The following is a 115,343-nucleotide window of genomic DNA, read 5'->3' on the forward strand; positions in this document are numbered from 1 at the left end:
GATACCGGCTCTGAATGAGAGGTTTTCAGTTGCGTTCCATGTTGCAGCAATATCAACATAATCTCTTGCACTCAATGGTACTAGTATTGGTGATTTTGATGGGTCAGCCAATTCCGCAGCTGTAGGACGATAGAACTCTTCCACTTCACTCACATAACGATAGGTCGCTGTAATATTCACATCCCATGGAGTTACCCAAGTTGTTTTAAAGTTATAACGCATATCGGGAACTGGGCTTTCGCATACATTTTTATCCCATTTCCCGGCACACTTATCAACAATCCCACCTGGTGCGTTTTGTGTATCAAACTTCTCCATCCATGTACCAATTAGAGAGAATCTTAAAAGACCCATATCCTCAGGTAACGTGTAACGGTATGATGCATCAAAATCAATACCTGAAGTCTCTACACTACCAATGTTGGTATCTGTAGCGGTTACGGCATCTTCTCCTAACCAAAGCGAACCGGTTTTTTCACCACGGTTTATTAGGCCACAGAGCTCTTCGTTATTGTCTATCGCACATTGCTCTACGATATACTGTACTGGGAAAGGTTGAATGGCGTCGTTAACGGTAATATCAAAGTAATCTACAGCGATATCTAAGCCTTCAACAAACTCAGGAGAGTAAAGAATACCAAATGAATAGGTATCAGACTTCTCAGGCTTGAGGTCTGGGTTTCCTGCTTCAATCGCATTGTATTGCCCCGCTGGATTTGAAGAAACAGAACCATATTGGTCTGCTGTAACACCGGTTCTCATACACTGCTCAAGTGTATAAGCTGGATTAGCTCCCGCACAAGGGTCGTCCCAGTTTACTAGGGCAAGTGAAGACGGTCTCGCCAAGTCTTGAATGTTACCGGCACGCACTGCTCGTTGATAGCTTGTACGTAAACCTAAACTATCGTTAATGCGTATATCAAACGCTGCTTTGTAGGTATCTGTTTGTTTATCTGTTGAGTAATCAGAATAGCGATAAGCGAGTTCTAATGTAATGTAATCCGCAAATGAGCTATCTTCAATTAATGGAATATTTAGCTCAGTAAAGAATTCATTTACATCAAACTGGTCTGAAACGGGTTTTCTTGGTCCACCTTGACCTGCGCCATCGTTAGAAATGAAGTTAATGTCCGGATTAAAATCAATAGCTTCTTTGCGGTGTTCCAGACCCAATACAATACCGACGCCTGTTGAAGTACCAGGCACGACTATGCCATATTCAGTTAAGTCCCCAGTGACGAAACCACTGATTTGTTTTGAACGTGTATCACCGCGAGCAAAGAGTGGAATGGTAAGATAATCAATTTGCTCTTGGGTAATATTTGCTGGGTCGAATATATTCCAAGGGATACAGTCGGGATCGCTACCATCAATAACTGACTCACAGACAATCTTGCCATTGTCATCAGTGGTTGCTTTTAAGGCTCTAACAATTTTTCGTTTTGATAGGTCGTTTTGGTAGGTTTGTTCATAAGACACATTTCCGTAGTTAAAGAATGCATCATAAGTCCAGTTATCATCAATTTCGCCTCTCATACCTAATACAAAACGGGTAGAGGTGTGTCGTAAATCATCTTGGCGAGGGCCTCCTTCTACGTTTCGTTTTGCGATAAATGCGCCAGATACAACACCATCGACCGCAGGCCCATTGGCACCGCAAAGGACTTCTCGTTGTTTTGCTGAAAGAAGCGGGTTATCACATTTAATATCGACTTCATTGAAGAAAGAACCAGATGGCGCAATTTGTGCCACGGTACGGTTATCCATGTAGTTCAATTCAGCATAAAAGGTATGTTGATCGGTAAAATTGTAATGGCCAAGCAAACCAAATGTTTTACGCTTGTCCGGACGCTGGAAGTAATTAAGTGGGCCAAAGTTATAGACACTATTACCCGTTGGTACTAGATCATCTCCTGCGACTTTAAAGTCATAGCTAGCTTGGTCTGTGATCCTACCGTCAGGTATTGTGCCAGAGCCACGACATATTCTTTGCCCTGGAGCTGAACTCGTTCTGCTACGATTGATATTCATTGAGCAGGCACTAAAATCACGGGAGTCCTGACGGATTTCATCAATTTCACGCCAAGTGAGGTAACCTGTAATATTGCCTTTATCGTTAGCTGAGTTGATACCAAAAATCATAGATATATCATGAGTATCACCGTCAGTAACTGAGGAATCAGGAATGTCGAAGCCTGAGGCAGTTAGCGCTCGTTGCATGTCTTTATGGTCATTTTTATGGTTGTAAACGCTTCCTTGATAGTCGACTTCAAAGCCTTCAAAGTCGTCTTTCATAATAAAGTTTACAACACCAGCAACAGCATCAGAGCCGTATGTTGCAGATGAACCACCGGTTAGCACATCTACGCGCTCAACCAAAGAGGCTGGGATTTGGTTTACGTCGGCACCAACACCCTCAATTCCAGCTGGTGAGCCTGAGGGTAATCGGCGGCCGTTGACTAAAACTAGTGTTCTAGAAGGGCCTAAATTTCGAAGGTCAACGGTTGCTGTACCAGTAGCACCGTTTGCTGTACCTGAAGTCTGATCTGCGAATACCGCAGGCATGTTGTTCAATAGGTCTTCAACTCGGGTAATGCCCGCGATTTCTATATCTTCAGCGGTTACACTCGTCACAGGACTCGCGCCAGTCATTGCAGCTCGCTTGATTCGTGTACCGGTTACTTCAATTCGTTCGACAGTATTCGCTGTTGTGGTGCCTGACTGTTCAGCATAAGCGATGCCAGATACACCCACTGTTAGCGTTGAACAGGCAAGTAAAGACAGCCTAATGTTCGCTGATAGGTTTGAAAGTTTCATATTATTTCCTTATGTATTTTGTTAGCAGAATAGGAAAATTTCCCTGCAGCATAGAACTTACATTGCATTTACAGAAACTTCAATACTTAGGCTGTAAAGTAGCCAGGAGGAGCCGTGGGGTAGGTTTTTATAGCAAAATTATAAAGATATAAGTTGAAATAATCTATTTTTGAGAAATAAAAAGGGTACCTCAAAGGTACCCAGAATAATTACTATTCAGCAATGAATGCCTCGCCTGATTTGATCCACGCTGCTGGTGGCAACCCTTTCAGGTGGTAATCAAAGTACTCTTTCATGCGAATTGAATAGTCCAACTGATTAGGCAGCTTTTTCAGATGGTGAGGTTCACCTTCGTATTGTAAGAAAATGGCATCTTTATCATGTCTTCTTAGGGCTAAGTAGTATTGGATACCTTCTTGCCAAGGAACCGCCCCATCTTTATCACCAAACATGATCAAAATAGGTGTATTTACCTTATCCGCGTAAAATACCGGAGAGTTCTCTATGTATAATTCAGGCGCCTCCGTTAACGGTTTACCGATACGGCTTTGGCCTGTTTCGTACTGGAACTGTCTTGCAAGACCTGATTCTAAACGGATCCCACTGAAAGCAGAGGTCATATTGGATACTGGTGCGCCAGAGACAACCGCTTTAAACATATCCGTCTGTGTGATCATAAATGCACTTTGGTAACCAGCCCAAGAGTGGCCCTGCAAGCCAATTTTATCTGGATCAGCAACACCTCTATCAATAAGCGCTTGCGCTGCATTGAGCATTGTTTGTGTTGCGGAGCGCCCAGGGTGACCAATTTCAAAACGAATATCAGGCAAGAATATCGCATAACCATTTGAGGTATACATTGGCAGGTTTGGTCTGTGGTTTAGCACCATTTTCGGGAAGTCATACATGCGCTGGCTCATATAGCGGTAGAAGTAAATCACCACAGGCACTTTATCACCAGCTTTATAATCAGCAGGTTTGATTAACACGCCTTGAAGATCTTCGCCATCGTAGCCTTTGTACTTCACAAGTTCAGGTTTTTGGCCCCAAGCAAATGTCTGCTGTTGTGGGTTTAAGTCTGTGAGTTTTGACGGGTTATTAAAGCCACTATCTGATATCCAATAATCAGGAAATTCTTGATAAGACTGTCTTGTGAAAATATAAGTGTCCGCCTCTTTGGCTTTTCTCACTACACTATATTTAGCTTCGCCAGACAAAACAGTTTGCAACTTGTTATCTTGTAGGGAAAGCGTTGCAATATGCGTTTGTTTATTTTCGAGGTTGTGCGCACTTAACAGTAAGGTATCGTCTGGGTTAAAGCCTAGTTTGTCCTTATCTTTATACTCAATGCGGTATTGTGTTTGGGTCTTATAGCCGTCGGTTAGCCGAGTTGCTTTTGCTGTTTTGGTATCAAATGCCCAAATATCATATTTACTGTAGACGTAGAGCGTCGAGCCATCGAGCTGCCAACCAGCAAATCCAAACCCTTTATTTGGTTCTGGCTTATCATGTTTATCATCCGCGAATAGTGCGTTTTTAACCGCTTTGCTTACTGGGGTAAGCTGTTGAGTGGATAGCGACTTCAACCAGACTTGTTCACCGTCGAAATAGGCAGCATGTTTACCGTCAGGCGCGACAGTAGGGCGGTTTGAACTTTCTTTAACGATGAGTTGTTTATCACCATTATCGATATCAACGCTGTAGTAGTCGCGATAAAACCCTTTGTACATGATTTGCTTTAGGTATGGTGTATCGTCACTGCCCAGCACAAAGTTTGCGTTTGTGTAAAGTGAAATAGAAGGCACCTGAAGGTTTTCAAGCTGTACTACACGCTCGCCATTTACGTGGTAAACCGCTTGATAATGTTGATCTCGGCGGCTTTCGTTCCATGTTTTTATTTCTCTAGTTTTGATTTCAGGATCGGCATTGTGCCAAACCTTTAAGCCTTTTTGTTGGCGAATGGTATCGTAATCAAAAAGCGAGCTTTCATCTGTGTATTTGAGTACTTTGGTTTTTTCTTCAAGCTGTGGACGATTTTCAAAAAACAGTCGAGAGCCGTCTTCAGACCATTTGATTGATGCTGTTTTGCCTGAAAACCAACCGCTTGGGTTGTGGATGTCGGTAATTTTATTGCTTGTTGGAGACCATAATTTGAGCTGGTAGTTGCGACGGCGTTTGTCATCGTTGACATAATTACCCAAATAAAAAGCGACTTGTTGTGAGTTGGGTTGCCAAGCAATGTCTCCCAAAGTGACACCTGGCTCATCAATAAGACTCGTGATTTGATTGCTTGCTAAGTCAATAACAGCAACACGGTTTTTACTGCCGTCCTCACTGCGCTGATTGACCAGTATTGCGTTACTATTTGGTGCAACTTTGTATGCTGCGATATTGTCATAGCGAGTACTTTTATTGTGAGAAAGGTTCAGCACTACAAGCGTTAAGGCGTCATCACCCTTATCTGCACTGATTTTGAGTTCATCAGTTTGCTCGTCTGTATTCGCTTTTGCGTCTGACTTTTTGTCGCCTTTTTTTGCATCCTCACGATACACCAACCACAGGCCATCATCTGAAAGTTGATAATCTTTAACTGAGCTAAAAGTTTGTTGTGCTTTGGTTGTGGTGTTCACCAACACTAAGTTGTTCTTTAGCGTTTTTTTCTTCTTTTTATCTGCAGTTTCTTTTTCAAGTAGGGTAGGGCGTTGGGTAAAACCAACCCATTGAGCGCCTTTATTGATAACTGGATTTGTACCACGGGGAACTGATGCAATCAGTGCTTTATTATCGAGAGAATACACTTGGCCTTCGCTGTCACCACGGTAAGGCTTTGCACTTAGGCCGAGGAATGTACCTTGTTCGGAGATTACTGTACCTTGTGGGTAACGAAAATCAAAAACGTCTTTAAATTCAAGGCTGGGTTTAGCTGCTAAGCTGCTTACACTAAAAAGTGCCGCACTTAGAAGAGAGAGTTTTAGAGTCATATCTAGAGCATTTTAGTCTTTATTTATTGTGTTTTTATCACTTTTAACAGTGAAACTAAAATGCTCTGCGGTGTGCGGATGTATTTAAGCGGCTAGCCGCAGGTGTTTAAAGCCAGATTTTCTCAAGCTCAACCCACTGTTTATCGAATTGCGCGGTTGGTTTTGCTTTAAAGTCACTTCTTACAAACTGGTTCATCTTACCTTCAACAAAAGCTAAGAATAAGTTAGCCAGTACACTTTCTTCACTCGTGAATGCCTTACCTTCTCGCAGCTTGCGCTCTCTTAAAACTTGTTTGAATTGTGTCTCAAGCTTTTCAAATAAGCTTTGAACTCGTTCACGTAAACGTTCTTGCTCACCTTGTAGTGCATCTCCCGTTAAGATACGTGTGATGCCAGGATTTTTCTCTGCAAAGGCTAGGAGTAGAGTAAGAATGTTGTAGATCCGGTTACGAGTTTCTTTTTCGTTTTCTAGGATTAAATTAATGCGTGACAGCAACGTATCTTCGATGAACTCAATAAGCCCCTCAAACATTCTCGCTTTACTTGGAAAGTGACGATAAAGCGCAGCTTCTGAAACCCCGACTTCAGCAGCGAGTTTAGCTGTGGTGATACGTTGTCCTGGGCTGGTTTCCAACATTTGTGCGAGTGATTGAAGAATTTGCTCTTTGCGATTACTACGTTTTGTCGCTGGCATGAAATTTCCCTTATTTTTCTAATTGTTATATTATTTTTGTCGGGTTTATTAAGCACAGAGAGTGATGCGCAGAAGTGCAAACCCCGACTTGTTTACACATTATCGGGGTATCATGTTAATGTTTTATTCAGTTTCTTTCCAGTCTTTTACATGAAGGTTATTTTATCTTTTCGGCAATAGCTTGCATGACAGTAAGTGCTAACTCTTTTTTGCTAGAGTGAGGGAGTTCAAGTCGGTCTTTTTTCCAATATAGGGTCAATGTGTTGTTATCAGAATTAAAACCACCTGTGCTATCCGACACATCATTCGCACAGATCATATCCAACCCTTTATTGACCAATTTTCCTTGCGCATATTCGGCGACATTCTGCGTCTCAGCTGCAAAGCCAACGGTATAAGGACGAGATTGTTTTAGTGCTGCGACATTGGCGATGATATCGGGGTTTTTAACCAATGTTAGTGTGATTTCATTGCCTTGCTTTTTAATTTTTTGCTCGGCAACGGTGGCTGCACGGTAATCAGCAACCGCAGCGCAGCCGATAAAAATATCTGATTGTACGGCATACTCGAGTGCAGCTTGTTGCATCTGCTCAGCACTTTCTACATCAATTCGAGTAATTCCTGTGGGGGTATTCAGTGAAACCGGGCCTGCGATCAGATTTACGCTTGCACCCAAAGCCTTTGCCGCCTCAGCAAGACTAAAACCCATTTTTCCTGAACTGTGGTTAGTAATAAAACGCACCGGATCTAATGCTTCGCGCGTCGGTCCTGCGGTGATAGTTACCGTTTTTCCTGCTAATACTTGCTCAGTAGGGCGAAGTGCAGCTAAACACAGTTGCACCAACTCATGGGGTTCAAGCATGCGTCCTGCGCCTACATCTCCGCAGGCTTGCTCGCCTTTACCGGGTCCCCAGATTTGGACATGGCGTGATGCAAGGGTATTGAGGTTTGCTTGAGTCGATAGATGTGCATACATCTGTTGATTCATTGCCGGCGCTACGGCAACAGGCGCGGGCGTCGCGAGCAGTAATGTGGTCAGTAAATCATCCGCAATACCCGCCGCCATTTTGGCGAGGATATTCGAGGTCGCAGGAGCAACCAGCACTAGGTCTGCCCATTTTGCAAATTCGATATGCCCCATTGATGCTTCTGCTTGTGGGTCAAGCAAAGAGTCAGAAACGATTTCACCAGAGACCGCCTGCATTGTCAGTGGCGTGATAAAGTGCTTAGCAGACTCCGTCATCACCACTTTGACATCTATTTGCTGTTCTTTTAGGCGGCGAACGAGTTCTGCGCATTTGTAAGCAGCGATACCACCGCTGATCCCAAGTAAGAGGCGTTTATTTCTTTGCATGTTTGTTTTATACGATCACAGTATCAATAAACTAAAGATATCACAGTCGGTGATAATTTTTGAATTCTCACTTTTTGGTAGCTACACTTTGGATGCCATGGAGGCAAACACATAAAAGGAAAAATTATGCAAATATCAGCCTTACCCAAATCCGCACGGCCAAGAGAAAAGTTAATAGAGCAAGGCCCTGAGGCGTTATCCAATGCCGAGTTATTGGCTATCTTTTTACGCACTGGGATCAAAGGATTAAATGCCATAGAGCTTGCCGAATCCCTGTTACAAGAACAGCAAACGTTACAGCGTTTATTCAATGCCTCATTAGAAGAGTTTTCAGCGTTAAAAGGCTTAGGCGTTGCCAAATACACTCAGTTACAGGCCGTTTTGGAGTTAAGCCGGCGTTATCTAAAAGAAGAGTGCTTAAGAGAAACGGTATTTCAAAACCCGACAGCGGTACGTGACTATTTGAGTGCTCAACTACGGGGGCTTGGGCATGAAGTGTTTATGGTGCTGTATCTAGACAACCAAAATCGCCTGATAAAAGATGAAGTGTTGTTTCACGGTACAATTAACGCGGCCTCGGTTTATCCAAGAGAAGTAGTAAAGGCGGCACTAAAATACCACTGTGCAGCCGTGATTTTTGCCCATAACCACCCATCGGGCGTAGCAGAGCCCAGCGAAGCGGATAAACTCATCACGAAAAAATTGCAGCAAGGCTTGGCACTGGTCGATATTAATGTACTTGACCATTTAATCGTCGCCGGAAGTCATTGTATTTCGTTTGCCGAACGAGGACTGATTTAAGCTGAGTTGCTGTTTTATCAGGTGGGTTTCGCTTTCTCAAGTTGTCCTTTTGAATTGAGCAAAATGGAATGGAGCTTGATCACTCAGCTTTTACTCGAAGTGTGAGGTAGCTGGTGGAGTGTTGCAGCCCAAATATACGTATAAGCACGAAAATTAAACAGTGAAAATTACGATGTAGAAAGGGCCAAAAAAGAAATTTGCTCGTTAAATCAGCATATTTGTATAAATTTTATAAATTAGTTCAATTTAAATGCAGTTTTTACTTTCCTAGTGGGCTTCGGATCATTATAATTGGCCGCTATCAAATTTACCCATGAGCTGATTTCAGTAGGATCAGATCCTTGATCTCTGCCTGTAGATACTGTATAAAGAGCGCCCTTTGATTTTACCTAGGGCACGCAGTTAAAAGGCCTTTAAGGGAAAATTAAGCTCGAGCGAAGTTATTGGAGATACATAGACATGTCTAAAGTCTGTCAAGTTACAGGTAAGCGCCCAGTGGTTGGTAACCACCGTTCGCACGCGCGCAACGCTACTAAGCGTCGCTTCCTACCTAACCTACAAACACACCGTTTTTGGGTTGAAAGCGAAAAGCGTTTCGTTTCTCTACGCACTACTACTAAAGGTATGCGTATTATCGATAAAAAAGGCATCGACGCGGTATTAGTAGATATCCGTGCTCGCGGCGAAAAAATTTAAGGAGCTTAAATCATGCGTGATAAGATCCGTTTAGTTTCAACTGCTGGTACTGGTTATTTCTACACTACCGACAAGAACAAGCGTAACATGCCTGAAAAAATGGAGATCAAAAAGTTCGACCCTAAGGTTCGTAAACACGTGATCTTCAAAGAAGCGAAAATCAAGTAATTCGTTTCAAGAATCAATAAAAACCCAGCCTCGGCTGGGTTTTTTGTGTTTGTACTTTAATTTTTTACGGCTAATTGCCAAAGCTCTCCACTTGGTTGCTTCAGCTCACTGAAAACCACATCGCCGTTTTGCAATATATCAAACTGCCCAATAAATCGTTGTGGCGGGGTGAAATACAACTTTTTTTGTTTAGTCTTCAGGTCAAATCGCCAAATACTTTTGTCTTTTTCATAGTAAAGCGCATTATCTCTGAGCCGCCAATTCAGCCAATTTCTCACCGATACATCCGTCACAACTACAAACTCTTGCCCGTCTTCCAGTTGCCAAATTCCGGGCTGTGTAAACTTGGTAAAATACAACACATTATTAAGCTTGTAGCCGCTGTAGCCACCTTGTGTTGTAAGTTGCTGATGTTGGTTTGTTATTAGATTTAGAGACCATAACTGCCAACTACCAGAGCGTTCACTGCTGTAAATGATTTCATGGTCATCTTGGCTGTAATTGGCAACGTAAGGCTTAAGCTCAGTACCTATAAGTTGCATTGTTTTTTGACTGTTGATAGCAAACTGGTAAATGGCGTCTTGATATTCAAAAAGTATTTTAGAAGCGTCATTGTTGAGTTGATAACGTTGAAAGTTAAAAATGTGAGGCAAGTGAACTTGAGTGTGTTGTTGTGTTTCAGTGTTGATAGACCATAAAGCGGAATGCGCGCCGTGATCCGAAATATACCAAACTTGCGGCATTTGATTTGCGCGAGGTAAGCGATTCAACGCCTGATTATCAACAAGTGGTGAAAAGGTTTGCTCCGATACGTCGAAAAGGTGAATTAGGCTAGTTAACTTATATTGATTAAAGAGCAGGGTCTCATTGTTATCTTGTAATACTAGGCTTTCGATTGGTGCTGTGAGCTTGTGAAGCAGTTTTACTTTGCTCGATTTTATATCAGCGCGATAAATGCTACTGCCTGCGCTAAAGTAAATAGATTGACCGCTAGCAGACCAAGTCAGTGCCGTGAGATTATAAGGTAACTTAACGGTGCTCTTGACTGACATGCTTGGGTAATCGTACACCGTCAGTTCGTGCTTATCTTCTCCAAGATAGCGTGCGGCGGCGAGTTGGTCTTTAGTTGTGGATAAGCTAAATAGATGGTCGCCCCTGAGGTTTCCTGAGATTGGAGGAAGCGTTAACTGGATATGCTGCTTTGTATTCAAGTCGAAACGGTAAAGGCCGTATCCACTATGTATATTTGTGCGTTTTCGATAAATGATTTCGTGCGGATTTGCGCCCCATATTAGTTTAATGTTTTCGATAGGCTGGCAAGAGAATAGCGTAGTGTGCCGTGCCTGCGCGATATCAAACTGTTTTACGGTACAGCCATTATCATCGTCAATATAGGCGATGTGCTTGGCGTCTGAGCTTAAGGCTTGTGTGCTGATGTTGCCAGAAAACAGCTTTCTATGTTGCTCGCTGTGATTGAGCCATAACTCCGATTGCTGAGTGTCGGTAGGATGCAGGTAGCTAAAGCTTTTATATTGAGGCGCGCTACTTAACTGTAGCTCGATACCGCTCTGGCTCGTTAATTTTTGTGGTAGGAGTGGTTCGTTATTTTGCGCTGGCTGCATGAACTGATAGGCAATAAACGCACATACGCTGGTAATAAGTAGAGAAACACCCAAAAGTGGCGCGATCCGGGAGCTGGTCTTATTTATTGTAGCCGGAGTATGACTTGTGGCCGCGGGAATCAGTCGATATCCAAGGGTAGGGATAGTCTCTATATACTCAGTTTTACCATCTAATTTATTCATATACTGGCGCAATGTCGACACGGCTTTATTGATTGCACTCTCTGTGACTACGCGACCTTGCCACACTTCTGCAATGAGTTTATCGCGCGAAACAACATTACCATTTGCTGCAATTAAGGTTTGTAGCAATAAGTATGGCTTAGGCTCAAGTCTGATGGAGTCTGTGCTACTCGTCAGCGTTCGATTAACAGTATCAAACCGAATGGCTGCAATCTCATAGCGCATTTATTATCCCTTTGATTATATTGTTTATATTTATTGGTAAGGAATTCCTCACAACGATTTCATGTGAATTCGTCGCGCCCTTTTTCAAAGTATTTAACCTGAGCTGCGGATAATTAATGCCTTTCTAGCAGCCAGTTTTAGCGCTAACTGCGTTGAATTCACTTCCAATAGCCAGCTATTGGTGCGTAAATTCGCCTTGTTTTCCCTAAAACTCTCTGGCTAGACAAGGAGAAAACTAAGTTGTGCTTTAGCAACAATGAGTTGGAACATTCCTTATCCAAACCTCAGGTTATTTAGAGTACATGAAAACAATAAAATAGGAATGGCCAACATGACAAGTCGAATGTTTTTAAAACAGGCGTTAGGTTTAACACTCGCAGCTTTAGTCGCGGGCTGTGGCAGCAGTAGCGACAGCAAAAAGGCGTTAAGCAATGACGATGGAGTGTTAAAGCCCGTAAATGGTCTGGAGGTTCATCAACTCAATGAGCGTTACTATTATATGAAGCCGATTGAAAAGCCACATAAAGCGTACAAGCTGATGTTAGCCTTTCATGGTTCTGGAGGCACTGCTTACGGTATGGCAGGTTTAACCAAGCTACATGAGCAAAGCGATGATTATATTGTTGTTTATCCCAAATCAAAAAACGAAGAGTGGAATGAAGGCTGTGGTTGTAACAAGGCACATCGTTTAGGTGTAGATGACTTAGGCTTTGTTGATCAGATGATTGCAGAAATAAAAGCCAAATATGATGTCATTGACGGTGAAATTTATGCGACCGGCTTTTCTCAAGGCGGGTTATTTGTACAAAACTTATTATGTAACCGCTCGGAGACGTTTAATGCGATAGTAACGGTTGCAGCACCTATGTCCTACCAATTAGGTGATAGCTGTAACTTTTCGACACCTACAAACTACCGAATTATGCACGGTAAAGCAGACTCAGTATTGCCCTATAATGGCAAAAGTCACGCAAATTTTGGGCTACTCTCGTCACTTCAAGCGATTAAAATTATTGCTAATCTAAACTATGAGGCTGCTTTATCTGTTGATGAAGAAATAGCGGAAGGCGTGACGTTAACTCACTATCCTAATCGCAATATTCAAACGCAGCTCATTAGTGTAGACGGGGCTCGTCATAGTTGGAATTTACCACCTGTTCAAACCACCGAATCGATAATGGCATTTTTTGAGTCGACAAGCCGTTATGTGCTGCCCCAAGGCTCTGATCTTATCGCAGTAAACAACGATTATTACCATGTTCGGCAATTAAAGCAGCATGCAGATAAGCCAACCGTGGTCATGCTCTCGGGTGCGAATATGCATTTTCATAGTGATAGTGCTTGGTTCGCGTTACTACAGCCTTACTTGGCAGAGAGTTTTAATGTTTACGTCATTGATAGGCTAGGGCAGGGATTAAGTAGTGTTGATGACACACCTTCCATGAATAAATTTGCACACGACCTCCCTGTACTATTTGAAAAGCTCAATCTCAGTGATGTGCATTTGTTGAGTTACGCAAATAGTAATTCAGTGCCGCTAATTGCGATGCAAAAATCACAGGAGTTTCAACAAAAGATAGCAAGCATGTTGTGGTTAGACCCAGATATTTTACTGCCACATTCTATTGCTCAGTATCAAGGTTACCCAGTTGATGTTTATCGTCAATACGGACAAGACTTGATTGATCATGTTGCTGCTGGTAATTGGCAAGAAAAGATGGATAGCAAAATAGCTGAAGAGCAGGCGCATATTGAAACACTGCTTGAAGGAAGCGAGTTTGCAGACTACATGGATTGGCAATATTTCAATCACATAATGCAAACCCGCCACAGTGTTGCAGCTCAACTTACTCGAGTACACGAAATGATGAACTACCATGATGACTTGGAGTTAGTAAGAAACTGGCAGCCAGACAGCAGCATTCCTATTTCAGTGATAGATAGTGAGTTTGAAAAACTAGATATCGCCAATGCAGACTCTGAAGAAGCGAAAGCTAATCTCATTAAATGGGAGGCAGAGGGGAGAAAATGGTCTCAAGAAGTTGCTGAAACCAGTGGTGGGCAGTATTTACCAATATCATCAACTGAGCACCTGATCCCATTTACCCATCCTGAGCTTATCAAGCAGGCATTGACTGAGCTTGCGAGCCAATGACACCAATCCAGTTTGCTAGATGAGCGCTTGAAGCGTTGAATTAACATATAAAAAACGCGAGCTTGTCTGCCGCTCGCGTTTTAATTTTAAAAGATTATTTTATATTTAAATCAGTCTGTTACCTCATAGTAAAGCACTACTGTCACACGTAGAATCTGGAAGATTTCTGTAAAGCCTTTGGTTATAAAGGTTATGCGTGTTTTCCAGAAAAATAGCAAATTTCCACAATTTCTCCCGAAAAAATAAGTCGCCTATCGTATTTTCCAGAAAATTACCGCTTAAATTTCAAATTGTATTTTGAAACTTTCATTGGAAATACATGAATCGCAACTTTAATTTTGACTTGTATAAGTCATGTTTTTTAATTCAAAATTTCAATCGTCTCTTCAATATACTCTTCGAAATTTCCAACGTACTTTGAAAGAAATGACCTTTTCTTTGTGTTCTCACCAATACAAATAAGATTTGCTCGGTTATTAAAGTGTTTTTCATTGTATGTCGTAGCTGAGTTAACGTTGCTTTTAGAGTCAGCTATTGAAAATATTATTTGCTGATTGTTTGATGAATGATTTTTTATAAAATCGAGTATTTCATTTTTACTCTCATCTTCAAAGTCACCCTCGAATATGGCATCAAGGAGAAAAGGCAATACATGTGTGTGGCTCGTTCTTTTTATAATATCTACAAATGCAAAATTGTATGCTAGTAGGGTTTTAAGTAGCTCAACACCTTGTCTAGGAAACGCAGGTATTTCATACAGTAAATAAAATTGTTCATTATCAAATGGTTTGACTTTTAATTCTGAAGCATATTTTTCAAAAGTTGCTTTAAAAGCATAACTAGCTCTACTTCTTTCTGATTTTACAGCTTCATCAGTCTTGAACTTACTAAGTTTTTCTTCAGTATTAAATATCTTTGATGTAATTTCACCGAGTTTACTTTTTAGCTCATCAGACAATTTTATGTTTACTTTGTTGCTTAGCCACGATTCGAGCGTCACGTTATCTACTTTGTACTCGATCAACTCATAATAGTCTTTTTCAACGATTACTTTTTTGTCATTAATATCACTCAATACTTTGTTAAGTGCTCCTTGTGAATCTTTAAGGGATTTTATGTTTTTATTTAGTTCTTCTAATTGATTTTCCGTATCATTTAAATCTTGATAATAGTTATAAGTATCTTCCAGAGAGTGTGATAGCTCATGAGAGCAAGTTGGACATTTTGTTTGAGATAAAATATCTTTGTTTAAGCTTCTTTTTACTCTAAGCAATACCTTCCGGCTTTCCTCTAATAGAGTGATTTTATTACATAATATAAGGTATTCTTTTTCAAGCTCTATTAGTTTTGATTTATTTTCTTTGTAAGGTTCAATATACTCAATGGTTCTCGCGGTAAATATTTCATCTTTTAACTTAGCTAGCTTTATGGCTTTGTCATTTTTCTCTATTCTATGAATGATTCTTGATTCAGCTTCCAGCTCTTTCTTTTGTTTTTCGAGTTGACTTTTTTCTATCCTATCGTAATTGTTTACTATGCCTAGGAAGTAGTCAAAAAAATCATTCTTAAAGTTTTTTACAAAGTCGAGACCTCTAAATGATTTATGACGAGAAACCCAGCCAACATCTTGCGCTATGTAATAAGGCAAAAACATAGCTTCAAGTGAAGCTGGTTTGTATTCATTATCGTACTCGAGATGTAAGTCGAAACAGAATAACTCAGATAGAAAAGATTTTAATTTTATGTGCTCTCTAGACTTGTTTCCACCTATACCAATAAATTTTACAGGTGCTTTATTTTCGACCTTAATAGACACAATTTCATCATCTCTTACAATTGACACCTTTGTGGGTGTTGGGTTGAAAATAGTAAGATCCAGTCTAAAAATAACTTCTTCTTTGAGCAACTCTGCCAGTTTTCTCTTTTCGTCATTTATCCCGAATGTGTAGATAATGGATTGTATAAAGGTACTTTTTCCTGATGTGTTTTTTCCATGGACAATATTGATTCCTTTGGAAAAATCAGTATTAAAATACTTTTTATCATTTTTGCTAAAAGCAAAGAACTTATTGTACTCAATTAATGCGCCCAATTTTTAATCATCCATTTTATTAATTGACTCGAAGTAAGCTGCATACATAGTGGCTTTTAGTGTTTCTTCCTCCAACTTTGAGCTATCTTCATATCTAAACTTCGCAACAAGTTCTTCGATACATTCATCTTCGTTGTAACTTTTGCATTCCCTATAGTTCGACTTTACGAACATCAAAATTTTCCGATGCTCAGCTTCTTCCTTACTCTTAAACAAATCAAAGGCTAAGCTAAATTTTTGTTCAAATATTTCACGTTCAAATGGCTTAATCTTTAGCTTTTGAGCAATTTCCCTTTTGTGATCCCTCCAGAACTGAAAAGCTTTAGATTTTGTTGTAATAACTTTAATGACATTGTTGATGTCTTGGCTATGTATTTGCTTTGATTTATCAGAGAGCCTGGCAATACTCTTTTGGTTGTATGTTAGTTCTGCATTTTTGAATAGTCCAAAGATTGATTCTAATGCTGCTTTCGAATCATTAATTTTTCTATCAAAAACATCTTCAAGCTTGGCCCTTAGTTGGTTTTCTTGTTCTTTATTAGTTTTGTTAAAGTCTATATATAAGAATTTTAAATTTTTTAACTCATCACTCAGGTTTTCTTCAACGAAAGCATCGTGCTTTGCAAGTTTATCGGTAATCGCCTTCTGTAGAATAGGATCCAAATCGTTATAAATGACCTCAATATCTTCCTCGTTTACAGTCTTAGAGTATGTACTCTTCTTTTTATTGACTGTTACTCTTTTCTCTAGATGTATGGCTGTATTTGACGAAAAGTACAGGTCATGGCCGTAACTGGAACATTTTGGATGTGAATCTGAAATCAGTGATTTCCCGACTTTTAGCACTTTAATAATGATTTCAGCTAGTTCAACACCAATTTTCCAATTACCACTAGACTTCTTTTTCGATTGATAGGTTTCGACTTTGATCGCTTGGCCATGATTATCTAAATAGCAGAACAATATATCTTCTAAATGTTCAAGTGATAAAAAATATTTAGTGCCAGCAAATTTGCTATCGTAGTTATCTAGTATGATGAAAAGAGCCATATTTCTTTGCAACGCAAAACCTTGCTGTGCCCTCACACCCGCATTTACGCTTTGATCAACCAATTGCCATTTCCTTGATTCTATTGCTTGTATTGGAAACTTTTTGAATATTTTACAGCTCCCATTAACTTTCTTTAGAGTCAGAGCTAAAAGTGAAGACAAAGCTTTAATATAGCAAATTTCACTTTTATCACTTGTTATATGTTCGGTGTTTACAAATTGAAATGCAACTTTTTATTTACAAGAATACTGGAGCGGTGGAACCACTTAGAGAATGTCTTACGCAACATTGAAAATAAAAGGTGTCTTGAGGGAAGAGCAGACAGCTATGGCTCGTGTTAAGATGCATACTTGTTATCAAATATTTAAACCTAACATTGAAATACAGAAAGAGTGATTATTAGGTTCTTTGCTTTGTTTCAAGCGCAGTTAGCAGTGCTTCTTTCTCTTTTTGGGGCAACTTCTCAAATAAAATAACAAACTTGGCCATTTCATCGTTTTCGCAAAAGAAGTAGTTTAGCGGAACACCCAGCTCTTCAGCTATTCGTTTTAATGTTTGCAGATCAGGTGTATGCCTGCCTTTTTCGTAATGATTCATGCGCCCACTCGCAGAGCCTGGCTCCAGACCAATTCTAACTCCCAAATCTCTTTGAGAAATATTTGCTCTTGCCCTAGCTTCTTTAAGCCTAATAGGGAGGGGGTTAATAAAATCCAAAGGTAAATCATAATAAAAAGCTGGTACTTAGATTCTCTAAGCTTTGATCGGGGAATATGAAAGTGAGTAAAACTTACTCAAATGAAATGAAGTTATTGGCGACAAAAAGAGTACTGTCCGAGGGAGAGCGAGTCGCTGATGTGGCGAAAGACTTGGAGATAGGCCAAAGCACGTTATATGCTTGGATCAAAGCGGCTAAACAAGATGACAGCTCAAACGGTAGCTTGGTCGTTAAATCATTAAAACAGCGCCTCGAAGAAGTGTCAAAAGAGCGTGATATCCTTATCAAGGCTGCGTCAATATTTGCCAAAGAGCTGTATTGAACTGAGATTATTGTTTAAGTTTCTGACTACTAGATAATTATAAACTTATTTCTTGGGTTGCCTTAACTCATTTGAATATACCTCCTCTAACCTTGCAACCAGCTCCACATGCCGTGTAAGCGAATCTCCTGCTATTTAGAGTAACTATCTGCTTTTTATTTCGTGTGCCGCACAAGGCGGCTGCACTCGCTAAGTGGGTATATCCTTGATACTAAAAATTAACACTTGTAGAACAAGGCAGGATTGTTTAACAATGAGTAGATAACATTAATTCGAGCTCAATTTGACAGTACTAGAAGCTAAGTCACTAGATAAATGTGAATTAGCCTGTCTCGCTCATGAGTGCATAACGGCACTAATTTAAGGATATTTGCATGATAGAAATGTTGATGGATCACAAAGAGTGGATTTTTAGTGGTATTGGTGTAGCTCTCTTGGCGTGGCTCGCAAAACTGAATGTAAAGGCAATACTAAAAGTTCTCATAAAGGTCATAGTTAAAACTTATAGCAATGTGATTAGTCTTTTTTATCTGGAAAGTCACACTGCAAATAATATGAACATTGATCTGCGTCCAAGACATAAACCTTTCGAGTTATGGCTGGATGGGTTGCCCAAGTTTAAACTTTGGTTGCGAGGCGCAAACTTCAATCCGTTTGATATCACGATAAAGCAAATAACTATTGAGTTTAACTATGGCGGTGTGAATGTTAAATGTGACAACTTCATACATAGGTGCATAGTCCCTAGATTATCTTTTAACGATGTTATTCTTGTTGAAGGCAATTTGACCGCTGAGCAAGCAGATCATATTGCAGGTTTGGAAAATGGGCAAAGTTGCCATGTAAGCATTAAAGCCGTTTTAAAAACTCCCACCAAAGAAATCACTTATGAGCATAATTATATGGATGGTATTGAGCCGGCTCTTGTAAATGCTAATGGCCGTAAAGATAAAGTTCGGAAAAAATCTACGCTTGCAGAAGTTGAAAGTGTGAGAGTGTAGCTAATCATCGGAGAAATTGTGCATGGTAGAGTTAATACAGAAACTAGCGTCAATAGATGAGTTGGAAACATGGGAGTTACATTGCCAAGGATATAGTGTTCAAGATAAGAAAGTAGCATTCCAAACAGCTCAACCTCTGTGGGTAAAACGAAAAGCCTCTGAGGGAACGCTATATTTACACCCTGAAGTGATTGGCCAGCTTCGCGATCAAAACTGGATTCCGAATGATCTGCAACTGCGTATGATATGGGCAAGTGTCTTAGCGTCAGCAGAAGGTTTTGACAGTAAAGTTCGTTTTAGATCAATTAAAGCTAGTCTGCGAAAAAGATATGGGCATGATTGGTGGGAAGATGTTTATCACCGGCAAAAGTTTGCATTTGCTGCCAAAGAGCGTATTCGTAAACAATCAGCTGAAAATGGTTTTGCGGTTAATACGCTGATTGCCAATACTCATTTATTTAATGAAGCAATGAAAGATCAAGTCAAAGCAGCGTTGAGCATGATACCAAAGAGTTAACAATACATAGCAAACACGTAGCTCTAAATCAACACTCTGGAAAGTACTTTTAAGTGAACAAGTTTTAACTAATTTGTCAGATTCGCTAAATAGGAATTTATCAAATCGGAGCCTGTTCAGCGGCAGGAGCGGAGCATCAGCGTAACTAGTTTCTGCCTCAAAATGCGTTAACGTACATGCTCTGAGGGCGACATAGAGAAGAGCGGACGTTGGTAGCGAGAAAGCTACGTAAGCTTTTATACAAAGTGCTTGATTTTATCCTTTAGCATTATTACTTGCCGTTTTAGGGTAAAGTGACAAACTGGAATTTAACGCTGTATTATATGCTTGTTTACAGTAGCAATTATTCCTCGGTGTGTTATAAGCTACCAAAGCGGGACAGAATAAGCTGTTAGGTGAATACCCAGCTCATATCAAAACTATTGTTTCTTTAGATCAACCACTTATAACAAACTGCTTCAGCACAAGGAGTTTAAAATAAATGGAAAACACAGCGGTAAAAATACCTATACCTATTAAAATGTTGTGCCTTTTTAAAAGTAGTCTCATTTCTGCTAACAGTCTTTGTCTTTCAATCATTGCACTGCACTTGGTTATCTCATTTTTATGTAATGACTTCACCATTCTTTCAGCAGGTGGTGGTTTGTTATGTGCCATATCTTTAATTCTCTTTTTAAGTTACAACGTACCCACAACAGAAGAAGATTATTTAAAGTACTTGAAAACAATGTATCCTCTGAACCATGAACAAGGTGTTTTAGGTGAACGGGTCACAGAAGAAAGACGTATAGAGTTAGAAAATCCTAGGATAGTTAAAGGTAATCTTCTTCTCTCTGTACAATCTTATTATCTTGTTTGGTCTGTCATAGGTACGTTAATTTGGTCTTATGCTGGTTATCTTTAAAACAATCTTTTATTAAGAGTACAATTCACCTAACAATCCAATTAGCTGGGACAATTTTGCCCATTATTGAAGCGTTAAATGTCCTATACAGCCAAGCATAGATAAGGAAATAAATTGGAATTATTAGCTTACACATACATCATTGTCACTATAGGCTCACTAATCGGAGGATTCACACGCTGGTTATATCCAAATGTAAGTGATGACGTAGCCGAACAAGTAAAACCTATAAAATTAAATTACACTTTAGCTTTATCATTTATTATAGGCTTAGCCTTATCTACATATTTTTATATTGGTATTTCTGGTTCAAATGTAGAGCTAGGTTTTATTCTTCAACTCAGCTTGCTAGCAGCCGTTTTAGTGTTCAAGAATATTGACAGGCTGCACAAGATAAAATTTGATAAAAATATTTAACAGGCAAAGGCTGCATCGCCCTACGGGCTGGACGCGCTAATACGCGTCGCTGCTTTGGGCGTTGGCTTTTTCATACCTAGTCAGAGGGGGTTATGGTCATAACTCCAAAAATTATTTGTGACACATGTGATACGAAACACTTATTAAAGGTGACTCTTGGAAGGGAAGATAATCAATATCATACTTTCCCTTGCACAGAATGTGATGAAGAAATTGAATTTGGGTTGGAAAACTTGTTTTCAAAAGGCGAATATCGATATATTCGTAATTGTAGTGAAGCAAGCTTTGGATATAGTGACGCAATTCAGGTTCATTTAAATCCTGACTTCGGTGTTAGTCATAAAGTTGTTGAGGCTGGTGATTGTATTACAAGCAACCTTCTCTAATATATTAGAGATACAGCGAATGGCTCAGGAGTTAGAGAAAGAAAAAACGAAGGTGTACTGGAGCATCGTGTAACATATGATAATTATAACAGCGAAGTAATGCGCTTTTATTTAAAAATCTGTGCCTTGTTACATAAAGACAAAGCTACTCTTGCAGATAAATATATTGAAAAAATACAGGCAACTTTGAGGAGCAAAAAGGTAAGAGATTAGAGTACTATTTTAGTAAGCTTTTGAACCACATTATTGGCTCTTATGGCCACGATGTTCTTAATGGTTTGCGAGAGGAAAAGGCAAAAGCTGGGGATTTAAGCGCACTCATTCAATTTAACCAAAACACTAAGAATGATAGCTTTAGTATTTTTGAAGAATTTATAAGTTTATTTAATGAGTTTTCCCAACTTTTTACTTATTTAAATCGCGGCTTGGACGTTGCTAAAAGTATAAAGGTGACTTCCACAGGCTTTAATAGAACAAAAAGATATTATAGCTCTGCTTATGAAGCCTTAGCAAAAATGCTTCATATACCAGCCAAGGCGGGATCGCACTTTTAGCTAATTTATGATCAAATAGCGCCAATCCCATTGCTAGGCGCAACCAATGAACCTGATTGAACACCTTACAGTTGTAGAAGAAACTCGCTCTAATATCAACAAAAAGCACGACTTAGTTGATGTCATTTTCCTTGTTATTAGTGCCATCATGTCAGGTGCTGAAGGTTGGCAAGATATCCAGCTCTATGGCGAGTCGAAGGAGGATTGGTTGCGATAGTATCGGCCATTTAAAAACGGGATCCCAAAGCGCCATACCATCGCTCGGATCCTCAAATCTGTGGTGGCAGAGTCACTGCTGGAAGCGCTGTTAAACTGGGTCAACGAGCAGCGACAAACCGCAGGTAAACCAGTTATTGCACTCGACGGCAAAGTACTGCGTGGTTCATATCGCGGCGATAAAAAGGCGGCATTACAACTTGTTACTGCATACGATACAGAGTCAGGGTTAGTATTGTCACAACAGTCCACCGAAACCAAGCAAGGCGAGATAAGTGTTGTGCGGCAAATGCTTGAAGTGCTTGATATTAAGGGCAGTGTTATCACAGTGGATGCACTACATTGTCAACGGCAAACACTAGAAACGATTGCTGCGAAAAAAGCCGATGTTGTGGTACAGGTTAAAAAGAATCAACCCAAGCTACACCAGGCTGTAACCGAGCAATTTCAACGCGTATTCGATGCTGGTAAAGAGCAAGTCGTAACCGAGGTAAAGCAGCAGGCACATGGTCGCACAGAGACGCGGATAGTGTATCAACTCAAGCCAAAATTAGACGAAACGTTAGCGGCGCGTTGGCCGACAATCCGCAGCATCATCGCGGTAGAACGGCACAGAGCCTGCGGCGGTAAAACCAGTATTGATACCAGCTACTACGTCAGCTCAATGTCACCAAAACATAAGATGCTAGGCCACTACATCCGCCAACACTGGCGTATAGAGAACGGTCAGCACTATGTATTAGATGTTGTTTTTAAAGAGGATTCATCAAGAATTTGTCTCGATGGTGCGGTGGAAAATATGGCCCTATTCAGGCGTTTTGTAATGAATATGCTCAAGCAGTGTGAATGCGGCTTACCGAGTCAACGTAGCAAATTGAAAACTGCTGGCTGGAACGACAAATTTAGGGCACAGGTGTTCTTTGGCTTATAAGTAATCAAAGTATGCTCTGCCCCTCATTAGACGATCATCTGTCTTACTTTGTGCATTCACTATCTTTCAAATAGTATTGCTCTATCGAAAGCACTAAAATACTTATTTACCCTACTAGGTGAGTTTTAGTTAAGGTGTTGGCTATAAATAAAAAACGCGAGCTTGTCTGCCGCTCGCGTTTTATTTTTAAAAGATAATTTGATAACTAAATCAGTCTATTACCTCATAGTCACAAATTCCTCGGAACCAGTCGGGTGTATCGCGACTACCGAGTCAAAGTCTGCTTTGGTTGCACCCATCTTCATTGCGACGGCGAAACCTTGGATCATCTCATCTACTGCGAAGCCGATGCCGTGTAGACCCACTACGGTTTCTTCTGGGCCTGCGCATACAAGTTTCATGCGACACGGTTGGCGGTGCTGAGTGACCGCGGTGTACATTGCAGCAAAGGTAGAGGTATAGACCTTGATGTTGTCTTTACCGTACTTTTCTTCCGCTTCTGGCTCTGTTAGACCAATTGTGCCAATCGGTGGGTGGCTAAAGACGACGGTAGGGACTAGATCGTAATCCATTTTTGCGTTTGGCAATTCCGGATTGAATAGGCGCTCGGCTAGCATTCTACCTGCTTTTACGGCTACCGGAGTTAGCTCTATACCACCATCCATAATATCACCGAGCGCGTAGATACCTTTGGCTGAGGTGTTTTGCCATTCGTCGACTTTAATATGGCCGCTAGGCGTGGTTTCTACATCTGTCGCAGCGAGGTTGATAAGATCTGTCATTGGTTCACGACCAATTGCCCAGATCAGTTTGTCTACGGTGTAAGACTCACCATTTTCAAGATGTAAGGTGACGGAGCCATCCTCTTCTTTGGTCACTGACTGTGGTACTGCGTGAGTGTGCAGCGTTGGACCTTCTTTTTCCATTACTTCAGTTAAGGTTTCAACCAAGATAGGATCAAAGTTACGAAGAGGGGCGTGCTTACGAACAAATAGATGGGTTTCTGTGCCCAAGCTGTGCAATACGCCCGCAAGCTCTACCGCGATATAACCCGCGCCCACAACCGCTACGCGGCGAGGTTGCTCTTTAAGCTCAAAGAAACCGTTTGAATCGATACCGTGCTCAGCGCCTGGAATATTAGGGATCGTTGGGCGGCCACCTACGGTAATATTGATATGATCGGCAGTGTAGTGCTCACCATTGACTTCAATGGTGTTGTTATCAACAAACTTAGCAAAGCCATTGATCACGGTGACGCCATTTTTCGCTAGGTAGCCGTTGTAACCTTGGTGAATACGGCCAATGTAGGCTTCGCGGCTCTCAACGAGTTTACCCCAATCGAAGTTCTTTAGTTCAACATCAAAACCATAATCTGGTGCGTATAGTTTAATGGCTTCAGCAACTTGAGCACCGTGCCACATCGCTTTTTTTGGAACGCAGCCCACGTTTACACAAGTACCGCCTAAGTGCTTTGCTTCTATTAATGCCACCTTGGCACCTCGCATCGCCGCTCGGTTTGCAGATGCGATCCCGCCGCTACCGCCACCGATTGCGATATAGTCAAAATGTTGAGCCATAAAAATTCCTCGCCAATTATTTGTTTTGCTTAAACCCTACTACTTTAAATTGCACAAGTGCACAACCGAAGACCGATATTAAGCAAAAATCTGTTCAGATACTTGTAAATGCGGTCATTCACCCTTATTTCAACCTCAATATTAGATTAGAAAATAAAGAGCGTGCCCATGAGTAACCCATTAATCGGGCTAGAAGGATTGCCTCCTTTTTCGAAAATTAAGCCTGAACATATTGTTGAAGCATTAAAATCTGCCATTGCGCACTGTCGTGAAACTATCGACACTGTTTTAGCACAACCAAGCTATACGTGGGACAGTTTTGTACTGCCTTTAGAAGAGTCAGACGATAAATTGAATCGTATGTGGTCACCAGTCTCACATATGCACTCAGTAGTAAATTCAGAAGCGTTACGTAAAGCTTATGATGAGTGTCTGCCATTAATTTCTGAATATTCTACTTATGTTGGTCAGCACCAAGGGTTGTATGAAGCCTATAAAGCGGTAAAAGAATCGGTTGAATTTGGTAACTTAACGATTGCTCAACAGACCTCCGTAGATAATGCTCTACGTGATTTCCAATTGTCGGGCATTGCACTTGAGCCAGTTAAGCAAAAGCGTTATGGCGAAATAGTGGCACGGCTGTCGGAGCTGGCATCAAAGTTTGGCAACAATGTAATGGATGCCACTCAGGCATGGCAAAAGCATATTACTGACGAGTCAGAATTAGCAGGGCTACCAGAGTCGGCTTTAGCGCTTGCCGCTCATACTGCTGAAGCCAAAGGATTAGAAGGCTGGGTATTTACGCTAGATTTCCCTTCATATCTTCCTGTGATGACTTACGCAGATAACCAAATGCTCCGTGAAGAGGCTTATCGTGCGTTTGTAACCCGTGCTTCTGATCAAGGGCCTAATGCTGGAGAGTTTGATAACTCAGCGATTATGCATGAAGCACTTACACTTAGACACGAACTGGCTCAGTTGCTTGGCTTTTCTAGTTTTGCAGAAAAATCACTGGCAACTAAAATGGCTGAGACACCAGAGCAAGTGTTTAAGTTTTTAAACGACCTTGCCGCTAAGTCAAAACCACAAGCCGAGCAAGAAGTGGCTGAACTACGAGACTTTGCGAATAAAGAACACGGTGTAAGTGAGCTAAAACCTTGGGATTACGCATATTATGGCGAAAAGTTAAAACAAGCTAAGTATGCGATTTCTGACGAAGCGCTACGCCCGTACTTCCCTGAGCATAAGGTACTTGCCGGTTTATTTGAAACCGTAAATCGCCTGTTTGGGATCCACGTGAGTGAAGTCAAAGACGTTGATACTTATCATCCTGATGTACGCTTTTTTGCTATTCATGATGATAAAGGTGAGTTGCGTGGTCATTTCTATCTCGACCTATATGCTCGTGAACATAAGCGTGGTGGTGCCTGGATGGATGACTGCATGGGCCGAAAAGTACGCGCAAATGGTGAGTTGCAGACTCCTGTCGCTTATTTAGTGTGTAACTTTAATAAAGCTGTTGGCAATAAACCTGCGCTATTTACCCATAATGAAGTAACCACTTTATTCCATGAGTTTGGTCACGGTATTCATCACATGCTAACGCAAGTAGATGCCGCGCCGGTTGCTGGTATTAATGGTGTGGCATGGGATGCGGTTGAGCTGCCAAGTCAGTTTTTAGAGAACTGGTGCTATGAAGAAGAAGCGCTGAACTTCATTTCAGGACACTATGAAACGGGTGAACCGTTACCAAAAGAAATGTTAGATAAGTTACTGGCGGCAAAGAACTTCCAATCAGCCATGCAAATGCTGCGGCAGTTGGAGTTTTCGTTGTTTGATTTTCATATTCACGCAGACTTTGAGCCAAACACGGATTGCCAAATTCAAGCAACGCTCAATGCGGTGCGTGAGCGCACAGCAGTTGTTAAAGCGCCTGAGTTTAACCGCTTCCAGCATAGCTTTAGCCACATTTTTGCTGGTGGCTATAGCGCGGGTTACTACTCTTATAAGTGGGCAGAAGTGTTGTCTGCGGATGCGTTTTCTAAGTTTGAAGAAGAAGGGATATTCAACCCACAAACCGGGCGTGAATTTATGTATCACATTCTTGAAAAGGGTGGATCGGAAGCGCCAATGGTGCTGTTTACCCGCTTCCGTGGTCGAGAGCCAAAAGTGGATGCGTTACTACGCCACAGCGGGATCGCCGCCTAGTTATATTTCCACTCTAAGCGCCTTCTTCTGAAGGCGTTTTTTTTGTCTTAGAAAGTGTGACTTTTTGTTAGCAAATTCAATATCTCTGACTATTCTATAAAGATATGAATTAATAGGGAAAGCCACATGACGAAACTGGTTCTTGCCATTGATGATGACAAACTCGTCCATCACATTGTTGATGAGGCGCTATCGCGGACATGCAAAATATTACATGCGAAAAATGGTGAGGAAGGCTTGCGGTTGGCTAAAAAATATCGTCCGGATATTATCTTGCTTGATGTCGAGATGCCAGGGCTGTCGGGCTTTGAGGTATGTGAGCAACTCAAAAAACTAGAGGACACTACAGAGATCCCTGTTATGTTTTTGTCTTCTCGTGCCGATATTTCAGAGCGAATGCGGGGCTATAACGCTGGTGCCGCAGACTATATAGTCAAACCTTTTAACGCTGAAGAGTTGTTAGCGCGTATTAATGTCCTTGATGACTATCGAAAAATCTCGTCGCAGCTAAAACAAGATGTACAGCGCGCTCAAACCACAGCTGAAATAGCCATGACTGACTCTGGTGATATGGGCCGTATAATGCGCTACGTTGGGCAGTCGTATCACGCGCATGATCTCAATACGTTGAGCGCTCATTTTTTAGAGTTTTTTATGCCGATGGAGCTCGATGTTGCGGTGGCTTTTTGGTATCACCAAGACGCGATGTTTTACTCCAGCGAGGGAGCGATCCAACCGATAGAGCAAGAGCTATTTGAGAAACACAAAGATAGCAGTCGTTTTGTTGATTTTGGTCGCAGAACCATAATTAACTATCCTAAAGTCTCTTTACTGATTAAGAACATGCCAGTGGACGATGTTGCCGTTTATGGTCGTTATAAAGATTTATTTCCGCACATACTGGAAGCCACTGATGCCAAAATCAGAGACATGGAAGTCAGTGAAGATGCACTTAAGAAAGTGGAGCATATAGGGCAAGTATTTGCTGAGCTAAGCGATCATTTAAGCGGCGTTGGCGATCATTACAGTGGCAAAGTTGCTGAGTTTCAGACGGTGCTGGAAAGCGACAAGCTTGCAGTCTTAGAACCAAGTGAAAGAGAACGGTTGCAAGAACTCTATGAGCATTTCACTTATTTAAGCGATGAGCTAACCATAATTAAATATAAGTTAGGAGAAGTGACTGAGGTACGTCAGCAGCTTATAGAGAGTTTAAACAAAATAGCGAAACCTTGGGGTGAGGATGAAGTGGCGTCGCAGGCTGATATTGAACTGTTTTAAGCCACTGGATAATCAAAGACACTAGAAAGGGAAAGGGGTATACTGCCACGGTTGGTAACCCTTGGGAGCTTAGCTTGTATATTCACACCCCTTTTGAAGAAAACAGATCCTACCTAGATACGCTAACTAAGCTGTTTAATTTATCCGCGCTTAATATTAACGAGGCGGAGTTTCAATTGGTTTATGATGAGCTAGGCTTACAATTATTCAAAAAAGATGAACCAAAGCTCGGCGCTATCCGTGTTGATTTTGTGACTGGCGCAGTTGCTCATCGACGCAAATTTGGTGGTGGTAAAGGGCAAGCAATTGCAAAAGCGGTGGGCTTAAATAAAGGTGCTGTGCCTACGGTCTTGGATGCGACAGCAGGACTTGGACGCGATGCCTTTGTACTTGCGTCTATGGGTTGCAAAGTCGTGCTACACGAGCGTAACCCGGTAGTCGCAGCGTTGTTATACGATGGCTTGCAACGCGCCTATCAAGATGCTGAAATTGGCGAATGGGTACAGTCAACTATGCGATTGGAATTTGGCTCCAGCCATGAATTGCTAGAGCAAGCGGGTTGGCGTCCAGATATAGTGTATCTTGATCCTATGTTCCCGCATCGTGAAAAATCGGCGCAAGTGAAAAAAGAAATGCGTGTATTCCAAGATTTAGTTGGCAATGACTTGGATGCGGACGCGCTTTTGCCTTTTGCTTTGCAGTTAGCCACAAAAAGGGTGGTGGTAAAACGTCCAGACTACGCTGGCTTCTTAAATGAAAAAACGCCAAGTATGCAAATAAAAACCAAGAAAAACCGCTTTGACGTTTATGTTAATGCCGCAATGAAATAGCACACCACTACCTGATTTAATTTTGTGCAGCAGATATCTAGATGGATATACGCAAAAAGTATGGTTTTGTACTATTGCACAGGAAAGGTAACCAGATTTAATCAAGTTGTCATAAATCCTTAATACTCTTGCGGAGCATTTTGATAAAGGGGTTGTGATTCTATGCGCGTGTCTACTTTTACTCGGTTATTGGCAATATTATTGACGACAGCGAGTATTCTACTTGGGGTGAGTCTGTTTTGGGCGAGCCAAGTATTAACTGAACTTGATGCGCAAGACGCCGCTTACAATCAAGTTAAAAATGCGGTGATCATCGAGCTTGAGGGTACAGTAGAAGATTACTTGAGTGCGGGCGATAGCCAGTATTTAAATAAGGCCGATGAACAAATCAAAGCATTACAGCAAAGTGTAGAGCAGTTGCCACCTGCACTTGCTGAGCAACTTAAAACTAAACTCATACAACTACAACAAGATATTGCAGGCAAATACCGTGCGCTCGGCAAGCTTTCTGGTAACGAACTTGCGTTGTTGGATAATGCGCTTAGGCAAATGTCAGGTTCAGCATCGAGTCTCGTTAAGTATGCAATCAAAGCACAAGATAGTGCTGCCAAAGAATCCTACTTTAATCTTGCTTCAGACTACTTTAGCGAAGTCTCGAATTTGAGCTTATATACCTACCAATTAGTCATGGCTTACGAACTGCAGACCGAACAGAGTTTGATGTCGAGCTTAAGCCGGTTGCAGGATATTGCCGCGCGAATAGACCGACTCGAAAACTTAGGGGTAATGAGTGAGGTAGACGAAGACGAGCTGTTTTTAGGTGCCGAAGCCGAAGATTTAGCGCTAGAAATAAAAGCGGAGCTTGTGAGCTGGCCTAAACGTTTTGCCCGCGACTTAGAAAATACCTTACAGCAGTCGAAGCAACGCCAAGCTGGCATGCTAGCACTGCGAGGTGATATTAAAGCAATCTCAGAGAATATCCTACAAGCAGAAACCAACTTAAAAACAGAGCAGGCTGACGTAAAAACCAATGTGTTTATGCTGTTTGGTGTGGCCATTGGGTTACTCGTACTCCTTGCGGGTGGTGTGTATTTTGTACAGTTCAATCAAGTGTTAACTCCGCTAAGACAACTACGCGATGGCTTTGCTCAGCTAATCGAAAGCAATGAGTTACGCAATATTGAAAGTAAAAACCAAGACACTGAAATTGGCGAAATTGCGAGTTACTTTAATCAGTTAATCGATAGGCAGCGAGCAGAAGCGGACGAACGCTCAGAAATGCTGAGTGTGATCAATACCTTTATGGAGGAGATGAACACTAACTTGGCGCAGATCTCTGCACAAGCTGGAGATACTTTTGAGCAAGTGGAGCAAAACCAAGCACAGCTTGACTCGCTTAGAGCGCTTGGGGCGGATGCCAATCAAATCAACGCGCAAGTTGCCGACAATGCCAATAACACCTTTGAAGCAATGACACAAAGTGTGTCCTATGCGGATGCTATGTTGAGTGCTTCATCTACCACGCAAAAGCGGGTAGAGCAGGGATTGGAGAGCTTAAATGAATTACTTAATGGTGTTTCAGATGTAAGTAAAGTGATTGATATGATCAGCTCCATCGCAGAACAAACAAATCTACTCGCGCTCAACGCGGCGATTGAGTCGGCGCGCGCAGGTGAACATGGCCGTGGATTTGCGGTCGTTGCGGATGAAGTACGAAAGCTTGCACAGCAAACGCAAGCCTCACTGACTGATATCCACCAGCAATTAAATGTTTTGAGTGATAATTCAAACAAAGTATCGACACAAATCTCGGCTTTGGCAGATGAGGCACAGCAGCAAACTGGTCATGCACAAGAGTTGAAACGCAATTCAGAAGGTGTGGCAGAGAGCGCACAGAGCGCCAACCAAGTTGCCGCCCATGCAATGGATCTTGCCAATCAACAATCAGACCTCTTAGATACCTTTGGCCACGCTATGGATAGTATGAAAGGTCAGGTTAATAGCTCACATGAGCAAGTGCAACAAATCCAGCAAAGCCTTAAAGAGAAAATACGGGAGATTAGGGGTACCTTAGGCCTGCGGTAATCAGGATTGTGCCGTAGGTCGAGATTTATCTCGACAGCATAAGCTGAAACGTCGGAGCCGCTTCACGCGGCGAGCAGTTAAAAGATCGCGAGGTAAACTCATTCCCACCAGCGCGTTTTGTAGGTCGAGATTTATCTCGACTGCTGCAAGCTGAAACGTCGGAGCCGTTTCACGCGGCGAGCAGTTAAAAGATCGCGAGGTAAACTCGTTCCCACCAGCGCGTTTTGTAGGTCGAGATTTATCTCGACAGCATAAGCTGAAACGTAGGAGCCGCTTCACGCGGCGAGCAGTTAAAAGCTCGCGAGGTAAACTCGTTCCCACCAGCGCGTTTTGTAGGTCGAGATTTATCTCGATAGCATAAGCTAAAACGTAGGAGCCGCTTCACGCGGCGAGCAGTTAAAAGATCGCGAGGTAAACTCGTTCCCACCAGCGCGTTTTGTAGGTCGAGATTTATCTCGACTGCTGCAAGCTGAAACGTCGGAGCCGCTTCACGCGGCGAGCAGTTACAAGATCGCGAGGTAAACTCGTTCCCACAAACTAAACTCGAAATAATTAAAAAAGGCCGCAAATGCGGCCTCTCGTAGGGGAAAGAAGACTCAATCTGAGCCTACTAATTTTTGCTTATGGCTTGTACTGCGCGTCTAACGTTAGGCCAGAGAACGTACGGTAAGCATTAACGCTTAAGTGCCATGTACCCGCTTGCGGATTAGTGATAACACAAGTCTCGGTATTACCATTTTCATATGGACGACAGTCATAGCTGCTTGCTGTAGGTTGAGAGCCAAACTTAACGAATAAGTCAGCGTCACCTGAGCCACCAAATGTTTTTACGGTGAAGTCGCTCATTCCCTCAGGCACTTCGATTGTGTAGTGAACCCACTGACCGCTTGACGCTGAAATATCTTCAACGGTACCGCCACCTGCTTGTGGACCACCTGTGCTAGAGCCTGAAGTTGCAGCAACTAAGCTTACGCCTGAATAAGCTTTATAACCGTTAATCATTACATGGTATGTACCAGCTTGAGGTGCGTCAAAGCTACAAACTTCGGCATTACCGCCTTCATAAGGACGACAGTCATAGCTGCTTGAAGTTGGTTGACTGCCAAGCTTTACATAAAGGTCAGCATCACCAGTACCACCGCTCATCGTGAAGGTAACATTGGTTTTACCTGCAGGTACATCAAAAGTGAAGAACTGATCACTACCAGCTGCACCACTTAAGCCTGTTTTCGCTACACCATCTTCAAGTGTATTACCTGTAGGTGGCGTGACAACATCGCCTAAAGCTTCATTTACTGCAGCGGCTGCATCAACAACACCTGTACCACAGTTTGAACAGCTACCAGCGAAGCTACGTGTAGTGTTTTTCAAGATAGTTTCTACTTCGTCAGGCGTAGCAGATGGTTTTGCTTGCTTGATTAGCGCTGCAACACCCGCAACGTGAGGTGCCGCCATAGACGTACCTTGTGAGTAGTGGTAGCTATCATTTGAAGGTGCACCAGAGCCTGAGTTATGGGTAGATAGGATACCTTCAGGATCATTCGCAAAACTTTGTGCGCCACCCGGAGCGGCAACGTCGATGTTTGCACCATAGTTTGAGTAATAAGCTCGGCTACCATCACGACCTACAGATGCTACGTTTACTACGCCATTACAGTTACCTGGGTTGTAGTTTGCTGAGTTATCGTTGTCGTTACCTGCCGCAATAACAATGACTGTACCGTTGTTACGTGCTTGGTTGATTGCATTTTGTGTAGTTGCGCTACATGCACCGCCACCACCTAAACTCATGTTGATAACATCAGCTGGGTTAGCATTTGCAGGCACACCAGATACCGAGCCACCAGATGCCCATATGATGCCGTCAGCGATGTCAGAAGTTAAGCCACCGCATTTACCAAGAACACGTACAGGCACTACTTTAGCGTCGTAAGCAACACCAGCTACACCTTCGCCATTATTTGTTACTGCAGCAACCGTTCCCGCTACGTGCGTACCATGCCAGCTTGAGTCTTGATCTGCGCGTGGCACAGGTTGACCTGAAGAGTCAGTTCCACACTCACCGCGAGTGACCGCATCACCAGGGTCACGAGCATCGTTGTCACGTGCGCCACCATCGTTAGCAACAAAGGTATTAGAGATCATGTCATAGCCAGGCAGAATGTTGGCATCTAAGTCTAAATGTGGGCGATAACCTGTATCTAGTACCGCAACTACCACACCTTGACCTGTCGCTTTATCCCACGCAGCTGGGGCATTAATACCAGCAGCAGCTTCGTAGTAATGCCATTGATCGTTATAACGCGGATCGTTAGGCGTTGCGAATGGCTTTAACATTTGGTCAATTTCGATGTATTCAACATTACCAGAAGCCATCACTTCGTTCATGAACGCCTGTGCTTCTTTTGCTGAAAGCTTTTTGTCAGCACGCATAACGTGGTGATTGCTAAGTGCCATTGGGCGTACGTACTTAGCGCGAGCACTCGCTTTGCTGCTCTTAAAGCCTTGTACAAAGCTTTCTGCACGCTGTTGCATTTTAGCAGGAGCAAGATCTGCAGCTGAAAGGCTAATCATTTGTGAACTAGCATCTTTGTACTTGATGATGAACTGTGTACCAAGCGTGCTTTGTGATGATAGTTTTTGTGCCGTTGCTGCAAGTGCTGCATCTTGACCGATTGATTGTGTTGGTGCGGCTGTAACTGCTGTTGCAGTGAATAATGTACTCACTGCGATGCTTAGTGCAGCGCGCTTAAAGTTTTTATTGATTGTCATAATGTTTCCCTAGTTTCTAACTTGTTGTTCAGCTGTTAATAAAAAGCTGATGGTCAGTGAAAGTAAACTCATGGTTAAAAAAAAGAAAGCGCTGTTTTGTTATTTGCACTAATTTTTTAGTTATATGTGGACGGATAAATGGCTATAAAAAATTCTTATTGTATTGTTTTTAATCGATATTTTTCATTTTTGTGAGAGAGCGAATAAATTTCAGTTACATTGTAAATGACTGTAAACAAAATAGTGTTTTTAACTTTGTGAAGCATTTGTAGCCAGTAGAGTGGGAGTTTGGTTAGTGCTAAAGGTTGGTTTTATTTTATTATTACAATCTTATTTTCTTGTTTTTTAAGGTTTGAGAAATGATAGTGCTGACATAATGTTTACAAGTGTTTAAAAGGTATGCGAGTTGCTTCTTCTATTCGTCGCTGTGATTAGATAAAGAATCTAGGTATAATTTTCGCTTGGTCGCTATTTTGCCGTTTAAAGCTAAACTGTTGGCAAAACGGTAAGTGTAGAAATCTTAGATAAAAAGTTGAGTGAGTTTATGCAACAAATAGAGGTGGTCGTTATCGGCGCAGGTGCTGCTGGATTGATGTGTGCTGCACAGGCTGGATACCGAGGGCGACAAGTTGCAGTGGTTGATATGGGGAAAAAGCCTGGCCGTAAAATTTTGATCAGTGGTGGTGGCCGCTGTAACTTTACCAACGAAAATGCGTCACCTGCTAACTATCTATGTAAAAACCCACACTTTGTAAAGTCGTGTTTGAGCCGCTATACCCAACATGATTTTATTGAATTGGTAGACCGCCATGGCCTTGCATACCACCACAAAACACTTGGACAATTGTTTTGCGACAATAGCGCGCAAGACATTGTAGATATTCTTCTTACCGAATGTGACTGGGCGGGCGTGTCACTCCATTTACGTCAAGAAGTATTAGCGGTTGAGCATCAAAGCGATGGCCGCTACTTAGTCAAAACCACAACTCAAACCTTCAACTGCGAGTCAGTGGTGATTGCCGCTGGTGGCCTAACCATGCCAAAACTTGGCGCAACGCCAATCGGCTACAAAATAGCGGAGCAATTTGGCTTAACGGTATTACCAACCACGGCAGCGCTTGTACCATTTACACTCCATGATCACGACAAAGCACGCTTTGATGGTTTGTCTGGTATTAGCGTAGATAGCCTAGTGACCAGCGAAAGCGGTATCCAATTTAGAGAAAATATTCTCTTTACCCACAGAGGCTTATCTGGCCCCGCAATTTTGCAGATCAGCTCATTTTGGAAAGCAGGTGAGTTTGTTAGCATCAATTTACTACCTGACTTAGATGTGCAAGCACAACTCCATGACTGGCGTAGTGAGCAAGGGCAAAAGAGCCTGAAGAACTTGCTTTCGACCATCTTACCAAAGCGCTTTATTGAGGCCTTAATCAGCGACGGCAGCATCCCAGATAAAAACGCCAACCAACTCAGCCACACAGAGATTGAAAAACTGACAGAAACCCTCACTAGCTGGAAAATAAAACCAAATGGCACAGAGGGTTATCGCACCGCAGAGGTTACGTTAGGTGGTGTAGATACCGACGAATTAAGCTCAAAAACTTTCGAAGCTAAAAAACAAAAAGGCCTGTACTTTATCGGCGAAGTAACCGATGTCACCGGATGGCTCGGGGGCTATAACTTCCAATACGCATGGAGCTCCGGCTGGGCATGCGGACAGGCTTGTTAGATGTATTCTGTATAGTAAAAGAGACAATTTAATAAAATGTGAAAGTGTTGATTAGTTTGTCTCGTTTTAAGTTCATTAATAGTTCCAATCCTCATAAGCCAGAGGCAAGCTATTAAGTAAGTCTCTGCGTTCACGCCAATTAGGCATGTGTTTATCCATGAGGGAACGGAATCTTTCGTTGTGGTGACGCTCTAGTAAATGAACTAGCTCGTGGGCAAGGATAAACTCCATGCACTCTGGCGGCTTCTTAGCAAGTTCGAGGTTCAACCATATACGCTTAGCTTGAATATTGCAGCTTCCCCATTTGGTTTTCATCTTTTTTACGTTGAGAGAACCAGCGTTTACACCTAGTTTTTTTTCCCATTGAGGTAATAATTTTTCAAGTGAGCGCTGAATTTCATCTCGATAGAAACGGTTAAGCAGTTTGAGCTTGTTGTCGGTTGACGTATTTTCTGCAACAGCTAACACTAAATTACCGTTGCCTTTTGCAGTAACACTGTATCTACCGTTGGCCTCAATTAGCTTTAAGCGATATTTCTTACCCCAAAGGTAGTGGCATTCGCCATTAACCATTTCACGAATTGATTGGCGTTCTTGGTCTGCAAAGTCAGCTTGCTGCTTTTTAATCCACGCAAGCTTATTAACAATAGCCAGTCTTATCTTCTGCTCACTCGTTTCATTGGGAATAGACAGCCTCACTTTGCCATTGGGTGGTAGCACGCTTAGGTGGATGTTTTTAATCGCTCTGCGATTTAGCTCAACATCAATGTCACCTATGCGAATTACTTCAACACGCTCTACATTACTTTTGGTATGACGCACTAGTGATATTCCTTTTGAGCTTTTATTAGCTCCATCACATCTACAATATTTACATCATAACCCGCCGCTTCTTCTCGCACAGCATTGGCAATCTCGCGCTCTTTAAATTTATCACCAAGCCAATCGGCTTTTTTAGTGTAACGAACCGCTGTATCAATTTTAGTTGTGAGCACTTCGTCATTCCCTAAGTTGTCATAAATTGCTTGTTTGGCTGGTGTATTGACAGATTCTGGGTAATTCTGTGCGCTATTTTCAGTTGGGTTAACTACTTTCTTGGCAAGTACTTTAATTTGCTCTAGGTACTCCTGATAGCTTATCGCTTGTTCTCTTCGCTGCTTAATAATTTCATCTAGCAAAATTGCCATGCTGTCAAAATATTTAGGGTTTACTGGGTTTTCATCAACGATGGTCTTTCTTACGTTATTCTCAATGGCTTCAGCCATTGCATCTTCATTGTCACGCAAGCTTTCAGGTAAAGACTCTAGTCCTTTACCATTGTTGTTCACTACTAGATCAATTAAACCCAACTCCTCAAAATCCATTAGCACTTCACTGTCATCCGCTCGAATATACATATCTAACAAGTGGCGCATGGCTGGCTCAAACCGCTTCATTTCTAGTAAGTCGCCACTGGCAAGCTTTACTTCATCTCGCACTTTTTCAAAGTATGCGACTTCTTTCTTAATATTTTCTGCTTGCACGAAGGTGTAGCCAGCTTGCTCCATTTCATTGGCAAGGTTGGTGTATGCGCGGAGCAGCTTGGCAACAGATTGATATAAGGTTAAACGCAGCGCTTCTTTTTCGGTGCGCTCATTCTCGTCTTTTGGTGCAACACCAGACTCACCACAAAAATAGTGAATGAAATCTATGGTATTTCTAGGCGCTTTCACTGGTTCACATAGTGCTCTTACCGCTTCCAGCGCATTATCTAAATCAGCACGAGACTCTTGTAAGCGGTCTTTCAAAAGCCCTTTCACATCATCAGCGTCATATCCATCAAACGCTTCTGCTGTATAATCTTTAATGGCTTTATCAAGAGATCGGAATAAGTCTTTGTAATCTATGATATAACCGTAGTCTTTGTCTTCACCATCTAGACGGTTAACTCGGCATATAGCTTGGAAAAGGTTATGATCGGCCATCTTTTTGTCAATATAGAGGTAAGTAGCGGAAGGGGCATCAAAGCCAGTTAATAGTTTATCGACCACAATGAGTAGGCGCATTTGTCCCGGCTCTTCAATAAATCGTTTCTTAACGGCTTTTTCAAATTCTTCAACACGCTTCGCGGCTTCGTCTTCACTTTGCTCAAAGTAATCCGCTAACATCTTGCGATAGGTGTCATATTTAAATAGCTTTTCTGTTAAGCCTTCACCAGATTCTTCACCTTTTATAGCGCCTGCAGCAGGCTGATAACTGGTTACTACCGCGCATTTTCCGGCAAGGTCGGTTTTACTAAACAAGTCATAAACCACACAAGCTTGATGAACGCTGGCACATACCAACATGGCGTTACCCCTGCCTGACATCAATGCTGGCTTTACCTCCATATCCATCAGCATGTCGCTAACAATTTGTTCTAAGCGAGATTTACTCGAGAGCACCTTCTGCATTGTGCCCCATTTTTGTTTGAGCTGCATTTTAGCAAGATTCGAAAGGCCCTTGGTTTTAGCTTCAAACCATTGATCGACCTTTTTCTTTGAAGTTAAGTGCTGATCAATATCTCTTGCTTCATAACGAAGGTCGAGCACTACGCCATCACTTACAGCTTCATCAAATTTATAAGTGTGAATATAGGGGCCAAACACTTCTAAAGACTTTTTCTTGTCTTTTTTCATCAGTGGCGTACCCGTAAAACCGATAAACATGGCTTTGGGCAAAATAGTTTTCATGGCCTCGTGCAACTTACCTGACTGTGTTCGGTGGCACTCATCGACAAACACAAACAAGTTGCCTTTTGCGACAAAATCACTTGGTAAGTTTTTAGTTAGGGCTTCAATGTAGTCTGTTGTCGCTTGGGTCTTGGCTTCTTCACTTTCTTTTTCACTAAGTGCCTCACCATTTCGGCCAAATTTATGAACGAGAGAGCAAAATAGCCAGGGGTTGGGCTCATTGAGCGTCGCAACTAAATCACCGCCACTTACTGTTCGATAAATATCTTCATCAACACCTGAGAACACTTTTTCTATTTGTTCGTCTAACTCGGTTCTGTCAGTTACGATAAGTACCCGCGAGTCTGTCACATTTTCGCGTATCCACTTAGCAAGCCAAACCATGGTTAAGCTTTTGCCTGAGCCTTGTGTGTGCCAGATAATGCCATCATCGTGCTTTTTAACGTATTTTTGAGCGGCTTGAATACCAAAAAATTGATTGTGTCGGCAGGTCTTCTTCACACCAGCATCAAACACAATAAAGTCATGAATGAGTTGCAGAAAACGTGTTTTATCACACAATTGCGCGATATGGGTATCGAGTAAATTTTCTGCTTTAATTTTACTTGAAGGCAGTGGGTTTGGGTTTTCTTTGCCGCTGCTTTCTTTCCATTCAAGATAATACTTTTCGGATGTCTCTATTGTGCCGTAGCGAATGCCTTGGGTATCGTTCCCTGCCATCACAAGTTGTATGGTGGTAAAAAAATTGCGGATAAAGGCTTTTTTTTGATTGTCTAAATTTTGGCGAATGCCTTCACTGACTGAGACTGAAGAACGTTTTAATTCAATCACGCCAAGCGCGATGCCGTTTACGTAAACAACAATATCTGGGCGTTTCTTTAATTCGCCTTTTACGGTGACTTCTTCGGCAATGGCAAAGTCATTATTTTCAGGATTTTCCCAGTCAATCAGCCAAACCGTTTGATTTTTTTGACCAGCACCTTCTTTTACCTTGATGCCATAACGTAAAAGTCGGTAAACCGTTCTATTGGCATCATAGAGTTTTCTTGCCCCGCCGCATGCGGCTTTAAGGTCAAGCACTCGTAAAGCTCGGGTGATGAGGACATCAGAATATCCTCGGTTTTCTAACCACGTAGTAAGCAGCCCTCTTTCAATATTGCTATTGCCTTCACGGTATTCCCAATTACCTAGATAGTCGTAATCAAGTTGTTCTTTAAAAAACTTAACTACGCGGTTTTGAGTTTTACGCTCTAATTGACCGACATTACTCATATTATTCCTTTATTTCGTTTTTATTGGATCGATTCAGCTAATGTAGGTTTTCCAAATTAGTCAAAGCAAATTGAATTTCTCTATCGCCAAATAAGGTTAACTTGCGCAGTGCCCATTTGTCTCCAGTAGGCCAGTTGGCTATGCCTTCTTTTATTGACTCAACTGTTTTATCACATCCTTGCTTAGTAATAAGCCAATCCACTGTAGACAAAAGCTCTAAGCCAAAAGGAGATTCGAAGCCATTAATTACTTGAGTTGCTTCTTCTAATGCAGGTAAATACTCTTTCGCCTCGGTGCTTAAGTAGGTCGAAACTTTTTGTCTCTCGTTTTCATTGAACCAGATGACATCTAAAGGATCACAATCAGGAATACGTTTATCTGATTTCAAATAACTACCATCTAAAGCATTTAACAAGTGCTCTAAGTTGTTGGCATAGGGCCCATAATAATTTGCTTCGAAATTAAGCTTTAACTCATTTTTCAAGCCTGATCTTTCAATGGTTCTTTGCAAAAACCAAGCTAGCTTTTGAATTTCCAGCAAACTGCACTCCATGCCCAATATCCAATAACGTCTTACTAACTCGGCAACTAAAGCTCTCGCTGGTGTTAGTTTCTTGACGCCAGACTTTTTAGCCACATTTTGATATTTACTGGTAGGCTCGAATACAATGATATTTGTATTTTCAATATCGGATAATGCTTTTTCAATTTCTATTTTTACGTCAGGCCAGGACAAGCCGCCTTGCCCTGCGCCAAGTGGAGGAATTGCTATAGAACCAACATTATTGTTTTCTATAAAGTGGCGAAGATCGACTAATCCATCTTGAATCCATTCCATTTTAGATTTTGCACGCCAGTGCTGCTTGGTAGGGAAGTTTACTATCCACCTAGGTCCCATTAATTCGCCTGTTTCAGTAACAAACATTTGACCGGTGTTTACTCGCTTAGCCTTGCAGGCAGCTGCATATTCAGCCATGTTTTTAGGAAAGCGCTCTTTGAACATTAACGCAATGCCTTTACCCATAACCCCTACAGTATTAACTGTATTGACTAGAGCATCTGCGTTAGCTTCGAGTAAATTACCTTGTGTATATGTGATCATTAAAAGTACCATCCAGGACGCACAATGACATCCAAATTCATATTGCGCTGTTGAATATGTTGTTTTAATTGTTGTTCAACTTGCGCGTTGTAACAAACTACGCCTAATAAAGCATTGATAGGGCAATGCTGTTTGATTAATGCCTCTGCCTGATATCGCTCAAACTTGGCGGGATCATTCTGATCTCTAGCAAAATCTCTTGCCTGTAAAATAGGCCAATCTACAGCTCCTAAGTGCTTTAAATCAGAATAAAAGTTAGCCCATAGGTAATAGGCATGCATGTCCGTATAGACAAAATCCAAGTTTAATTGTTCAACTTTATGTAACGATGATACCAAAATAACAATGTCTTCGTTAGCCCGCTGAATAACGCCTCGCCCTGACTTTATATTGAGCAACATAGGTGAGAAAGGGGTAAAGTAAAAAGGTACATAGTCATTTAACGAACCAAAAGGAGAAATAGGGACTGGATGAGTTGCTCGCTTTTGTATTAACTCCGAACTACCTATAGCTTCCCAATTAGGTGACTGCACCTGACTATTACCACAATACAAGCCGTTATCTAAGATCCATGGTATATTGTTACGATGCACTATGCGCCAAATCAGCGCTTTTTGTGGGTTAAGGGTTTGACTGTAGTTATACAATTTACTCACCAACAAACATTGCAGAATTAATGTCTACATGACAATTTACTCTATGTGCATTAACCAGCCTATCTACAAGGGCTTTAACTCGCGCATTTTTAACATAAATACAGAATATTAAGTTAGGGTTTACACTAGTAGGCGACAAACACTCCGCCATACAAGCTACTTTGCACGCTCTATCATCATAATTTCTTTCTTCCATCAATTCCCAATCAATAGCTGAAAATCCAGCATCATAATCTAAAATTTGATAACCCTCTTCAGCTAAAGGGTGTGTAGGAACAATTCGCCACCCATTTGCTCTAGCCGTAGCTCTCTGAACAGAAATTAATACAAAATCTTTATCTGAGTGATTACGTTGAACACCATAATCGAAGGGGTTTTTGGCGAAAAAGTGAAATGGTACATAACGATCTAAGTTGTGGTTAGCCCTTGAATTTAGAATTTCACCATCAGCAACATCGTCAAATTCATCATTATTGAGTTCACACCTTGGTTGTAATTCATGCTGAAGAATTGATTCTAAGTTTTCTAAAGCAGTTAAGTGGTATATTAAGTTTCTATCTCTAATCATAATTAATTCCTTTTCTTTAATAGGGTAGTCTTGTGCGGCCTGTGAGTAGCTCTTGCATCATGCCTTGTTTGATTTGGCGGGTTTTTGCCAAGCGTTGTTCAAGGGTTTGGATTTCGTTATCCATATCCGAGAGGATAGTGGCGATAGCGATTTGTTCTCTTTTACAAATGGGAACTGGCATCAAAGACTCTTTGAACTCAGACATTCCAACTAAATTCTTCATAGCACCACCCTGTGTACCATCTATAATTTTCTCTTGGAATGTATCCCATTTAAAATAGTGACCAAAATAGTCAGGATCTATCGTTTCATTTAGAGTTATCTTCAAGAGTGCCTGATTTATTACTCCCTCCGGGCAGTCATCGGGCACTTTGAATATTTTTCCTATTGTTCCTGAGCAACTCACAATGAAATCCCCACTGTTTACTGCGAATCGCTTCAACTCTTCAAACTTTTTTTGATTGATAAAGTAGTTGCCCATAGTAGCGTTAGCGTATATAGCATTTCGTTGCTCGTAAACTTTGTAACCACTTTTAGAAAAATGTTCTTTTTTTAACGCGCCACCAAACGGCCCTCTAACGAGGCCATTTGAAGTAGCCATTTCCTTCAAAGTTCTAGTTTCCCAATCCTCAGGGATTTCGCCTAGTTCACTGGGTTTTGTGCCTTTGGGCTGGCCTTGCTTTTTGCCTTCGGTGTAAGTGGCGAATTGGGGTAAACGGGTTTTGCCTGTCAGCAGTTGCTGCATGCTGGCGGTTTTAATCGCTTGTTTTTTTGCGATCAGTTTTTCCAATTCCGTTAATAGCGCATCCACATCGGACAACGCATTGGCAATGGCGGTTTGTTCTTGTTTTGGAGGTATTGCACAAGGTAATTGTTCGAGAGTTGCTTTGTTTAATTTATAACGGCCAGCACCTTGTCTAGATAAATGACTTGTTATTTCACGATGTTTAAAAAACAAATAAAACCACTCAGCCGTAGCAACTTTTCCCTTAATCACATGAGCATGATTATTTACATTAAACTTACCTTTAGCCAACTGTGTTTGAGGTACAGTTTCAAATTTTAGAAAGTGGTCACCATCCTCTCCAATTAGTGCATATTCACCATCAATACGACACTCATTGATATAATCTTGAATTCTAGTGGGGCCATAATATGGGTATTCTCCAGCCATCGACTCTCGTACTTTAGCACTCAGCGGAAATCTCAATGTATTACAAATTTCAAAGGCTTTAGAAACTTTATTAACTTCCCATTCGCTGGGGATAACTCCAACTTCCGTCTGTTTATATCCTTCTGGAATCACTTGCTCTAATGCACTCATAGTGTCCACTCCAAGCCCATTGCTTTTAAATGGCTTGCGACTTTATCACTAAGCTCGTCAACTGAATTAGAAAGGGTTGGTAATGGTGTGCTGTAGCGCTCTTCCAGTTGTTTAACACGGCTTGCCATTTGTTGGGTTACGCGCTCAATTTCGGCAACGATATTGGCTTGTAATGTGGCTAGCCATTTGTCATCGACAATCAGAGCTTTGATTTCTTCTATGGTTAGTTTTGGATATTGGTTGAATACGTTTAAATCCAACGCCTCTTGGGCTTCTTTCACCGCTTTTTTTGCAGCCGCTTCGGCGTTAAACAACTTGGTTGCTTGCTTTAGTGCTTTAACTTCCTCAGTATCGGTGGCAAGTTTGGCTCTGGCGGCAACACTGGCTTTGGTGATTTTGTCTTTGTCGTTGAGGGCTTCAACCAATAAGCCATCTTCATTCCCTGTTCCTGAAGTGCCTTCTTCCAAATAGTTTTCAAGTGCTTGGGTGGCTTCGTCTTGTTTGGCTTGCAGGACATCAACTTTCGCTTGTTCGTCAGCAAAGTAGCGGGCGACAATTAAGCTTGGTGGAATAATCTCGGCTTTATACTTTTTCTTATTGATAATTAAGTCGGGTGTTTCTTTAAGCTTTTCGCCTTTTTTAGCCACTAGTTCACGAAGTGTATTACCTGCTTGCCAATCGTCCTGTACCAATACATACACATCGTCCTGCATGGTATCTGCCCAGTAATCCATAAGGATTTGGTAAATATCGTATTTGCTTAATAGGTCGCTATTGGCATAGCTGTTCAGTAAGTTTTCTGAAATGGTAAAGATAAAGTTCTTCGGGTTATCGCCAACCTTGATTTCTTTAAGTTTTGCTTCTGATATCCACTGTTTAAATGGCAATAGGCTACGAGCGGCAAAGTCTTTAAATTCTTGATGCGCCAAAATGGTGCTTTTTACTTGGCCGGCTTCTACCAGTGCGTGGCTATAGCCGTTTCTTTTTGGGTTGGGTTCTGGCTTGAACAATGTGGCACGAATGCTAGGGAATACCCGCCAGTAATGTTCAAGGGCATCAATATCACGGTTTGGAATACCACCTTGCAGATGCGCACTTAAGTCGTGTAGGTCTTCTGGTTCAGAGGAGTCGATATAACGTGGGATATTAAGGTTGTAATCGTTAGCGGCAATTTCATCAATTTCCACTAAACGGCTGTAACGCTCAAGCTCCAAGCCTTTGTTAAAGACATCAACAATTTTATGGATATCTTGGCTGCGTAGGCGGTTTTTATTGCCATCTTTAATAAAGCCTTTGCTGGCATCAATCATAAAGATTGGGCGACCTGATATAGTTGGCAACACAGCATCATCTTCGGTAAAGCTACCACTTGACTCAATAATGGCTTTTTGTGCATGTTCTTTATCAATCACAATAATACACGCAGGAATACCCGTACCGTAGAACAAGTTAGCAGGTAAACCAATAATGCCTTTGATGTAACCTTGTTTGATAAGGTTTTCACGGACCGTAGCTTCGGCATTACCACGGAATAACACACCATGCGGTAAGATCACTGCACCTTTACCTGTGCTTTTTAAGCTTTTGAGAATGTGTAGTAAGAAGGTGTAGTCACCGTTTTTCTCAGGCGGAATGCCCCATGTAAAACGATCATAAATATCTGCTTCAGGGTTTAAACCGCTGGTCCAGTTTTTATTTGAAAAAGGCGGGTTGGCAACTGCAAAGTCGAAGGTTTTTAGCGCGGCTCCATTTTTAAATGCTGGTGACGAAAGCGTATTACCTTGTGCAATTGTACGTATATCGGATACATGCCCATGTAAAATCATATTCATTTTAGATAGAGCTGATGTAGTTACATCCATCTCTTGCCCGAATATCGATAAGCCTCGCGGGGCCTCATCACTGGCTTTTAATAATAGTGAGCCTGAACCACAAGTTGGGTCATACACGGTAGCATCTTGTGGCGTGTCTTCTGTTATGCCAACAACTTTTGCCAGAATTTGTGATACTTCGGATGGCGTATAGAATTGACCTTTTGATTTACCTGATTCAGTAGCGAAATGACGCATTAGATATTCGTAAGCGTCACCTAATAGGTCATCACCGCCAGCACGGTTTGAAGATAAGTCTAAGCCTTGGAAAATACCGACTAACTTAGTTAGGCGATCAACCATTTCTTTGCCTTTTCCGAGCTTGTCTTCATCGTTGAAGTCGGCAACGTCTATCACGCCTTTTAGGTCATTTTCTTCGGCAAGGGCTGAAATAATTTTATTAATTTTATCGCCAATTTCTTTGTCGTTTTTGGCGGCTATCATATCGTCATAGCTTGCACCTTCTGGTACAACAATCATCCCGTATGGGTCGCCTTTGTATTTGTCGCTGACGTACTTCATAAAAAGCATCGTTAGCACGTAGTCTTTATACTGGCTGGCATCCATACCGCCACGCAGTTCGTCACAGCTTGCCCATAATGATGAATAAAGTTCTGTCTTTTTAATTGCCATGTGTGTTCCTAAAAACCTTGTGATAGAGCGCTGTTAGAGCAAGTCGGTGTTTAAGCCAGCGGCTTTTAAACGGTGAGTTAGATTACGCATTTTCGAAAATTCAGTACCAAAGCTAGGTTTTAAGCCAACGCCTTCGCAAAATTCTTTGGCTGTCATGCTTTTTAAATCGTCTGCGTATTTGATCATTTGCAGGTGTAGTTCAGTGGTGTACTGGTTGCGTGGCGCTTCAATTAATGCTTGTTTGATATGATCGAAGATTGCTTGCTCATTCATAAGGCGATTCTTCTTTTGGATATGATTTAGCTAATTTATATAAATTAGATAATTTATCAAGGGAAGAAGCCGAAAATAATGTCGCTTCGACTTATTTGTTCTCAGTTTCAGCTGTATATAACTAGTAATCGCGTGCGAGGCTTGCTATTGATGCTTTTCGTTATGCGGTTTATCTACTCCAGAAACTATAGTGCTATAAATTCCGGCTTATCAAAAGAAAGGTTTTACCAATTAAAAAGGACACTAAGTATGGCACTTAGTGTCCTTTAGTTGTTAGCCAATTATCACGTCATACTGACTTTGCCTACCAACTGTGCTTCAGGGTAGGTTTCAATGGTTTCGGCTTCGCCACGGTGATCGCTGGCTAACTTTTCATAAAGTAGCGGTAAGACAATCAAAGTGAAGAAAGTACCAATGAGCATGCCTGCGACTAAGATAATACCTATACTGTTGCGCGCTTCTGCGCCTGCACCGGTTACCAATACCAAGGGGAAGTGACCAAGCACGGTTGCGCCTGTAGTCATCAGTATAGGTCTTAGACGTGTGGCCGCAGCCCCTTTTACCGCCTCAAATTTCGATTTACCTTCAAGCTGTAAATGGTTCGCAAATTCAACAATCAAGATGCCATTTTTGGCTATTAAACCGATAAGCGTAATTAGGCCGATTTGGCTGTAAATGTTGACGGTCGTGAGTGATAAAAACGGTAGCATCAATGCACCTGCGAGTGCCAAAGGTGCGCAGCCGAGTAGTACCACGAGCGGATCTCTAAAGCTGTTGAACTGGATCGTCAGCAAGAAAAACACCACTATCATGGCAAATAGGAGTACGCCAACCATGGTGTTGCCTTCTTTTCTTAGCTGTCTTGATTCACCAGCGTAGTCAATGGAGTAGTGACTAGGTAAGACCTCTGCTGCAATTTCTTCAACCTGTGTTAGCGCTTGCTCTTTGGTTATGTGCGGTAGTGTGCCTGCCAATATTCTAAACGAGTTTTGCTGGTTGAATGAGCCAAGCACTCTCGGGCTTGTAAAGGTGCGTAAGGTGGCAAATGCTGAAATCGGAATAAGATCGCCAGCATCCGTTCTTACTTGCATATTAAGAATATTCTCAGGATTGTACCTTTCGTCATTGCCCACAATTGGAATGACGCGGTAGGCTTTGCCTTCTTTGTTGAAGTAGTTGGCAAAATTATTCGACATATAAATGCTAAGTTGCTCGTTTACCGACGACAAGTTTAGACCTAAGTCAGCAACTAGCTCTCGGTCGATTTCAAGCTCGGCTTGCGGCAGGTCGATTTTTAGGTCGGTATTGACGAACATAAAGCTGCCACTGGCGGTGGCGCGTTGAATAATCTCATCGGCGTACTGCTTCATCGCGGTTGGGTCGTCACTGGCACGGAATACCACTTCAACGTCAAACTGCCCTGCGGTAGGAAGCGATGCAGGTAAAATAGGGAATAAACTTAGTCCAGTGACGCTGCCTAACCGGCCGTATAGGTCGTATAGTAAGTCGTGTACTGAATTTTCTCGCTCATCAAATGGTGCAAGCTCTACACCACCAAAGCCTGCTGCCGCCGTAATAATCTGCCAAGTAAACTCAGCGCCTTCAGTGGCGTTCATGACCTCGGCAGTGTCATTCATTTTCGCTGACGTATAAGCTTGAGAAGACTCAGGTGGTGCTTCCACTACGACTTGGATACTGCTTTGATCTTCGATAGGGGCTAGCTCTTTTTGTGATAACAGGTAAAACGGCACCGACAATAAAGAGAACACGATAGCGACAAAAAAGACCTGTGGACGCCACTTAAACAAGGTATCGAGTGCACGAAAATAGAACGTTTGTAATCGATCAAAATAGCCATTGACCTTTTGCGTTAATTTACCTTCTTTACCGCCTTCGGGATTAACGTAAGCACTCATGATGGGCGATAAGGTAATAGCAACCAGTCCAGAAATTAATACCGCAATGGCTAGGGTGAACGCGAACTCTCGGAATAAGAACCCCGTTAAACCTGTTAAAAATCCGATTGGCGCGTAGACCGCTGCAAGGGTCAGCGTCATGGCAATTATTGGGACGAGTAATTGACGTGAACTGATAAGCGCGGCTTGTAATCTGGGTTTGCCTTCGCGCATATGACGCGCAACGTTTTCAACTACCACTATGGCATCATCCACCACTAACCCAACAGAAAGTACGATAGCCAAAATAGTCAGTAAGTTGAGTGAAAAGCCCATTGCTGAGATCACCGCGATTGCGCCTAAAATCGAGATAGGAATGGTAACCAGCGGCACCATGGCGGTTCTAAACGAGCCCATCATCGCGAGTACAACAATCCCCACAAGTAGGACGGTTTCCCCAAGCGTGGTGAAGATTTCTTTTATGGAATCACGCATATAAAGCGTGCCATCGTAGCCAATTCTTAGATGCATGCCGTCGGGTAAGATGGTATTAATCTCATCAATCTTTTTATACAGCGCGTCACCAATATCGATTTCATTGGCACCTGGTAATGCCCACACCGCTAAGAATACTGTATCGTGGTCATCAAGGCGTGCGGTTACCATGCCTTCGGCCTCACCGAGTTCTACCGTGGCGATGTTACCAAGCTTAAGTTGCGTGCCATCGATTTCTTTTACCACTAGGTTGTTAAAATCGGCTACCGTTTTTAACGAGGTATTGGCCATTAGGTCGATGCGTTGTCTGTTATTTTCACTGTAACCTAAGGTGGCAATGGTGTTGTTTGCTTGTAGCGCGGCAAATACATCGCTGGCACTTACGCCATAGATAGCGAGTTTTTCGGTATCGAGCCAAATTCGCATTGCTGGATCGCGGCCACCTTCCAGCGTCACTTTTTGTACACCGGGAATATCAGACATTGAAGGGACAACATTTCGGATCAAATAATCGCTCACGTTATTACGTGGCAGACCTTGAGATTCCACATCGAGATAGAATACCGCATACGGACTATCGGCACGTACGATTTGAATGGCTGGATCTTCCGCTCCGCTGGGTAACTCAAACTTAATCTGGTTTAATCGGGTGGTCAGCTCAGCCAAGGCATCGGTGGTACTGTGATTAAGCTCAAGCCAAGCGGTGACTTTGCTAAGTCCCGAGGTAGTTATCGAGTCTACATAGTCGACACCCGGGACAGTAGAGGCCACTCGCTCGATAGGCTCGGTCACATAGCCTTTAACGACGTCTGCGGCTGCGCCCGTATAGACAGTATTGATCACCAGTGAGGCACTTTCTATTTTTGGATATTGCTGCACCGATATATCTCGGGCGGCATTAAAACCCGCTAGCACAATAAGCAATGACACCACGATCGCTAGTACCGGCCGGTTAACAAAAATATCCATGATAGACGGCTTATTTTCGTGTAATGCGCTCATTACTGGCCTCCGTTATTGCCATCAACAGCGGCAACCTGATCGGTATAAACCAGTAAATTTTCTTGTAGCTTGAATGCCCCCTCAGCAGCAATAAATTCACCACCACGCAGGCCAGATAGTACAAGTTGCTGATCGTTTACCTTATCGCCTAAAGTAATTTTTACCGGTTTTGCTCGCCAGTTTTGGCTGTCGTCCTTTTCAAGTACATAAACAAATTCGCCAAAGTGATTGCGCGTAATTGCATTGGTTGGCACAACTGCGGCGTTCACAATCTCGGTTGGTACATTGACTAACACCATTTGATTGTGGCTGAGTGTGCCATTGCTGTTTTGTAGCTCAGCACGATAACTTTGTTGACGCGATGCGACATCGACCATTGGCATTTTGGCTGATACGCGAGCAGGCATTTGGCCGCTAGCATTAGAAATTGCCACGCTAACGTCTTCGCCTATATTAGGTTGTGGTAAGGTTTGTGGAATTTTGAAATCCACCCAAATGCTGTCCTCTAACCCAACCAAGAAAGTGATTTCGCTATTGGCATCAAGTAATTGACCAACTTGATATTGTTCTAACCCCGTTTGACCCGGGTAAGGTGCACGAATGGTTTTTTTCTCGATTAATGTGGTTAGTCGTTTTACGTCTGCCTGATTAATTGCCACCTCAGCTTCGGCTTTGTCCACCTCATCTGGGCTGATCCGCTTTTGTTCTAGTAATTTGGCAACCCGTTGATAGGTTGATTTAGCAAGCTTTACTCGAGCTTTAGCCGCTAATAGATTTGCCTCATCAATGCTGCTATCTAAGCGCAACAATATTTGGTTCGCTTCCACTTGTTCACCGGGTTTAAAACCGACGTAAGTGATAAGACCAGGATACTCGTTACTAATGGTGACGGTGCGCTTGGCATGGAGCTGACCTACAACCTTAACCGATTTAATATGCTCAGTGGTTGATACATACGTGCTTTTTACCGAAGCCGAAGGCTCCGGAAAAGACTCCCCGAAGGCGATTGCTGCTTGGATTTGTGTAAACTTCACAAAACCAAGGCTGGTAATAACGATGAGAATGATGACAACGGCCATAAGCCAACGTTTGATGTTCATTGTGATTTCCTTAAGTTAACGAAGCTCGAGCGCTTGCAATTCTTTCTCTATGCGTACCAGAGAATCTTGAGTGATAGGTTGTTGCCATGGATAACTGTTAAGTAGCCTCACCGTGCTGCGAATAACAGGATCATTAAGCTCAAGTGGTGCGAGCAATGAAGCTGTGCCCTCAACAATTTGCTTAGTTTGTTGCAAGCGCAGTACTTGCTCATATCCTACGGTAAGCGCCCATCCGGTGATGATGATTTCTTCTATCATGTCGTGTAGATCTGGTGTAGCTTGCAACTCACCTGCTTCAATGCCATCAATCAGCGCCTGTTTAAACACGTTTTCACAACCACCACAGGATTCGATAATTTTATTGGTCCAAAACTCAGAAGCCCTTTTGATCACCGCCTCATTGGTGGAGTAGGACTGTAATTCATAATCAAAAGAGAAGCGTTTAAGCTTTTGTGGCGAGATAAGACACACCGCGAGCATGCGTTCTGGCGTGCTAAGTGGTAACGACAACACTTGCTTAAAAACACTGGATGTATGGGTAAAAGACTCATAGGCCAGCGCCATTACTAGGTCTTCTTTAGTCTGCACAAATTTATAGATTGAGCCCATAGACAATCCTGCAAGCAAAGAGACCTTTGCCATTGTAAAGTCAGTGACTGAAGACTCATTAATGCATTGTTCCGCAGCGTTTAAAATCATGCGTTGCTGGGTTTCTTTATCATATTTAGGTGCCGGTGCCATCGTTTCTCCTTAGGGTTTGAACCTTATTCGAATGGCATTCGAATAAGGTTCAATTATAGAGAGCATTTTTAAAAGTGCAATAAGTAATCAGGGGGCTTGCTTGAAAATGCGATTTAAAGATATCAAAGGGAGTAGAATGAATGCGCTGTGTGGCGTTCCTCTGAAAGAACGCCACGCTAATTAACCAAAGCTCAGGTTAATTATTTAACCTGAGCTGCGGATAATTAATGCCTTTCTAGCAGCCAGTTTTAGCGCTAACTGCGTTGAATTCACTTCCAATAGCCAGCTATTGGTGCGTAAATTCGCCTTGCCTACAGGATGTAGGTACCTTAGCGAGAGCAGGACGCGGAAGCGGTGTTTTCCCTAAAACTCTCTGGCTAGAAAAGGAAAAACTAAGTTGTTCTTTAGAAACAATGAGTTGGAACATTCTTTATCCAAACCTCAGGTTATTTAGTGATTTAAAATCCAGCTTTTAACTGGCTTTAACCACTCGTCTCTCGGGAGATAAAAAGCGCCGTGTTCCTTACCGGTTGAAATCGAAAGCTCTGTAAAGCTTTTGAGGTTTGCAGAGCGTGCTTTCACAAAATCGCAAGAACCTACTTGATCTGAGGTTTCGTAAACCGACAACACCTTGCCGTAGAGTTTAATCTCGGTTTTACTTTTGATAAGCCCAGCGCAGCCTGCTAGTACCACGTAGTGAATGGCATCATTTTTTAATGCATCACTTGCCATTATCGTTAACGCGCCACCGCGAGAAAACCCCACGAGTGTAATGTTGTTGGCGCTGACGCCCGCGTCCAGTAACTTGTGAACCTTGCTAACCAAGGTTTTTGTATACGCTTCTGGTGCGACGCCTTTAGGGCGATGCTCAGCAATTAGCGTATAGGCATCATCACTTAATGCCTGTTTGATGGCTGGAAAATCATATTTACCCCAGCGCTTATGAATAGGGGTTTCATTATCACCTTCGACGATATAGCCATGAGAGTAAAAAACATATTTGGCAGATGAATTAATCTGCTCTGGTACATCTGGGTAAACTGCTTTTGCTGAGGCGATCGACGCCATGCAAGCAGCAAATGAGGTGCATACAGCACGTAGTAAACGATTCATTTTTGAGTTTTTTTAGTTGATGTAGAGAGATGGTAGCCAAGCTTTGATAAAAGAAGCAAGCGTAGCGCGACCATTGTTGGGTATTGAGGTGAAGGCCAAATAAAGTATGCAGATATTTCTATAGTAGGTACACTATCTAGCGAAACAGGTAATAGGGTAAATCGAATGAGTAGATTACAGTTTTTGAAAGTAAACAGTGATGTAGCAGGTGACATGCTCAAGTTAAAAGTGCATGACTCACAACAACATCTAATTGCATCAAACGCCGAGTGGATCATTGAGGATAGCTTTAATGAAGACAGCGTGTGTTTTGGCATGTACGATGATGACTTGCCTGTTGGTATGATTGCGCTTATTGATCCTCGCTTGGTTGGGGATGACAATGGGCACTTTCAGGCACAACACTTATACATATGGCGTTTGATGATTGATGAAGCGTCACAATCTAAAGGCTATGGTAAAGCCGCTATGTGTTTTGCCAAACAGTATGCTGAGTTAATAGGGTTAGTTGGTTTGTCGCTTACAACCATGGATACAGAGGCCGAAAATGCGTTGAACTTTTATCAAGCATTAGGTTTTATTCCGACAGGAAGAAGGCTTGATGGTGAAATTGAGCTCATCTACACACAGAAATAATTACGCTTCAGGCTTACGCCATGGCTAGTTCGCTCTTATCACCCATCCAGCGCCAGATGATAGGGTCAACAATATCGCTGTGGTTTTTTAGCACGGTAAAAGCGAGGCTTCTCACTTGCGGTAATAAATGTTTATCACGGCTAAGATCGGCAATTTTTAGCTCCGCCAATCCAGTTTGTTTTGTACCAAGCACTTCACCGGGGCCGCGGATCTCAAGGTCGCGCTCGGCGATGACAAATCCGTCGTTACTTTCTCTCAGCACCCCCAAACGCTTTTGCGCAGTGACCGACAGTGGTGCATGGTAAAGCAGTAAACAATGTGATGCGATTTGTCCGCGACCAACACGGCCGCGCAATTGGTGAAGCTGCGCCAGACCCAAACGCTCAGGGTTTTCAATAATGATAAGGCTAGCGTTGGGTACATCCACGCCCACTTCAATCACGGTAGTTGCAACCAGCACATGGGTATGACCTTGTTTAAATTGGTCCATGATGGTCTGCTTTTCTTGGGCTTTCATGCGACCATGTACCAGCGCAATATTAAGTTCTGGCAAGGCTTCGGCAAGTGCTTTTGCGGTGTCTTCTGCGGCTTGGCATTGTAACGCCTCCGACTCATCTATCAGCGTACATACCCAGTAAACTTGGCGCTTATCTTCAACACAGGCCTTTTGTACTTTTTTGATCACTTCATTGCGTCTGGTGTCTGGCACGGCGACGGTTGTGATTGGTGTTCTGCCCGGTGGTAGCTCGTCGATGATTGAGGTTTCAAGATCTGCATAGGCCGTCATTGCCAAGGTTCTCGGGATTGGGGTTGCGGTCATCACTAACTGATGCGGATAGCAATCGCCAAACTTTCCCTTTTCTCTCAGCGCTAGGCGCTGATGCACGCCAAAACGATGTTGCTCGTCGATAATGATAAGCGCAAGGTTAGAAAACTGTACTTGCTCTTGGAACAAAGCATGGGTGCCGACCACCATCTGTGCTTGCCCTGAAGCAATACGCTCAAGCGCATGAGTGCGTTCCTTACCTTTGGTTTTACCACCCAGCCATACGGTTTCTATACCCATAGGTTCAAACCAATTAAGGAAGTTGATGCCGTGTTGCTCGGATAGGATCTCAGTGGGTGCCATAATTGCTACTTGGTAACCTTGTGCGATAGCCGTTAACGCGCTAAGCGCTGCCACAAGCGTTTTTCCTGAGCCGACATCCCCTTGCACCAATCGCATCATGGGGTAGGGATGTTGTAAGTCGCCTTTGATCTCTGCCACTACTCGACTTTGGGCATTGGTGGGGGCAAATGGCAAGGATGACAAAAACTGAGCTTCAAGTGGGTTGGTGGGCGGTAGTGCAACCGCTTTTACCGCTTGACCTTTTTGTCTTAGCTTAAGCAAGCTGAGGTTTTGCGCCAATAACTCTTCAAACGCCAATCGTGCCTGTGCAGGATGTTGCCCGAGCTCTAATTGTGCTAAATCCACTTCCTGTGGTGGACGGTGCAGTAATAACAGCGCTTCTTTTAGGCTTTGCTGCGATGGTCGATATTGAGCTGGTAAATAGTCTGGTACATCATATTTGCGTAGTAACTCAACGGCTTGATCGGCAATTGCTCGAATGCTCAGTTGCTTTAATCCTTCGGTGGTAGGATAAACTGGGGTAAGCGTCGCAAGGCTCGGATCGCTCGGTGCAGAGCGCGTCTCTTTGATGCTGTATTCTGGATGCGCCATTTCAAAGCCATAGTGACCACGGCGAACTTCACCAAAACAGCGGATCACTTTGCCCGCTTGCATGGCATTTTTTTGTGCTGCATTAAAGTTGAAAAAGCGCAGCGCGATCCGCCCCGTCCCATCATTAACATAACACACCAACATGCGGCGTTTGCCTTGCGTGATTTCGCTGCGTTCAATCTCGGCTTCAATACTGACATGGCTATGCGCTTGCAGCTCGCAGATAGGATAGGTGCGCGCACGATCTTCGTAGCGTAGCGGAAGGTGAAATAACATGTCTTGCACCGATTGAATGCCAAGTTTGGCCAAACGCTCGGCCGCTTTTGGGCCTACGCCTTTTAATTCGGTGATTGGATAAGTGGCCAAATTTGGTGTCGACATGCTAATCCTCTAGCGCGATCCGCGTTATTTATTTCTTCTGCGTAAACTTAAGAATGTCCCAAAAAGCGTCGTCTGCAACGATTTCACCGTGCTCATCAAGTGCCGGGTAAGGTAGCCCTTTTTCGCGACAGCGGGTTGCAATGATTGGATGACATCCTTCAAATAGTAACTTATGTTTTACCACAGGATCCATCATATCTGTACGTTTGTACAGTCCGGCTGCATCTCTTTGGCGCTGCGCTTCGTATAAAATAAGCGCTGCGGCAACAGACACGTTGAGTGATTGCACCATACCTTGCATTGGGATCACGATGTGCTGATCCGCATGCTCAAGTGCGCGCTCTGAGATCCCTAAACGCTCTTGCCCGACAATAATAGCGGTAGGTTTGGTGTAATCAATTTCACGAAAATCAACGGCGCTATCGCTAAGGTTGGTTGCTAATAATTGTACACCTGGGTTTTGTTCACGAATTGTCGCAACAGCTTGGTCTATATCCTCATGCATATGGGTTTCAACCCAATTTTTGCTGCCGCCAGAGGTATTGTTTGTTAACCGTCTTTGATCTTGTGGCCATACTGCGTGTACGTGGTGACAGCCAACCGCATCTGCGGTACGCACAATCGCTGACAGATTATGGTGCTTATGCACTTCATCTAGGCACACTGTGAGGTCGGTTTGGCGTCTATCTAGTACGCTTTTTACACGATGGAATCTATTCTCAGCCATCTACTTACTACTCTAATCAAAAAATTCCCGCGATTATAACAAAAAAGAAGCTAGGGCATAACGGTGCGCTGAATTGGGTTTTGCAGTGAGATTAGTGTTTCGGTTGACTGGATAGACTCAATGGTCTGCACTTTATTAATAAGCACATCTTGAAGGTGGTCGATGGAGCGCGCCATCACTTTGATAAAAATGCTGTAATTGCCCGTGGTGTAGTAGGCTTCAACAACTTCTTCAAATTCCTTCAAACGTGCGATGGCTCCCGGGTAGTCGCCAGCGTGTTTTAAGTTTATTCCGATAAAACAGCAGACATCATAACCAAGTCGTTTGGCATTAATGCTCACTTGAGTCCCTTCAATGATCCCCGCTTGCTTCATTTTTTCGACCCGAACATGGATGGTACCGGCGCTAACAGCAAATCTTTTTGCTAATTCCGCGTAGGGCGTTCGTGCATTTTCTTTTAAAGCGTGAAGGATGGATCTATCCAGATTGTCGATCTCATAATTTTCCATGTAAATATCCATTAACAATTATCGTTTATATAAAATTTATAGCATATTTTTGATGAAAATAATTATGTAAAGGTGTTTTTGTTGCGGGTTATTGATGTTTGTGTCGGTTTCTTTAAATATAGACTCAACAAAACGACAAATTCGGGAATGAGGACCTAACCATGTTGAGCAAGTATCAAGAGACACAAAAACAGATAGCACGAGTAAAACAAGTATTTTCAGCACAGCTAACCGAGCAATTGGGTTTAGTTGAAGTACAAGCGCCTATTCTGGCGCGTTTGGGCGACGGTATTCAAGACAACCTAAGTGGCCACGAGCAGGCGGTACAGGTAAAAGTGAAAACGCTACCGGATGCGCAGTTTGAGGTAGTGCATTCACTTGCTAAGTGGAAGCGTAAAACACTAGGTGATTATGGTTTTGCTAAAGGCGAAGGCCTCTATACGCACATGAAAGCGCTACGTCCAGACGAAGATAAGCTATCGCCAATCCATTCTGTCTATGTGGATCAGTGGGACTGGGAAAAGGTGATTTGCGAAAACAGTGAGCGTTCGCTGGCAAAACTAAAAGAAACGGTAGAAACCCTTTATCGCTCAATTAAAGCAACGGAAAAAGTGGTTGAGGATGAATTTGGCATTGCGGCATTCCTTCCTGAGAAAATTACGTTTGTGCACAGCGAAGAATTACGCACTATGTATCCAGATTTTACTGCCAAGCAACGTGAAAAAGCGATTGCCCAAGAATATGGCGCGGTGTTTTTAATTGGCATTGGTGGTGAGCTTGGTGATGGTAAGATTCATGACGTTCGCGCGCCGGATTATGACGACTGGTCAACGCCAACGTGCGACAAATACCAAGGACTTAACGGTGATATTTTGGTGTGGAACCCAGTGCTAGAAGACGCATTTGAAATCTCATCAATGGGCATTCGTGTTTGCCCTGACTCACTTGCAAGACAGCTTAAATTAACCGATGACGAAGCACGCTTGAGCTTAGATTGGCACCAACAATTAGTAGCGGGGGAATTACCACAAACCATAGGAGGTGGTATTGGCCAATCGCGTTTAGTGATGTTGCTGTTGCAAAAGCAGCATATTGGTCAGGTACAAGTTGGGGTATGGCCTGAAGAAGTAAGTAGCAGCGTAGCTGATTTGCTTTAAAAGATCGCGAGGTGAACTCGCTCCTACTGGGTGAACATTCTGGTAGGAGCTGCTTTACGCGGCGAGCTATTAAGAGAGCGCGAAGTGAGCTCGCTCCAACTGGGTTAATATTTTGGTAGGAGCCGCTTCACGCGGCGAGCAGTGAAAAGATCGCGAGGTGAACTCGCTCCTACGGGGTGAATACTTGGGTAGGAGATGCTTTAGGCGGCGAGCAGTTAAAAGATCGCGAGATGAACTCGCTCCTACGGGGTGAACACTCTGGTAGGAGCCGCTTTACGCGGCGAGCAGTGAAAAGATCGCGAGGTGAACTCGCTCCGACGGGTGAATACTCTGGTAGGAGATGCTTTACGCGGCGAGCAGTGAAAAGATCGCGAGGTGAACTCGCTCCTACTGGGTGAACACCGTGGTAGGAGCCGCTTCACGCGGCGAGCAGTTAAGAGATCGCGAGGTGAACACCGTGGTAGGAGCCGCTTCACGCGGCGAGGGGTTAAGAGATCGCAAGGTGAACTCGCTCCTACGGGGTGAATACTTGGGTAGGAGATGCTTTAGGCGGCGAGCAGTTAAAAGATCGCGAGATGAACTCGCTCCAACGGGGTGAATACTCTGGTAGGAGCCGCTTTACGCGGCGAGCAGTTAAAAGATCGCGAGGTGAACTCGCTCCTACGGGGTGAATACCTTGGTAGGAGCAGCTTTACACAGCAAAATAACATTCTGTTTTAGAGGAATAAATTTAGCACAGTGATAGGTTTCTGGGTTACTCACAACGCTGAATTTATTCCTCGACTTTTCCTTATTCTCATCCCTAGTGTATTCTTATACGTTACTCGGTATAATGCCCGCTTTTAGCTCTGCGGCAGACTTGAGTAAACCAATATTACTCGGCCGGTACTTATTGTTGAGAATGACTATGACATCACCTACACGCGGTAATCTGTTTATCCTTTCTGCGCCTTCTGGTGCGGGTAAATCAAGTTTAATCAAAGCGTTATTGGAAAAGCACGACGATATTAAAGTGTCGGTGTCTCACACTACGCGTGCTCCTCGTCCAGGCGAAGAAAACGGCGTACATTACCATTTTGTCTCGGTTGATGAATTTAAGCAGCTGATCGATAAAGGCGATTTCTTTGAGTGGGCGCAAGTATTCGAAAATTACTACGGCACTTCAAAACAAGCGATAGAAGATCAGCTTGCCGCTGGTATTGATGTGTTTTTAGATATCGACTGGCAGGGTGCGCGTCAGGTGCGTGAGTTGATGCCTGAAGTAAAGACCATCTTTATTTTACCTCCTTCAACTGCGGAGCTAGAAAAGCGCTTAAATGGTCGTGGTCAAGACTCTCAAGAAGTAATCGCAGGTCGTATGGCTGAAGCGAAATCAGAAAGCTCACATTACAACGAGTTTGACTATATTCTTGTCAATGATGACTTTGAGCAAACACGCGGTGAGCTTGAACATATTGTGATTGCCGCAAGACTTGAGCAACAAGCACAGTCTATCCGTCATCAAGCGCTTATCGCTGACTTGCTAAAATAATTACTTTTAAACCTGAGGTTTTTTAACCATCAATACTTGGCGAAAGGCTAGACATACAGTAAAATAGCCTTTTGCATAATGAACTGAATTTGGAGTGCTTCGATGGCTCGCGTAACTGTAGAAGATGCAGTAGATAAAATTGGTAACCGCTTTGACTTGATTTTAGTAGCAGCGCGTCGCGCTCGCCAAATTTCTGTAGGCGGTAAAGATCCTATGGTTGATGCTGAAAACGACAAGCCAACCGTAATCGCGCTACGTGAAATTGAGCAAGGTTTTGTAACCACTGACTCGCTTGATATTATCGACCGTGAAGAGCAGCAGCATCAAGAAGCTGCAGAGCTTGCTGCAGTAGCTGCAATCGTTGGTGGCAACCGCTAATCCAACCACTGTCTAGATTCAATAATGCCAGCTTTTTTGCTGGCATTATTGTTTTATAGCAATTGAAATTAAGCAAATTGGTATAAATCGCCAGCACATTACACAACGCGTAACGCCTTTAACTTCCTAACAAGTAGCATAAATTGTTCATTGGCATTGCTGGTGTTTCATCGTATATTCTTAAGTAACTAGCTTGTAACCCGTTTTATACTCGCCGAGTATAGCTTCTCTGAAACATTGGAGTGTGAATGTATCTGTTTGAAGGCCTCAAAAAGAAAATCTCAGAATATTTGTCACCAGAAGACGTCGATTTGGTGCAAAAAGCCTATGTCGTGGCCCGTGAGGCACACGAGGGACAGACGCGCTCTAGCGGTGAGCCCTATATCACTCACCCAGTAGAAGTAACCCAGATCCTTGCGAGCATGAGGCTTGATCATGAAACACTCATGGCTGCGCTGATGCACGATGTTATTGAAGATACTGACTTTAGCCAAGACGACTTAGCAGAGATCTTTGGTGATACGGTCGCTGAGTTGGTGGAAGGGGTGTCAAAGCTCGATAAACTGAGCTTCAAAGATAAAAAAGAGTTCCAAGCCGAAAACTATCGTAAGATGATCATGGCGATGACGCAGGATATTCGTGTCATCCTTATTAAACTTGCAGACAGAACGCACAATATGCGAACGCTAGGTGCTTTGCGTCCTGACAAGCGCCGTCGAATTGCCCGCGAAACACTAGAGATTTATGCACCAATTGCAAACCGTCTTGGTATTCATGATATTAAAAATGAGTTAGAAGATCTCGGGTTTCAGGCGTTATATCCGATGCGCTATCGTGCGTTACGTTCAGAAGTCGCCAAAGCACGTGGTAATCGTAAAGAAGTGATCAGCAATATTCAGTCTGAGATTGAATCTAGACTGGAAGAAGCGGGTATTCAAGGCTCAGTAAAAGGCCGTGAAAAGCACTTATACAGTATTTACCGCAAGATGCTGAATAAAGAGTTAATGTTTAACGAGGTGATGGACATTTACGCCTTTAGGATCAATGTCGACAACCTAGATACTTGCTACCGTGTGCTAGGCGTTGCACATAATTTATATAAGCCAATTGAAACTCGTTTTAAAGACTATATTGCCGTACCGAAAACCAACGGTTACCAGTCGCTTCATACGTCGTTGGTAGGTCCGCACGGTATTCCGGTAGAAATCCAGATTCGTACTCATGATATGGATCATATGGCGGATAAAGGGGTAGCAGCGCACTGGATGTATAAAAAGTCAGGCGATAATGCCGGCCATACCGCGCAGCAGCGTGCGCGTCAGTGGATGCAAAGCTTACTTGAGCTACAGCAAAGTGCAGGCTCGTCTTTTGAATTTGTGGAAAACGTTAAAACCGAATTATTCCCAGAAGAAATTTACGTCTTTACGCCAGATGGCCGTATTGTCGAGTTACCTATGGGCGCAACGGCGGTAGATTTTGCCTATGCCGTGCATACCGATGTGGGTAATACCTGCGTGGGTGCTCGTGTAAACCGTAAGCCTTATCCTTTGAGTAAAGCGCTCGATACCGGCCAAACGGTCGAGGTTATTACTAGCTCAGGTGCACACCCTAACGCTACTTGGCTGAACTTTGTGGTAACGGGTAAAGCACGCCTTGGGATCCGCAATTATCTCAAGAGCCAACAAGAAGAAGAAGCGATCCAACTAGGCCGCCGTTTACTCGACTCGGCACTGGGTGAGTATAAGCTAGATGATATTGCTCAAGAGCAAATCGATAACGTACTTGAAGAGCATAACCTCAATACCTTGTTGGAGCTGCTGGTTGAGATTGGCTGTGGCAATATCATGAGTGTATTGATAGCGAAGCGTTTACTGCAAGATGATAATGCGGTAGAAGATATTGCTAAACGTGCTAAAGCCGCGATAATCGGAACAGAAGGCATGTTGGTAACCTATGCTAAATGTTGTCGCCCTGTGCCGGGTGACGCTATCACAGCATATATGAGCCAAGGCAAAGGCCTAATGGTTCACCGCCAAGAATGTAAAAATATTAAGGGTTGGCGCAACGAGCGTTCGAAGTACTTCGTCGTGAAGTGGGAAGACAACCCAGAGAAAGAATATATAGCAGCGCTGCGTGTGGAAATTATTAACCACCAAGGTGCGTTGGCTAAATTAACCAATGTGGTTGCGACGACTCAAGCTAATATTGTCGAAATCGCAACGGACGAAAAAGAAAGTAATTTATACGTGATTGATTTAGGTATTACCGTGAAAAACCGAATTCATGTCGCTGATATTATGCGCCGAATTCGAGTGATGCCAGATGTACAACGCGTGTATCGTAAAAAATAAAGGAACATTAATGAACAAAGCTATTATTTCAACAGATAAAGCGCCAGCAGCAATTGGCACTTACAACCAAGCGGTAAAAGTTGGTACTGCGGTCTATTTATCTGGTCAAATTCCATTGGTACCAGAGACGATGGAATTTATTTCTGAAGATTTTGCAGAGCAAACGCACCAAGTGTTCAAAAACCTTATCGCAGTATGTGAAGAGGCTGGTGGCGAGTTACAAGATATGGTTAAGGTTAATATCTTCCTAACTGATCTGAGTAACTTTGCAACGGTCAACGAGATCATGGCTCAGTATTTTAGAAAGCCATACCCAGCTCGTGCTGCAATTGGTGTAAAAGAACTACCAAAAGGCGCACAAGTTGAGATTGATGGCATTATGGAGTTACCTTCAACTAACTAACCTCAGGTTAACTAATAGTTAGATATATTTCTTCGCTCCAGTGTCAATCGCTGGAGCGGCTTTTCGAAAAGCCAACACAGTCCACTCATTTTCCCCTCGCTTTACATTACAGGAAGTCCCATGACCGCAGCCAGCGCACTTACTAGCCGTGCATTGAAATTAAAAGCAAGTACTGCTGATCTTCATGACAGTATAGATAGCAGCATTATGGCAAAAGACCCGTTCGCCAGCATTGAGCGTTATCTCCAGTTTTTGACTCTTCAGTACCTGTTTCTTAAAGATGTCGCTGCATTATATGATCACCGTGAACTCTCTATGCATATTGACGATCTCAAATCGCGCCGACGGCTTGGGTTGTTGGAGCAGGACTTTGCTGACTTACAGCACACATTACCTGTGCCGTCTTTGTCGCCGTTTATCACAACTTCAACAGAGTTTGCGACTGCTTTGGGAGCGCTTTATGTCGTTGAAGGCTCTAAGGTTGGGGCCGCGATGCTTGGGCGTCAAGTGCAGGCGCGTTTGCCTGTCACAGGTGAGTATGGTGCGCGTTACTTAGCAGGCCCAGGTTCCGGGCGCGGCAGTGCGTGGCGTCACTTAATTCAATTTATCGATACGGTTGAGTTAACTAGTACGCAAGAAGATGCATTGATCACCGGCGCTCGTCAGGCCTTTATGCGTTTTCAGCAGTATCAAGCAGAGGTCTATACTTAATACAATTGGTATAAGTTGAACGGAGAATAACAGGGTTGTTGTCGCGACATAGTGTCGCGACAGGTTAGTGACTAGCACATATTGGTTGGGCAATCACAATGTAATGTATTTGGCTCAGGAACACACGCTAACTCCTTAGATGGGCAGGCCATCGTTGGGCCATCGGTGTCACAGTTTAAGTCGCGACTACAATAGTAGGAACAACCACCACCAATCTCACGGGTCTTGTTGTTATCCAAAATTAGCTTACTACCTGCTAATGACTTCAATTGCTTTTTGTTCAGTTTTAAATCCATCGTTTATTCCTTCAATTGATTTAGGGTAAAAGCAGCACAGATCACTATGACCTATGCTGTGGCTCGGATTTTTTAAGCGTTAAGTCTTCTTCACTTTCTTTAATTGGCGCAGGACGAAAACGTTCAACATAGATTGTAGCTAGAAGTGTGGTAATAACAGCAGCCAGTAGAACGGATTTTACATATGGGTAGCTATAATAAACGATACCCCACTTCCAAAATTGTTTTGCAAAACTTTCATCTACTCCAAAGTGTTCTAGATTACGAATAATGTTCTCAGCGAAAGCTGCTAAGTCTACAAGCATAAACAAAAAGAAGATCCCAACAAGTATGATATCGGCATGTGTCATGTAGATATATTCTTTCCTAGCTTTTTGGAATTTATTCACAAATCTCAAAGAGAACCTTACTCTATTCTTGATAGTTAGATAGGTTAGTAAGTCGCAGATGAAATGAATGCCTACAATAAACATGTTTTGTTTATATGGAGGAGCATTAGCGAAAAGATTTTCTACGAAAGATACAAGCGAAAACTCTAAAATTATAATTGCTATCAATACAGTAGATAGGTGCGTAATATTAAGCTGCTCTTTGGAAAATATCGCTAAAATAAAAACTAAAGCTAACATAGGAAGGTACGTAGTTTGCTCCAGAATAATAAGTGTATGTATAAATCCCGTTGCAACGAGAAACATGATAAATAAAAAAACTAGTGATTTGTTCATTTCTTAACCTTAATAAAGGTACTAGTTGAGGCTTAGCCTGGCTTTTCAGATTTAGGCTCTAACTTAGGGTCGTCCTTGATTGAGCCATCACTCCCACCCGTTATATGCTCTAGGAAATGGCTATTTAGCACAACAAAACGGACTCTTTTAGTACTTTTGACTTTATTTGAATATCTCATCTTCTATTCCTTATAGGTTTTTGCAGTGGTTAAAGTCATTAATACTGTACTCTGAAACTCACCTATTGAGAATATTTTGTAAAGCTAAAGTAACTTATATGCCTAGTTTTGGATCTACTACTGTTCCGCCATGAGAAGCCATAGAGGAAGTTCGAGGGTCATGTTTAACCACTCCTAGGCTGCCACCTTTAATGGACTTTACACTGTATATTGGTAACTTTTTGATTTTTATTGCCTTACTAAGTTTTTTTTGCATTCCAAATTTCATTCTTTTATTCCTTTTGCAGCTTAATTCAGCTGATAACATGATTACTTACTCTTCCATTTTCTTTGCATCAGGAGAGGTCGGGCTTTTGCGTCTTAATTGGGTATCACTAATTAAGCTCCGTAGCGCTTGAAACTGTTTAATAATGGGAGAAAGGTCAATATCACAGTACCTACACCAAACCTGAAAGTGATCCCAAGGTATGCGGCTTACACCATTTTCATAGTTTTCGTATGTTTGGCGGCTAATACCCACAAGGTCAGCCATTTGCTGCGTGGTTTTTTGGGCAGCAAGGCGCATTCTTCTAAGGTCGTCACCGTTATATTTAAAATAGGGATTGCCCACCAATTTAGTCCTTTCTTGCATGGGGAGTCTGCTCAGTGCCACCCAAGTTATTTTTATGTGTAATCTTTGTTAATTTGTAATTGTAATCAATAAAAATGTTTCTGCAAGAGGAAATTTAATTAGTAAGATCTGAAAGTGGCGCTCAGAAATACACTTATACTTTTCACTTTATTTTCATCATTTTAATAGAAAAGTTGGTTCGACAAGATTTTTTAGCGACGCTTTTGTTACTGTAGTGTGAAATGAAACAAGGGTAACAACTGGCTGAGGGTGATATGGATTATCTACGTCAATATAACGACTTAAATATTCTCTATGAAGCACTTAAAAAATCGAGTCGCGGAGAGGTTGAGATAGCTGAGACGACCACTAAGTGGTTTTCTCTTGTAGAGAGTACTTTATTTGAGCTTCAGGAGCTGGCGTATATGGAAAAGGCGTATATGCAAAAGTCGCGAACCATGAATAATCTCATCGAACTGGTGTATGCCAGTGTTCCTGCCACTGAGTAGGGTAAATAAAAGAAATAAAATTGTATGTTTTGCAGTGGTAAGAGTGCCAATCAAGCTCAATTAAGTATTGGCACTCTTTATTAGTGATTTATATGACTTTTAGAGCTCAAATGGCGCGACGCCTTTGGCTTCCATCATATAACCTGTTTGCGCGATGTCGCCCTTCCAAGTAGAAACCTTAATCGTGCCACTGACTGTGATTGCATCATATAGGCTTTCAATCGGAACACCGCCTTTGATTTTGACATGAACAATTTGATTTGGCGGCGGAGGCGGCACGTGGATGCAAGCGCCAAAGTAGGGAACCAACAAAAATTCGGTGATCACTTCACTGTCACCTTCAAGTGGTACAACAAAGCCGGGTAAGCTGACTAGTTGGCCGTCTAACTCTTTGACGACTGGGGCGTCTAAGTCAGGTTGCACCCAATTTTGCTCGGCGCCATCATGGCTTGCTGCGTCTTGATTGCTGATCTGGACATGCCCTTTTGGAATTAAATCTTCCCAGAATATCTCTTTAGGTGGTGCCGCATTTGCAATACCACTGAATACCATCGCAGTGATGAATGCAATGAAGTAAAAAACGTGAGTTCGTGCGGTTAACTGCATCTTGATCCTCTTAGGTTTTAATTTGCATGCCATCGGCAAGCGAGTAAAAATAAGCACGGGCGGCAGGAATGGCGCCGATCAAAGTACCTGCACCTATAATAACGCTTAGTAGCGTGAGTTCATAGGTTGAGAGCGCTGAGATACTTAGGACTACGCCAAATTGACTTTGTAGGCTGGATTGGGCAGCAATGAGCAAGGTATAAAAAAGCGCTACACCGAAAGCACATCCTAACACGGTAATAAAAATTGCTTCGCTAATGAGAAGTGTAAAAATATGCCAAGGCCGCGCACCAACGGAGCGTAGAATAGCAAGTTCTCGACGCCTTTGATTCAGCGTGGCGAGCAATGAGGTTAGCATGCCAAGCAAGCTTATCAACACCACCGCGAGGGTGATAAGCAGCAGGATTTTTTCGACAATATCTAGCATTTCCCACAATTCCCTCAATGTCACCCCCGGCATAATTGCCAGTAAGGGTTCACCTTTATACTGATTAATATTTCTGCGCACCTGTAGGGTATAAAGTGGTGACTCAAAACCAAGTAAAAATGCAGTGATTTGCTTTGTCGAGCCAATTAAATCACCGGGTTTGGAGTCGAGGTTGTGAAGTAGAGCGCTATTGTTTTTACTGTCATGCTCATGCTCATGCTCATGCTCATGCTCATGCTCATGCTCATGCTCGTGGTGCGTTGCATCTTGTTTTCGTGCAACCATTCGAGATGGCTTGCTGTGGCCTGAGCTATGCATGCTCTCAATGGCACTTAACGGCACATGTAATGTTTTATCTACGGGCGTTCCCGTGGCTGCCAAAATGCCAGAAATAACCAGCGGATTGTCATCATGATGATGGAAACTGGTATTGCCCATGCCATGAGAAATGACGATTTTTTGTCCCAGCTGATAACCCAGCTTTTTTGCGACCATAGCCCCAAGCACCACTTCTTGGCCATTGTGAAATGGTCGACCAGCGGCAAAGGTGAGATGCTGTTTTTTAGCGTATTGATAATGACTGAAGTAACTTGCATCTGTGCCCAGCACAGCAAAGCCTTTATGGCTATCGCCTAAGCTAATGGGAATACTCCACGCAACACCGCGTTGTGCCTTGATGTACTCGTAACTTTGCCATTGTACGGCATTATTGGCGTGACCAATTCTAAATACGCTTGAAAGCAAAAGCTGAATATCACCAGTACGTGCGCCGACAATCAAGTCAGTGCCAGAAATAGTGTTCGCAAAGCTGGATTTTGCGTCTTGACGTACACGCTCAACCGACAGCAGTAACATGACACTAATTGCAATGGTCACTAGAGTTAGGGCAACGCTGGCTTTTCGGTTTAGCGTACTTTTCCACGCAAGTTTGATTAGCATAGCGGTGCTCCTTGTTGTAAATCAGGTAAGCTTATTTGCCTATCAAATAACGGCGCTAAGCTTTTGTCGTGACTGACAAAGAGAATAGATGCACTGTAAACCGCGGCTTGGCTAAAGAGTAATTTAATAAAGCCATCACGGCTGTCGGCATCGAGGGCTGAGGTTGGCTCATCGGCAATAATGATTTCGGGCCTGCCAATAAATGCGCGAGCGGCGGCTACGCGCTGCTGTTGGCCAATACTTAACTCCGCGACACTGCGCTGCTGAGTGTGCTCGTCTATACCAAGATCAGAGAGCAGAAGTGTAGCTTCCTGCTCAAGCGATTTATTCTGTGAGGAAATGTTTTGCCTGCGCTTTTTGGAAAATTCGCAGCCAAGGGTAACGTTTTCAACTGGCGACAAATAGGGCAACAAATTAAAGTTCTGAAAAATAGTACCTATATGGTCGGCTCTAAACTTATCTCGTTGGCCACGGCTCAGTGCGCTCGCGTTTGTACCTGCAATTTCAATTTCTCCCTGCTGGCAATCCAAGGTGCCGGCAATAAGTCCTAGCAAAGTCGATTTACCGCTGCCGCTTGGACCATGTAAAAACACGTGTTCACCCCGGGCGATATGTAGCTTAGGTATGGTTAGCACCGGGGTGCTCGACTTAGGCCATGTAAACTGTAATTGAGATATCGTAAGCATAACGCCTCAACGCTGGCAAATAATGTTGTGATGGTATAACAATAATGACTAAAGCAAAACTAAGTTAAGCTCAACAACAAGCGTGTAAGTTAAATTGTGATTTTTGTTCAGCTCGACTATTATAGCGACCCTAACCCCCTCATTATTTTGTGCCCTTTAGCAAGGCGCATCCTGTCATTGGAGTAACAATGAGTAGCTACAAAGTTTTAGACGTTAATGACGATCTTCCAATTCGCACTAAAGGTGCGGTTCACAGTGGTAAAGTACGTTCAGTTTATTGGTTAACCGACGCCGACAGTGCACGTTTAATTGAAGAAAAAGGCTATCAAGTCCCGGTTGGTACAGAGCTGGCAATTATGGTCATTTCAGACCGTATTTCAGCGTTTGATTGTATTTGGCAAGGTGAAAATGGTCTTAACGGTGTACCGGGTAAGGGCATTGCGCTTAACAGCGTTGCTTCACATTGGTTTTCACTTTTTGATAAAGCTGGCCTTGCAGGTAATCACATTGTTGATATTCCACATCCTTATGTTTGGATTGTGCGCAAAGCCAGTACGGTAAGAGTTGAAGCGATTGCGCGTCAATATATTACCGGCAGCATGTGGCGCGATTACGCAAAGGGCGTAAGGGAGTTTTGTGGCTTGCAATTACCAGAAGGTTTAGAGGCCAATCAAAAACTAGATAATGTCTTAATCACACCATCAACCAAAGGGATCATCAAAGGTTTAGCAGACGTATCTGAAGTGGATGACGTAAACATCTCTCGTAAAAACATCGAAGATAATCTTGCGGCGTTCAACTTTAAATCTGCGGCAGATGTGGATAAGTATGAGCAGTTGCTAACCGAGGGCTTTGCCCTGATAAGTAAAGAGCTTGAGAAACTTGATCAGATCTTTGTTGATACTAAATTTGAGTTTGGTTACGTTGAAGATAAAGACGGCCAAGAGCGCCTAATTTACATTGATGAAGTGGGTACGCCTGACTCGTCACGTATTTGGGATGGCCCAGCTTATCGTGATGGTAAGATCGTTGAAAACTCAAAAGAAGGCTTCCGTCAGCTATTGATAAACAACGTACCAGATAGCGATGTGCTGCTGAATAAAGACCGCATGCCTGAGCGAGAAGCGCTTGCTCGCGACTATCTATTGCCAGAAGCTGTGATGATGTCAGTAAGCGAAACTTACGTTGGGATCGCAAGTAAAATCGTTGGCCGTGAACTAACGATCCCTGCTGATCCTCGCCAAGAAGTTATTGATATTCTTGATAAGCAGTACGGTTTAATAGATTAATTCTTTTCAGTTGCCCTGATAGACAAGTTTATTAGGGCAATTTCCTCAATTCACTTGCTTTTCATTGCAAGGTCTCTTTTACTTAACCTAATTGTTGCAAAAAATAGAGTCAGATATGCGAACGTCTGTTCTACTCCTACTAAGTTTTTGTTTTTTATTCCTTTTAGATTCAAGCTGCGCAAATGCTGGGCAATTAACAGTGCTAGATGGCAGCGGCAAGCCCTTGCAGCACGCCGTTGTTGAATTGACGGACGAGCCTGTTGAGTCAGCAGCAAAAGCAGTGGCGGTTATGGATCAAATCAATAAACAGTTTGTTCCTTTCATCCTCACTATTCAAAAAGGACAATTGGTTAATTTTCCCAATAGCGATGATATCCGTCATCACGTTTATTCGTTTTCTGCGGTAAAACCTTTTGAGCTAAAGCTATACGCTGGCACGCCAAATCAACCGCTTAAGTTTGAAAACGCTGGTGTAGTGGTGTTAGGTTGTAACATTCACGACTCTATGGTGGGCTATATTTACATTGCAGATGACAAACAAGTATTGGTATCTGATGCGAATGGATTAGTAACTTTGCCGAATTCTACGAAACAAGTAACGGTATGGCATCCTTATCAAGATAATGACATAGATAGTCGGCAAACCGTGCAAATAGTGAACACAACGGCGCCAATGTCCGTAACAATAAAAACAACTTATCCAGCGCCGCGTAATACCTTTGGTGAGCGCTTTGGACAACATGAATGAATAACAGCTTTAAAAATAAAATAATTAGTCTCTGTATTTTGCTTATCCTTGTCACGGCGGGGATGAGCTTGGCAAGTTTTTGGTGGTCCACAAGTAAATTCAATGAAGCGCAAGTGCAAAGAAAAATTCAAGTGGCGCAAAATGTTTATCAACAATATTTAAAAGCGCGAGAGCAGCTATTGGTTACCGCGGCGACTGTACTGACCGCTGACTTTGGCTTTAAACAGGCGGTCGCGACAAGAGACGCACAAACCATCAGTAGTGTGTTGTTTAATCACTCCCGCCGTATTGATGCCGACTTAATGCTGTTGCTGGATGTGAAAGGCGACCTGATCTCCGCTAACAGAGAAGGACTCGACTTCCCGAGCGACACCAGAACTTGGATGCAAGCGTTGCAAAGCCACACCGACCACTCAGCTTTTGTGGTGCTTAGTGAGCAGTTGTATCAAGTGATTATTTTGCCTGTGCGAGCACCTAGGACGATTGCATACTCAATTATTGGCTTTGAGGTTGGATCTGCAGTGGCGCTAGAGCTCAAAGAGCTGACAGGAATGGAAACAAGCTTTGTTGGTGCCGCTGATAACCTAAAAGCAAGCTCGCTGACTGCTCTTGCACTCGGTGGTGATTTATTTACTTTCTTAGCGGCGCAAAAAACGACACGGTGGCTTAGCCAGTATCCGGTATATGAAAGTGCTGAGGTGAGCTTACCTTCTCTTGAAAGTAACCCGGTGAGTTTGGTACTCAGTGCGGATTTAACTACTCAGTATCAAGAATTCGATAAAATGGTGTTGACCATTATTTTACTCTCCCTCGGTACTATCCTTATTGGTTTTATCACCAGTGGTATTGTTGCCAAGAATCTTACGACACCGCTTAGTAAGCTTACTGAGTTGGCAAAACGCTTTGCTAAAGGGGATTACTCAGCCAAACTGGAAGAGGCTCGACCGACCCAAGAAATTTGCCAGCTTGTTGACGCTTTTAATGATATGGGCGAAGACATTCAAGAGCGTGAAGAGCAGATCCGCTTTCAAGCCAGTCATGACCATTTAACTGGATTTTTTAATCGTAATGCGGCTTTGGATAAACTACATAGTATGCTCAGCAGTGGTGCAGAGTATTACTTTATTGCCATAGACATAAAGGGATTGCGCCATATCAATGACAAGCTCGGCCCTCGGGTTGGAGATGATTGTATTAAAGCCGTGGCGAAACGGATAGCGGAGATCAATACAGCAGAAGGCGGATTGAATGTTAGGCTTGGCGGCGATGAGTTTTTAGTTGCACATCCAGCGAGTGCGTGTGCCGATCCGCAAAGTGCTGTGCTCGGTATTGTTGAATGCGCTGAGATGCTAAATCAAGGTCTGAGCAAGCCCTACACTGTGCAGGGGTTAGATATTTCGCTTCACTTTAGTATCGGCGTAGTGCATTACCCCAAACAAGCGCATACTCCCGAGGATGTTGTTCGCCGGGCTTTGATAGCAGTTGATACTGCAGCGCACGATGGTCATGATGTTTACTACTACCAATCTGGTGAAGATGAAGCCCACCTAGAGCGCCTGCAAATTATTGATGAACTAAAACACGCTATTGCCAACGACGATGGTCAGCTTTTTATGACCTACCAACCAAAGCTAAATATGAAAACCAATCGTATTGATAAGGTTGAGTCTCTTATTCGTTGGCAACGTAAAAATGGCGAATGGGTGTCGCCCGAACTATTTATCGATCTTGCCGAGCAATCAGGTTTGATTGTTGAGTTAACTCAGTGGGTAGTAAAGACTGTGGTGTCTCAAGTTGCTAATTGGGTACGCCAAGGTGAACGCATCAAGGCTGCCATTAATGTATCGGCACAAGACATCGCAGATAAAAACTTCTTGTCTCATCTTAAGACGCTACTAGACACATATAACGTCAAACCTGAGTTGATCACCATAGAGCTTACTGAGCGAGACATGATTGAGAATGAGGAAAAAGGTATTGCGGTTCTCCAAGCGCTCAAACAGCTTGGCGTGCAGGTCTCGCTTGATGATTATGGTGTCGGTCAAACCTCCCTTGGTCGATTAAAAATGTTACCTATTGATGAGTTGAAACTCGACAAGGTATTTATTTTAAAGCTCGCACAATCGGAAAAAGACCAGTTTATTGTGCGCTCCACTATCACGCTTGGTCACCAACTTGGTTTTAGCGTGGTCGCGGAAGGGGTTGAAGACAAAGCATCGCTTGAGCTACTTGAGTCAATGCAGTGTGATTATGCACAAGGTTACTATCTAAGTAAGCCGCTTAAAGCCGCAGACTTTGACCTGTGGCTGGGGAGATATAATGAAGTGGGCTAATGTTTTTGCCGCATGCTTAATAGTATGCGGACCAACTTACGCCGCAACAGGAAAGTTACTAGCGACTCCCGGGGTGTCACAGGTTGAGGGTAGTGCCGGTGGTGGTATTGTGCCATGGGCGCAGCTTGCCGGATATGCTTCGGAAGATGAATGGTCGGCGAGCGGGTTTTGTAGCCGAGCTAGCCTAAAAGACTACCAGCTCGATGTGTGTGGCGTTCAAGCCAACTTATTCAATCGCGTAGAGTTAAGTTTCGCTCGACAAAACTTCGATGTGGATGCGCTTAATCTTGATATTGAGCAAGATATTGTCGGTGCTAAGGTGCGGCTATATGGCGATATCGTCTACAGTAAATATCCACAATTGAGCTTTGGTATTCAGCATAAGTCCTTGGATGATGCAACGGTTGCCAATTTACTTGGCGCTGAAGAAGACTCAGGAACGGATTATTACTTAGCTGCAAGCAAACTGCATTTGGGTGCTGTAGGCGGTTATAACTGGTTCTGGAATATTACGATGAGGCACTCTAGAGCTAATCAACTTGGCATACTAGGTTATGGTGGGGCTAACGACAGTGCGCCTTGGCAACTAGAAGCCAGCAGCGCAGTATTTTTATCTAGGCATTGGGCTGTCGGTGCAGAATACCGCCAAAAATCCAATAACCTTGGACTTGGTGAATCAGATTGGAAAGATGTATTTGTCGCTTGGATCCCGAATAAGTCAGTAAGTGTTACGGCGGCATGGCTAGACCTTGGAAAAATCGCAGGGCAACCTTCTCAAACGGGTTGGTATCTATCTGTTACGGGGTACTTTTAAATGAAATGGCTATCACTAACGGCAATCTTGCTTTTCCTCGTGGCGTGTAGTGCTTCAACTCCACAAACCTCCCTATATGAGCAAATAGGGGGGAACGCCGGCGCAGAAAAGCTAGTAGACGCGTTTATTAAACAGATTGGCAATGATGACGTTATTTTACCGTATTTTAGAGAGTCCAATGTTAGGCACTTTCGTGAAGGGTTTATCACTCATCTGTGCGATACCTTAGATGGCCCTTGTGATTATGAAGGTGATAGCATGGTGCAGATCCACACCGGCATGGCTATTAGTGAGTCTGACTTTAATCGAGTGGTTGATCTCTTGATCAACGCAATGAATGAGGTTGGGATTGCTCACTCTGTACAAAATCAAGTTTTGGCCCGTCTAGCACCGATGCGAAGTGAAGTGATCAAGCTGTAGGCTCGATAGCAAAAAGCTTGCAGAGAGGTTTGTTTGTATTTTGTTAGTAAACTTGTCCTTGCAGATAAATTGTGTTGTTTATTGGAGTTATTGTTCTTAATCCAAAAGAGTAAAGTATAAGCTGAATTTTGATGCTTAATTCTGTAATCTAATAGCCAAATTGTCGTAAAGTTCGTCACGGTTTTAGCAACAAACAAATGCCATAGTGGGTTACAGCTCAAATCGTGCTGATTAGAAAGAGAGCCAAGTTGAAAAAAGTTATCACATTTGGAACCTTTGATGTATTCCATGTTGGTCATGTCAATATTTTAGAGCGAGCGAAAGCACTGGGTGATTATCTCATTGTGGGGATCTCATCAGATGAACTTAACTTTTCGAAAAAAGGTAGAAATCCAATATACTCAATAGCAGATCGCCTAAAAATCATTAGCTCATTGCGATTTGTGGATGAGGTGTTTGTGGAAGAATCTCTGGAGCTAAAAGCGCAATATATCAAAGACTTTGATGCGGATGTTCTGGTGATGGGTGATGATTGGAAAGACAAGTTCGATATATATAAAGATATCTGTGATGTGGTTTATTTAGAGCGCACTCCATCAATTTCAACAACAGAAATAATAGAGGTCGTACGCAGACCCGAAGGAAAGTAATAGCATGAAGCATGTGGTCGATAGGGAATGGCTCTTTGCAAACCTTGGCAAAGTGAAAGTATTGGATGCTGGTATTGTGAAACCGGGTCAGTCAGGCCCTTATAACGCCCCTGCAATCATTCAAGGCGCGCTGCGTTTTGATATTAGTGGTGCGCTAGCTAATCCCTATGCTACATCACCCAATATGTGCTGCAGTCCAGCTCAATTTCAAGCAGAAATGCGACAGCTTGGTATCAACCAACATGATGTGTTAGTCGCTTACGATGATAAGGGCATGTTTAGCGCTGCCAGAGCTTGGTATATGCTCAAAATGATGGGTCATAAACAAGTGTATGTACTGGATGGCGGATTACCTGCTTGGTGTGAAAAACAATATCCTTTGAGTCAAGCATACGCGCAAGTCCAACAAGCAGGAAACTTTGTCGCTGCATATGACGAAACAGCATTTGTCGATAAAGCGGCTGTGCTTAGTAATATTGGCGCTGAACTGAGTGATCTATTTGATGCTAGAGGTGCAAAGCGCTTTACTGGTGAAGAGCAAGAGCCTCGTGCAGATATGCGCAGCGGTCATGTGCCTAAAAGTAAAAACCTTCCATATATGAGTTTGTTAAACGCCGATGGCTGCTTTAAACCACTTACTGAGCTTGAAGTGCTGTATAGCGACTTATCAAAGGACAAAACTAAGCCTCTGATATTCTCTTGTGGCTCAGGTGTTACAGCTTGTATTTTAGCGCTGGTGGCTGACGAGCTAGGTTATGAACATTTGACGGTATATGACGGCTCGTGGAGTGAATGGGGCGCTGATCCCGATGTGCCCGTTGAGACGAGTTATACCACTATTTAATGTGAAAAAGGTGCCAATGGCACCTTTTTCATGTGTGAAGCGAGCTATTTTCTCGCTTCAAAATAGATCACTTATGATAAGCAAGGCACGCTTCAACTTCGTGCTTTGAGCCTAAGATAACACCAACGCGTTGATGTATTTCCTCAGGTTGAATATCCAAAATGCGTTCACGACCAGTGTGGGCAATACCGCCTGCTTGCTCTACAAGCATCGCCATTGGATTGGCTTCGTAAAGTAGGCGAAGTTTAAATGGCTTGTTTGGATCTTTACGATCTTCTGGATAAGTGAATAGTCCGCCACGGCATAATACGCGGTGAACATCGCCAACCATTGCCGCAATCCAGCGCATATTGAAGTTTTTACCACGCGGCCCGGTTTCACCTTCAAGTAAATCGGCAATGTAATTTTGCATTGCTGGGGTCCAGTGGCGTTGGTTTGAAGCGTTGATGGCAAACTCTTTGGTGTCTTCAGGAATGGCTGCAAAGTCTTGCGTGAGTAGGAAGCTACCGTGTGTTTTGTCTAGGGTAAACAAGCGAGTTCCCTTGCCTGTTGATAGCGCTAACATGGTTGATGGGCCATATAACACATAGCCCGCTGCTACTTGTTTATGACCTGGCTGCATAAAGATCGCAGGATCGCTAGGATCTGAACCTTCAGGGGCTTCCATAATAGAGAAAATAGTACCAACGAGTGAGTTAATGTCAGTATTGGATGAACCATCCAACGGATCGAAAGCGACAATATAGTTCGCTTTTGGATTGCCGGCGACGGTGTAATCTTCTTCTTCAGAAGCGATGGCTTTGACATAGCCAGATTCAAGCAAAATATCTTTCAATAGCTGGTTTGAAAGTACATCGAGCTTCTTTTGCGTTTCACCTTGAATGTTCTCATCTAAGGTTGAACCTAATACACCTGAAAGTGCACCTTGGCCAACACGGAACGATATTTCTTTACATGCCGCGAGAATGGTTCTGATTAGAGAAACCAACTCACGAGAACAACCATCTTCAATTAACACCGGAGGGAGTCTACGCATTTTTTAAATCCTGATCACCTTGTGTTTATGGCAATAAATAGTGTGAGAGGTGCCATAAACAGCGCTGTAATTCGTCTTGAAAGACTGTAAATTGTATACGATTTCATATACAACTGGGGTTAAGCCTCAAAACCATAAATAACAAAGAGCAGCCATGAGAAAAATAACGTGCTTCACTCAAACTGTATCCGCTTTGCTACTGTGTATGATAACCCAAGCACACGCAGCAATTAAGTCTATTGATGAATTTACTGCCAGTTTTAATCATCATCCCGGTTTTTACGCCTTCTATAGCGATGATTCGAGCGGCAAACTGTACTTAGACATCGACAAACTAGACGCCCCTTTCTTGTTACAGCATAGTTTACCTTATGGTGTAGGTTCGAATGATATAGGTTTAGACCGCGGGCAGTTAGGTGGTACGCACTTAGTTCAGTTTGAACGTTTTGGTGATAAGGTCATGCTGCGTGCTATCAACACGTATTATCGCGCAAGTGCGAATAATATGGCCGAAAAGCAAAGCGTTAAAGAGGCTTTTGCTTCAAGCATTCTACACGGGTTCAACGTGGTCGCAGAAGATAAAGACAGTGTTTTGGTTGACTACACGCCTTATCTATTCAGCGATGTGCATGGTGTTTCTCGCACGTTGGCAAATCGTAATCAAGGTAGTTTTAGCTTAGACTCAAGCCGCAGTGCTGTGTTTATGTCGCGTTCAAAGGCATTTGTTAAAAACACAGAACTTGAAGCCGTATTGACTTTCAAAGGGACAAAGCCAGGTGAATATGTACGTCAGGTGAGTGCAGATCCTTATGCGCTTACAGTACATCAGCACCACTCTTTAATTGAGCTGCCTGACGATAACTACCAGCCACGTGCATTTCATCCGCAATCGGGTTATTGGAGTATCGAGCATAAGGACTACTCAGCGCCGCTTGGACAGTCAATGTTTGTGCGTTATATCCCACGCCACCGTTTACAGAAAAAAGACCCAACAGCACAAGTTTCGGAGGCCGTAGAGCCAATTGTTTACTATCTTGATCCTGGCGTACCTGAGCCGGTCAAAACGGCATTACTTGATGGTGCTAAATGGTGGGATCAAGCATTTGAAGCTGCTGGCTACAAAAATGCGTTTCAAGTCAAAGTACTTCCTGATAATGCCGATCCTATGGATATTCGCTATAACGTGATCCAGTGGGTTCATCGTGCTACTCGTGGGTGGTCATACGGCGCGTCGGTGATTGACCCTCGTACCGGTGAAATTTTAAAAGGTCACGTGACGTTAGGTTCGTTGCGTGTCCGTCAAGATATTCTTATCGCCGAGGCACTTTCTGCGCCGTTTGTTGAGGGTAATGAGGTGACTGAGCGACTTCATGCTATGGCGCTAGACCGTATTCGTCAGTTGAGTGCACATGAAATTGGCCACACGTTGGGCATTGCACACAACTTCTCAGCGTCGGTAAAAGATCGCGCGTCAGTCATGGACTATCCTCATCCGCTGGTGGGATTTGAAAATGGCCAACTGGATATCACTAAGGGCTACGCAAAAGGCATGGGCGTGTGGGATACGCAAGTGATTAAATATGGTTATAGTGATTTCGCTGGTGCTGATGAAGCCACTGAGCTTGCAGCTATTCTTGCTGAAAATAAGGCGCAAGGGCTTGAGTTTATCTCTGATTCAGACGCCAGAGCACAAGGCGGAGCGCACCCAACGGCACACCTTTGGGATAATGGGGCAGATCCTGCTGCCGAATTACTGCGTGTGTTGGATGTTCGCAAGCAGGCGTTGAATAGCTTTGGTATTCACAGCATTCAAAAAGGAGTTGCTCTGTCGCAGCTAGAGGAGAAACTGGTACCACTGTATCTTTTCCATCGTTATCAAGTTGAAGCTGCAGTAAAATTGATTGGCGGCGTGGATTACGACTATGAAGTTCGCGGTGACGAGGTAATAAAAGGGGCGAAAGTTGTGGCTAAAGAGGCGCAGCAAAATGCGGCCAATGCGCTTTTGAGTACGCTGTCGCCTGCGGCGTTGACTATTCCTGACTCTATTTTGGCGTTAATACCTCCTAAGGCTTACGGTGAGTACAAAACTCGCGAAAGTATTAAAGGGAGAACTGGGCTAACCCTAGATGCGATGGCATTACCAGAAGTCGCCGTACAGCATAGCCTTAACTTGCTGCTTAACCCACAGCGATTAAATCGTCTTGCACAGCAGCACGCACGTGATACTCAATATTTTGGTACTCAAGCACTTTTAGATGCTTTATATCAGCAGGTATTTGCCCAGTCAGGCAGCAAAGGTATGGCTCAAAAGCTACAGAAACGAGTGCAATACCTAAGTGCAACTCAGCTTGTAAAACTGAGTCACAACGATAAAGTCGCACCTGAAGTTCAGGCGCAATTAAAGTTTTATTTAGCAAAAGTTGCGAAAGACTTTAATCAGTCGTCGGTATTTAGCGATGTTGCTTTTGAGCAAGCGTTTAAACATATGCTCGCACAGCAAATTAATCGCTACCTAGATTCAGGAGAGTGGCCTGAAAGCTTTAAAGCGCTTGAAATGCCACCAGGCTCACCGATCTAAACGATCTTGGATTTAAAGAAGGGTTGGCTACTTTAAGCTTACCTTTACCACTCTATAATAGTGGCAAATTAACGCATAAGCGTTCGTTTGCCATGTTAAAAAATAATAAAAATCTTCAGCTACATTTGAACTTATACTAGTTTCTTTCTTAATTTGAAGGAGCAAGTTTGACGCAGCTGGTTTTAAGATTTTATTATTTAAAACAATTGAGTAGAAAGTTTTTCTTATCTGTATGGATGTCGTTACCTTGGTGCTAGCAGGATGCGGTAGCTGTGCTATTGACAAGACTTTCTCGCTTCAAAATAGAGAGCTTAATTAAGCAAGTTGGTATTAAAAACGTACAAAAATCCGTTGATACCTAGTTCCTATTTTGATAACTTTAATTAATGCTATTGAGTCATGTCTTATGAATAATCCACTGCACATTGTATTTTGTAGCAATGGTGACATTATCTTTAGTATTCAATCTAATAAAAATATCAGAATAATTAATTACTAATTCAACAGGAATATTGAAAATGAAACTACATCTAACTAAAAAAAGCATCAAAAACCTATCTCGTGATAATAAAACACTGCCAGTTAAGGCAACTCCGGCAATTGGTGGTGGTTTCGTCACACACAACTGCAACTTGAATTCAATTGACTGTGACAGACCTACGACTTATACATTATCGATTGAAATCTGTAACACTGATAGACCAGAGATGTAATCTCATATTCTTATCTAAAATATAGATAAATTAAAAAGTCACCTAGCTTGAACCGACCCCCAATGGTTGGAGACCAACATTGGGGGTTAATTCAGATGTTAGGTTTTTTATGTCTTTTTGTAGCACTTTGGAGCATTGAGAAGAGCAATTTCGCTGTCATCACTGTATAAAATTAACTCCATATCATGGCTATCATAGCTTTTCTCTGTAGCACCTTGCAGCTTTGCTTTATTCCCAAAAATCTAATTAAACGTCCCTATATCATCCAAATACCGTGGATGTGTAGCCCATAGCTGCCTATTTCTAAGAATCCTCATTAGCCCTTCAGCAGATGTGTAATGACAAATAAGGTTTTATTTTTTTGCATTATTTTTCTCAATTTAAATCATAAACTGCAAATTGGTAGCAGACATCCAGATTCCCAGCACCTAACTCCTAGCGCCTAACACCTTTATCGGCCACTTTTTTGATTCCCTCTAATATGGCTTCTGTTGTCCACTCTACCTCATTAAATGGGATGTCAGGTTGATAAAAATCACCATTGCCACGGGCTCTATTTACATAGACTTTATTAGGAATAATGACCTTGCTCAAGCCTGATGGGGTATCAGCCAACCTTACATCCATATAGGTTGAATCTGAGCTACTTGGGGCGCCAAATAACACTGTATTTGAAAACAACTTAAAAGTATCGACAGCACCCAGACAGGCGCTGCCACATTGCCCCGGCACGATCACTATCGCTTTATTTTTAAAGTCACTTTCAGCTAGCTGCTTTAAAGCATTGTTTGCTTGTGGCTTATGCTCTACATAAAATGGCTTTCCAGCCTCTAAAGATGCACGCATACCTACAGACACTGCTTTCACCATTTCATGCATCTCAGGCTGGTCGCGTAATACAGTTATTAACGACTCTACATACTGAGTATTATCTTTTGATGCTCGCCACCACACCTGTGATTTTTCGTCATGTTTATCTTTTCGATAATTAACGATTTGCTGCCCCCATAATTGCTCGGCGATTTTCAAACTCCAATACGTTGAACCACCTTGATTATGACGAAGGTCTAATACCACAGCTGTAGCTGTGAGAAGTTGTTCGCGTTGCCTAGCTAAGTCAGCAAATAGTTGTTGGTAATTTGATTTTTCTGTTTCGTTAGGTGCAAAGGTGGGCATTGCTATCCAGGCTATATCTTCAACAGGCCAATGTAAACCGACCTCCAACTTATCGCCATTGTAAGCATTTACTAGGTGTTGACTAACGCTATCTGGTCGTTCTACCCACTGTAACTGTAGACTGTAAGCCACGCCATTCGATTGCATAAAGTCGCATGTTTTTAATGGTGGTAAAAATGGATTACCGTCGTCGATTAATAATCGCCACCCTTGATTCCACCAATGGCCAGGCTGCTCAACTTGACCATGAAACTTAAACAACGTGTTACGCATCAAAGGCTTAATAGGCGTATCATTACAGCGTATGACCTTGTCGCCCTTAGTTACTTTATCATGCTCGCTGTAATACACTTTTAAACCATCACCACGCCAAACCACCGAGAACCCCGGCCAGCGCCTAGGTTGCTTCACCGCCTTTGGTAAAACCGCCACAGCGCCAGCATGACCATCTTGTAAAACAGTATTAAAACGGGCAATTGTGGCCTCATAGCCAGGGGCATCTTTGATCTTTTCAGCAAGCACTAACGCTTGTTGTTTTGCGTTTTCAAGTAACTGCGCAAAGCCAGGATTGTGGCTATCCAATATACCGGGGTGATTAGTAGCAGATTGCTGATAGGCGTAATGGATATCTTGTTTTGCTACGGCTTGCCATTGCAAAGCTGTGCTTGGTAGGTTGTCTGTTGAATTGTTGTCATTTCCAAGCGCATGAGAATTCGTTGCAAGCACAGAAAGGCAACTAGCTAAAGTACCAAGGGAGATGTTAATCGTTTTTTTCATATAAATTCTTTTAATTATTATAATCTGACTCGTGAACCTGAGGTTTGAATAAGGTATTAATGGTCCGAATCTCAGGTTATTTAATAGACCAGTAAACCAAACAAATCGGTAAAATGTAACCTGTTTTTATGTGATTAGGTTTTAATGCAGCACAAACATTCGAGAAGTAGTGATTTCTTTCACAATGACAAGTGAGATATGACAGGATAAATCTCGACCTAAAAAATCATCAAAACTGAAGGCTGGTTGCTCAGCTTAGTAACTCCCTTACTACTGCAAAAAAATCACTCGGCAACATGCCGCATTCACCATCGTGTTCTGCGGCTATGTCTCCAACTTTACCATATAAACATACCTCAAGACGTAGCTTGCAGTGTACCTAAATTCTTAACGTCGCGGCTGTCATGAGGTCTGATCTAAGATCGATAATGTGGTTACATAGGAAATTTACGCGACACTTTTAGGACTGAAGTGATAGATATTAAGGGGGCATTAGCAACTATTGACTACACTTTATGCGATTAACCGCTGACGAAAGAATAAATATTATCGATCTATTCACTGAGCAGGTAGAGGGTGTAGCGCAGATGAAAAATGAAAGTTATCGTTCATTTCATGGTGTTTATACCTGTTTGAGAACATTTACCAATAACTTCGGTCTTACTATTATATTGATGTAAATGTAGCCAAATGTCACACTGCGTAAAAGGGTGTGATCTTGCTTTACTTCACATAATGAAGGAGTAAGGTGATGGTAGAGTTTGAAGGAGATCCAAAGATGAAAACACAAATTGCAATACTTGCTTTATTTATGACTCCCTTGTTTGTCAATGCAGGTGAAGTCGCTGTGACTTGGAAGGACTTTAAAGAGTATCGCGATGTTAGGCCAGGTAATGAAACGCGAGGTTCGTTTCATCAACGGGTTGAGAAGCAACTACAGAAACACCTAGAAGAATTAGCGACCAACTTACCCGAGGGTTACAAGCTTGCGATTACTTTTGATGATATAGATCTTGCAGGTGATGTTCATTATGGTACTACTGATATTCGGGTGATTAAACCAATCCATTTCCCCCGTTTTGAAATTAGTTATAAGTTAACTGATAAGTCTGGTAAAACCATCGCAGAGGAAAATGGTGTGACGTTAAAAGATATGTCATTCATGGATAGAATAAAAAGGGGAATGGACGAATCCTTTTATTACGAAAAGCGTCTTTTAACTGACTGGTTTGAAGATGACTTAATGAAGAAAGCTAGTTGAGTTGATCAACAGCTATGGTGATCTTGATGAGAGCGCCGAGACTGGGTGTTCTCATCTTCTTTTAGCTGAATATTAGTAAGTTAGATGAGTCGCTACTACTCGTACTCTATTGTAGTAGTTTTTAGTTTTATACCTCAAAATATTTTGCCTACCTCAAATACATGTTACTGTTCCTTGGAGTTGTGAAAAGTTCTAATCGTAACTCACTACTTATTTCGTACTTAGGTTGGATGCTTTTATAAGCACCTAAGCTGAACTAAAGTCATAACAATCCAATTGTTACGGTTTTATTATTTTGTTGTGATTTTGTTGACTTTTTTATTTCAGAATGTATATTCTGTTTTTTGAGGAGCCTATGGGAAGAACGCGAGAGTTTAATGTCGATAAAGCATTGGAACAAGCGACAATCCTGTTTTGGAAGCAAGGATATAGGAATACTTCCATGGAACAGTTAGTCACTTGTACTGGTGTTAGTCGGTACGGGTTTTACCAAGAATTTGGTAATAAAAAGGAATTGTTTCAACGCTGTTTGCAGGAGTATTCACTGCGTAAAATTGGGCCTGGGCTTAAGCGTTTAAGTGCAAGCGATGGCAGCTTGGCAGACTTAACTGCATTTTTTAACTTGTATAGTCAAAACATTGCAGAGCATGGTGCTAATGGCTGCTTGATTTGTAATACGGCCACAGAAGTGGGTGAATCCGACTCTGATATGAATTCAGCGGTGCAACAGGTCTACAGTGCATTGAGTGCGCAGTTTCGAGATTTCATTGAAAAAGCGCAAGCGCAAGGTGAGATTCGCAAAGAGATTGATGCAAATAGTTTGAGCTTTTGTTTACTTGGTGTGCTTCAAGGTGTAGCCGTGATGGCAAAAGGAGATTTCCATCGTGAAACTCTGAGACATTACTTAACTACGATTTTTGACATGATGGCGCAGAAGTAACGAAAGATAATACGTCGTGATAAAGATTTGAATTGAGTGATCAGTAAAGATTACCCAAAGCGTTTGCTTAATTGCTAGAAGTGATCGTGAAGAAAAGCTTTTAGCTATTTTTTTATTTTATATCAGAATGATTGTTCTGTTATTTAAGGAGAGACAATGGGATCATCGCTAGAAGGAGTTGCTAAGCGACTCGGTGAGTTTGTCACTAGATATAAATACTTGTGTTTACTCTTCAGTATCATGTCTTGTATTGCAATTGGTATTGGGGCAAAAGGGTTAACATTTTCTAATGATTATCGGGCATTTTTTAGTGCTTCAAACCCCGAACTACTGGCTTTTGAAGCTTTTCAGGATAAGTACACCAAGAACGATAATATTCTTATTGTTGTACATCAAAAGGCGGGTAACGGTTTATCCAAACAGCACGCAATGGTGGTTGAACAGCTGACAGAGGCTGCGTGGCAAACACCCTATGCTAGTCGAGTCGACTCTGTGACTAACTTTCAGCATAGTTACGCGGAGGGAGATGAGCTGATAGTTGCGGACTTGATGAAAAACGTCCAGTCATTAAGTGAAGAAGACATTTTACAAAAAGCGGAAATTGCACAACAAGAGCCCTTATTAAAACAGCGCTTGATCGCAAATAATGGTAAGACGACAGGTATCAATATTACCGTTCAGTACCCAGGTGAATCACTGACTGAAGTACCGACAGCGGTAAAACATGTTCGCGAAATAGTTGCAAAAGCACAGCAAGAGAATCCTGATTTAGTGTTTGCGCTTTCTGGAATTTCGATGCTAAACAATGCGTTTAGTGAGTCAGGGCAGCAAGATGCCGAAACCCTTACGCCTATCATGTATTTGGTTTTGATCATTGTAATGTACTGTGGATTACGCAGTTTTCCAGGAACTATTGCAGCTGTATCTGTGGTGATTTTCTCAAGTGTTGTGGCTATGGGGGTCAGTGGCTACGCTGGTATTCAATTAACTCCTATTTCGATAACCGCACCAACTATTATTCTAACGCTAGCGATAGCTGACAGCATACACGTTTTGTTGTCTTACTATGCAGCAAGAAAAGCAGGACACGAAAAAAATCACGCGATAGTGGAAAGTTTACGAATTAACTTCGTTCCCGTATCTATAACTAGCTTGACTACAATTGTAGGCTTTTTAACTCTTAACATGTCGGATGCCCCTCCATTTGCAGATTTGGGCAACATTACAGCATTTGGTATTGCTGCTGCTTGGGTATTATCTCTAATTTTACTACCCAGCCTGATCGCCATTTTGCCAGACAAAAAGAGCTATGCAACTCGTACAAGCATGTTATCTCATTACCTAGGTCGTTTTGGTGGTGCTGTAGCGCAGAAGTATCGAGCTATTTTGCTATTTACTGTTGTTGCGATTGCGGCTAGTGCCTACGTGGTCCCCAATATTGATCTCAATGATGAGTTTGTGAAGTACTTCGATCATCGAGTGGAGTTTCGCCGTGATACTGATTTTACCATGGAAAACCTTACTGGTATTTATGTGGTTGAGTTTGATGTTGAAAGTGGCAAAGTAGGCGGGATCAGTGAACCTGAATATCTTACCAATCTGAATCAATTTACACAGTGGCTGAGAATGCAACCAGAGGTGGTTCATGTCTATAGTTACACGGATATTGTTAAGCGTCTCAACAAAAATATGCATCAAGATGATACCGGTATGTATCGTTTACCTGCAGATAGAGAGTTAGCAGCGCAGTATCTTCTGCTTTATGAAATGTCCTTGCCATTTGGGTTAGACCTGACGGACAGGATCAGTATGGATAAATCGGCAACTCGAGTAAGCTTGACTCTAGATAACCTCTCAACTGGCCAGATCCAATCTTTTATCGCTCGCACTGAGGCTTGGTTAGTCGACCATACACCAGATGCTATGCATGCTAAAGCAACCGGTGCGACCGTAATGTTCTCACATATTTTCCAACGTAACGCAGAAAGCATGCTCAGCGGTAATTTAATTGCCGTTATCGTGATCACCTTGATTATGGTGATGACGCTGAGAAGTATTAAATATGGGATCGCAAGTATTCTACCCAACACAATTCCGATGCTATTCACTTTTGGTATTTGGGCTATATTGGTCGGTCAAGTTGGTGTGGCGGCGGCTACGGTAACTTCAACTTCTTTAGGGATCATTGTTGATAATACCGTGCATTTCCTATCCAAGTATTTACGGGCGAGGCGAGAGCAGGGATTGGACCCCGCAGGTGCGGTGAAGTATGCCTTTGAAACCGTCGGTGAAGCTATTTTACTGACCACATTTATTCTGGCTGGCGGCTTCGCAGTGTTGGCCTATTCAACCTTTATGATCAATGCGCAGATGGGGCTGCTAACTGCACTTGCCATTGTCATGGCACTCATCGTGGACTTTTTATTCTTACCCGCGCTGCTTATGTTACTGGCTAAAAGATCAAAGCAAGCGAGCAAAGCGCCTATTCAAGAAGGAACGAAAAATGAAATCTACAACGTCTAAGTTTTTATCACATTTAGCAATCGGATTGCTGGTTATACCTTTTGCCAGCAACGCAACGCAAGACAATCTAGGCTACAACATAGCAGCTAAAGCAGATCGTTCAGACCGAGGTTTTGAAGTCAGTGCGGTTGATTTAAAAATGCGTTTGATAGACAAGAAAGGCCAAGAAACCGAACGTTTATTGACCATGAAAACCATGGAAGTGGCAGACGAAGACAAAGGTGACAAAAGCCTTATCATTTTTAACTCTCCTGCAGATGTAAAAGAAACCAAGCTGCTTTCACATGCGCAAATTATAGATGCTGATGATCAGTGGTTATATCTCCCAGCGCTTAAGCGTGTTAAACGGATCTCTTCTGCAAACAAATCGGGACCATTTGTTGGCAGCGAGTTTGCGTTTGAAGATTTTACGGCTCAAGAACTCAATAAGTATAGCTATGAATATGTAGCGGAAGAGACGTGTGGCGAGCTGACATGTGCGGTGATAGATCGGTTTCCAAAATATGAAAACTCGGGATATACCAAACAACGTGCATTAATAGATACCAAGGATTATCAAGTTAGAAAAATAGACTTCTACGATAGAAAAGGCAGTCATTTAAAAACATTGAGCCTAGATAACTACAAGTTATATCAACAAGCGTACTGGCGTCCGCTTACCATGACAATGGAAAATCACCAGTCGGGCAAAAAGACGATATTAGAGTTTTCAGACTACCAATTTGATATTTCCTTGAGTGCTCGCGACTTTATTAAATCGTCGTTGAAATAGGGGGGGGTATGCGACTCAAGGCGATGCTTGCTGTTGTGCTATCTTGCATTCCGTATGCGAAAGCTGAGATGGAATGGCAAAGTAGTACCAGCATTGACCTTAGCACTCGGCAGTATAATGGCTCTCCGATGAGAGCCTCACAACTTGACCGAGAGTTCGATGCTAAATTGATGTGGGAGCTGGATTTTGAAAACTCAAAGACAGGCTTAAGCGGAGGGCTTAAACCTGTATTGAGTGCAGCGAAAAATGAGGGGATAAGGGCATTCGACATTCAAGAAGCATATATCACTCGTTCTTTCTCTCAAGGACAGTTGAATGTTGGTGTAAATACTGTTTTTTGGGGAGTTGCAGAGTCTCGTCATTTGGTTGATATCGTCAATCAAAAGCAGCCGACACGAAATTTGGATAACGAGGCTAAGCTTGGAGAATTACTACTCCATTATCAGCATTTTACTGATAATGGTCATTGGTTTGCCATGTCTTTACCTTATTTTCGTGAGCGTGATTTCGGCCTTCCTGATGACCGCTTGTCGTTGCCACTAGCTGTGACCGATGAGCAATTTGTAGGCCGAGATGCTAATTATAGAGGTAGCTACTTATTAGGTTATCGCGGTGTGCTAGGTGATTGGGATGTCGGAACCTACTACTTCGACGGCATCGACAGGGAGCCCGTTATACGCCCTAATGATAATCAAGAGTTCGATGCCATTTATCGGCGCCTTCAACAAACAGCATTGGACTTACAGTGGACGTCTGAGTACCTGCTTGGGAAGGTTGAAGCGGTACATCGCCATCACCAAATGGGAGGGAAAAGCTGGGCTTATGTAGTCGGTGCCGAATACTACTTTTACGGCATCGCCAATTCCAACAAAGATCTCAGTTTACTCATGGAGTTACATAGAGATACCGAAGAACAGGTGAATCTAAATCGTCTCTATCAAGATGCGACATTTATTGGCATGCGACTCGCGTGGAATGATGTTGATGATACGAGCATGATTACTGGGGTCTTAATCGATAGCGATACTGGGGCTCACACCATTAAAACCGAATTTTCGACTAGGCTCTCCAGTCACTTGAGTCTAGCGCTTGAAGCAAACTTGTTTTTAGAGCAAACCCAGCGTGATGCGACCTACGGGTTTAAAGATGATGATTTTATAGAACTTAGGCTGACTTACTACCTTTAAGGAGAAATTATGGTAAGCCAATACGCAGATGTATTGATTATTGGTGGTTCAATGGCGGGGGCTTGCTTGGCAAGACAACTAAAATTGGCTCATCCAGATATGAAAATTACGGTTATAGAGAGAAAGCAGGCGTTTAATAGTTGGGTTGGAGAGTCGACACTGGAGTCTTTTTGGGACTACATGGCAAACGATTTAAAGCTTGGTTTTTATCTTGAAACAAACCACCTATACAAACATGGGCTGCGTTTTTACTTTGATAGTGATAACCGCGATTTAAGTGTGGAAGAACTGAGTGAGCTTGGGCGTAGTTGGTATCATGGCATCCCTGCGCATCAAATTGACCGCGAAAAGTTTGATAACGATATGGTGCAGTTCAATCGTGAACTAGGTGTCGATGTTGTAATGGGCACTACAGTTAATGAAATTAGTCTCGATGCGCAGCAAGGACACACTGTCGTTACCAGCAGTGGTAGCACTTATACTTGTCGTTATTTAGTTGATGCATCGGGCTTTAATTCACCGTTGGGTAAACAGCTTGGATTAATTGAATCACAAAATGATCGCCACCCTGTGAGTTCATACTGGGGAAGGTTTAAGCATATTGAGCTGATTGATCACCTTGGAAGTGATGAGTGGCGTGCTCGATCGAACTTTACGAGTAGAGCACTGGCTACCAATCACTTTATGTATAAAGGATATTGGATTTGGTTAATTCCATTGAATCAAGACACCTTTAGCATAGGGATTACTGCTAAAAATAATGAAGTGAATTTAAATATTCGTTCAGCTGAAGAATTTGAGCAGTTTTTACGCTCTCATCAAGCACTCAATGAAATTCTAGGACAGCACGCTGAATTATTAGATTACACCTCGATGAAGCGACTATCTAGAAAGGCAAAGCAATCCTTTTCTACAGAACGCTGGTTCTTAACTGGAATGTCATCAGCCTTTTTAGATCCCTTGTTATCACCAGGTTCTGCTTACCTAACCGATGCTAATCGCATGATTGGCGAGCTTATTGAAGCGGATATCGCCGAAGATGCAGAAGTGTTTGCTGGTAAAACAAAGGCATTCAATGCGTACCTTCTTTCTTGGTATGAGAGTTTTATGTTGCACATTACAGGTAACTACCATGGTAGTTATGAAGTACATAAAACGCATTTTGAAGCATTACTAATGCATTGGTTTGGTTTTATTTTACCGTCCTCTATGTCTCGTCGTTATGGTTATTGCCCAAGCCTGCATGGAATGAGTCAAGACGAAGTTAATCAAAAAGCTATCGCGATGATAGAAAATGCTGCGATTGCACGCATTCACGTATTAAAAGATGAGTTTATTCAATTAATCAAAGGGTATGAATACCGCTACAATCGTGGACACTTTTTCGATATTGAACTTACGCGACAACGTATGAAACACGCACATACAAGAGGTGCAATGTTAGACGATGCGGCGATTGCTGAGTTAGATCATGCACTTTTGGAAGTCACCTATCAGGGGTTTTTACGTAGCTTATGTGAAATTCAAAAGGTCGACTTTGACGAAGAAAAAATGCCGATGGTAGTTCAAGCTGCTATCGAAGATAAATTATCACTTACCCATGCTATGCAGCTTTTTCACATATAATAATTAGGCAAAGAAAATGGAAAATTTAGCTATTAAACACCGCATCCAGGATTGTCAAATACAGTCGTTAGCAGAAGATATTATTTCACTAATTTTTGAGCAACGCCGTTTGTTACCTATAGAAGATAACGCACCATTCACTGAGCAGATCGCGGGGCATGTGGAGAGAGTCGAGCAATTCATCGCAAATAACGAACCTATTAATATGGTATTGCCAGCTTTCCCTGCAAAGTCACCAAATAGAACGAAAACACTGGGTTTCTTGCCTGATAAAGGGGAGTTCTATGCATTTGAACGCTTAGTCAATCTCTGTAAACAGATTGAATCTATTTATGAACCAGGTGCAAAAGTAACAATTTGTTCTGATGGTCGTGTTTTTGCCGATATCATTCATGTCACGGATTCACATGTCAGTCAGTATGTAAATACGCTACGCCAATACGCGGCTCGTCATTACCCTAACTATTTTGAATTCTTTAATTTAGAAGATGTATTTGACAAAGTTGATGACTTTACTGTACTTCGTGAAGAGCTGATGATCCGCTACGGAGAGAGCTTGTCAGACTTACGTCAACGAGTGAAAAATGAAAAAGAAGCGTCCACGATGTATAAAGGCATAACACGCTTTATGTTGGAGGATTTCTCTGGCATTGAAAAGTTTTCGGATTATAGCCGCACAGCGTTGCAAAAAGTTGCTAAAACAGCTGCCTACCGAGTGATCCAAAGGAGTAATGCATGGAGTCGATTGTTGAAAGATCACTTACCTGAAGCGTTACGCCTATCAATTCACCCTCAATACTTAGTGTCTGAAAAAATTGGTATTTCTTTAGTTTCACAAACTGATGTCTGGACAACGCCATGGCATTCAGTATTGGTGAAAGATAATACAAGTTATCAACTCATGCCGCGTGAACAAGCTGAGAAGTTAGGTTGTGTATTGGTGTTTAACGAAGGCCGTGCAAGCCATTTTGAGCGTATTCATCGAGGAGCGGAGTGATGGATACAATTAAAGCCTTGGATAGCGTTGGAGTTGTCATTGATGCAACTTCTATGGCTTGTCAACGAGTTGAGCGTCTTAATATTGCGTCATTGATCGATGAAATATTTTCTCAAGGACTGGTTGTGCTCAAAGGATTTGAGCCCCTCAATGATACTGATATGGAGTTAGTAGCTAAAGAGATCGGTCCGCTTTTACAGTGGGACTTCGGTTATGTACTTGATTTAAAAATACAAGAGCAACCGCAAAATCATATTTTCAGTGAGGGTAAGGTAGAGCTGCACTGGGACGGAGCATTCGCCTCAGAAGAGCCAAGGTTTAACTTCTTTCAATGCTTGCAGAGTAGTTCCAGCTCCGGTGGTGGAGAGACTACATTTTTGAATACAACACGGTTACTAGAAAGTCTACCGAACGATACCATTGAGCAATGGAAGCAAATTCGGATCCGTTATGAAACGGAAAAGAAAGCCCACTATGGAGGGGTGATTGAAGTTCCTTTAATAAGCCGTCACCCTAAGACAGGCAAGCCTCGCATGCGTTATATTGAACCTTTCAATAAAGATAATATGGCAGTGAATCCAGTTGAGGCACAGGTGATAGGTTTTGATACTTATCAAAGTGACGTCTTTTTGAAAGAAATGAACTCGTTACTTTACTCGTCGAACTACTTTTATAAACATAGTTGGAGGAAAGGCGAGTTTGTGTTTGTGGATAATCTAGCTTTATTACATGGACGCAGTCGCTTTGAAGGAAGCGGCTTAAATCGTCATCTAAAACGGGTTCATATTCTATAGTAATGTATTTACTTTCTCATAGCTCACATGGATGTGAGCTTTTTTATCTAAGATTACTAATTGAATAGTGCTAATACTTCCGATAAATCACTGATAATGGCGTCAGGCTCACTTTGTGAAATTGGATTGCCATGATTATAGCCATAGTCAACGGTAACAACTTTACAACCTGCATTTCGTGCAGTTGTCACATCGTTGATGGAGTCACCGACATAAAACCCATCTTGTACTTCGCAATTCATATTATTTACAGAGATGTATAAAGGCAGTGGATCTGGCTTTTTCTTTTTCAAAGTGTCAGCACACACAATTGTGTCAAACATAGCTTTAATTTCTAAGTGCTCTAATAACTTATGAGTATGTGAAGTATTCTTGTTGGTGACTAAAGCGAGTTTAATTCTTTGCTGATGTAAACTCTGCAGTGTAGCTTTTGCATTAGAGAATAAACTGGATGAGCGTGTAACACAGTCATCGTAAATGGTTTCAAGCAAACGAGTCGCTTCGGCTCTGTCAATATTGGTATTGTTATGGAAGTCTAACGCACGTTCAGTCAGCTTAGTTGTACCATTGCCAATCCAAGTTTTAACAAGGGCAAGTTCAATATCCGGCAAATAGTAATGGTTTAATGTCGTGTTTAAAGCGTAGGCGATATCTTCAGCGGTACTTACTAAAGTACCGTCTAAATCAAAGCCAACCCAAGTCGGGTATGTAAACATGATTTCATTCCTTGTACATTACAGAGGCCCCAAACAACAGAACCTGAATTGATAAATTATTTAAAGGTAGCGAGTAGTTGTAATAGGCTCTGTAGCTTTTTCACAACAAGTGCAAGTTTTTGCTCGTCAATTTCTTCAGTCGTCGATAGACCTTCAACGTCGGCTGCAACATCCAAAACATAAGGTTTAAAGCGCTTGGCTTCAAACGTAAACCCCGCTTCTTCTGTAAATAGTGCTTTAAACTTACCGTGACCTTGCTGCTGCAATTCATCGAGTTTTTTATCCGCATCTAGTGCTTGGCGGTATATGATCTTGAGATTTTCATTGAGTTTTTCGATAACGGCTTGCATGGTCAGTCCTAATCGCCCTATTAAAAGGGCTTATTTTAAGGGTTTCATTTACAAATGTCAGGTGTAAATCTACCCTTTTATAAGTAGTACAAAGGAATTGGAAATTTATCTCGTAATTTATCCTAAAGGTTTAAATTTATACGCCGATAACCAATCTGATCCATCAAAAAGTCAGGTAATCACTTATGAATATTTCCGGAAGTAACCTACCTGCTATGTCTGGAGCGAGCCAAAGTGGTGAAGTGTACAGCGCTGCATTGGCAAAGAAGCAACAGCAAGCAGATGGACAAGCCGCACTTGCTTTAATTGAATCTGCGGGCAGCAGTGCAGCAGCACAAACGCCAGCTAAATCAGTGACAGCAACGCTAGGCAACAACATCAATACATACGCGTAAGCTTATGTCTGATGGCACGTTGTCTTCGGCATGTCCGATAGATATGTGCAAAGCAATCGGTGCTAGGGTCATTAGCACCGATTTTTTGCTATTTTAGTCTAGTAAATTTAAGTCAATCGGCGTTTTACTTGGCTGACCACCTATTTCTCGCACCAATTTAGGCACCAAGAATCCCGGTAGCACTTCTAAAAGTTCAGCCATTATCGCCTTGGCTTCACGCTCTTCTACATCAAAATGACTAGCGCCTTCTACCTTATCGAGTAAATGCAAATAATAAGGCAGTATATCTGCATCGAATAGGGCTTCACTCAATTGGGCCTGAGCCGCAACATCGTTATTAATTCCTTTAAGTAGCACTGCTTGGTTTAGCAAGGTCACATTGGCTTGTTTAAGTTTTTGCATTGCCGCTTTAAAAGTATCATCGATTTCATTTGCATGATTAATGTGATTTACCAAAATCACCTTTAAATGACTGTTTGCTAAACGTTGGCACAATTCCTCGGTTACTCTCGCTGGGATCACTACCGGTAAGCGGCTGTGAATACGTAAACGTTTGATTTGTGGTATAGCCTCTAATTGTTTTAGCACCCAAGCTATCATGTCATCTTTGGCCATCAGCGGATCACCGCCACTTAAGATCACCTCATTGATTTCATGATGGGCGCGCAAATAATCAAATACAGGCTCTAAGGTGCGTTTGTTGACCTGATTATCCTGATAGGGGAAGTGGCGTCGAAAACAGTAGCGGCAGTTGACCGCACAACCGGTTTTGAGCATGAGTAATACCCTAGAACGGTACTTATGTAACAAACCAGGTACAGGTGCGTCTTGTTCTTCGAGTGGATCTTTACTAAATCCCGCTTCAGTTAAATATTCCTGATGTACAGGTAACACTTGTAAAAGCAAGGGATCATGACGATCTCCGTGGCGCATTTTAGCGATAAATGGGCGAGGTACTCGCATAGGAAACAAGCGCTTAGCTGCAAAGTCTCGTGCATCAAATTGGTCATGCAACCCCAAGATGTTGAGTAGCTCTTGTGGGTCAGTGACAACATTTGCTAATTCTTTTTGCCAGTTAGTCTGCAAATTTACTTCATTTATTTGTATCATTAGCAGGTTAATTACTCGAATATACGTAGATTAGAGGATACGATGGCGAATTATAGCACCAACGAGTTCAAGGGCGGCCTAAAAATTATGATGGACGGCGAGCCTTGTTCTATCTTAGAAAATGAAATGGTCAAGCCTGGTAAAGGACAAGCGTTTAACCGCGTTAAAATCCGTAAGCTTATCTCAGGTAAAGTACTAGAGAAAACCTTTAAGTCTGGCGACTCAGTGGAAGGCGCAGACGTAATGGATACTGATCTAGCGTATTTATACACTGACGGTGAGTTCTGGCATTTCATGAACAACGAAACATTTGAGCAGATCGCAGCTGATGAAAAAGCAGTGGGTGATAGCGTAAAATGGCTGGTTGAAAATGACGTTTGTACTATCACACTGTGGAATGGTAATCCAATCGCAGTAACACCTCCTAACTTTGTTGAACTTGAGATCACTGAAACCGATCCAGGCCTGAAAGGCGACACTGCGGGTACTGGTGGTAAGCCTGCAACCCTAAGCACAGGTGCTGTTGTTCGTGTTCCTTTGTTCGTTCAAATTGGTGAAGTGATCAAAGTTGATACGCGTAGTGGCGAATACGTAAGCCGCGTAAAATAATAGCGTAAAGCAATTTACGATGTTTTATAAATCCCAGCATGTTGCTGGGATTTTTTTGGAGTAAACAATGACGGTGAACAATTGGCAGCCGAGTGCAACGATAGACACGCTTAGGCAAAGGGCTGCAATTTTAGCGAAGATACGGCACTTTTTTGCGGCTCGTGACGTGATGGAAGTCGACACACCGAGCCTTTCTCAAGCCTCAGTGACCGATCCTCACTTAGATACTTTCCATACTCGATTTGTTGGCCCAAATCACAGCCAAGGTTTGCCTTTATTTTTACAAACGTCACCTGAGTATGCGATGAAAAGACTACTTGCCGCCGGCAGTGGTGCGATTTTTCAATTATGTAAGGCTTTTCGTAATGAAGAGTCAGGACGTCATCACAATCCAGAATTTACGATGTTAGAGTGGTATCGTCCGGGCTTTGACGAATTTGACTTAATGGCGGAAATCGATGAGTTGATGCAGATGTTATTGGACTGTCCTGCTAGTGATTCGATGACTTACCAACAAGCCTTTGAGACATACCTTGGATTTGACCCCTTAAGCGTGTCGCTGACGGAATTAAAAGCGCACGCCAACAAATATGGTTATGGTGATATTGCAGCTATCGAGAACAATCCAGATACTTTACTGCAATTGCTATTTTGCATGGAAATTGAGCCTAAAATAGGTCAGCAGAAACCTTGTTTTGTTTATCACTTTCCGGCATCGCAAGCGGCGCTGGCAAAACTTAACCCGAAAGACAATCGCGTTGCAGGGCGTTTTGAGCTCTATTATCGCAACATGGAACTGGCTAACGGATTTAATGAATTGACGGATGCGGTAGAGCAAAGAGCGCGTTTTGAGCAAGATAACCAACTCAGAGCTGAGATGGGATTGCATCCTGTGCCGGCCGATGAGCGGTTATTGGCTGCACTTGACGCAGGCATCCCCGATTGTGCTGGCGTTGCACTGGGAGTAGATAGGCTAGTCATGCTGGCGCTAAACAAAGCTAGCATAAGCGAAGTGCTCACATTTGATGTTTCGCGAGCTTAGCGCCGCGAAACAAAACGAGTAAGCTCTTTTTGAGTGGTTTCTGTGAGCTTTTGGGCACTTTGGCATTCAGCTAACGCGCCATCAATTTGTGATTTAGACTGCTGACCCAGTTCGACAATTTGTTGCACTGCTTGATGGGTATGTTTTTGTGTTTCTTCAAGTTGGTGTACCGCACTAACGATTTCTTCTAATTGTGCTTGATTGCGTTCAAAGTCATCACTCATCGAAATAAAGCCTTGAGAGGTATCACTGATGGCTTTCTCTGCTGAGCTTGAATGAGAAATCAATTGCTCTGATTCTTGATTGGTTTCACCGACAAGCACGTTCATTTGATTGATAAAATCGCTGATCTGGCGGGTGGCCGCATTGACCTTGACCGACAGCGCACGAACTTCATCGGCAACCACTGCAAAGCCACGCCCGGCTTCACCTGCTCGAGCTGCTTCAATTGCCGCATTGAGCGCAAGCAAGTTGGTTTGGTCGGAAAACTCTTCAACCATTTTTAGAATGTTGCGAATATTCTCACTATTTTCTTTTAGGCCTGAAACCGTCGATGAAAAGTTACCTAGTAGCGTGGTGATTTGTTTTACTTCAGCGACAAGCTTAGTTAACGACTGTGATGAACCGCGAACAAAATGCAAGCTTTCGGTATTGGCCTGATAAACCTGATCGGTATTGTGCACAATACTTTGTAAACTGTGGCTGACCTGATCGGAAGCTGCAATAATTGTGTCACCTTGGCTCAGCTGCTGCTGTCCATACTTTGCGGTACTTTGCATGGAATTGGTGATATCGCGGTTGCTTTGTGTTGCCGCAGCGGCACTTTCATATGTTCTTTCCAAAAGGACACTAAGGTGGGTGGTAAAGGCGTTGTACTGCTCGCTTAAATCTCTAAATTCGTCATAAGTGAATTGTGGCAGCTTTGCATCTAGGTTACCGTCTTGGCGGTTAACACGTTCCAGTGACTCTTTCATCGCTTGTACAGGTCGCACGATTAAAAAGCGCATATAAAAGACGGTAAATGCAAACGCAGCAATAATCACAATAGTGATCAGCCAAAACAGCCCCATATTCGCGCCAGATTGGGATAGCTCCGAATACAGCCAAAATAAACTAATTGCTTGAAAGAGAAGTAAAAAACCTAAATTGCCAATAATTTTGCGTGTTAGGGTAAAGAAAAACGTCTCTTCTAAAAAATTATAAATGCGCATATATAAACTCATATTGGGCTCATCATTGTGCCACTTTATTTGTCTCAGTATAGATGAGCTAAATGGAATAACAATGCTAAAGCGATCAAGCAGTTACTCAATTGGGGTGGCGTAAGCGCCAATGCCCTGTAAATACATTTTGGTTTGGCATGGAAAGTTAGTGAAAATACCATCCACCCCGAAATTTAGCATCATATCTATGTCTTGTTGTTTATCGACCGTATAAGCAAATACCTTTAATCCGCGAGATTTTGCGTCCAACACATATTCATGATTAATAAAGTTTTTGTCCATATGAATGCTGTAGGCATGGAGCGATTCGGCAAATTGCGCATAATGAATTGGGATCGAAGCGGTTAACGCGCCAATTCTTACCCAAGGTAATTTTTGCTTTAGCCACAATAGTTGATGATGGTCAAAAGAGGAGATGAGTAGCTGCTCTCTGGTGATCACGCCTTGCTGGATATGATCTTCAATATAGGTAACGAATTTATCTAGGCCAAAGGTATGCTTCAGTTCTAAATTGATATCTGTCTGTTTGCCGATGGTGGCAAACACTTGCTGCAAGGTTGGAATTGATTGTCCTTTACCGGCATCAAGCGTGGCAAGGTAGGCTTGAGTTTGTTCATTAACTCTACCCACGCCATTGGTGGTCCTGTCTAGCCAAGTGTCGTGGATAATGGCGTAATCATCCGCGCAACTTTGCACATCCAACTCAATACCATCAACGCCAATATGGAGAGCTGCTTCTATTGCAGCAAGTGTGTTTTCCGGATAGCTGCCACTGGCTCCACGGTGCGCTAAGACTTGAATCATGCTTTTTTCCTTGTAATAGACCAAGTTTCAAAACAGGCTGCACTAACTACCAACAACCCGCCAAGTAATGTTGTAAGTGTCAACGTCTCGTGTAACAGAATATAAGCTAATAGCGTTCCATACAATGGTTGTAAACAAGAAATTAACCCTGCAGTGGTGGCAGATAAATAACGTAGGCTAGAGGCAAACAAGGCGTGTGGAATTGCTGTAAATATTGCTCCTGCAAGCAAGATTAACCAGAGGTTTTCTGTGGAAACTTGCTGAATTGGCACTTCCACAAATGCTAACAGCATGAGGCATGCAACAAGCGTTTGATAAAGCATCGTGTGTGGGCCGCTATAGTGAGAAAAGAAGCGCTTTTGGAGCAAGTTGCGTAGCGCAAAGAGTGCGCCCGAGAATACGCCCGTAATAATCCCTAAGGTAACTTGGTTGCCAAGGTTCGCTTCTGGTACTAACAGATAGATACCAAATAGCACCGCGCTCGCACTGATAAAATCTTTTAGCTGTACACGGTTGCGAGTGAAGAGCGGCTCTAAAAAAACGGTGATAACGGGGTAGGTGAAAAAGGCAATGATCCCAACTGCAATTCCCGCCATTTGCATGCCTGCAAAGTAAGTCACCCAATGAAGTCCCACGATGACACCGAGAACTAAAGCCGTTAGATAATCTTTTTTGTGTATTAATTTTATCGGCTGCCGTTGTATTTTGAGTAACAGTAGTAGCACAACGAAAGCAACGGCGGTACGGTAAACGGTGATATCCAATGCTGAGAGTGAAATTAATTTTGAAAATAATGCTGTTCCACCAAATAATAAAACGGCACTATGAAGCGAGAGCAAAGCGGATTGTTGTGGGCGCATATCGAATATTAGAACTGTTTTTTAGCAGTCTATCATTTAATCGCTTTGAGATGACAAGATTGTTGACACTTGTCACTCAACATTCTGCGCTTAAACGTAAATAATAATAAAAAGAGTGAACCAGAGAAGCTTGTGTCCATTACCACAGAATTTACCCTAGTAGAGAAACGGCGCTCATTTTGGAATGCCGGACCCCTTATATTTTCAACCTTTTACTTTTTCCCGTTAATATTTAGCTGGGCGCAATTGAGCGCAGTTAATATTGCGTTGCAAGTTGTTGTGTACCTTAGTTTTGTCTTGCTCTATTGGCAGAGTATTACAAAAACGGGCAATGCGTTGGTGATGAATTTAGTAGTGATGGCAGGGCTTTGTGTCGCAGGTAGTTGGGTGACGACCGGGACGAGTTCATTATTTGGCTTTATTGCTTTTTTCTGCGGTTTTAATTTTCTGCCTCGTTATAAAATCATTGCGATGCTGGTCATCATAGTGCTGGTATTGCTAACGGCTAAATTTATCGCGACCCAGCAAACGGTTTATTTCTTGATGCCTGCACTGTGTGTGGCATGTGGACTCTTTATTTTTGGTTGGATGTCACACCGAGAGCGAGTACATCAAGAATTGCAGAGGCAAAGTGAAGAAGAGATTAAGCGGCTAGGCGCCGTGGCTGAGCGTGAGCGTATTGCGCGCGACCTACATGATTTACTTGGTCATTCACTCAGCTCGATAGCATTAAAAGCAGAGCTGGCGAGTAAATTTGCAGCTGCAAATGCATTAGAGCAAGCGCAATCAGAAGCGCAGCAGGTTGCAGACTTAGCGAGAGAAGCACTAAGCGAAGTGCGCCAAGCCGTCACCGGCTACCATCAGCTAGCGCTTGATGCTCAGCTGCACATTTTGGCATCGAGGCTAAAAGATAAGGGCATTGCCGTAACGCTAGAATTGCAGGCGGTCACTTTAGATAAAGTAAGCGAAGCCTGTTTGTGCTTTTTTGCTAAAGAGATATGCACCAACATTATTCGTCACAGCGACGCAGATAAGGTTTGCTTCACACTACGACAAACTGACAATAATGTCTTTGTAGAAATTAAAGATAATGGCTCTATAAAGTCCATAAAAGAAGGAAATGGTTTAATGGGGATCCGTACCCGATTGAAAGAATGTGGTGGCCAATTATTTTATAACACCGAACAGGGCGGATACTTTAAGGCGGTACTAGGGGAAGCAGGATGATCAAAGTTTTTATTGTTGAAGATCAAGCATTAGTAAGAGGAGCTATTGCGGCATTATTGAGCTTAGATAGAGAGATTGAGGTGGTTGGCGAGGCTGAAAACGGTCAAGTTGCAAAGGAAAAGTTAGCAAAGTTAACGCCTGATATCGTGCTAACGGATATTGAAATGCCACAAGTCACTGGGCTTGAGCTTGCTCAGCACTTACAACAAAAAATGCCAGACACAAAAGTAGTTATCATGACGACCTTTTCTAAGGCGGGTTATATTCGTCGCGCGATCACTTTAGGGGTAAATGGCTTTGTATTAAAAGAAGCACCAAGTGAGTACTTGCTATCAACGCTGAAAAAGGTAATGAACGGATATAAGGTTATTGACCCAGAGCTTGCTCTGTACGCTTTGGAGGATGCTGACCCGCTTACTGATAAAGAGCGAAAAGCGTTGCGTTTGGCCAGTGAAGGACTAAAAACTGCTGAAATCGCAGGACAGCTATTTTTGAGCGAGGGAACGGTAAGGAATTATTTATCCGACGCTATCGCGAAATTACATGCGACAAATCGAGTAGATGCAGCAAGAATTGCTAAGCAAAAAGGATGGCTGTAACTCGGTGTAATAGCATATATCCAGTTAATACTTCAAAATAATGCAGTGCGGTAATATACTGCACCATCCGCCAAGTAATAATAATGTATTAATTTTGAGTGTAATGATGGATCCTAAATTACTTATTCAAGTTACCGCAATAACGACTGTGGTTTGTACAGTTTTTATGGCCGTAAACTGGTTTATTAATAAAGGCCTACCAGGCACTCGAGATTGGCTTGTTTTCATTGCGCTTACCGCAATTGGGTGTGGCCTGTTGGCCGCCTATACACTTCCCATTACGTTCTCAATTTTTATTCCCAATCTTACTATCGCATTGGGACTTTTTTATCTGGCTCGTGGTGTTGATGCGTTTTTTAGTGTGAAAAGCAATTACATGCCTTGGTATGTATTAGCCGCATTGGGTATTCCCAGTTTTACTTACTTTTTGTACGTGGATTTTAATTTTATAGCTCGTGTCGGGATCAACTACCTAGTCTGGGCGATGGCGATGATTTACTGCCTGCGAGCGTTAAATAAAGGCCATAAATTATTATCACAACAGTTTAGTGCGGCACATTGGGCGTTTGGCCTATCGTGCTTGAGCTTATTGGCCGTGTTTACTTTTAGAGTGGTCATGCTTGGCGGCTACTCGGTGACAGATAGCCTGGTTTCGGCAAATTGGGTTAACCAGTTTTTTGCAGTTTCAGTGAGTACGATGCCGCTGCTGTTGTGTTTTTCTTTATGCCTGTTATGTAGCAGCCGTCGTGAAAAAGAACTATGCCTGTTAAAAACTGCTGCTGAGCAGTCAGCGCAAGTAAAAGGACAGTTTTTAACGTTATTAAGTCATGAACTGAGAACACCACTAAACGCTATTGTTGGTCACGCAGAATCACTTAAAAAAGTGCCGCGTGAGCCCAATCGCCATGCTCAACTATGCGATGTTATCGTCCACGCCGCGATGTCGATGTCAGACTTAGCCAATCAAGTATTATTGCAAGCGAAAGGGGAATATGCCGCGCAAAATCGCGTGCCTGTCTCGCTTTATAGTCTTTCGCAAGAGTTAGTTCGCCTTTTACAGCCGCTGGCATTGGCTAAAGGGTTGAGTTTGAGGGTCGAGGTTAAAGGTCTGTATCCACAGGACGTTCATGTCGTCGAGCAAGATACATTGTCTTTGGTACTCAGAAATCTGCTTTCGAACGCGATTAAGTACACAGATAAAGGCATTATTACGCTGATCCTTGAAGGCACAAGTCGCGCTGAGGATAAGCAAACTATTCGTTTTGCAATTAAGGATACGGGCAAAGGACTGACTGAAGTACAAATGGAAAAGATCTTCGAGCCCTTTGTCACATTAAATACTGAACAATCCATCTCGCAAAGTTCAGGATTTGGGTTGGCGTTATGCAAGCAACTGCTGCAAGGGCTAGACTCTGAGCTTAACGTCGACAGCAAGCTTGGCAATGGCACTGTGTTTAGCTTTGAGTTAGATTGCCAGTGTAGTGATTCACCGTTACAGAGCACAGAGTTTAATACAGAGAAGCTAGCACTCAATGTGCTTGTTGTTGAAGATAACCTCATGAATATTGATGTGATCAGCACTTATTTAAACGATATGGTGAGCGAGTTTTCTATTGCTAAGTGCCTTGCAGAAGCGGAAGTCGCACTATTAGAACACAACTTCGATATTATTTTGTTAGACATGCGACTGCCAGATGGAAATGGTCTTGAGTGGTTTAAAGAGGGCTTCAACGAAATTGGCTTTACCTCCAGCGTTAAGGTGATAGCGTTAACGGGTGATGGCGATCCTGAATTGAAAAGACAATGCCTCCGAGCTGGCATGCAGGACTGTTTAACTAAGCCTATCATGCCAAGCCGTTTATATGCGGCACTGGAATGTGCGACTGTAAAAACAACATCTCGCTTGGAATGTAAGACTTTGATTGATCAATCAAGATTTATGGATCTCGCAAACCGTGAAAGTTCAGGCGTGTTGGCAACGAAGTTAATGTATTTAGCAGACAGGTTTGAATATGAGATTGCGCAAATTAAAGGACTCACAGAGTTAAATGTAACAGATTTAGCCATTGATAAACTAGCCTACATTGAAAATGAAGCTCTAGAGCTCGGCATGGTGAATTTTGCAGAGCTTGTTCAAGCAGCAACAGTACAGCTGAGTTACTCTGAAGAGCAAGTCGATTGGGACGGTCTTGCTATGGTTGCTAGACGCTCAGTTGAGCGTTTATTAGAGCTTCACGCCCAAATTGCAACGTTGGAATCGACATCAAATTCAGTGGTTAATCTATCTGCATAAAAAGATTCATCGATCTTGGCCTAGGTCATTAGGCTATTTTGGGTTAAAATAACAGCATAGCTTATTTAACAAGACAGTAATGCCAAAACAGGATCCCTATCTCGATAGAGAACAGCAAAAATACGACAATCCAGTACCTAGTCGCGAATTTATCTTAGAACACATTAAAAGCGCGGCCAAACCACCTTCTTTCTCTCAATTGTGTAACGATTTAAAAGTGCAAGACGAAGAGCGTCAAATTGCGCTTAAACGCCGCTTGCGCGCAATGGAGCGAGACGGTCAACTGCACTTCAATAAATTTAAGTGTTACACCATTCCAAGTGATGATGGTCTAGTCAAAGGCCGCGTTGTTGGACACCGTGACGGCTTTGGCTTTTTAGAAGTCGAAGGCGAGCCCAAAGATTGGTTTATCACTAAGTATCAAATGGAGCGCGTGCTACATGGCGATTGGGTGTTAGCAAAGGCTGGCAGCCGAGGCTCAGGTGGTAAGGTGGAAGCGCGCATTGTGCGGGTACTTGAAAAAGAGCGTGCGCCAGTCGTCGGTCGTTATTTTGTTGAGTTTGGCATGGCAGTCGTGGTGCCAGAAGATCCTCGCATTACTCAAGATATCATCATCGTACCTGGCCAAGAAAATGGTGCTCGCCATAATCAAATGGTGCAGGTAGAGATCACTCAAAGCCCTAGCAAACAAATGAATGCAATGGGTAAAGTACTTGAGGTGCTCGGCGATCATATGGCACCGGGTATGGAAATTGAAGTGGCACTTCGCAATCATGACATTCCTCATGAGTGGCCAAGTGAAGTAGAAGCACAAGTTGCAAATCTTGGTGAGTTTGTAGAAGAGTCTGCCAAACAAGGCCGTGTCGACCTGCGCGACTTACCGTTAGTGACCATTGACGGTGAAGACGCACGTGACTTTGATGACGCCGTATATTGCGAGCGTAAAAAGTCAGGAGGTTGGCGTTTATGGGTTGCTATTGCGGATGTATCTCATTATGTCGGCAAAGGCACTGCGCTTGACAAAGAAGCGATTGAGCGTGGTAACTCAGTGTATTTTCCTGAGCAAGTTGTGCCAATGCTACCTAAGGTGCTATCGAACGGTCTATGTTCATTGAATCCTAAGGTAGACCGTTTATGTATGGTTGCGGAAATGACCGTGTCCGAAGCGGGTCGTTTGTCTGGCTACCGTTTTTACGAAGCCGTGATGAACTCTCATGCTCGTCTTACTTACACCAAAGTCCATGCGATTTTACAAGGTGACGAAAAGCTCAGAGCGGATTATCAGCCTCTTGTGCCTCATCTAACTGAGCTCCATAACATGTATATGGCGCTGAAGGCTGCAAGGCAGGAGCGTGGCGCGATTGAGTTTGAAACCCTAGAAACGCGCTTTGTATTTAATGCCCATCGAAAAATTGATTCTATCGTGCCTGTGGTTCGTAACGACGCCCACAAGCTGATTGAAGAGTGCATGATCTTGGCTAATGTGTCAGCAGCAAAGCTGTTGGAAAAACATGAAGCCCATAGCTTGTACCGTGTTCATGATGAGCCAGACCCTGAAAGATTGAGCCAGTTTAGACAATTCTTGCAAGACTTGGGTATCGAAAGTCAATTACCTAACGATCCGTCGCCAGAGGAGTTGACCCAAGCGCTTGAGTCATTGGGAGATCGCCCTGAAAAAGAATTGATCCAGACCATGTTACTGCGCTCAATGAAGCAAGCAGTATATCAGCCTGAAAATATTGGCCACTTTGGTTTGGCATTAAAAGCCTATGCACACTTTACCTCACCAATTCGCCGTTATCCGGATCTGGTGGTACACCGCGCAATCAAAGGCATTTTACAGCAGCAACAACAGCCCGTGAGTGGCGCTTACATCTACAATGAAGATGAAGTGAAACAACTGGGTGAGCAGTGTTCGATGACAGAGCGCCGCGCTGATGACGCTACTCGAGAAGTTGCTGATTGGCTTAAATGTGAATTTATGCAAGATCATGTTGGCGATGAATTTACCGGTGTGATCTCATCAGTCACCAACTTTGGATTATTTGTGAGGTTGGACGATCTACAGATTGACGGGATGATCCATGTTAGCAATTTAGGGCATGAGTACTTCCACTTTGATGGTGCAAAGCAATGTTTGATTGGCGAGCATAGTCGCACAGTGTTTAGACTCGGCGATAAACTTACTGTTGTGGTTGCTTCAGTTAGCTTGGACGATCGTCGTATCAACTTAGCTTTGGCTGAAGAAGGTCAGCAAGACAGGTATGCAAGGCGTCGAAAATCGCCAAAAAGCACAGCAAGTAGTGTTCGTGAGCAGCTAAAAACGGGTAAAATCCCGGGAACTAAGCGCCGTGACGGTGAAACGTCTGGTCGCGATAAAGATAATAAAGGCGATGACAAAGCCAAAAAGCGCAAAAGAACGACCCCTAAGGGTGAGCTCAAACAGGCGAAAAAGGCAGGCACGCTGAAGTCGAAGAAAAAATCGACGAGTAAAAAAGCCAAAGCGGCAAAGGGCAAAGCAAAGCGCCCAGGTAAAAACGAAAGAAATCGTAGCAAAAAAGCGCAATAGATTATAAAGCGGGAGCTTTAACGTGAGTAACGAATTAATTTTTGGCTTTCATTCAATCGAAGCCATTTTGAATAACGCGCCGGAGCGCTTTTTAGAAATTTATGCACTAAAGGGACGTGAAGATCAGCGTTTAAATCAAGTCGTAAACGATGCCCGTAAGTTTGGTATTTCAGTGCAGTTTATGCAGCGTAAAGCGCTTGATAACAAAGCGAATGGTGAGCAACATCAGGGCATTATTGCCAATGTTAAAGCGGCGCGCGGATACAATGAAAAAGATCTTGATGAGATCATTCAAAGAGAAACCACACCATTTTTCTTGGTGCTTGATGGGGTAACGGATCCTCATAACTTAGGTGCATGTCTGCGTAGTGCTGATGCAGCAGGTGTACATGGTGTTATCGTACCAAAGGATAAGTCTGCAAAGCTAAACGGCACTGCAAGAAAAGTAGCGTGTGGCGCTGCAGAAACGGTTCCGCTTATCCAAGTAACCAATCTTGCTCGCACGTTGCGTGATATTAAAGAAGCCGGTGTGTGGGTTGTGGGTACGGCAGGTGAAACCGATACAGCTGTTTTTGATGCAAACCTGACTGGGCCTATGGCCATTGTAATGGGCGCCGAAGGCGATGGCATGCGCCGTTTAACTCGAGAGCATTGCGATGAGCTGGTTAAGATCCCGATGGTAGGTAGCGTGTCTAGCTTAAATGTATCGGTTGCGACCGGTGTTTGTTTATTTGAAGTGTTAAGACAGCGCTCAGCACTTTAATCACTTAATAAGCGCCGGCTTTCACGGCGCATCTTCAAAAGTTTTAAGAGCTCGCAAGGTAAACTTGCTCCTACACAGGTCTACCTTTGGTAGGAGCCGATTTTCTCGGCGCATCTTCAAAAGCTTTAAGAGATCGCAAGGTAAACTTGCTCCTACTCAGCTCTACTTTTGGTAGGAGCCGATTTTCTCGGCGCATCTTCAAAAGCTTTAAGAGCTCGCAAGGTAAACTTGCTCCTACACAGGTCTACTTTTGGTAGGAGCCGATTTTCTCGGCGAGCTTTTAATAATCCGCAAGGTAAACTTGCTCCTACACAGGTCTACCTTTGGTAGGAGCCGATTTATTCGGCGAGCTTTTAAAACCCGCAAGGTCAGCTTATTCCCACACAATTGTACAGGGCATTACCCCATTAAAATCGCTTGCAACTCTTTAAGAGATTCTACGGTATAGGTTGGCTTGATATGGTCAGGGCAGACTTTGCCATCATGCTTTAACCAACAGCTATCAATCCCAAAGCGGTTTGCGCCTAGAATGTCACTTGCTGGTGTGTCGCCAACCATTAATACTTTGGATTTGTCGGGGTTCCCTAACAGTGCTAACGTATGCGCAAAAATACTCGGATCTGGCTTAGCTTTACCCACCAACTCAGAGATCACCACTTCAGAAAAACGATCCACAAGGCCGGTATGTTCCAATCTTTTTTGCTGAAGCGCGGCAAATCCATTGGTAATAATAGCCAAAGTACATTGGCCTTTCAGGCTATCGAGCAAGGCTTTAGCTCCCGGTAACGGTTGGCAAATTTCTGCCATCGCGGCCAAGAATCCCGCATTGAGTACTTCAGGTGCGATATCGAGTTTTTCAGCCCAGCGACTAAAGCGCGTTACCTGAAGTGTTTTTGCGTCAATCTCACCATTTTGATACTGCACCCAAAGTGGCGCATTTAAGCTGTTATATTCTTCGTAGTCCTCGTCAGTGAACACAACGTCATATTGAGTAAACAGCGTTTGTAATCCAAATTTGGCATTAAAGCTAAATAAGGTTTCGTCAGCATCAAATAAAATATGTGTATAGTTCGGCATTATAAATACATCTCGGGGTGATTAAAGGGTGCCATTGCGAGTAATAAGGCTTGCGTGTAGCTACTCTCTCTGGTGGCAAGATGGTTGGTTAGCAAACCGATAGCACCGCCTTGTTGCTTGATATTAGTGGTATTGAACAAGTCGTCCATTACATGTCCTAGCTCTTCACCTTGTTCAAGACGCGCGTAGACCGATGCCGGTAGCGGCAAATTACAACTACGGCCGACACTCGTACGACGGTTATTCGCAATGACGACATAAGCGAAAGTAGCTGCACCGTATTCAAATTTGGCAGCGCCTCCTTCCATGGCACAATAAAAATCGGCTTGATGATGTTGCTGTAAGTAAGTAACACGATTCTCTGCGCCTTCGCGGGTGGCTTGTTCACCTAAAGGCTGATCCGCAACGAGACTCGGCGCTGAGATACCCTGACAGTCAATTTTTGCATTGGGAAAGTACTGCGCAAAGATGGTTTTTGCAGCATTGATTTTTACTGGGTTTTTAGACCCCACTAAAATGGTAAGCACGTCCATATAACAACTACTCGTGATGCTCTAAAAGGCGTCAGTGTAAAGTGTGATATGGAGCGATGCAAGGAAGCTATTATTCCTAATCAAAACATAAGCTGGGTTAAATCGGTAAATCGACTGGCGCCATATTCTCAAGGGCGCGTTTCTTTACTAATAATTCCTTGATAAGTGGAGTCAGTACCAACTCCATCGCCAGCCCCATTTTCCCGCCCGGCACAACTAACGTGTTTACACGAGACATAAAGCTGCCCTCAATCATTTGTAAGTAGTAAGGGAAATTAACATCTTCGATGCCACGAAAGCGAATAACCACAAAGCTTTCGTCTAATGAGGGTATGTCTTTAGCACTGAATGGGTTAGAGGTATCCACGGTGGGCACGCGTTGAAAGTTAATATGCGTGCGAGAAAACTGGGGAGTGATGTGATTAATGTAGTCATCCATTGAGCGCACAATTGACGTCATAACCGCTTCTTTGGAGTGGCCGCGCTCATTGGTATCGCGAATGAGCTTTTGGATCCACTCAAGGTTGATGATAGGCACCATGCCAATCAATAGATCAACGTTGCTGGCCACATCATATTCGGGGGTCACGACACCACCGTGCAGCCCCTCATAAAACAGCATATCGGTGTTTTGTTCCAGTTCTTGATAAGGAGTAAAAGTGCCCGGTAGCTGATTAAATGGCACGGCATCGTCAAACGTATGAAGGTAGCGACGGACTTTGCCATTGCCGGTTTCGCCATAGCTTTTGAACAGACTTTCTAATGCGCCGAAGTCATTGGCTTCTTCACCAAAGTAGCTAATGTGCTTACCTTCTTGCAGCGCTTCGCGACGCAATTTATCCATTTCAGGGCGAGTGTAGCGATGAAAGCTATCGCCTTCGACATAGGCGGCTTTGGTATTAAGACTGCGGAATATATGTTTTATCGCGCTTGTCGTTGTTGTAGTGCCTGCGCCTGAACTACCAGTAATGGCGATAATAGGGTGTTTGTCTGACATAAATCTGCCTTAGCTTTCATCATCCGTTAATTCGATGTTACGCGAAGCAAAGTTTTTGGCAAGCTTTGCTTGAGGGCGAGTGTTGGGTATCATAGCGGGGTGATATAACTACAATGAAAAATCAAAGGAACGTCCATGCCCATTTCAATGCGTGTGAAGCTCGCAGTTTGTCTATTCGCTTTCGCGTCCTGTTTACCTGCGTATTCAGCCATGCCCAAAAGCCAAATTTGGCTAGCTGAATTAGGTGAACATTTCAGTGCTAAACCAATTACTGAAAACACCGCATATTTTAATCAGCCGCTAGTGACTGATTCTGGGGTTTACTATACCGCGGAAGTAAGCGCTGATGGCAATAGCCAAACGGATCTGTTTTTTTACGGCTTTCAAAGCCAAAACACAACCAACCTCACGCAATCCCCTGTCTCCGAGTATTCACCCACACTGCATCCGAATGGGAAAGGGTTAACGACGATTGTGGTTGAGGGATCCGGTAAGCAAAAACTGTGGTTTTATCCGTTTGATCAGGCTACAAAACCAAGTCGTGTTTTTGAGCATATTGAACCTGTGGGGTATCATGCTTGGGGGAGCAACCAAGATCTGATTATGTTTATTTTAGGTGCGACTGAGAGTGCTCCGCATACCTTACAGTACACAGATATTAATGGTCATTTACCACAAATTCTTGCCGAAGATATTGGCCGAACTTTGTCTTACAACCGTGTGCGTGATGTGTTTGCTTTTACATATCAAGTCAATGGCTTAATGTGGTTCGCAACTTACCACAGAGAGAGCGATCATATTCAGCGATTTTTTGCTCTTCCCAGTCAAGTGCAAGATTATACCTGGTTGGATGATAATAAAGTGGCATATGCACTAGATAATAAAATTTATTATCGGGATTTAAATGCGCCTAAAAAAGTCCACTTATTAAGAAACTTAAGAAGTTACTGTCAGACTTCAATTTCTCGCTTGAGCTTTTTTGATAACAAGCTGGCATTTGTATGCTACCGCCAAGACTGACAATAACAAATTGAGTAGAATGCTCGATGCGATGCGTAGACAACAACCATAGGAAGAGATATGACGATTCTTGTAACTGGTGGTGCAGGCTATATTGGCTCTCACACTGTATTAGAGCTGCTACAGCAAGGCAAAAAGGTAGTGGTCGTAGATAATCTAAGCAACTCTCAGCAGACTTCATTACATAGAGTCGCTGAGATAGTAGGAAAGGAAGCGGCATTCCATCAGGGGGATATTCTTGATAAGGCATTTCTTGATAGTGTATTCGCGCAATATGATATTGAAGAAGTGATCCACTTTGCAGGCTTAAAAGCCGTAGGAGAGTCGGTTCAAAAGCCAATCGAGTATTATCAAAACAACGTTCAGGGTACGTTGACGCTGCTTGATGCGATGCGTGACGCCAATGTATTTAAGCTAGTTTTTAGCTCGTCAGCGACGGTCTATGGAGATCCTGCCAGCCTTCCTATTCGTGAAGATTTCCCTGTTGGTGGCACAACCAATCCTTATGGTACGTCAAAGCTGATGGTTGAAATGGTACTACAGGATGTCGCTAAATCAGACCCGCGTTGGGCCTTTGCTATTTTGCGTTACTTTAACCCGGTTGGCGCACACGAGTCGGGGTTAATTGGTGAAGACCCAAATGGTATTCCCAACAACTTACTGCCCTACATCTCACAGGTTGCTGTTGGTAAACTGGCGAGTTTAGGCGTCTTTGGCGACGACTATGACACCAAAGACGGCACGGGCGTGAGAGATTACATTCACGTGGTTGATCTAGCTATTGGCCATTTAAAAGCACTTGAAAAAATCGCAGTAGCAGCAGGCACACATATCTATAACTTAGGTACCGGCAATGGCTACTCAGTACTTGAGATGGTTACTGCGTTTGAAAAGGCAGCGGGCAAAGCCATACCGTATGACATTAAACCGCGTCGCGATGGCGACATTGCCGCCTGTTATGCAGCGCCTGAAAAAGCCAAATCTGAATTAGGCTGGCATGCAGAGCGTGGATTGGATGCCATGATGCAAGATACATGGCGCTGGCAAAGCAATAATCCAAACGGGTATCGTTAACTACTAAGTTAGTTATTGATGTATATCGAAAAGATAACAGCCTTATTTCTGTCTACATTTAGTGCATGGGGCTTTCTTTTTGCTTTGCTTTACAACCTAGCCATTTATTCTGGGAATAGGCAAGAGCGTCTTGAACAACAGCCTATATTTTATAGTGCAGTTATGTTTATTTCGTTTCTGATTACTATTCCCATTGTAGCCCTTTTTTTGCTTCCCTCTGACAGTGCAGTTAATACTTGGGAAATTCTTAGGTATAACGGCGCTTTAATCGTGATGGACTTATTGACTATGTTCACGCTGACACTCATTCCAAGAGGGAGTGCTAGGGTAGGTAATGTTTGTTATAGCTACTTACAACTATGCATGTCTTTTTCAATCGTGATGTTTCTCGCAGCAGCCTGTTTTGGAGTCTATTATCAATACCTTCCTTCTTGGCTTCGGCAGTTTTTTTTAATTTTTTACCCTCTTGGCTCCAATGCAAATGACTTAGTCATGGTTTCAGTACTCGTTATTAGGCGTGACTTCCTAGGGTTACATCGACTCTATCGACGGCTATTAAACTCAAGTTAACGCAGCTAGCGCTAAAACTGGCTGCTAGAAAAGCATTAATTATCCGAAGCTCAGGTTAACTATGTTGTTATAATTATTATTTTCATAAATCTGTCACGTTGTCGTCATCTAAACTCGGTTAAATATTCTGGTATAGACCAGTTTAGAGGCAGTTATGAACAACGATTATTTACTCCTGACGCCAGGCCCGCTCAGTACATCTCACACCGTGAAAGAAGCCATGTTGAAAGACTGGTGCACCTGGGATGATGAATATAACCAAGGTGTGGTGCAAGTTATTCGCAATCAGCTTTGTGAAATTGCGGTTGCAGATCCGCAGTATCGCAGTGACTACAGTGCAACCTTAATGCAGGGCAGTGGTACAGCAAGTGTAGAGGCGGCTATTGGGACTTTTATTTCTAAGTCTGGCACTTTACTGGTTATCAATAATGGTGCCTATGGTGCGCGTATTATTGAGATAGCCAATTATCTAAATATTAATGTGATAGCGCTCAACTTTGTTGAAACCGAATTGCCGCAACTTGAGCAGATCTCACAAACGCTTGAGCAACACCCTGAGATCACCCACGTAGCAATGGTACACTGCGAAACCACAACGGGGATGCTGAATCCGGCTAAACGCGTAGCGGAGCTTGCGAAACATCACAATAAAGTAATGATCCTTGATGCCATGAGCAGTTTTGGCGGCATTGAGATGGATATGCACGAGTGGCAAATTGATATCCTCATTAGCTCAGCAAATAAGTGTATTCAAGGTGTTCCAGGTTTTGGCTTTGTGATTACAAAAACAGCGCTCTTGATTGCCTCTGAAGGACAAGCACGCTCACTTTCTTTGGATCTACACGCTCAGTGGAAAACCATGGAAAATCATCATGGTAAATGGCGTTTTACCTCGCCAACGCATGTTGTCAGGGCTTTTGCCAAAGCACTAGAAGAATTGGCGCAAGAGGGAGGCGCTTCTGCACGATTCAAGCGTTACAGCGAAAATCAAAAACAGCTCGTTAGCGGCATGAAAGCCCTTGGTTTTGAAGCCTTGTTACCAGAAGCCATGCACTCACCTATTATCACTTCTTTTTATTCACCAAGTGACGAAAGCTATGAGTTTAAGCGCTTTTATGAAGCATTGAAGCAAAAAGGATATGTAATTTACCCCGGCAAAGTATCAAACGCAGATTGCTTTAGGATCGGTAATATTGGCGAAGTATATGCCGCAGATATTAGCGGACTACTAGAAGCTATCGCACAAGCAAAATACTGGTAAACCGTTAGGGCAGGAGGCGCTTTACGCGGCGATGGGTATTGCTGAAGCAAAGTATTGGTAAACCGTTAGAGTGGGAGGCGCTTTACGCGGCGATGGGTATTGCTGAAGCAAAGTATTGATAAACCGTTAGGGTGGGAGGCGCTTTACCCGGCGATTGCTATTACTGAAGCAATATACTGGTAAACTGTTAGGGTAGGAGACGCTTTACGCGGCGATGGGTTAAGGGGGTTACACCCCTTTAGCTAAATAAATGAGTAGCAAATCTTCAATTGTGTTAACGATTGTCTAATCTGGGCTGTCACCTATAAATAAGGTTAAACCTTGGGGCTGGTTGAGAAATTCCTTTAAGATTTTTTGCCAATACTTTGGCGCATCCTTTTATATCTAGTATTACGGTTTGCTTTATTCCAATTGTTTAATTTCCAAAGTGGTGAGAATAAATAATGTTACCATATCCCCATACGAGTGTACCAACGATGGCAAACAGGAATGCCAAAATATGACCCAAAAAGTACATGGTTTTATATGCTCTCTCCCCAGCTTGTTCGCTTACTGTTTCTCTAGATTCATGCTCCATTTTTAAAATTTTTAAAATTCCAAACTCAACCATGATGGCCAAGCAAACTAAAATGGCGCCACTCCTTTGAAACCAAATCTTAGGTTCGTCTTTAAGTTTCTGCCATTCTGGCAGTGTCAATCATCGATTCACCAACAAATAGCAGTCCATAATAGATAATAAACACAGCAAATAACGAAGTAAAAAAGAGGATTAAAAAGCCAGGTCGAACCATATAAATGTCATTCCTTAGTAAAATTTATGGTGTGTTTTATTCCAGTTAAACTAATTAGTATGCTTTGTGGTCTTGAAGCTACCGGGAGATCTACGTGTGTCAAAGTAATTACAATCGTCGTGGGGACAGTAATAATTTTCTTTTTCCCAACCTAAGCCATCCGGATTAAACTCTGTCAGTTCAAACTTGCCGCCGCAATTTGGGCATTCCATTATTTCAGTACGTTTATTCATTTTAACCTCTTCACTTTCTATTCCAATGTTTCCCATTCAATTACTCTTTGACGTATTTTTTCAATTGCGAACTCAGCTTTCTTACTGATTTTTAACCTATTTTCTCGACCTTCCTCGTAGAATTCTTGGTTTAATTCAACTTTAAATTGATTTGCACACAAGTAACTCCAGTACTCATCACCCACTTGTTTTAAAACATCTGATGAAGCTAAGTATACTGCCTCCGAATAGAAGGGTTTCTTTTTTAACATGACTGAACGAAGTTTTTTAAGAGCTTGGTCTAACTTTGCAAGTCTCTTTTCTTTGATAATTTTCATATCCTTTAAATTTTCGAGGTCAGCTTCATTATGTAAATCAACCTTACCCTCAGGTGTGTTTGAGGGTCTCAGATTTATTGGGCAGTCTACAAACTCTATTATCGGTCTAAGTTCATTACAAGCGTCAAGAACATTTACTAGACATTCATTCAATTCGCAAAGCACTTCATATTCTTTTTCATAACGAAAGCCGTGAGTTTTCAACTTCGATGATAACTCCGTCTTAGTCCTTTCCAATTGTATTGCATAATCATGTCTCACAGATTCAACTTTATCCGTTATTATTTTGATATCCTGTTTTGTAGCTAGGTTTTTGAACTTAGTTGATAAATATGGACGAAAAACAGCATCAGCTATAAAGCCAAAGATAGCTCCGAATAATAACGTCAGCGCATGTGAAAGAACTTCAATTTTTAAAATATCCATTTATTCTTTTGCTCCTAGTGGTGGCACTGATTTATACAAGTTATTTAGTGCATCAGTTAATTTTTTCGGATCAGGTATTGTGTATGTCACTTCATTGCTGACAAGACTTATTGCCATTTCTATCACTTCATATACAACACTAGTATCAAAAACCAGAAGTATTGGATTCGCGTTTATGAATAGTCGGATAGCAAAAAGAAAAAGCTCGCTGTAGCGAGCCTAGTCGGTTATCTGCAATATGCGGCCTGTAAGTTACTTACATCAACACCAAACTCTAACTGATATAAATACACAGCCTTTTGCCATGTTTCTTGATTATCTTCGTCTGGGATATGGTGTAAAAATGCGCCAAAGAGGTTTTCACAGTCATTGTGATACGCGAGTGTATCGGTGATATGCTCATGCCATACCTCATCGGCCAGTTGTGGCGGTGTGATTGGCGTATCTGGATATTTTGACTTTAACACAAGAAATTGCCTGTACAGCACTTCTGCTTGTAAACAATCAGCTTCTGTCATACCTGTTGCGATTTTGAGTCTATGTGTTATCTGGCTCAGATCTAGGCCATTAAGTCGCTCATTAAAATTAGCCATCTTGATGTTCCTTGCAGTTGTCAAATGTGGGAGTACCAAATTTAAACTTAGCGCTATTTCTAAAATAGGACAACCGCAGGTTATAGGAAAGGTTGTCGTGCTAAAGCACGAGCTACGGGGACGGGCTTACACGTCTTCAACAATCATCGCTATGCCGTCATGGAGCTGATATTCATTATAATGATTGTGTTTACCATGTGACTATATATGCGAAAAGGTTGTCGTGCTAAAGCACGACCTACAGGGGTTACACGCCTTCAACAATCATTTCTATGGCGTCATGGAGCCAATATTCAATATTGTAATCCACCAATGCTTGCTCGGCGTCATAGCGGGCGCGCAGTACCTTTAAGCAAGGTGCGCCGCTGTTCTTTTCTAATTTGTCGGCAACGTCATCGGGTAGTACGGTGACGCTTATTACACACTGTTCAAAGCTGACGTCAACTTGGTAATGGGTCGACATCACTTCTGTGATTGAGCCATCCAGCGGTTGGTTGTGCAAGTCGGCAAAACGTTCGGCTGCACAATAGATCTGTTCCATCATTATTGCGCGACCATCTAACGCGCGTACTCGAGTTAATTCATATACAGGCTGGCCGTTAAAATGAGAGTGGCTAAACTCAGGCTCTGTGGAAGGGGCATTAATTGCCACTACTTGAGTTGTTGGTGTAAAGCCTTGTTCAATGGCAAGGTGGTTAAAGTTCACTTTTTTAGCTGGATGCCATTTGAGTTTTTCGGGGGTGACAAACCAGCCGCGACGCTTTTGGCTAAAGATAAGTCCTTCGGCTTCTAGTCGTGCTAGGGCTTCACGGACGGTGATCCGTGTTGAGCTAAATGTTTCTTGCAGCGCACGCTCTGAAGGCAATTTGGCACCGGGCGTCATGCTGCCAGC

100 protein-coding genes and 1 pseudogene (2 of these 101 cut by a window edge) are annotated in these 115,343 nt (G+C 42.8%); 53 read left to right on the top strand and 48 right to left on the bottom strand.

Translation table 11 applies throughout. The features are described from left to right. From PNC201_RS01995 to coaBC, 4 genes are all read right to left on the bottom strand, one after another. Nucleotides 1-2,817, bottom strand: the 5' portion of a protein-coding gene (locus PNC201_RS01995) for a TonB-dependent receptor plug domain-containing protein (RefSeq protein ID WP_010605895.1). The gene continues 132 nt to the left of window position 1, outside the view; the window shows 2,817 of its 2,949 coding nt (coding positions 1-2,817); its start codon is at nt 2,815-2,817; the stop codon falls past the left edge of the window. 212 nt (nt 2,818-3,029) lie between these two features. Next, a complete protein-coding gene (locus tag PNC201_RS02000; protein ID WP_102056001.1) occupies nt 3,030-5,798 on the bottom strand; it encodes a S9 family peptidase in 2,769 nt (922 codons plus the stop codon). Nucleotides 5,799-5,904: 106 nt separating this feature from the next. Beyond that, nucleotides 5,905-6,492 carry a nucleoid occlusion factor SlmA gene (slmA, locus tag PNC201_RS02005; RefSeq protein WP_010376740.1) on the bottom strand — a complete coding sequence of 196 codons (588 nt, stop codon included), beginning with the start codon at nt 6,490-6,492 and terminating at the stop codon, nt 5,905-5,907. A 157-nt stretch (nt 6,493-6,649) separates the two neighbouring features. Then, nucleotides 6,650-7,846 (bottom strand): bifunctional phosphopantothenoylcysteine decarboxylase/phosphopantothenate--cysteine ligase CoaBC, encoded by a 1,197-nt coding sequence (coaBC, locus tag PNC201_RS02010; protein ID WP_102056003.1) that lies wholly within the window; start codon nt 7,844-7,846, stop codon nt 6,650-6,652. A gap of 126 nt (nt 7,847-7,972) precedes the next feature. Here coaBC and radC point away from each other — a divergent pair, with 126 nt between their 5' ends. From radC to rpmG, 3 genes are all read left to right on the top strand, one after another. Beyond that, nucleotides 7,973-8,647, top strand: coding sequence for a RadC family protein (radC, locus tag PNC201_RS02015; RefSeq protein WP_010605891.1), 675 nt, complete (start codon nt 7,973-7,975; stop codon nt 8,645-8,647). A 459-nt stretch (nt 8,648-9,106) separates the two neighbouring features. Beyond that, a complete protein-coding gene (rpmB, locus tag PNC201_RS02020) occupies nt 9,107-9,343 on the top strand; it encodes a 50S ribosomal protein L28 (RefSeq protein WP_010605890.1) in 237 nt (78 codons plus the stop codon). 12 nt (nt 9,344-9,355) lie between these two features. Continuing rightward, nucleotides 9,356-9,511 (top strand): 50S ribosomal protein L33, encoded by a 156-nt coding sequence (rpmG, locus tag PNC201_RS02025; protein WP_010364212.1) that lies wholly within the window; start codon nt 9,356-9,358, stop codon nt 9,509-9,511. Between the two features lie 56 nt (nt 9,512-9,567). Here the strand turns inward: rpmG and PNC201_RS02030 are convergent, their stop codons facing one another. Continuing rightward, nucleotides 9,568-11,541: a winged helix-turn-helix domain-containing protein gene (locus PNC201_RS02030; RefSeq protein WP_102056005.1), complete on the bottom strand. Its 1,974-nt coding sequence runs from the start codon at nt 11,539-11,541 to the stop codon at nt 9,568-9,570. Nucleotides 11,542-11,872: 331 nt separating this feature from the next. Here PNC201_RS02030 and PNC201_RS02035 point away from each other — a divergent pair, with 331 nt between their 5' ends. After that, entirely contained in the window at nt 11,873-13,696 is a 1,824-nt protein-coding gene (locus PNC201_RS02035; protein ID WP_102056007.1) for an alpha/beta hydrolase, read from the top strand. A 361-nt stretch (nt 13,697-14,057) separates the two neighbouring features. Here PNC201_RS02035 and PNC201_RS02040 read toward each other — a convergent pair whose 3' ends face one another. The 3 genes from PNC201_RS02040 to PNC201_RS02050 form a co-directional block, all read right to left on the bottom strand. Then, nucleotides 14,058-15,788 (bottom strand): hypothetical protein, encoded by a 1,731-nt coding sequence (locus PNC201_RS02040; protein WP_102056010.1) that lies wholly within the window; start codon nt 15,786-15,788, stop codon nt 14,058-14,060. 3 nt (nt 15,789-15,791) lie between these two features. After that, the gene (locus PNC201_RS02045) at nt 15,792-16,901 is read right to left on the bottom strand and encodes a hypothetical protein (RefSeq protein ID WP_102056012.1); all 1,110 of its coding nucleotides are present in this window, start codon (nt 16,899-16,901) and stop codon (nt 15,792-15,794) included. A 337-nt stretch (nt 16,902-17,238) separates the two neighbouring features. Next, nucleotides 17,239-17,553 carry a helix-turn-helix domain-containing protein gene (locus tag PNC201_RS02050; RefSeq protein WP_102056013.1) on the bottom strand — a complete coding sequence of 105 codons (315 nt, stop codon included), beginning with the start codon at nt 17,551-17,553 and terminating at the stop codon, nt 17,239-17,241. A 62-nt stretch (nt 17,554-17,615) separates the two neighbouring features. Between PNC201_RS02050 and PNC201_RS02055 the strand changes: the two genes are divergently transcribed. The 8 genes and pseudogenes from PNC201_RS02055 (at nt 17,616) to PNC201_RS02085 (ending at nt 22,802) form a co-directional block, all read left to right on the top strand. Continuing rightward, nucleotides 17,616-17,876, top strand: coding sequence for a transposase (locus tag PNC201_RS02055; protein WP_158299093.1), 261 nt, complete (start codon nt 17,616-17,618; stop codon nt 17,874-17,876). 374 nt (nt 17,877-18,250) lie between these two features. Continuing rightward, nucleotides 18,251-18,877, top strand: a complete 627-nt coding sequence (locus tag PNC201_RS02060) for a hypothetical protein (RefSeq protein WP_102056015.1) — start codon at nt 18,251-18,253, stop codon at nt 18,875-18,877. 22 nt (nt 18,878-18,899) lie between these two features. Further along, nucleotides 18,900-19,394: a hypothetical protein gene (locus tag PNC201_RS02065; RefSeq protein WP_102056016.1), complete on the top strand. Its 495-nt coding sequence runs from the start codon at nt 18,900-18,902 to the stop codon at nt 19,392-19,394. Nucleotides 19,395-19,875: 481 nt separating this feature from the next. Further along, the gene (locus PNC201_RS02070; RefSeq protein WP_102056017.1) at nt 19,876-20,298 is read left to right on the top strand and encodes a hypothetical protein; all 423 of its coding nucleotides are present in this window, start codon (nt 19,876-19,878) and stop codon (nt 20,296-20,298) included. A gap of 114 nt (nt 20,299-20,412) precedes the next feature. Further along, a complete protein-coding gene (locus PNC201_RS02075; RefSeq protein WP_102056018.1) occupies nt 20,413-20,715 on the top strand; it encodes a hypothetical protein in 303 nt (100 codons plus the stop codon). 92 nt (nt 20,716-20,807) lie between these two features. Further along, nucleotides 20,808-21,101: a hypothetical protein gene (locus tag PNC201_RS23220; protein WP_158299094.1), complete on the top strand. Its 294-nt coding sequence runs from the start codon at nt 20,808-20,810 to the stop codon at nt 21,099-21,101. Between the two features lie 233 nt (nt 21,102-21,334). Next, entirely contained in the window at nt 21,335-21,655 is a 321-nt protein-coding gene (locus PNC201_RS02080) for a hypothetical protein (RefSeq protein WP_102056019.1), read from the top strand. Between the two features lie 46 nt (nt 21,656-21,701). Continuing rightward, a pseudogene (locus tag PNC201_RS02085) lies at nt 21,702-22,802 on the top strand (ISAs1 family transposase). A gap of 218 nt (nt 22,803-23,020) precedes the next feature. Here the strand turns inward: PNC201_RS02085 and gorA are convergent. Continuing rightward, on the bottom strand, nt 23,021-24,379 hold the full coding sequence (gene gorA / locus PNC201_RS02090) for a glutathione-disulfide reductase (RefSeq protein ID WP_095729736.1): 1,359 nt from the start codon (nt 24,377-24,379) through the stop codon (nt 23,021-23,023). 168 nt (nt 24,380-24,547) lie between these two features. Here gorA and prlC point away from each other — a divergent pair, with 168 nt between their 5' ends. The 4 genes from prlC (at nt 24,548) to PNC201_RS02110 (ending at nt 30,780) form a co-directional block, all read left to right on the top strand. Beyond that, a complete protein-coding gene (gene prlC, locus PNC201_RS02095; protein WP_102056020.1) occupies nt 24,548-26,587 on the top strand; it encodes an oligopeptidase A in 2,040 nt (679 codons plus the stop codon). A 126-nt stretch (nt 26,588-26,713) separates the two neighbouring features. Beyond that, nucleotides 26,714-27,865, top strand: a complete 1,152-nt coding sequence (locus PNC201_RS02100) for a response regulator (protein WP_010605885.1) — start codon at nt 26,714-26,716, stop codon at nt 27,863-27,865. Nucleotides 27,866-27,939: 74 nt separating this feature from the next. Further along, the gene (locus PNC201_RS02105; RefSeq protein ID WP_102056021.1) at nt 27,940-28,695 is read left to right on the top strand and encodes a class I SAM-dependent methyltransferase; all 756 of its coding nucleotides are present in this window, start codon (nt 27,940-27,942) and stop codon (nt 28,693-28,695) included. 162 nt (nt 28,696-28,857) lie between these two features. Beyond that, nucleotides 28,858-30,780 (top strand): methyl-accepting chemotaxis protein, encoded by a 1,923-nt coding sequence (locus PNC201_RS02110; protein ID WP_102056022.1) that lies wholly within the window; start codon nt 28,858-28,860, stop codon nt 30,778-30,780. A 621-nt stretch (nt 30,781-31,401) separates the two neighbouring features. Here the strand turns inward: PNC201_RS02110 and PNC201_RS02115 are convergent. Continuing rightward, nucleotides 31,402-33,552, bottom strand: a complete 2,151-nt coding sequence (locus tag PNC201_RS02115) for a S8 family peptidase (protein WP_102056023.1) — start codon at nt 33,550-33,552, stop codon at nt 31,402-31,404. Nucleotides 33,553-34,096: 544 nt separating this feature from the next. Here PNC201_RS02115 and PNC201_RS02120 point away from each other — a divergent pair. Continuing rightward, entirely contained in the window at nt 34,097-35,284 is a 1,188-nt protein-coding gene (locus PNC201_RS02120) for an NAD(P)/FAD-dependent oxidoreductase (protein ID WP_010605881.1), read from the top strand. 75 nt (nt 35,285-35,359) lie between these two features. Here PNC201_RS02120 and PNC201_RS02125 read toward each other — a convergent pair whose 3' ends face one another. The 12 genes from PNC201_RS02125 to PNC201_RS02180 form a co-directional block, all read right to left on the bottom strand. Beyond that, a complete protein-coding gene (locus tag PNC201_RS02125) occupies nt 35,360-36,106 on the bottom strand; it encodes a M48 family metallopeptidase (protein ID WP_102056024.1) in 747 nt (248 codons plus the stop codon). Next, nucleotides 36,106-39,267: a type I restriction endonuclease subunit R gene (locus PNC201_RS02130; RefSeq protein WP_102056025.1), complete on the bottom strand. Its 3,162-nt coding sequence runs from the start codon at nt 39,265-39,267 to the stop codon at nt 36,106-36,108. The genes PNC201_RS02125 and PNC201_RS02130 overlap by 1 nt, the downstream gene beginning before the upstream one ends. Nucleotides 39,268-39,304: 37 nt before the next feature. Continuing rightward, nucleotides 39,305-40,369, bottom strand: a complete 1,065-nt coding sequence (gene darG / locus PNC201_RS02135) for a type II toxin-antitoxin system antitoxin DNA ADP-ribosyl glycohydrolase DarG (protein ID WP_102056026.1) — start codon at nt 40,367-40,369, stop codon at nt 39,305-39,307. Further along, nucleotides 40,369-41,016: a type II toxin-antitoxin system toxin DNA ADP-ribosyl transferase DarT gene (gene darT / locus PNC201_RS02140; RefSeq protein ID WP_199539672.1), complete on the bottom strand. Its 648-nt coding sequence runs from the start codon at nt 41,014-41,016 to the stop codon at nt 40,369-40,371. The genes darG and darT overlap by 1 nt, the downstream gene beginning before the upstream one ends. A 1-nt stretch (nt 41,017) precedes the next feature. Next, nucleotides 41,018-41,593, bottom strand: coding sequence for a DarT ssDNA thymidine ADP-ribosyltransferase family protein (locus PNC201_RS02145; RefSeq protein WP_102056027.1), 576 nt, complete (start codon nt 41,591-41,593; stop codon nt 41,018-41,020). Between the two features lie 16 nt (nt 41,594-41,609). Further along, nucleotides 41,610-42,917, bottom strand: coding sequence for a restriction endonuclease subunit S (locus PNC201_RS02150; protein ID WP_102056028.1), 1,308 nt, complete (start codon nt 42,915-42,917; stop codon nt 41,610-41,612). Next, nucleotides 42,914-45,421, bottom strand: coding sequence for an HsdM family class I SAM-dependent methyltransferase (locus PNC201_RS02155; protein ID WP_102056029.1), 2,508 nt, complete (start codon nt 45,419-45,421; stop codon nt 42,914-42,916). The genes PNC201_RS02150 and PNC201_RS02155 overlap by 4 nt, the downstream gene beginning before the upstream one ends. A 33-nt stretch (nt 45,422-45,454) precedes the next feature. After that, entirely contained in the window at nt 45,455-45,694 is a 240-nt protein-coding gene (locus PNC201_RS02160) for an HTH-like domain-containing protein (protein WP_045964924.1), read from the bottom strand. 284 nt (nt 45,695-45,978) lie between these two features. Further along, entirely contained in the window at nt 45,979-49,086 is a 3,108-nt protein-coding gene (locus PNC201_RS02165; RefSeq protein WP_102056030.1) for an efflux RND transporter permease subunit, read from the bottom strand. Beyond that, on the bottom strand, nt 49,086-50,186 hold the full coding sequence (locus PNC201_RS02170) for an efflux RND transporter periplasmic adaptor subunit (protein ID WP_102056031.1): 1,101 nt from the start codon (nt 50,184-50,186) through the stop codon (nt 49,086-49,088). Before PNC201_RS02170 ends, PNC201_RS02165 begins: the two co-directional genes overlap by 1 nt. A gap of 15 nt (nt 50,187-50,201) precedes the next feature. Next, complete coding sequence (locus PNC201_RS02175; RefSeq protein WP_010605871.1) at nt 50,202-50,927, bottom strand: TetR/AcrR family transcriptional regulator; 726 nt, start codon at nt 50,925-50,927, stop codon at nt 50,202-50,204. Nucleotides 50,928-51,377: 450 nt separating this feature from the next. Then, nucleotides 51,378-52,040 (bottom strand): alpha/beta hydrolase, encoded by a 663-nt coding sequence (locus PNC201_RS02180; protein WP_102056032.1) that lies wholly within the window; start codon nt 52,038-52,040, stop codon nt 51,378-51,380. Between the two features lie 165 nt (nt 52,041-52,205). Between PNC201_RS02180 and PNC201_RS02185 the strand changes: the two genes are divergently transcribed. Beyond that, complete coding sequence (locus PNC201_RS02185; RefSeq protein ID WP_102056033.1) at nt 52,206-52,676, top strand: GNAT family N-acetyltransferase; 471 nt, start codon at nt 52,206-52,208, stop codon at nt 52,674-52,676. Nucleotides 52,677-52,689: 13 nt separating this feature from the next. Here the strand turns inward: PNC201_RS02185 and recG are convergent, their stop codons facing one another. Genes recG through asnC form a run of 3 tightly spaced genes read right to left on the bottom strand, consistent with a single transcriptional unit; the run spans nt 52,690 to nt 56,013 of the window. Then, on the bottom strand, nt 52,690-54,777 hold the full coding sequence (gene recG / locus PNC201_RS02190) for an ATP-dependent DNA helicase RecG (RefSeq protein WP_102056034.1): 2,088 nt from the start codon (nt 54,775-54,777) through the stop codon (nt 52,690-52,692). Nucleotides 54,778-54,805: 28 nt separating this feature from the next. After that, nucleotides 54,806-55,504, bottom strand: a complete 699-nt coding sequence (trmH, locus tag PNC201_RS02195) for a tRNA (guanosine(18)-2'-O)-methyltransferase TrmH (protein ID WP_010605868.1) — start codon at nt 55,502-55,504, stop codon at nt 54,806-54,808. 50 nt (nt 55,505-55,554) lie between these two features. Further along, a complete protein-coding gene (asnC, locus tag PNC201_RS02200; protein WP_010374296.1) occupies nt 55,555-56,013 on the bottom strand; it encodes a transcriptional regulator AsnC in 459 nt (152 codons plus the stop codon). A 161-nt stretch (nt 56,014-56,174) separates the two neighbouring features. Here asnC and asnA point away from each other — a divergent pair, with 161 nt between their 5' ends. The 6 genes from asnA to PNC201_RS02230 all read left to right on the top strand — a co-directional run bounded on the left by asnA (nt 56,175) and on the right by PNC201_RS02230 (nt 62,544). Further along, on the top strand, nt 56,175-57,170 hold the full coding sequence (gene asnA / locus PNC201_RS02205) for an aspartate--ammonia ligase (RefSeq protein WP_102056035.1): 996 nt from the start codon (nt 56,175-56,177) through the stop codon (nt 57,168-57,170). A 907-nt stretch (nt 57,171-58,077) separates the two neighbouring features. Further along, the gene (gene gmk, locus PNC201_RS02210; protein ID WP_010605867.1) at nt 58,078-58,701 is read left to right on the top strand and encodes a guanylate kinase; all 624 of its coding nucleotides are present in this window, start codon (nt 58,078-58,080) and stop codon (nt 58,699-58,701) included. Nucleotides 58,702-58,803: 102 nt separating this feature from the next. Beyond that, the gene (gene rpoZ / locus PNC201_RS02215; RefSeq protein ID WP_010374289.1) at nt 58,804-59,079 is read left to right on the top strand and encodes a DNA-directed RNA polymerase subunit omega; all 276 of its coding nucleotides are present in this window, start codon (nt 58,804-58,806) and stop codon (nt 59,077-59,079) included. Nucleotides 59,080-59,327: 248 nt separating this feature from the next. Continuing rightward, nucleotides 59,328-61,430 (top strand): bifunctional GTP diphosphokinase/guanosine-3',5'-bis pyrophosphate 3'-pyrophosphohydrolase, encoded by a 2,103-nt coding sequence (spoT, locus tag PNC201_RS02220; protein WP_010605866.1) that lies wholly within the window; start codon nt 59,328-59,330, stop codon nt 61,428-61,430. A 10-nt stretch (nt 61,431-61,440) separates the two neighbouring features. Next, nucleotides 61,441-61,833, top strand: a complete 393-nt coding sequence (locus PNC201_RS02225) for a RidA family protein (protein WP_010374286.1) — start codon at nt 61,441-61,443, stop codon at nt 61,831-61,833. Between the two features lie 120 nt (nt 61,834-61,953). Beyond that, entirely contained in the window at nt 61,954-62,544 is a 591-nt protein-coding gene (locus tag PNC201_RS02230) for a biliverdin-producing heme oxygenase (protein ID WP_102056036.1), read from the top strand. Nucleotides 62,545-62,615: 71 nt separating this feature from the next. On the opposite strand, the gene PNC201_RS02235 is transcribed toward PNC201_RS02230, so the two are convergent. The 5 genes from PNC201_RS02235 to PNC201_RS02245 form a co-directional block, all read right to left on the bottom strand. Beyond that, entirely contained in the window at nt 62,616-62,840 is a 225-nt protein-coding gene (locus PNC201_RS02235) for a hypothetical protein (RefSeq protein WP_010605864.1), read from the bottom strand. Nucleotides 62,841-62,884: 44 nt separating this feature from the next. Continuing rightward, nucleotides 62,885-63,565, bottom strand: coding sequence for a hypothetical protein (locus tag PNC201_RS02240; RefSeq protein WP_102056037.1), 681 nt, complete (start codon nt 63,563-63,565; stop codon nt 62,885-62,887). A 32-nt stretch (nt 63,566-63,597) separates the two neighbouring features. Then, entirely contained in the window at nt 63,598-63,744 is a 147-nt protein-coding gene (locus tag PNC201_RS23225) for a hypothetical protein (protein ID WP_158299095.1), read from the bottom strand. Nucleotides 63,745-63,838: 94 nt separating this feature from the next. Continuing rightward, on the bottom strand, nt 63,839-64,012 hold the full coding sequence (locus tag PNC201_RS23365) for a hypothetical protein (protein WP_199539673.1): 174 nt from the start codon (nt 64,010-64,012) through the stop codon (nt 63,839-63,841). Between the two features lie 45 nt (nt 64,013-64,057). Further along, nucleotides 64,058-64,375 carry a helix-turn-helix domain-containing protein gene (locus PNC201_RS02245; protein ID WP_010374283.1) on the bottom strand — a complete coding sequence of 106 codons (318 nt, stop codon included), beginning with the start codon at nt 64,373-64,375 and terminating at the stop codon, nt 64,058-64,060. Nucleotides 64,376-64,629: 254 nt separating this feature from the next. Here PNC201_RS02245 and PNC201_RS02250 point away from each other — a divergent pair, with 254 nt between their 5' ends. Beyond that, nucleotides 64,630-64,863 (top strand): hypothetical protein, encoded by a 234-nt coding sequence (locus PNC201_RS02250; RefSeq protein WP_010374281.1) that lies wholly within the window; start codon nt 64,630-64,632, stop codon nt 64,861-64,863. Between the two features lie 99 nt (nt 64,864-64,962). Here the strand turns inward: PNC201_RS02250 and PNC201_RS02255 are convergent, their stop codons facing one another. The 3 genes from PNC201_RS02255 to PNC201_RS02265 form a co-directional block, all read right to left on the bottom strand. Next, nucleotides 64,963-65,415: a DUF3299 domain-containing protein gene (locus PNC201_RS02255; protein ID WP_370599249.1), complete on the bottom strand. Its 453-nt coding sequence runs from the start codon at nt 65,413-65,415 to the stop codon at nt 64,963-64,965. Nucleotides 65,416-65,479: 64 nt separating this feature from the next. Beyond that, on the bottom strand, nt 65,480-66,835 hold the full coding sequence (locus PNC201_RS02260) for an ABC transporter permease (protein WP_102056038.1): 1,356 nt from the start codon (nt 66,833-66,835) through the stop codon (nt 65,480-65,482). Beyond that, nucleotides 66,829-67,521, bottom strand: a complete 693-nt coding sequence (locus PNC201_RS02265; RefSeq protein ID WP_102056039.1) for an ABC transporter ATP-binding protein — start codon at nt 67,519-67,521, stop codon at nt 66,829-66,831. Before PNC201_RS02265 ends, PNC201_RS02260 begins: the two co-directional genes overlap by 7 nt. Nucleotides 67,522-67,709: 188 nt before the next feature. Between PNC201_RS02265 and PNC201_RS02270 the strand changes: the two genes are divergently transcribed. The 7 genes from PNC201_RS02270 (at nt 67,710) to PNC201_RS02300 (ending at nt 74,619) form a co-directional block, all read left to right on the top strand. Then, nucleotides 67,710-68,810 (top strand): phosphoribosylaminoimidazolesuccinocarboxamide synthase, encoded by a 1,101-nt coding sequence (locus PNC201_RS02270; protein ID WP_102056040.1) that lies wholly within the window; start codon nt 67,710-67,712, stop codon nt 68,808-68,810. A gap of 115 nt (nt 68,811-68,925) precedes the next feature. Further along, nucleotides 68,926-69,558 carry a methylamine utilization protein gene (locus tag PNC201_RS02275; protein ID WP_039492810.1) on the top strand — a complete coding sequence of 211 codons (633 nt, stop codon included), beginning with the start codon at nt 68,926-68,928 and terminating at the stop codon, nt 69,556-69,558. Beyond that, nucleotides 69,555-71,891 (top strand): putative bifunctional diguanylate cyclase/phosphodiesterase, encoded by a 2,337-nt coding sequence (locus PNC201_RS02280; RefSeq protein WP_102056041.1) that lies wholly within the window; start codon nt 69,555-69,557, stop codon nt 71,889-71,891. Before PNC201_RS02275 ends, PNC201_RS02280 begins: the two co-directional genes overlap by 4 nt. Further along, nucleotides 71,878-72,705 (top strand): DUF3034 family protein, encoded by an 828-nt coding sequence (locus PNC201_RS02285; RefSeq protein ID WP_102056042.1) that lies wholly within the window; start codon nt 71,878-71,880, stop codon nt 72,703-72,705. The genes PNC201_RS02280 and PNC201_RS02285 overlap by 14 nt, the downstream gene beginning before the upstream one ends. Beyond that, a complete protein-coding gene (locus PNC201_RS02290; protein ID WP_102056043.1) occupies nt 72,706-73,125 on the top strand; it encodes a group I truncated hemoglobin in 420 nt (139 codons plus the stop codon). It abuts the gene before it with no gap. 248 nt (nt 73,126-73,373) lie between these two features. Further along, nucleotides 73,374-73,775 (top strand): adenylyltransferase/cytidyltransferase family protein, encoded by a 402-nt coding sequence (locus PNC201_RS02295; RefSeq protein ID WP_010605851.1) that lies wholly within the window; start codon nt 73,374-73,376, stop codon nt 73,773-73,775. Between the two features lie 4 nt (nt 73,776-73,779). Beyond that, the gene (locus PNC201_RS02300; RefSeq protein WP_102056044.1) at nt 73,780-74,619 is read left to right on the top strand and encodes a sulfurtransferase; all 840 of its coding nucleotides are present in this window, start codon (nt 73,780-73,782) and stop codon (nt 74,617-74,619) included. Nucleotides 74,620-74,686: 67 nt separating this feature from the next. Here PNC201_RS02300 and PNC201_RS02305 read toward each other — a convergent pair whose 3' ends face one another. Continuing rightward, on the bottom strand, nt 74,687-75,655 hold the full coding sequence (locus PNC201_RS02305; RefSeq protein WP_095728022.1) for a class 1 fructose-bisphosphatase: 969 nt from the start codon (nt 75,653-75,655) through the stop codon (nt 74,687-74,689). A 154-nt stretch (nt 75,656-75,809) separates the two neighbouring features. Between PNC201_RS02305 and PNC201_RS02310 the strand changes: the two genes are divergently transcribed. Together PNC201_RS02310 and PNC201_RS02315 are read left to right on the top strand one after the other, a co-directional pair. Then, nucleotides 75,810-78,233 carry a zinc-dependent metalloprotease gene (locus PNC201_RS02310; RefSeq protein WP_102056045.1) on the top strand — a complete coding sequence of 808 codons (2,424 nt, stop codon included), beginning with the start codon at nt 75,810-75,812 and terminating at the stop codon, nt 78,231-78,233. Nucleotides 78,234-78,751: 518 nt separating this feature from the next. After that, nucleotides 78,752-78,946 carry a hypothetical protein gene (locus tag PNC201_RS02315; RefSeq protein WP_010605848.1) on the top strand — a complete coding sequence of 65 codons (195 nt, stop codon included), beginning with the start codon at nt 78,752-78,754 and terminating at the stop codon, nt 78,944-78,946. 435 nt (nt 78,947-79,381) lie between these two features. Here the strand turns inward: PNC201_RS02315 and PNC201_RS02320 are convergent, their stop codons facing one another. Further along, entirely contained in the window at nt 79,382-80,899 is a 1,518-nt protein-coding gene (locus tag PNC201_RS02320) for a S41 family peptidase (protein WP_010605847.1), read from the bottom strand. A 751-nt stretch (nt 80,900-81,650) separates the two neighbouring features. Between PNC201_RS02320 and PNC201_RS02325 the strand changes: the two genes are divergently transcribed. From PNC201_RS02325 to PNC201_RS02360, 8 genes are all read left to right on the top strand, one after another. Further along, nucleotides 81,651-82,160, top strand: a complete 510-nt coding sequence (locus tag PNC201_RS02325; RefSeq protein WP_010605846.1) for a DUF3016 domain-containing protein — start codon at nt 81,651-81,653, stop codon at nt 82,158-82,160. Nucleotides 82,161-82,515: 355 nt separating this feature from the next. After that, the gene (locus PNC201_RS02330; protein ID WP_158299096.1) at nt 82,516-83,100 is read left to right on the top strand and encodes a TetR/AcrR family transcriptional regulator; all 585 of its coding nucleotides are present in this window, start codon (nt 82,516-82,518) and stop codon (nt 83,098-83,100) included. A 156-nt stretch (nt 83,101-83,256) separates the two neighbouring features. Next, entirely contained in the window at nt 83,257-85,623 is a 2,367-nt protein-coding gene (locus PNC201_RS02335; RefSeq protein WP_010605844.1) for an efflux RND transporter permease subunit, read from the top strand. Further along, on the top strand, nt 85,604-86,395 hold the full coding sequence (locus PNC201_RS02340; protein ID WP_102056046.1) for an outer membrane lipoprotein-sorting protein: 792 nt from the start codon (nt 85,604-85,606) through the stop codon (nt 86,393-86,395). Before PNC201_RS02335 ends, PNC201_RS02340 begins: the two co-directional genes overlap by 20 nt. A gap of 8 nt (nt 86,396-86,403) precedes the next feature. Next, nucleotides 86,404-87,582: a hypothetical protein gene (locus PNC201_RS02345; RefSeq protein ID WP_102056047.1), complete on the top strand. Its 1,179-nt coding sequence runs from the start codon at nt 86,404-86,406 to the stop codon at nt 87,580-87,582. Between the two features lie 9 nt (nt 87,583-87,591). Then, nucleotides 87,592-89,208, top strand: a complete 1,617-nt coding sequence (locus PNC201_RS02350; protein ID WP_102056048.1) for an NAD(P)/FAD-dependent oxidoreductase — start codon at nt 87,592-87,594, stop codon at nt 89,206-89,208. Between the two features lie 16 nt (nt 89,209-89,224). Beyond that, nucleotides 89,225-90,205, top strand: coding sequence for an L-tyrosine/L-tryptophan isonitrile synthase family protein (locus PNC201_RS02355; protein WP_010605840.1), 981 nt, complete (start codon nt 89,225-89,227; stop codon nt 90,203-90,205). Continuing rightward, entirely contained in the window at nt 90,205-90,999 is a 795-nt protein-coding gene (locus PNC201_RS02360; RefSeq protein WP_010605839.1) for a TauD/TfdA family dioxygenase, read from the top strand. Before PNC201_RS02355 ends, PNC201_RS02360 begins: the two co-directional genes overlap by 1 nt. A gap of 56 nt (nt 91,000-91,055) precedes the next feature. Here the strand turns inward: PNC201_RS02360 and gph are convergent, their stop codons facing one another. Next, nucleotides 91,056-91,715, bottom strand: a complete 660-nt coding sequence (gene gph / locus PNC201_RS02365; RefSeq protein ID WP_102056049.1) for a phosphoglycolate phosphatase — start codon at nt 91,713-91,715, stop codon at nt 91,056-91,058. 56 nt (nt 91,716-91,771) lie between these two features. Then, on the bottom strand, nt 91,772-92,065 hold the full coding sequence (locus tag PNC201_RS02370; protein ID WP_010605837.1) for a hypothetical protein: 294 nt from the start codon (nt 92,063-92,065) through the stop codon (nt 91,772-91,774). A 185-nt stretch (nt 92,066-92,250) separates the two neighbouring features. Here PNC201_RS02370 and PNC201_RS02375 point away from each other — a divergent pair, with 185 nt between their 5' ends. Further along, complete coding sequence (locus PNC201_RS02375) at nt 92,251-92,460, top strand: hypothetical protein (protein WP_010605836.1); 210 nt, start codon at nt 92,251-92,253, stop codon at nt 92,458-92,460. Between the two features lie 93 nt (nt 92,461-92,553). On the opposite strand, the gene epmB is transcribed toward PNC201_RS02375, so the two are convergent. Continuing rightward, on the bottom strand, nt 92,554-93,570 hold the full coding sequence (gene epmB, locus PNC201_RS02380) for an EF-P beta-lysylation protein EpmB (protein ID WP_102056050.1): 1,017 nt from the start codon (nt 93,568-93,570) through the stop codon (nt 92,554-92,556). A gap of 42 nt (nt 93,571-93,612) precedes the next feature. On the opposite strand from epmB, the gene efp reads away from it, so the two are divergent. Further along, complete coding sequence (efp, locus tag PNC201_RS02385) at nt 93,613-94,179, top strand: elongation factor P (protein ID WP_010605834.1); 567 nt, start codon at nt 93,613-93,615, stop codon at nt 94,177-94,179. Nucleotides 94,180-94,246: 67 nt separating this feature from the next. Beyond that, the gene (gene epmA, locus PNC201_RS02390) at nt 94,247-95,221 is read left to right on the top strand and encodes an elongation factor P--(R)-beta-lysine ligase (RefSeq protein WP_102056051.1); all 975 of its coding nucleotides are present in this window, start codon (nt 94,247-94,249) and stop codon (nt 95,219-95,221) included. Here the strand turns inward: epmA and PNC201_RS02395 are convergent. The 3 genes from PNC201_RS02395 to PNC201_RS02405 form a co-directional block, all read right to left on the bottom strand. Further along, nucleotides 95,218-96,432, bottom strand: coding sequence for a methyl-accepting chemotaxis protein (locus tag PNC201_RS02395; protein WP_102056052.1), 1,215 nt, complete (start codon nt 96,430-96,432; stop codon nt 95,218-95,220). The two genes, epmA and PNC201_RS02395, sit on opposite strands and share 4 nt — an antisense overlap. A 93-nt stretch (nt 96,433-96,525) precedes the next feature. Beyond that, a complete protein-coding gene (locus PNC201_RS02400; protein WP_102056053.1) occupies nt 96,526-97,248 on the bottom strand; it encodes a glycerophosphodiester phosphodiesterase in 723 nt (240 codons plus the stop codon). Then, nucleotides 97,245-98,108 carry a DMT family transporter gene (locus PNC201_RS02405; RefSeq protein WP_010605830.1) on the bottom strand — a complete coding sequence of 288 codons (864 nt, stop codon included), beginning with the start codon at nt 98,106-98,108 and terminating at the stop codon, nt 97,245-97,247. The genes PNC201_RS02400 and PNC201_RS02405 overlap by 4 nt, the downstream gene beginning before the upstream one ends. A gap of 246 nt (nt 98,109-98,354) precedes the next feature. Between PNC201_RS02405 and PNC201_RS02410 the strand changes: the two genes are divergently transcribed. From PNC201_RS02410 to rlmB, 5 genes are all read left to right on the top strand, one after another. Then, the gene (locus tag PNC201_RS02410) at nt 98,355-99,335 is read left to right on the top strand and encodes a sensor histidine kinase (protein ID WP_227387510.1); all 981 of its coding nucleotides are present in this window, start codon (nt 98,355-98,357) and stop codon (nt 99,333-99,335) included. Continuing rightward, on the top strand, nt 99,332-99,934 hold the full coding sequence (locus tag PNC201_RS02415) for a response regulator transcription factor (protein ID WP_010605828.1): 603 nt from the start codon (nt 99,332-99,334) through the stop codon (nt 99,932-99,934). The genes PNC201_RS02410 and PNC201_RS02415 overlap by 4 nt, the downstream gene beginning before the upstream one ends. A 103-nt stretch (nt 99,935-100,037) precedes the next feature. After that, complete coding sequence (locus tag PNC201_RS02420; protein WP_233525201.1) at nt 100,038-102,227, top strand: ATP-binding protein; 2,190 nt, start codon at nt 100,038-100,040, stop codon at nt 102,225-102,227. 79 nt (nt 102,228-102,306) lie between these two features. Next, complete coding sequence (gene rnr / locus PNC201_RS02425) at nt 102,307-104,796, top strand: ribonuclease R (RefSeq protein WP_102056056.1); 2,490 nt, start codon at nt 102,307-102,309, stop codon at nt 104,794-104,796. A 22-nt stretch (nt 104,797-104,818) separates the two neighbouring features. Then, the gene (rlmB, locus tag PNC201_RS02430) at nt 104,819-105,559 is read left to right on the top strand and encodes a 23S rRNA (guanosine(2251)-2'-O)-methyltransferase RlmB (protein ID WP_102056057.1); all 741 of its coding nucleotides are present in this window, start codon (nt 104,819-104,821) and stop codon (nt 105,557-105,559) included. Nucleotides 105,560-105,958: 399 nt separating this feature from the next. Here the strand turns inward: rlmB and yjjG are convergent, their stop codons facing one another. The 3 genes from yjjG to PNC201_RS02445 form a co-directional block, all read right to left on the bottom strand. Next, the gene (yjjG, locus tag PNC201_RS02435) at nt 105,959-106,636 is read right to left on the bottom strand and encodes a pyrimidine 5'-nucleotidase (protein ID WP_102056058.1); all 678 of its coding nucleotides are present in this window, start codon (nt 106,634-106,636) and stop codon (nt 105,959-105,961) included. Next, nucleotides 106,636-107,169: an inosine/xanthosine triphosphatase gene (yjjX, locus tag PNC201_RS02440; protein ID WP_102056059.1), complete on the bottom strand. Its 534-nt coding sequence runs from the start codon at nt 107,167-107,169 to the stop codon at nt 106,636-106,638. Before yjjX ends, yjjG begins: the two co-directional genes overlap by 1 nt. A gap of 97 nt (nt 107,170-107,266) precedes the next feature. Further along, entirely contained in the window at nt 107,267-108,166 is a 900-nt protein-coding gene (locus PNC201_RS02445) for a phosphoribulokinase (RefSeq protein WP_010368692.1), read from the bottom strand. A gap of 135 nt (nt 108,167-108,301) precedes the next feature. Here PNC201_RS02445 and PNC201_RS02450 point away from each other — a divergent pair, with 135 nt between their 5' ends. From PNC201_RS02450 to phnW, 3 genes are all read left to right on the top strand, one after another. Next, on the top strand, nt 108,302-109,186 hold the full coding sequence (locus PNC201_RS02450; RefSeq protein WP_102056060.1) for a hypothetical protein: 885 nt from the start codon (nt 108,302-108,304) through the stop codon (nt 109,184-109,186). Between the two features lie 60 nt (nt 109,187-109,246). After that, nucleotides 109,247-110,260, top strand: a complete 1,014-nt coding sequence (gene galE, locus PNC201_RS02455) for a UDP-glucose 4-epimerase GalE (RefSeq protein WP_102056061.1) — start codon at nt 109,247-109,249, stop codon at nt 110,258-110,260. Nucleotides 110,261-110,984: 724 nt separating this feature from the next. Beyond that, the gene (gene phnW, locus PNC201_RS02465; RefSeq protein WP_102056063.1) at nt 110,985-112,091 is read left to right on the top strand and encodes a 2-aminoethylphosphonate--pyruvate transaminase; all 1,107 of its coding nucleotides are present in this window, start codon (nt 110,985-110,987) and stop codon (nt 112,089-112,091) included. A 415-nt stretch (nt 112,092-112,506) separates the two neighbouring features. Here the strand turns inward: phnW and PNC201_RS02470 are convergent, their stop codons facing one another. From PNC201_RS02470 to PNC201_RS02490, 4 genes are all read right to left on the bottom strand, one after another. Further along, complete coding sequence (locus PNC201_RS02470; protein ID WP_158299097.1) at nt 112,507-112,788, bottom strand: hypothetical protein; 282 nt, start codon at nt 112,786-112,788, stop codon at nt 112,507-112,509. Between the two features lie 344 nt (nt 112,789-113,132). After that, nucleotides 113,133-113,858 (bottom strand): hypothetical protein, encoded by a 726-nt coding sequence (locus PNC201_RS02480; RefSeq protein ID WP_102056065.1) that lies wholly within the window; start codon nt 113,856-113,858, stop codon nt 113,133-113,135. 227 nt (nt 113,859-114,085) lie between these two features. Then, nucleotides 114,086-114,451 (bottom strand): glycine-rich domain-containing protein, encoded by a 366-nt coding sequence (locus PNC201_RS02485; RefSeq protein ID WP_102056066.1) that lies wholly within the window; start codon nt 114,449-114,451, stop codon nt 114,086-114,088. A 247-nt stretch (nt 114,452-114,698) separates the two neighbouring features. Then, nucleotides 114,699-115,343, bottom strand: the 3' portion of a protein-coding gene (locus PNC201_RS02490; RefSeq protein WP_088531664.1) for a UTRA domain-containing protein. Its footprint extends 48 nt past the window's final position; only the last 645 of its 693 coding nucleotides appear in the window; the start codon falls outside the window, past its right edge — the gene reads right to left on this strand; its stop codon occupies nt 114,699-114,701.

The sequence above is a fragment of the Pseudoalteromonas sp. NC201 genome, assembly GCF_002850255.1.
GTDB lineage: Bacteria > Pseudomonadota > Gammaproteobacteria > Enterobacterales > Alteromonadaceae > Pseudoalteromonas.

What these genes read in the sequence shown, in the direction of transcription:
- PNC201_RS02000 (WP_102056001.1), bottom strand. Translation starts at nt 5,798, where the DNA reads ATGACTCTAAAACTCTCTCTTCTAAGTGCGGCACTTTTTAGTGTAAGC.
- slmA (WP_010376740.1), bottom strand. Translation starts at nt 6,492, where the DNA reads ATGCCAGCGACAAAACGTAGTAATCGCAAAGAGCAAATTCTTCAATCA.
- coaBC (WP_102056003.1), bottom strand. Translation starts at nt 7,846, where the DNA reads ATGCAAAGAAATAAACGCCTCTTACTTGGGATCAGCGGTGGTATCGCT.
- radC (WP_010605891.1), top strand. Translation starts at nt 7,973, where the DNA reads ATGCAAATATCAGCCTTACCCAAATCCGCACGGCCAAGAGAAAAGTTA.
- rpmB (WP_010605890.1), top strand. Translation starts at nt 9,107, where the DNA reads ATGTCTAAAGTCTGTCAAGTTACAGGTAAGCGCCCAGTGGTTGGTAAC.
- rpmG (WP_010364212.1), top strand. Translation starts at nt 9,356, where the DNA reads ATGCGTGATAAGATCCGTTTAGTTTCAACTGCTGGTACTGGTTATTTC.
- PNC201_RS02030 (WP_102056005.1), bottom strand. Translation starts at nt 11,541, where the DNA reads ATGCGCTATGAGATTGCAGCCATTCGGTTTGATACTGTTAATCGAACG.
- PNC201_RS02035 (WP_102056007.1), top strand. Translation starts at nt 11,873, where the DNA reads ATGACAAGTCGAATGTTTTTAAAACAGGCGTTAGGTTTAACACTCGCA.
- PNC201_RS02060 (WP_102056015.1), top strand. Translation starts at nt 18,251, where the DNA reads ATGATAGAAATGTTGATGGATCACAAAGAGTGGATTTTTAGTGGTATT.
- PNC201_RS02065 (WP_102056016.1), top strand. Translation starts at nt 18,900, where the DNA reads ATGGTAGAGTTAATACAGAAACTAGCGTCAATAGATGAGTTGGAAACA.
- PNC201_RS02070 (WP_102056017.1), top strand. Translation starts at nt 19,876, where the DNA reads ATGGAAAACACAGCGGTAAAAATACCTATACCTATTAAAATGTTGTGC.
- PNC201_RS23220 (WP_158299094.1), top strand. Translation starts at nt 20,808, where the DNA reads ATGGTCATAACTCCAAAAATTATTTGTGACACATGTGATACGAAACAC.
- gorA (WP_095729736.1), bottom strand. Translation starts at nt 24,379, where the DNA reads ATGGCTCAACATTTTGACTATATCGCAATCGGTGGCGGTAGCGGCGGG.
- prlC (WP_102056020.1), top strand. Translation starts at nt 24,548, where the DNA reads ATGAGTAACCCATTAATCGGGCTAGAAGGATTGCCTCCTTTTTCGAAA.
- PNC201_RS02100 (WP_010605885.1), top strand. Translation starts at nt 26,714, where the DNA reads ATGACGAAACTGGTTCTTGCCATTGATGATGACAAACTCGTCCATCAC.
- PNC201_RS02110 (WP_102056022.1), top strand. Translation starts at nt 28,858, where the DNA reads ATGCGCGTGTCTACTTTTACTCGGTTATTGGCAATATTATTGACGACA.
- PNC201_RS02115 (WP_102056023.1), bottom strand. Translation starts at nt 33,552, where the DNA reads ATGACAATCAATAAAAACTTTAAGCGCGCTGCACTAAGCATCGCAGTG.
- PNC201_RS02120 (WP_010605881.1), top strand. Translation starts at nt 34,097, where the DNA reads ATGCAACAAATAGAGGTGGTCGTTATCGGCGCAGGTGCTGCTGGATTG.
- PNC201_RS02130 (WP_102056025.1), bottom strand. Translation starts at nt 39,267, where the DNA reads ATGAGTAATGTCGGTCAATTAGAGCGTAAAACTCAAAACCGCGTAGTT.
- darG (WP_102056026.1), bottom strand. Translation starts at nt 40,369, where the DNA reads ATGATCACATATACACAAGGTAATTTACTCGAAGCTAACGCAGATGCT.
- PNC201_RS02145 (WP_102056027.1), bottom strand. Translation starts at nt 41,593, where the DNA reads ATGATTAGAGATAGAAACTTAATATACCACTTAACTGCTTTAGAAAAC.
- PNC201_RS02150 (WP_102056028.1), bottom strand. Translation starts at nt 42,917, where the DNA reads ATGAGTGCATTAGAGCAAGTGATTCCAGAAGGATATAAACAGACGGAA.
- PNC201_RS02155 (WP_102056029.1), bottom strand. Translation starts at nt 45,421, where the DNA reads ATGGCAATTAAAAAGACAGAACTTTATTCATCATTATGGGCAAGCTGT.
- PNC201_RS02160 (WP_045964924.1), bottom strand. Translation starts at nt 45,694, where the DNA reads ATGAATGAGCAAGCAATCTTCGATCATATCAAACAAGCATTAATTGAA.
- PNC201_RS02165 (WP_102056030.1), bottom strand. Translation starts at nt 49,086, where the DNA reads ATGAGCGCATTACACGAAAATAAGCCGTCTATCATGGATATTTTTGTT.
- PNC201_RS02170 (WP_102056031.1), bottom strand. Translation starts at nt 50,186, where the DNA reads ATGAACATCAAACGTTGGCTTATGGCCGTTGTCATCATTCTCATCGTT.
- PNC201_RS02175 (WP_010605871.1), bottom strand. Translation starts at nt 50,927, where the DNA reads ATGGCACCGGCACCTAAATATGATAAAGAAACCCAGCAACGCATGATT.
- PNC201_RS02180 (WP_102056032.1), bottom strand. Translation starts at nt 52,040, where the DNA reads ATGAATCGTTTACTACGTGCTGTATGCACCTCATTTGCTGCTTGCATG.
- PNC201_RS02185 (WP_102056033.1), top strand. Translation starts at nt 52,206, where the DNA reads ATGAGTAGATTACAGTTTTTGAAAGTAAACAGTGATGTAGCAGGTGAC.
- recG (WP_102056034.1), bottom strand. Translation starts at nt 54,777, where the DNA reads ATGTCGACACCAAATTTGGCCACTTATCCAATCACCGAATTAAAAGGC.
- trmH (WP_010605868.1), bottom strand. Translation starts at nt 55,504, where the DNA reads ATGGCTGAGAATAGATTCCATCGTGTAAAAAGCGTACTAGATAGACGC.
- asnC (WP_010374296.1), bottom strand. Translation starts at nt 56,013, where the DNA reads ATGGAAAATTATGAGATCGACAATCTGGATAGATCCATCCTTCACGCT.
- asnA (WP_102056035.1), top strand. Translation starts at nt 56,175, where the DNA reads ATGTTGAGCAAGTATCAAGAGACACAAAAACAGATAGCACGAGTAAAA.
- gmk (WP_010605867.1), top strand. Translation starts at nt 58,078, where the DNA reads ATGACATCACCTACACGCGGTAATCTGTTTATCCTTTCTGCGCCTTCT.
- rpoZ (WP_010374289.1), top strand. Translation starts at nt 58,804, where the DNA reads ATGGCTCGCGTAACTGTAGAAGATGCAGTAGATAAAATTGGTAACCGC.
- spoT (WP_010605866.1), top strand. Translation starts at nt 59,328, where the DNA reads ATGTATCTGTTTGAAGGCCTCAAAAAGAAAATCTCAGAATATTTGTCA.
- PNC201_RS02225 (WP_010374286.1), top strand. Translation starts at nt 61,441, where the DNA reads ATGAACAAAGCTATTATTTCAACAGATAAAGCGCCAGCAGCAATTGGC.
- PNC201_RS02230 (WP_102056036.1), top strand. Translation starts at nt 61,954, where the DNA reads ATGACCGCAGCCAGCGCACTTACTAGCCGTGCATTGAAATTAAAAGCA.
- PNC201_RS02235 (WP_010605864.1), bottom strand. Translation starts at nt 62,840, where the DNA reads ATGGATTTAAAACTGAACAAAAAGCAATTGAAGTCATTAGCAGGTAGT.
- PNC201_RS02240 (WP_102056037.1), bottom strand. Translation starts at nt 63,565, where the DNA reads ATGAACAAATCACTAGTTTTTTTATTTATCATGTTTCTCGTTGCAACG.
- PNC201_RS23225 (WP_158299095.1), bottom strand. Translation starts at nt 63,744, where the DNA reads ATGAGATATTCAAATAAAGTCAAAAGTACTAAAAGAGTCCGTTTTGTT.
- PNC201_RS23365 (WP_199539673.1), bottom strand. Translation starts at nt 64,012, where the DNA reads ATGAAATTTGGAATGCAAAAAAAACTTAGTAAGGCAATAAAAATCAAA.
- PNC201_RS02245 (WP_010374283.1), bottom strand. Translation starts at nt 64,375, where the DNA reads ATGCAAGAAAGGACTAAATTGGTGGGCAATCCCTATTTTAAATATAAC.
- PNC201_RS02250 (WP_010374281.1), top strand. Translation starts at nt 64,630, where the DNA reads ATGGATTATCTACGTCAATATAACGACTTAAATATTCTCTATGAAGCA.
- PNC201_RS02255 (WP_370599249.1), bottom strand. Translation starts at nt 65,415, where the DNA reads ATGGTATTCAGTGGTATTGCAAATGCGGCACCACCTAAAGAGATATTC.
- PNC201_RS02260 (WP_102056038.1), bottom strand. Translation starts at nt 66,835, where the DNA reads ATGCTAATCAAACTTGCGTGGAAAAGTACGCTAAACCGAAAAGCCAGC.
- PNC201_RS02265 (WP_102056039.1), bottom strand. Translation starts at nt 67,521, where the DNA reads ATGCTTACGATATCTCAATTACAGTTTACATGGCCTAAGTCGAGCACC.
- PNC201_RS02270 (WP_102056040.1), top strand. Translation starts at nt 67,710, where the DNA reads ATGAGTAGCTACAAAGTTTTAGACGTTAATGACGATCTTCCAATTCGC.
- PNC201_RS02275 (WP_039492810.1), top strand. Translation starts at nt 68,926, where the DNA reads ATGCGAACGTCTGTTCTACTCCTACTAAGTTTTTGTTTTTTATTCCTT.
- PNC201_RS02280 (WP_102056041.1), top strand. Translation starts at nt 69,555, where the DNA reads ATGAATAACAGCTTTAAAAATAAAATAATTAGTCTCTGTATTTTGCTT.
- PNC201_RS02285 (WP_102056042.1), top strand. Translation starts at nt 71,878, where the DNA reads ATGAAGTGGGCTAATGTTTTTGCCGCATGCTTAATAGTATGCGGACCA.
- PNC201_RS02290 (WP_102056043.1), top strand. Translation starts at nt 72,706, where the DNA reads ATGAAATGGCTATCACTAACGGCAATCTTGCTTTTCCTCGTGGCGTGT.
- PNC201_RS02300 (WP_102056044.1), top strand. Translation starts at nt 73,780, where the DNA reads ATGAAGCATGTGGTCGATAGGGAATGGCTCTTTGCAAACCTTGGCAAA.
- PNC201_RS02305 (WP_095728022.1), bottom strand. Translation starts at nt 75,655, where the DNA reads ATGCGTAGACTCCCTCCGGTGTTAATTGAAGATGGTTGTTCTCGTGAG.
- PNC201_RS02310 (WP_102056045.1), top strand. Translation starts at nt 75,810, where the DNA reads ATGAGAAAAATAACGTGCTTCACTCAAACTGTATCCGCTTTGCTACTG.
- PNC201_RS02315 (WP_010605848.1), top strand. Translation starts at nt 78,752, where the DNA reads ATGAAACTACATCTAACTAAAAAAAGCATCAAAAACCTATCTCGTGAT.
- PNC201_RS02320 (WP_010605847.1), bottom strand. Translation starts at nt 80,899, where the DNA reads ATGAAAAAAACGATTAACATCTCCCTTGGTACTTTAGCTAGTTGCCTT.
- PNC201_RS02325 (WP_010605846.1), top strand. Translation starts at nt 81,651, where the DNA reads ATGGTAGAGTTTGAAGGAGATCCAAAGATGAAAACACAAATTGCAATA.
- PNC201_RS02330 (WP_158299096.1), top strand. Translation starts at nt 82,516, where the DNA reads ATGGGAAGAACGCGAGAGTTTAATGTCGATAAAGCATTGGAACAAGCG.
- PNC201_RS02335 (WP_010605844.1), top strand. Translation starts at nt 83,257, where the DNA reads ATGGGATCATCGCTAGAAGGAGTTGCTAAGCGACTCGGTGAGTTTGTC.
- PNC201_RS02340 (WP_102056046.1), top strand. Translation starts at nt 85,604, where the DNA reads ATGAAATCTACAACGTCTAAGTTTTTATCACATTTAGCAATCGGATTG.
- PNC201_RS02345 (WP_102056047.1), top strand. Translation starts at nt 86,404, where the DNA reads ATGCGACTCAAGGCGATGCTTGCTGTTGTGCTATCTTGCATTCCGTAT.
- PNC201_RS02350 (WP_102056048.1), top strand. Translation starts at nt 87,592, where the DNA reads ATGGTAAGCCAATACGCAGATGTATTGATTATTGGTGGTTCAATGGCG.
- PNC201_RS02355 (WP_010605840.1), top strand. Translation starts at nt 89,225, where the DNA reads ATGGAAAATTTAGCTATTAAACACCGCATCCAGGATTGTCAAATACAG.
- PNC201_RS02360 (WP_010605839.1), top strand. Translation starts at nt 90,205, where the DNA reads ATGGATACAATTAAAGCCTTGGATAGCGTTGGAGTTGTCATTGATGCA.
- gph (WP_102056049.1), bottom strand. Translation starts at nt 91,715, where the DNA reads ATGTTTACATACCCGACTTGGGTTGGCTTTGATTTAGACGGTACTTTA.
- PNC201_RS02370 (WP_010605837.1), bottom strand. Translation starts at nt 92,065, where the DNA reads ATGCAAGCCGTTATCGAAAAACTCAATGAAAATCTCAAGATCATATAC.
- PNC201_RS02375 (WP_010605836.1), top strand. Translation starts at nt 92,251, where the DNA reads ATGAATATTTCCGGAAGTAACCTACCTGCTATGTCTGGAGCGAGCCAA.
- epmB (WP_102056050.1), bottom strand. Translation starts at nt 93,570, where the DNA reads ATGATACAAATAAATGAAGTAAATTTGCAGACTAACTGGCAAAAAGAA.
- efp (WP_010605834.1), top strand. Translation starts at nt 93,613, where the DNA reads ATGGCGAATTATAGCACCAACGAGTTCAAGGGCGGCCTAAAAATTATG.
- epmA (WP_102056051.1), top strand. Translation starts at nt 94,247, where the DNA reads ATGACGGTGAACAATTGGCAGCCGAGTGCAACGATAGACACGCTTAGG.
- PNC201_RS02395 (WP_102056052.1), bottom strand. Translation starts at nt 96,432, where the DNA reads ATGCGCATTTATAATTTTTTAGAAGAGACGTTTTTCTTTACCCTAACA.
- PNC201_RS02400 (WP_102056053.1), bottom strand. Translation starts at nt 97,248, where the DNA reads ATGATTCAAGTCTTAGCGCACCGTGGAGCCAGTGGCAGCTATCCGGAA.
- PNC201_RS02405 (WP_010605830.1), bottom strand. Translation starts at nt 98,108, where the DNA reads ATGCGCCCACAACAATCCGCTTTGCTCTCGCTTCATAGTGCCGTTTTA.
- PNC201_RS02415 (WP_010605828.1), top strand. Translation starts at nt 99,332, where the DNA reads ATGATCAAAGTTTTTATTGTTGAAGATCAAGCATTAGTAAGAGGAGCT.
- PNC201_RS02420 (WP_233525201.1), top strand. Translation starts at nt 100,038, where the DNA reads ATGATGGATCCTAAATTACTTATTCAAGTTACCGCAATAACGACTGTG.
- rnr (WP_102056056.1), top strand. Translation starts at nt 102,307, where the DNA reads ATGCCAAAACAGGATCCCTATCTCGATAGAGAACAGCAAAAATACGAC.
- yjjG (WP_102056058.1), bottom strand. Translation starts at nt 106,636, where the DNA reads ATGCCGAACTATACACATATTTTATTTGATGCTGACGAAACCTTATTT.
- yjjX (WP_102056059.1), bottom strand. Translation starts at nt 107,169, where the DNA reads ATGGACGTGCTTACCATTTTAGTGGGGTCTAAAAACCCAGTAAAAATC.
- PNC201_RS02445 (WP_010368692.1), bottom strand. Translation starts at nt 108,166, where the DNA reads ATGTCAGACAAACACCCTATTATCGCCATTACTGGTAGTTCAGGCGCA.
- PNC201_RS02450 (WP_102056060.1), top strand. Translation starts at nt 108,302, where the DNA reads ATGCCCATTTCAATGCGTGTGAAGCTCGCAGTTTGTCTATTCGCTTTC.
- galE (WP_102056061.1), top strand. Translation starts at nt 109,247, where the DNA reads ATGACGATTCTTGTAACTGGTGGTGCAGGCTATATTGGCTCTCACACT.
- phnW (WP_102056063.1), top strand. Translation starts at nt 110,985, where the DNA reads ATGAACAACGATTATTTACTCCTGACGCCAGGCCCGCTCAGTACATCT.
- PNC201_RS02480 (WP_102056065.1), bottom strand. Translation starts at nt 113,858, where the DNA reads ATGGATATTTTAAAAATTGAAGTTCTTTCACATGCGCTGACGTTATTA.
- PNC201_RS02485 (WP_102056066.1), bottom strand. Translation starts at nt 114,451, where the DNA reads ATGGCTAATTTTAATGAGCGACTTAATGGCCTAGATCTGAGCCAGATA.